This window comes from Pseudobacillus sp. FSL P4-0506 (assembly GCF_038003025.1).
Taxonomy (GTDB): domain Bacteria; phylum Bacillota; class Bacilli; order Bacillales; family Domibacillaceae; genus Pseudobacillus.
The window spans coordinates 1863529-1978506 of sequence record NZ_JBBOOI010000001.1 but is presented as its reverse complement, the minus strand read 5'-3'; the positions used below and the strand labels follow the sequence as shown (position 1 = coordinate 1978506).

The window sequence follows — 114978 nt, the reverse complement described above, 5'->3', positions numbered from 1 at the left end:
TAACCGAGAAACGTTTCTACAAAATATCTTACATAGTCGCTCATATACACCGCCTCCTGTAGTCGGTGTCATTTTTTCCAGTTTTTCCTTATTTTAAACGCTGTTTATTCAACCCATTGGATAATCCGTCTCTCGGTCATGCTGTAAATAACTTTTGTTGAAAAGCGGGAATCCGGTTTATTGGTCTTTAAATGAACCACTACTAGTTCTTCTCCCTCGTTGGGCTGAGCGGCATAAACGACTTTTCCGCGATTTGTACGATACTCGCCGGACAGGGAGGTTCCTTGTTCCAACAAGGGAAGAATTTCCTGAAGGGTCATTGATTCTATCACTTTTGTTTCATAATAATCTGTCAAAAACAAAGCTGTCTTCTGCTTGCTCACAAAAATACCCGTTCCGAAAATGGCAGCTGTGCAAACAATAGTGAAAAGTAGAAGTGTATAAGGAAGAATGACTCCCTTTTCATTGGTGATTACACCTTTCATATAGCCTCTCCTGTAAATATATGAAATTGTGCCTTTTCTTTCTCACCATTTTTAAAGCCTGCCTCCGCGCACAACAGTGAACCACATGGATAAAATTGTATGGATGAAGCTTGCTGAAGAATCATCTCATGCCCTCTGCCACCCACTCTTCTTCTTACGCCATCATTATATTTTTCAATTGAAATAACATCTGTTCCTTGAATAAATGTCAGTTTTTGCGCGCTTATTTGAAGAGAATGGGAAACATTTATTTCCTTTCTAAGCTGCAGTACAAACAGCTCCCACTCTGCCCTTCTTTCCGGCTTAAGCTGTTCTTCTGTCTGATATACTGCTCCGTATATAAGTGGGAAGAGAGCAGCAATACTGATAAAGATGAGTAAAACGAACAAAGACTCTACGATTGTAAACCCCCTATTGTTTCTTAATACAGTAGACTTCTCCCGATACTTCAAAACAAGCTGATCCAATGCTCGTTTCCCAGGAAATATCATATTTCTCTCCCTCTCTCTCATAGACCACGTGAAAGTCTTCTCCTTCAATCATTTGCTTTGCCCCCTCTTCATATAAAAGCCTCATCCCCTTTTGCCTCTCCCAAAGGGCTTTGGATTGTCCTGTCATTTGCCCCATCAATGGCAGTATAAAAGCGGCTAGCATGGCTATGACCATTAAAGATAGTAGGCTTTCTGCAAGTGTAAAGCCCCCTTCATTGTTCTTTAACATAAAATCTCCCCTTGCCAATTTGAAAAATCAACGAAATGTGACGATCAAGGTATTCAAAATGAACGGTGCCGAAGCTGCTCGTATTTCCATTCGGCAAAAAAGATAATTTGGCTAACGATCCATCCACATATCGAATAGTATCAGGCATGCTCCTTTGAACAAGCAAGTTCGTAGGAGCAGTCAGCGGCCGAATGGTATAGCGATTTTCCGTATAAATAAACCTCACTTCCACTACCTCTTGCTTGGCAATAGCATACGACTGAGCGAGAAACAGGTCTGCCTGCAGTTGATTGAGAAATTGTTGTTTTTCAAAGTCAGCAGCTACCCTTGGAAAAGGAAGCACAGCTACCGATAGTAAAACGACTATAACTGTAAGAATGACCATCGTTTCAACAAGGGTAAAGCCCTCATCTGATCTTGCGCACCGTTCTATTTTATTTAACAATTGATACCTCTCCATCGGCTCCAATCTTTAATTGGTCTCCATTTGGACAAGCTGTTTCATCGCTTCTTAAATAACCGCTCTCTACCATATCCCCGACGGATGATGGAAATTTCTTTAAATCAATCCGGTAAGCCTGCACCTGTCCTTGCACCATATGTTTAAATGCTGTACATCCTTTGCTATTAATATTGCGGCTCTGTTTTGCTACATTTGGAATAGCGATAAATAACAATACTGAAATGACTAATAAAACAATCATCATTTCAATTAACGTAAACCCTGATTCATTTTTTACTAGGCGATTTATTTTCACCGGCTCATCCTCCCTCTTTAAATAGAACCCATCATTTGAAACATAGGCAGCATCACTGACAAGTAAATGGCGACAACTACGAGGCCGACAAACAAAAAGATAGCTGGCTGCAAAACGGCTAGTCCTCTTTTTATCTTTTTCTCGATGAGCACATCGCAAAACTGGCTAAATAAGAGCAACTCTTGAGCTAACCGCCCATTCGTTTCCCCATGTCGGAGAATACGGGGCAGTTCGGGAACAAAACCTGAGACTTGCTCCGCTGACTCAGCAAGGGACTGTCCAGTCACTAAATGAAGATTCATTTCTAAAGCAACCTGTCTTAGTATCGGATGCATGGTCTGCTCTTGTAAAATCAGCAGCACTTCATTAACAGCAAAGCCGCTTTGTAGCAAATAAGAAACTTCTTTAGCGAATAAACGGGTAAGAAATAAAGTGAAATAAGTAGAGGCAACTGGGATATTCACCATCCAATTAATTTTACTTCGAGGAGTTTGTCTTTGATAATGAAAAAAGAAAGATAGAGAAGCAACTGCCAAACCAGCAGCAGCTAGTAGAATGAAGGAGGGGCCCTGTTGCAAAAAAGCAATAAGCAAGAGGGTACTTCCGCTCGGGGCAAAGCTGAGAGCAGCGTACAGCTCTTCAAATCGCGGCATTAAAAATTGATTTAAAAGAAGCAACAGCATAAATAAAAGAAACAACAAGAATATCGGGTACTGAAGAAGCTTCGCTAGCTTTTCCTTTGCCTCTTCGGTCTTTTTCCAGTGCTCCCCCGCATATATTAGCGTTTCCGGCAAACGACCGTGTTTTTCGGCAAAGTACACTTGCAGACAAATCATTGATGGAAAGTTAAGCATGTGAAGAATCTCATTTAAAGATGTCCCGTCATTTAACTCAGAACGGATTTTCTGAGTTGATTTGTGATGATTGCGGTCAAAATTCATCAACAAAAATTCAAGGGCCTGACTCATCGTAAACCCTTGGTTCAACATCTCTCCCAATCTAAGAATGAATTCCCCTTGATACTTCCCCGCTTTTCTTTTCCTCCAATACCCAGCGATCATATTCAGTTTGAGAGAGATATCCAAGAGCGATCCCCTTTCTTAATAAGTGTTTTAATAATGGATAGTGGTAAAAGCTCGGCTCTCCTTTTGCTTCATTTAATACAGCCTGCAGATCCGATCCGCTCAATATTTCATACACAGTAGCCTGTTTTCGTTGTTTTTCCGAAACACAGTGCAGAGAGCAGTTGGTTCCGCATGCTGGGCACAGAAGATTAACAAGACGCTGGGCTGTTACACCGATCAGCGTTTGCTGAATTTCATGCCATTTTAAACCAAATTCAAGCAGTCGGAACACTGCTCCTTTTGCATCGCGCGTATGCAAGGTAGTCAAAACGAGATGGCCTGTAAGTGAAGCACGGATAGCAATTCTGGCCGTTTCTTCATCACGAATTTCTCCTACCATAATCACGTCAGGATCATGTCTTAAAATAGCTTTTAATCCCGTTGAGTAAGTTACTCCTGCTTTTTCATTCACTTGCACTTGCAACCACTGATCATTTTGTTTTTCCACAGGGTCTTCAAGAGTAATGACGTTGCGGCCATGCTCGCTAGCACTGTGCTGGATCAAAGAGTAAAGGGTAGTCGTTTTACCGCTGCCGGTCGGGCCGGTAAAAATAATTAATCCATGAGAATGCGCTAAAAGAGCAAGCAGTTTTCTAGCAGAATTTGGAAACAGAGAAAGTTGAAGCAGGTCGGGTACCTCCTGTTGAGGAAGAAGGCGAATGACGAGGCTTTCTTTTGAAAGGGCAGTGGGTAAAGTAGAGATGCGCAAAGAGACCAAAAAGCTTGAAATTTCAAGTTGAAATGCACCGCTTTGCGGCTTTCTTTTTTCTCCGATGTCCATCGAGGCCATAAACTTAAAATGGGAAATCAGTCTTTCCCCTTCACGTATGGAGAACTGACTATGAGGAATAAGCTCGCCTTGGGAGCGGATTTGGACGAAGTAACCGTGCTTACGGGGGATAAAGTGGATATCCGTCGAACGGAGAGCAAGGGCCTCCTGCAAAAGATTTTCGACAGCTTCTTCAATAACCATTTCTTTTTATTTCACCACCTTTCATTCTCGTTCATTAACCATATTCGACAACATTCGAAAAACCCCTCCTGCTTTTTTAATTTTACTGAAAGCTATTTATTACTGGCGAGTGACGGGGTTAGAGTAAAATACAAAATAAACGGCACCATAAGATAGAGATATCACGCAATCTTCACAAAGTGACTGAAAGTATGTTTACAATACTATCTTCATTCCATTATAATAAGATATTGATGGAGTGACGAATAAAGGAGGGATACATAATGGACCGCATGTTTCGCGTATTAGCATTCTGGACTGGAATCTTTGCTGTCATGTTCTATCTTGGCGATATGCATAAAACGGCTTTACTATTCCTTGGCCAGACCGGATTCTTCTTAATTGTAGGCTATTTAAATTTAACTGAACGTATGTACGTGTACCTTTTTGCAGCATACTTAACTGTATTCTTCTGTGGATACACTTACTGGACTACCTTTATGGTAACTCCTGGAGCAGGCCATTAATTCATGGTTCTGTCAGCCGGTCTATAATGACCGGTTTTTTTATTTTGCCCAATATCAAAAAGGCTGTCCAAACTAGGGCACAAACCTGTTTCTCCATTCAAGAGAAGAAGGTCCGGCCGGCGTAAGACAGCCTTCACTTTTTTTAGAAGCCGTTTAAAAACGGATTGCGCTCCATTTCATCACCAATCATCGTTGCTGGTCCGTGGCCAGGCAGTACAATCACTTCTTCTGGCAATGTCAATAAATGATTATGAATACTGTGAATTAGCTGCTCGTGGTTCCCGCCCGGTAAATCCGTCCGTCCAATGCTTCCCATGAATAACGTATCCCCGGCGAATACAGCGTTTCCTTCATCAAAAAAATAAGAGACACTCCCCGGCGAGTGGCCAGGTGTGTGAAACAGCTGAAAAGAAAACGGGCCTACTGTTAATGACTTCTCATCTGTTAGAAGATGATCAGCTGGCTGACCGCTAACTTTCCCCAATTGAAAACGGGCAGAACCGTTTAAATCCGGATTAGTTAGCCATTCTGCTTCTTCTTTATGTAAATAAACAGGAATATCAAACGCCTTCCTCACCTGCTCAACTGCCCCAATATGATCAAAATGGGCATGTGTAAGCAAAATAGCAAGGGGCTTTAAATGATTTTGATTTAACCATTCAACCAACTTCTCTCCCTCTGCTCCGGGATCAAATACAATACACTCCCTCTCTTCATTAGATAATATATAACAATTAGTTTGCAGTGCGCCTAACGGCAATTGTGTCCAGTTCATGCTACTTTCTCCCGCCTTTCCTTATGACTATCCTTATCGTACCAGCGAATCGTGTCTTTTTAAAGAACTATGATTTTTCAACTCGACAAACATTAAAAAAAACTATAGAATAGTGATGAATATGTACTGATTTTACATAATTATCTTTAGTCGATCATTATCAAGTGATCCAGGAAAGGAGTTTGACTTATGTACGGCTTAGTGATTATCTTTACTCTCATAACTCTTCTTGCCTTGTTCAGCACAGTAAACGCTTTAAAAAACAAAAACCTTTTAGGCATTATTTTTGGACTCGGCACTCTAGGAGTATTCGGATGGTTTACAATCATGACACTTATCCATCAAGGGTATCCTGCTGCTTAATTCACTCTTTAGACGAAATCCTCTCCTGTTTTTTTACAGCAGAGGATTTTTTATTTCCTTTAATCCCTTTCCTTGATAGTCATCCCAGATAAAAAAACCCTGGCGGTTGTCGGCAGGGTTTTTTAATTTATCTTACTTTTTAGCTGAATTCGGGTCATAGAAACGAAGCAGATCACCATAAATGATTCGGTCAGAATAATTCAATTCGGTTGCCGCTTTTTCTATATATGGCGTGCAGTAGTTTTTGTCAGTTGGCTGTTCCGTTGCTTTATCCCAACATTTATTGTCTGCGTAGACATAATCTTTCGTTACAAACCGGCCATCACGGAACACAGCGAGATTTTCATGGTCCTCAGACAATAAATCTTGTCCAAACTGCAAATCATCCTTTGTTTCGATTCCAAGCAAGTGCAGAAGTGTTGGACGAACATCAATTTGGCCGCCTACCTTATCAATCACTCTTCCTTTCACACCAGGAATGTGAATCATGAATGGCACTTTCTGCAGCTGTGTTGAAACAAATGGCGTAACTTCTTTTCCTAAGTACTGGCTCATTGCTTCATTGTGATTTTCAGAGATCCCATAGTGGTCACCGTAAAGAACAATAACGGAGTTTTCATAAAGCCCGGAAGCCTTTAAATCCTCCACAAATTTCTTCAATGCTTCATCCGTATAACGTACAGTGACAAAATAGCGGTTTAGCGTACCGCTGTTGGAAGTAAATTCATCAATGAACTGGTCTTCCTCGTCATAATAGAACGGATGATGGTTCGTTAACGTAAGCAATTTCGAATAAAATGGTTTCGGCATTTCCTTCATATGCTGTACGGACTGTTCAAAAAACGGCCCATCCTTCATTCCCCAGTTCACGCTATTGTCCTCATTGATCTCATAATCTCCAGCTTCATAAAAACGCTGATATCCTAAAGACTTATACATAATATCCCGATTCCAAAAGCTTTTATTATTGGCATGCATTGCATTAGAGAAATAGCCATTCTCCCCTAACTTCTCTGCCATGGAATTAAACTCATTGCCTGAATGGGTAAAGAAAACGGCCCCACGGCTTAGCGGGTAAAGAGAGTTTTCTGTTAAAAATTCAGCATCTGAGGTTTTCCCTTGTCCTGTTTGGTGGTAAAAGTTATTAAAGTATAAGCTTTGTTTGGCAAATTGATTCATAAACGGTGTAATTTCCTGGCCGTTTACTTTATTATTCATCACAAATTCTTGTGTGGATTCGACAGATACCATAATTAAATTCTTGCCTTTAGCCACGCCGAATAAATCATCATTTGGTTTGGCATAATTGGCATCTGAATAGTTTTCAATATCCGCCAATTCACTGCCATCAGCAAGTGCCCGCTGTGCAGAGGACTTCGATTGTAAAATGACGTCGTAAATGTGGTAGTTAAATGTCCCTATATTCTTCACCAGCATTTCACGGTCAAATGTTCTTGTTAAAAGCTGCGGGCGTTCAATTTCAGAAAGACCCAGATTTAAAAAGAACATCGCGGCCGCTGCTAAAAAATAGGCCCGACGATTCATTTTTGTCATGGAACGAAAACTTACTAATTTAGGTTTTACTTTTAAGATCACCATAAGCACGATAAGATCGGCGAAATAGAAAATATCATACCATTTAAACTCTTCTGTCACACTATTGCCCAAGTCAGCAAAGTTGCTTGTTTGAAATAATAAAGGCATAGTGATAAAATCGTTGAAAAAACGATAGAAAACTACGTTCGCATAAAGCAAGAAAGTCAACAAGAAACTCGTGATGATTAAATAACGGTTTCTAGCTTTATCACTTTTAAAAAACATACTGATCCCCATAATGAGCATAATAAAGCTCAATGGGTTAATAAAGAGAATAAATGCTTGCAATGTATTTTCAATTTCAATTTTAAAGCTCGTTTGATAGATAATATACGTTTTAATCCATAAGAACAAAACGACAACAGCGATTAAAGATACATTGTTGCGTAAGGTTCCTTTCATCCAATAACCTCCTTAATACGCACCGTACAGATTACTGCTTTGTATAAAGACCGTCCACTATAAAAACATCATAGCTAATCTTAATACTTTTTTTACAAAAAAGCAAACGTGAGAAAATAGAGATTTTGTAGAATGATAGTTTGACACCCCATCCTCTAGCCTTTTATCATACGACCAATGAAGGATAAAAGTTTCATTTTTGCAAAAAAAAGGAACCTTTTCAAAAGGTCCCTCTCTGTCGAGGATTATTGGCGGCTGCGCTTTTCCTTTTCAAGTCTACGTTCCTGTCTTATAACGAGCAGCGCCTGCTGAAAATCTCTTACTTCTAGCAATTGGGAATCATACAAGTCCCTCAGTTCTGCTTCCATCAAATCCAAGTCAGCCAGACGGTCACCAACATAAATGAAAATACCGTACCGCTTCAAAAGCTGCTGTACATCCCACATCATTTTCAACTTGATCAACGGCTCCCTTACTAAGTTTTCCTGTTGCCTAATCATCGCTCTTTAACTTGTTATCCGTTCACGCTTTTTATTCAGAAAAGCCCAAATAAAGACCACCCGCCGATAATAAACAAGCTGCTGCGAGAAAAGCAAGCTGCATCATTGGCTTTTTCTTTGTTGGAAAATGAACGGCACCAGTAGCTAGAAAGCCGCCGATTAAACCACCAATGTGTCCAGCGTTATCAATTCCTGATGCTGAAAAGCCAAAGATGAGATTGATTAAAATAATGACAATGATACTCGTGCCCATTGTTCGAAAAAATAGGCGCGGATAAATGACACCAAAGTAAAGAAGAGCTCCAAAGCAGCCAAAGATGGCTCCGCTCGCACCGGCTGACAAATTAGAATTCATCACAAAGCTGGCTAGCGTGCCCATGAACCCTGAAAATAAATAAATGAAAAGAAAGCGAGATCGTCCATATATCTGTTCTACAGCTGTTCCAAGAAAATATAAAGCAAAGGTATTCATCAGCAAATGCAAGAAGCCTATATGTAAAAAGATAGGAGTAAAGAAACGCCACCACTCTCCGTCAAGAATGAGCGGGTTGAACTTCGCTCCAAAACGGATTAGGTTTTCTGAATTGGTGCTGCCTCCGGTTAGCTCTAACAAAAAAAACACGATAACTTGAGCGGCAATAAATATATAGGAAAAGAACGGCGTAGAAAAATGAAAGACCTTTTTATCTTCCTCGCTCCTTTTCACCGAATGAACAAGAGCGGCCCTTTTATAGGCAACGGTTTCTTCCTCAGAACCCGGCTCAAAGAAAGCGGGCTCTAACCCTCCGGGAAATAAGCGGCTAAATGAGTCTGCTGCTTCAAGCATCTGTCCCTGAGCAAACAAGACCGATGTAACTTTTGTCCGTTTTCCTTTTGGAAAGTAAACGGGTTCTTTTAAATAAGATTCGTATTCGTCAACTGGCGGATAGAGAGATAAATACAAATTGACTACTGTTAGCTCCCGCTTGCCCAACTGCTTTCTAATGCTTTCTCCCATAGCTGCTACTTGTTCTATATCACGGCGCATTCTGCTGCCCCAGTCCAGGTCACTATATATCATTCGAATAAACTGTGCCGGCTTATTAGATAAGTTTTCAAATAACATTTCCTGACGATTTTCATCCACTTGAACAATTTGATAATCTTGTTCTACAACCAGGAAATATGCCAGCTTCCAAAACAAGTTATTTTCATAAGAACCCATTTCATCACTGCCTTTATTCGTTTTCTTTTACAGTAACTATAACGAATGGAAAAAGCGAATGTAAAGCGTAGACTACTTGGCTTCCGATTCACAAACAATGACTTCTTCTTCCGCAATGATCTGTTGTACTGGTAAGTCATGAGGTTCTCTTGGAAGTTGCTCCATCAATTGCTGAGAGAAAGCAAGTGCCACAGTGCTTCCATTATATCCTGCTAGGAAGCGGTCATAATAGCCCCCTCCAAAACCGAGACGGCTGCCAGATCGGCAAAAAGCAAGACCCGGTACAATAATCAGATCCATCTGCGAGCGCTCTACCAGCTGATTACAAGAAGGAATAGGTTCGTACAGACCAAAATAAACCATTTCTAATTCAGTAAATGATGTCAGCTTGTAAAAGTTCAACTTTTTCTCCGCTGGTATACACTTTGGCACCACCATCCTTTTTCCTTCCAGCCAGCCTTGTCGAATAATTTGCCATGTATCTACTTCCGGCGCATTAGAAACCGTCACTGCTACTGTCTTCGCTTCCTTCCATTCCTTTAAAGAAAACAATCGACGGGCAATTTGAAAAGACAATTGTTCATAGGCAAGCCTGTCTAACTTCGACAGTTCTTCTTTTACTCGCTGCCTTACCATTTGTTTATTCATCAAGGGTCCGCCTCCATTCTTTAGGTGATCGGCTTTTTATGTACAAAAAAACAGCAGGAAATAAATCCCCGCTGCTTACTTTGTTTCACGGTGTGCAGTAACACGTTTTTCTCTAGAACAATATTTTTTCAGTTCAAGACGATCAGGATTGTTACGCTTGTTTTTAGTAGAGATATAATTACGATCACCGCACTCAGTGCATGCTAAAGTGATATTTACGCGCATCTTTTTTTCCCTCCAAACTTTTCAATACAATTGTATCTTCTTTACGACTTTTCTATAATAGCACTTTTCTTCTATAAATGCTAGTCTGACTTTACTATTCAGCAGTGTAATAAAAAATTCTTCATGAGTCCGAAACAAAGACGTCCTGCACAATAAATAACTGGTTTGAATGTACCTTTATTCACGTTATAATAAGCAATGAGGTGAATAAAAATGGATGGACTAATCATTGGGCTGGCTGTAGCAGGCATCGGCTTTCTTTTGTTATCTTTTTTCCTGAAAGATCGCTCGCGCCTGCTTGAAAAAGAAGTAGAAGACTTGTCTATGCAATTTTTGCAAGAGACCTATCAATTAAAGAAAAAGATAAAAGTCCTTGAAGAAGAGCTGTTAATCGGAACGCCTGCCACCTCTTTTCAAGAAACAGCCTCCACTAGCGAAACGACTGTTGGCATAAACGAAATTTTGAAAAATCAAGTCATCTCCCTCTACTATCAAGGAGCTAAAATGGAAGAGATCTCCAGGCAATCCTCCCTGACTCTTTCACAAGTCCGGCAGATTTTAGCCCCGTATAGGAATGAAGGGAAAGGATGATAGCATGAATAAGCAAACCATGAGAGCCTTTGCGTTCGGCCTTCTTGCCTCCGCTCTTGCCTTACTCATTTACAGGGAAGCAGCTGGTTCATCATCATTGTCCGAGAAAGAAATGGTCCAAAGTCTTGAAAAAAAACAATATGTCGTATGGACCGCAAAAGAAGCGGCACAGCAAAAGCAAGAAAAAGAACAACTTGAGCAGAAATTAAACCAGGTAACTTCAGGAAATAATACGGGTAAGAAAGCAACAGAACAGGCAAAAAAAGAAAGCACAAGCCGTAAAAAAAACTATACCTTACGCATTGAATCCGGCATGTCCTCTTCAGAAGTCGGCCGAATTCTAAAAAAAGCCGGAATAGTAGAAGACAGTGGAAAATTCAACGATTATTTAACTGAAAATGGCTATGCGGAAAAACTTCAAGTCGGTGAACATACGGTTCACCCCTCAATGTCAATGAAAGAAATAGCTGTTGTTTTAACAACCAAGTAAGGGCTGCCCCTCAAAGGGGCAGCCCTTACTTTCTTCATTGCCTAACAACAGCGCTTTTCCCTCATGTATTTCAGGAAAGGAGATTAGCTTATCAGGCACTTAGCCGAACCGTCCTGTAATATAGTCTTCTGTGCGGTTATCTTTTGGATGGTTAAAAATAGCATACGTGTCATCATATTCGATTACTTCTCCATTAAGGAAGAAAGCTGTCTTATCAGAAATCCGCGAAGCCTGCTGCATATTATGCGTGACAATAATAATAGAATACTTTTCCTTTAACTCCTGGATCAGTTCTTCTACTTTTAAAGTAGAAACCGGGTCAAGCGCCGAAGTCGGCTCATCCATTAATAAAACGTCCGGTTCTAGCGCAAGGCTGCGGGCAATACAAAGACGCTGCTGCTGACCGCCGGATAAACCGTAAGCAGATTCGTGAAGCCTGTCTTTTACTTCATCCCAGATGGCTGCCTGGCGCAAGCTCTTTTCGACCGTTTCATGAATAATTTGTTTATTTTTGATTCCATGAATCCTTAATCCAAAAGCAATATTCTCAAAAATTGATTTTGGAAACGGATTTGGTTTTTGAAACACCATGCCCACTCTCGTACGCAATTCTTCAACATGAAAGTCCTTGCTAAAAATGTTTCTTCCTCGATATTCAATGGCTCCGGATGTTCTAACATTGGGAACGAGGTCAACCATGCGGTTTAATGTTTTAATATAAGTTGACTTTCCACATCCTGAAGGACCAATAATGGCTGTTACTTCTCTTTCTTTCATATCAAGATTAATATTTTTTAATGCATGATGATTCCCATACCAGAGATTGCATTTTTTTGTACTATAAACGGTTTGACGCTCAACAGGTGCTTGTTCTTTGATTCTCTTCTCTTTTGTTTTAAAGGCGACTAGTGCCATCTTGTTTCCTCCTCATTCATTTTAACTATCTATTTAGCGCTTATTCTCATAACGGTTGCGGATCCACACAGCGATCGAATTCATTAGAATCAAAATAACCAGCAAGACGATAATCCCGGCAGCTGCAAGGAAGTGAAACTCCTCCTGCGGTCTGCTCGTCCAGTTATAAATCTGCATAGGCAAAGCCGTAAACTGGTCAAACACATTTTTGGGTAGAAACGCAACAAATGCGGGAATGCCGATAACAACTAACGGAGCCGTTTCTCCAATCGCGCGAGAGAAAGCAAGGATACTTCCGGTTAGAATACCTGCGATAGCAGAAGGCAAGACCACTCGCAAAATCGTTTGCCACTTCGTAGCCCCAAGTCCGTAGGATGCTTCTCTTAATTCTTTTGGCACTGCCCGGATCGCTTCCTGAGAAGCAACGATGATAACAGGAAGAATGAGCAAGCTCATTGTTAAGCCTGCTGCCAGGACACTGTTTCCAAAAAAGAGAATTCGCACAAAGATCGTTAATCCCAATAAACCAAAAACAACAGAAGGCACGCCAGCCAAATTGGAAATATTCATTTGAATAAAACGGGTTAATCGATTTTTACTCGCATATTCCTCCAAATAAATAGCTGTACCAACACCAAGCAACAAAGAAACAGGCACAACGACGGCCATCATCCACACTGTGCCAATTAAAGCAGCTTTTATGCCTGCCTGCTCAGGTCGTCTGGAAGCAAAGTTTTGCAAGAAGTCCCATGAAAGGTGGGAAGCCCCCTGCGAAAAAATTTGTGCAAGCAGCACAATTAATAGAATGAAAGTAAAAAAGGCAGCAAAGAAAAACAAGCCTTTATATAATTTATTCTTTAAGAGACGAATCGGAATTTTTTCAACCATCTCATCTGTGCGTATATTTTTTTGTACATTCTCCATTAATATTCCTCCCTGAACCTTCTGGAAATTCTCTGTGCCAGCATGTTCATAGCGAGTGTAAAAAGAAACAGCGTAAAGCCGACTGCATAAATGCTGTAATAAATAGTTGTGCCAAATCCGGCGTCACCCGTGCTGACTTGAACAATGTAAGAGGTCATGGTTTGTAGCGAAGTCGTCAAATCCAGTGAAGCCGTTGGTGTCGAACCTCCTGCAATAGAAACGATCATCGTCTCACCAATGGCACGGGAGACAGCCAGTACAATGGATGCGATAATTCCTGATAATGCTGCGGGAAAAGCAACCCGCCAAGTCATTTCCCACTTGGTCGCTCCGAGTGCTAAAGCCCCTTGGCGCACTGATTCGGGGACGGAGGAAAGGGCATCTTCTGAAAGCGATACAATCATCGGAATAATCATCATACCAACTACCATCCCTGGGCTGACGGCATTGAACATTTCCAATGAAGGAAACATAGATCGCAGCAATGGAGTAACAAATGTTAATGCAAAGAACCCGTAGACAATTGTCGGTACTCCTGCCAGCACCTCTAATGTCGGCTTCATTACCTTTCTAACTCTTTCTGACGCATATTCACTTAAATAAATAGCAACAGCAAGACCGATGGGAACAGCTGTTAAGGAAGCAATTAAAGTAATTTTCAATGTACCTATAAATAAAGGCAGAATTCCGTATGTTGCATCAGTCTTAGAGAATGGATACCATTCTTTTGCTGTTAAAAACTCAGCTAATGGTATTTGCTTAAAAAAGGTAAACGTTTCAACAATTAAGGTCAGGACAATTCCGATTGTGGTGACAACAGAGACAGCCGCCATTAAAAAGAGAAGAACTGGAATCACTTTTTCGCTCTTGCTCAGAAAGCCATTTTGATATTTTTTCTCAAGCAGGCTCTGGACTGGGCTCTTTCGTTCGTTATTCGCTTTCAAGATGAAAACTCCTTTCAACCTTGCACAAGCGGGTAGAGCTTCTCTATCCCGCTTGTGCTTTCAACTGTTCTCGGATTATTTTTTTAAACCTTCTAGTGTTTCTAAGCCTTTTTTATACTCTTCTTCTGGAAGCTTGACATAGCCAACTTCTTCCGATAATGTGCCTGCATTCTCAATCGTGAACTTCAAATAATCATAAACTGCTTTATCTTCTGCAACTGCCTTGTTAGCAGCATATGTGAATAATGGTCTGGATAATGGAGCATATTCGCCGCTTTCAATTGTTTCGTTTGTCGGCTCCACTGCACCTTTTCCAGCGTCAATCGGAACAACTTTCAACTTGTCTTTGTTTTCTAAGTAGTAAGCATATCCAAAATACCCAATCCCGCTCTTCTCTCCTGTTACTCCTTGTACAAGCACATTGTCGTCTTCAGACAATACCGCTGATTTGTCGATCTGCGCACCATCGAGAATCACTTCATCAAAGTAATCATACGTACCAGAGTCTGTACCCGGAGAGTAAAGTTTGATTTCTTCATCTGGCCATCCTTTGCGAATATCAGACCATTTTTTTGGTTTGCCGTTATCAACCCAAATCTTTTGTAATTCCTCGATTGTCAGGTTGTCCACCCAATCATTATCTTTATTTACAACGACGGAAAGACCGTCATAAGCCAATTTAAATTCTGTAAAGTCTATTCCTTTCTCCTCTAATGCTGCCTTTTCTTCATCTTTAATCGGACGAGATGCGTTGCTCATTTGTGTTTCACCAGCAATCAACTTTTCAAACCCGCCGCCTGTACCCGAGTAACCAACAGTTACTTTTACGTCTGGCTGTTCCATCATATATTCTTCAGAAACAGCTTCCATGATTGGGAAAACAGTAGAGGAGCCGTCAATTTGTATGTTTCCTTGCATTTGTTTATTTTCTTCTGCTGATTGTTCAGCATTTCCCTCACCGCCTGTGCTGTTGCATGCTCCCAGCACGAGCGCTGTGCTCATCATTGCTAAACCTGTCAACACTTTTATCTTTTTCATTCCGTTCTCCCCCTACCAACTTGTAAGTTTTTGTTGTTCTTTACAGTAATCAGATTATCTGAAAACTGTTAAACGGGTTTTAATAGAATGTTAACGTTTTGTAAATCGTCATTATTCAACAATAAAGATACAAATGATGAATACAAAAATAGCTTAATAACAAGTCGTTTACACCATGGGTACTTACTTTTCTCCAAATAAAAAACACCTCCAGCTGCCAGATCTGTCTGACAATTGGAGGTGCCTTTTGTAGATATAACAGGATTTTATTCTTCTTCCACTTCGCCATCTTCTTCATCTTTTGAGCGAACGTCCTTTTCAACAACGACAGCGGACGTTTCTTCTTTTGCTTTTTGCTCTTTTAATTCAAAATATTTATCAAGCACTTTTCGGCCAATAATATAATTGATTGATGATGAGCTGCCACCGCTTTGATAAGCCCATGGCACAACAACGGCAAAAGCCACTTCTGGCTTATCATAAGGTGCATAACCTACAAGGTTGATATTCCAGGTCATCGGCAACGGCTGTCCATTTTCTAAATATTGCTCTCGCTTCGGACCATCATATTGTCCTTCTGCCGTTCCTGATTTGCCAGCCGGACTATATGGAGCACTAGAGAAATACTTTTTACCTGTTCCTTGTGAACCACTCATTACCATTCGAAAACCTTCTTGCACATGCTTAATTTCACTTGAACTTGCATCTAGGCGATTAAGTACTTCCGGCTGGATCTCTTCTGTAACCGGACCAATCTTGCCTGTTTCTGCTGTTGGCTGACGAATTTCTTTCACAATATGCGGCTTCATGCGATAACCACCATTCGCAATGGTAGAAACATACTGGGCGAGTTGCAATGGTGTATACGTATCAAATTGACCAATTGCATAGTCAAGGGCCAGACCAGGCTGCGTTATCTCTCCCTGAAAACCAATTTGTTCATTTGGTAAATCGATGCCGGTGCGCACCCCAAGGCCAAACTGGCTGAAATAACGGCGCATTGTCGGTACAGTATCCGGGTCAATTCTTAACGGACCATTCGGACGATATTTCGCACCGCCAATTTTCATGGCCGTCTTAAACATATACACATTGGAAGAGCGCATCAACGCATATTGATCACTAATCCCCATAGCGCCACCCCGGTTAAACCAGGAACTTTTTGTCTTGCCTCCTGATCCTGCAAATCGTAAAGGCTCGTCAACAATATATTCTCCCGGATGAATAGCCCCAGTCATATATCCCGTTAGAACGGTTGCTCCTTTAACGACAGAGCCCATCGTATAAGAAGTGGTAAGGTTTCCTAGTGCAAAATCAAGCATTTCTGCTTTTCCTTTATTCACTTCATACTTTTTCCCGGAAAGAGCTAATATTTCCCCAGTGTTCGGATCCATTACTGTAACAAAAACCCTATCCAGAAGCGGATGGCCTCCCTGTCTCTTCGCCTTTCCTAATTCTTCTTCGATGATTTTATCTACAGCAACTTGCAAGTCCATATCAATGGTTAAGATTAAATCGTTCCCGCGCTGTCCTTTCCGAACGATCTCAGAATCAAGAATGTTCCCAGATTTGTCTGTTACATTTTTTACTTTAGTCTTCTGGCCCCGAAGTACTTCTTCATATTGATACTCAATATAACTTTTACCCACGCGATCATTTCGGCTATAATCCCTGGAAAGATAAAAATCGACCATCTCTCTTGGCAGACCTTCACGGGAAGAAGAAATATTTCCAAGTACTGTTTTGAGCGTCTCATCATAAGAGTATGCTCGGTCCCAGTCAGTTGTTGTATTCACTCCTGGAAGAGATGCCAAGTTCTCACTAACGATTGCATACTCCTCTTCCGTTACATTTTTATTTTTAACAACTTGTGGAGTCATCGCATAACCAGAAGTAAACTCACGATAAATGGCAAGCACTTCTAAATCTTCGTTTGTTAATGTCTTTAAATCTTTATCCGTAATCCGGTCAAGTTGCATTTGATAAAGTTTTTTTGATGAAATTTCGTTTTGGTTGGCCTTTTCCCACTCTTTTTTGGTAATTTTCTTCTTTGCCTTTTCCTCATTTTTGATAAGCCAGTAATCTTTTTTATCCCGTTCAGTCACTTGATCCGTCTCTTTGTCAATCAGCTTCGCGAGTTTTTTTGCTGTTTTCAGCATTTCCTCTTGTGAAGCCCCTTTTTTACGCGTATAGGTGATGGCATTTTGCGGAACATTATCCACCACAATCTGGCCATTGCGATCAAAGATTTTCCCACGCGGTACACTTGCATTTACTGTCACGTCTTCTGTTCGCTCAATTTTCCGCTGATAATCTTCCCCCTGGACAATTTGCACAATCCCCAGTCTGAAAATTAAGATCGAAAAAAGCAAAAAGACAACAAAAAACATCATGTTCATCCGAAAAGGAACATGTGTCTTCTTCTTTCTCTTTGTTTTTTTCACCATTACATTATCCTCTCTCTTAAAAATCTATTATTCTCTTTTTCCATTTTAAACAACTTCTTGTTTTTTTTCTACATCCAAGCCTAAAAAGAGACTTGGGTTAATTAACCAAGTCTCTAACAGTCTGCATATTCACTTTTCTAATGCATAGATAAATCAAACTATGTCCGGCTCCGAGAATGACGAGCAACACCGGAATACTTTCTCTTTCATCAAACAGTGTGATGGCCACGATAAAAGACAAAATGGAAACAATGCGACCAACATTAATAAATACTTCCCTGACCACGATGTACTCTACCCTTCTTTCTGCGGCCTCTCTGCTTCGGCCTATTACGTCGTAGGTCATGGACAAGTAAGGTACAAGCAAAAATGGATAAGCGATAGCGATAATCGCCGCATAAATCAGCAGCCTAGTGAACGTTATATCCACTATAATGAGAAACAGCGACAGAAAAAGCACAATTCCGCCCGCAAAAATCACTTTTTTCCGATACTGTTTCTTTACTAATTTAACGGCCAGTGAATAACTGAAGAAGGAAACGCCAGAGTAAACTAATCCATACGTGCCAAGAGCGAGTTCACTTCCAGTTGTAACGAAAACAAAGACTGAAATAACGAAGACAAACACCCCTTCTCTCAATCCTTGAAAAAAGTGGGCATTCAGCACTCGTTTCCAATCCGGATGACGGTCTCTTTCTTTCCAAACTTCCAGCAGCTGAAAGCGGCCGCTTGAAGGGCGACGCTTTAATAGTAAACTCAATAAAACAGCGATAAAAAAACAGCCAAGAGAAGCGCCAAAGATAATGAAATACCCGGTATTAGAAGCAAAACGGCTGATGATAAAACCGGCTACTATCGGGCCAATCATTCCGCCCATTGAAAGTAAAGAACCGAAAAAGCCATTAAAAAAATCTCTCGTTTCCGGTTCTGTAATTTCAAATGTCAACACGTTGTAAGCAAGCCAGTAGAACCCATAACCGACACCGAGCAGCGCGCCAAGCAGTATGATCCAATCCGATGCTTGGTTGCCGATAAACAGCACGGCTACATAAAAGAAGCCGAGAAATAACACACCCATTCTTAATACAACGACACGGTCTACTTTTTTTGCACACTGGCCGGCAGCAATATAAGACAACAATTCAAAGATCACTGCCGCCAAATTATAAACAGCCAAATCGATAAACTGGCCAGACTGCCTCCATAAAAAAATATTTACAAACGTATTGGACAACGCCACACTCAGGGAATATAAGCCGCCAATAAGCAGCAGCAGTCCAAGATCCTTTGACAGCGCTAAGTGGCGGAATCTCTTTCGAATGATCGACAAGATGCATCCCCCTTTCCCTTTATAGCGTTTGGAGAAAAGGAGAAAGTTATTCAAAAAAAGCGAACCGAAAAAATCGGTTCGCTTCATAATTATTTCGCTTCTTTATAACGCTTAGCTACCTCATCCCAGTTAACAACATTCCAGAAAGCGTTGATGTAATCTGGACGACGGTTTTGGTAATTTAAGTAGTATGCATGCTCCCAAACGTCTAAACCAAGGATTGGAGTTTTCCCTTCCATGATTGGAGAATCTTGGTTTGGTGTGCTTGTTACTTCTAATTCGCCGTTGTTAACAACAAGCCATGCCCATCCAGAACCAAAGCGGCCTGCAGCTGCAGCAGCGAATTCTTCTTTAAACTTGTCAAGGCTGCCGAATTTGCTGCTAATGGCATCAGCTAATTCGCCAGTTGGCTCTCCGCCACCATTTGGAGATAGAAGTTGCCAGAATAAAGAGTGATTCGCATGGCCGCCGCCATTATTGCGTACTGCAGTGCGCACACTTTCTGGAACAGCATCTAAGTTAGCGATTACTTCTTCCACTGACTTGTTTGCTAATTCATCTTGTCCTTCAAGAGCTTTGTTTAAATTTGTAACATATGTGTTGTGGTGTTTCGTATGGTGGATATTCATTGTTTCCTTGTCAATATGAGGCTCCAATGCATCATATGCGTAAGGTAATTCAGGTAATTGAAATGCCATAATAAATTCCTCCCTATGTAATATTTGTTTCGCAGACTTCAACTATAAGATTAACAAAAGTGAAAGCGCTAATCAATAATAAAGCTTATCGGATTTAAAGAAAAAACAGTCGTGCTTTCTGTAACACCCTTTCAGAAAGACGACCGCTTATTATTATCATCAACTTTCTTTATACATCCCTAAGGCCAAGGATCGCCTCTGCAATATTAACGGCATGATCACCCATTCGTTCAAGATTGCTAATGATATCAACAAATACAATGCCAGCTTGTCCTGTGCAGAGCCCTTCATTCATGCGTAAAATATGCTGTTTGCGCAGCTTTCTTTCCATTTTATCAATTAACTCTTCTTTTTGAGTTACTTCTTTAGCCAAATTCAAGTCGTTTTCATCTAACGCTTTAATTGCCTTGTTGACAGCTGCAATTGTTAATAAGAACATTTCTTCTAAATCGGCCATTGCCTGATCGGTAATTTTTACTTTATTTGCCTGTTGGTAATCAATCAGCTCAATAATATTTTCACAATGGTCACCAATTCGCTCAATGTCACGTACGGCATCGATTAATGTATTATGCTTCTCCAACTCGGCTTCTGACAGTGAGGTACCTGACAAATGGATTAAATAATCTGTAATTTTTTTATCTAAATTATTTAAAGCATCCTCCACCTGGGTTGCCATATCAGCGTGCTTTTGATTTTTTGTTTTTAAATACGTATGCACTTCTTCCATTCCTTTAACAGCAAACTGCCCCATGCGGATGACTTCCTCCTTTGCCTGGCCTAGCGCAATGGAAGGAGATTGCTCAATAAAGATAGGATCAAGGTGCTTCGCTTTATATTCAATGACTGTATCTTCACCTGGTATAAGCTTTGTCACAATTATTGCAAGTACACCAACGAAAGGAAGCTGAATTAACGTATTTGTCACGTTAAATGTACCATGAGCAAAGGCGATCACCATCTTCGGCTCTAAATTCAAGGTACTTGTTAAATAAAGGATAAACTGTGTAAATAAAGGAAGAATAATTAAAAAGATGATCGTTCCAATAATATTAAATAATACGTGGGTAGCAGCCGCTCGTCTTGCCGCTACAGAAGCGCCAATTGAAGCTAAGACGGCTGTGATCGTCGTACCAATATTGTCTCCGAAAAGAACCGGTAAGGCTGCGTCCAAATCCAACAGATTCTCTGCAAACAACCCCTGTAAGATTCCAATAGTAGCACTTGAACTTTGAACGATAACGGTAAATATGGTTCCGACTACTACACCTAAGATAGGACTCGAACTCATGTTAACGGTCAAATCATGGAACGTATCTAACGAACGCAGTGGTTTCATTCCATCACTCATTAGCTCCAAGCCAAAAAATAATGAACCGAATCCGAAAAGAATCATTCCTATGTTGTGCAGCTTTTTACTTTTGAAGAAGAAGATAAATACAGCCCCAAGCGCTAAAATAGGCAGGGAATAGGCCCCGACGTCAATACCAATAATAAAGGCGGTTACTGTCGTGCCAATATTAGCTCCCATGATCACTCCGATTGCCTGCCTTAGCGTCATAAAACCAGCACTCACCAATCCGACCGTGATCACGGTAGTCGCAGAACTGCTCTGGATTAAGACCGTAACAAGAATTCCTGCCAAAACTCCCATGAGCGGATTGGTTGTAAACCGGTCAAGAATGTCGCGCAAACGATCTCCTGCTGACTGCTGTAGTCCATCCCCCATTAACTTTATCCCATATAAAAATATACCGAGTCCCCCCAGAAACTGGAATATCATTTCTTGGACGTTAATCCCCATCTTTTCAACTCCTAATTAGATGAATTCGACAAAACTTGCAATCCTCTACAATTATTAATAAATCGCAAGGAAGAAGTAAATGACCTATACGAAAAATTTACAATTGATTAACATTAGAGGTGTTATGTTACATTTCCGTTACAAAAAAAGCCGAGCTATTAAAGCTAGGCTTGAAAATTAGAAAGAAATCAGAATAGAATAACGAGAAGGAGGATTCTTACTATGAATATTTTTCAACAGTTGTGGAAAAGTCTATACTCTCCCAAAACGATTTCTTTTTTTCGCTTTCAGGGAATAGGCAAAACCATTTCTTACATTTTCCTATTAATGCTTATCTCTTCTTTGCCATTTTTTATTCAATTCAGCCTGCTGGCAACGAGCGGTCTTTCTTCTTTTCGAGAAGTCATTCAACAAGAGGTTTCGTCATTCACCATTGAACACGGCCAGCTTACATCCCCTTCTCCTGAAACGAAGTGGATAAAGAAAGGAACGACTGACATTATTATTGATTCAACAGGCACCGTTGCCGCGAACGATTTAGCAGAAAAGGATCAGGCTATCGGGCTTTTAAAAGAAGAACTGGTTTTATCTGTAGGTGGCCAACTGCAAACAGTTTCCTACGACATTCCGGGTATAACAGCCATAGACAAGGAAGAAGTCATCCAATATGCTCATTCTCTGCAAGCATATTCGGCTATTTTCTTACCGGTTCTCTTTATTCTCTACTATCTGTTCACCTCTTGCCTTGGTTTTATAAAGGCATCTATTTTTGCGGCCTTCGGTATGCTTTTCAAGCAATTAACGGGGAGAAAATTATTTTACCGGCAAAGCTGGCGCTTGGCCGCTTATGCAATGACACCTGCTATTATAGTTTTTACTCTCCTGCGTTTGGCAGGCATTATACTTTCTTTTAGCTTTCTTATCGACTGGTTGATCACTGCCATTATGCTCTTTCTTGCTGTTTCTTCCATCCCGCTGCCCAAATCGAAAAAACAGCCCGTGGCAAAATAACTCATCTCCGCCTCTTTTTTTGTTCTATTTCCTTTGGACAAGCATATATTGGTAAAAAGAGGTGGAAAGATGAGAAATTTTTTGCTATTTATCGCTTTTATGATCATCACAGCTGGCATTTGGAATGATTTCACAAACGGCTCGCTGCCCCATATAGAAGAAAATCCAAAAAAAGAAGCAAACGCAGAAAGCAACTATTTGCCGGCCTTACCTTATGAAGAAAGAGAGGTAAAAACCGGTGACACGGTTCTGTCTATTCTAGCGTCCCTTCATAACGGCAAGCTTCCCGCGGATATTGAAACTGCAATCGCAGATTTTCAAGAGCTAAACCAGGGCGTTTCTCCTGATAACATCCGCATAGGTGAACATTATAAATTTCCACTGTATCAAAAAGGAACATAAGCTGAACAATTAAAAGGAATTGACGCCTTTCATTCCTCTCCGTACCGGACCAGCCAAAACAATCGAACGCCTGAAAGCAGAGCTTATAACTATTCGATCAGAGGAAAGTCTTTTTCCATTGTCATTTTCTTGTCAGATCTGCCCGATTACTGGTACAATTGATGATTGAAGCAGCTTTTTATCAGAATGAAAAGGGGCGAATCACCATTGAGTGAAATTATCCACCGTTCAAATACACGCCCGGTGAAAGTCGGAAACTTAACCATCGGCGGAAGCAATGAACTATTTATTCAAAGTATGACAACTACTAAAACTCATGACGTAGAGGCGACGGTCCAACAGATTCATCGCCTTGAAGAAGCAGGATGCCAAATTGTTCGTGTTGCTTGTCCTGATGAGCGTGCGGCAAATGCCATTGCAGATATAAAAAAGCAAATTAATATTCCATTAGTAGTTGATATACATTTCGACTATAAGCTCGCCTTGAAAGCCATTGAAGGCGGAGCAGACAAAATACGGATTAATCCTGGTAATATCGGCCGCCGTGAAAAAGTAGAAGCTGTAGTTAATGCAGCTAAAGCAAAAGGCATTCCAATTCGCATCGGCGTAAATGCCGGAAGTTTGGAGCGCCGCATCCTAGAAAAATATGGTTATCCAACAGCGGATGGCATGGTAGAAAGTGCTCTGCATCACATTAAAATTCTGGAAGATCTTGATTTTCATGATATCATCGTCTCCATGAAAGCTTCAGATGTTAATTTAGCTATCGAAGCGTATGAGAAAGCTGCCAGAGCATTTGATTATCCGCTTCACCTCGGTATTACAGAGTCTGGTACTTTGTTTGCAGGAACAGTAAAAAGCGCTGCCGGCCTTGGAGCTATTTTAAGCAAAGGCATTGGCAATACACTTCGCATTTCTTTGAGCGCTGATCCTGTCGAGGAAATAAAAGTGGCGAGAGAACTACTGAAATCTTTTGGCCTTTCTTCCAATGCTGCTACTTTAATCTCCTGTCCAACTTGTGGTCGGATCGAGATTGACCTGATTAGCATCGCTAATGAAGTGGAAGAATATATCCAAAAAATCAAAGCTCCAATTAAAGTAGCCGTGCTTGGCTGTGCCGTTAACGGACCAGGAGAAGCACGTGAAGCCGATATCGGTATCGCTGGTGCCCGTGGAGAAGGATTATTGTTCCGAAAAGGCCAGATCGTTCGTAAAGTGCCGGAAGAAACGATGGTAGAGGAACTAAAGAAAGAAATTGACAAAATTGCTGAGGAATATTATCAGAAGCAAGCAGCTGAAGCGCAAAATATTTAAAAGCCTGGCATTTGCCAGGCTTTTTGTTATCTAAAAAAAGGGTAAAACAAACAGGCCCATAATTACTGCAGCGGCTCCTATGCCAATTGCCCAGGCACCAAGGGTCTGCTCTCCCCTGCTTCTTGCGAAAAATCCAAGAGCAATACCAACAATACCAAATAGAACAGGCATAATAAATAACGCGAGAACAGAAACGATTAAACCAGCATATCCAATTCCGCGCCCGCCAGTCGTTCTATTCACCTGACCCTCACGATTATTGTCTACCTGATTTTCTTGACGCACAGGAACAGGCTCAGCCAATTCAGCACCTGTTTCCTCTCTATACAGTCCAGTTTCTTTGTACATTCCTGTTTCGCCTGTTGGCATCGGATCTTTGTCGAACTTGTTGTCCATTGTTACTCATCCCCTCACTGTTATCATTTAAGGAGCTTTTATAGTATTGGCTTTTACTTTAAAATTATTCAGTCAGGCCTTGTCTTTCATAACAATCTGCGCCAAAATATGATACACTTTGATAAAGATTTCCCAATGTAAGGAGTAAAGAATATGAAAGAAAAGCGTTTTGGCATTGACATTGATGGAACCGTTACATGCCCAACCAGTTTAATTCCATTCATCAATAAAGATTTTTCTTTAAATATTACACTTGATGATATAAAAAAATACGATTTATCTGAAGCACTAGGCATCCCGGCGGAACGCTTCAGTAATTGGTTTAACAAAAGAGAGCCGATCATTTACTCGAACTCTCCTCTTGCAGAAGGAGCTAAAGAGGTTCTGGTAAAATGGAAAGAAGAATTTCAGCTCTTTTTCATTAGCGCCCGCAGAAGTCACTTGATGGATGTAACCGAACAGTGGTTTAAAAAGCAAGATATCTTATATGATCACATTGAGCTGATTGGCTCTCATGACAAAATTAAAGCAGCGAAGCAGTATAAAGTTGATATCTTTTTTGAAGATAAACACGACAATGCCGTCAGCATTCATGAAGAGCTACGTATTCCCGTCCTGTTGTTTAACACACCTTATAACCAAGATCCCGTTCCAGAAGGTGTTATTCGAGTGAATAATTGGGTACAGGCAGAACAATGGGTAAATGAATGGATTCACTCGGAGAAAGCCATTCGATAAATGAAGGATAACTAAAAAAGATGCAGCAAAAGTCAGCTTTGACCTTTGCTGCATCTTTTTTATAAAGACAAACGAATACAGAACACCAATTGGCTGTTCATTGGGCGGCTGGCAAACACGCCGGACATGTGCCATACACCTCAAATTTATGGCCTGAAACTTCATAGCCCGGCAGCCCATGAATGTGATCCATCGGGCATAAATGTATTTCCCGGGTCTTCCCGCAGGCTAAACAAATGAAATGATGGTGATGCTCTTGATGTGAGCAAGTAAAACGATAATGCCGTTCACCGGATAATTCCGTTTCCTCTAGAATCCCCATTTCCACGAACAGCGCCAAATTTCGGTAAATCGTATCGAAACTGAGGCCAGGATGACTGTCCTTCATTTCTTCGAGCACTTCTTTTGCTGTTAAATATTTATCTTTTCGTGCAAACAATTCTAGCATGTCTTCGCGCTTGCCTGTCTGTTTATAGCCCTTCTCTTTCAAAAGCTCGACCGCTTCAGTTAAATTCATCTTTTTCATCCCGCCTTTATGAATTTTTTAGCTGAAATGACAATCAGTAAAATGAGAATAGATGCCACTACAATCGTTCCACCGGGAGCGAGATCCAAATAAAAGGCACTGATCAGTCCGGTGATCACGGCGATCTCACCAAACAGAACAGAATAAACGATAGTCTGTTTGAACCCTCTTGCCATCCGTATAGCAGCTGCCACAGGCAAAGTCATAAGTGCAGACACAAGTAGCACACCTACAATACGCATAGACGCCGCTATCACGAGAGCAACAAGAATGATAAACACAAAATGAATGGATTTCGCTGGGATACCGGAAGCTTTCGCATGCTCCTCATCAAATGATAATAAAAATAGTTCTTTATACAATAAGTATACAGTTGCGATAACGATGATACTGATCAGACAGATCAGCCACAAATCCTCACGGCTGACAGCACTGACGCTTCCGAATAAGTAACTAAACAAATCTGTGTTAAATCCATCTGCCAATGAGATAAAGATAACGCCTATGCCTATTCCCCCGGATAAAATAATTGGAATGGCCAACTCTTGATAATGTTTATAGACGGTTCTGAGCCGTTCAATGAACAAGGAACCAATCACAGAAAACACCATGCCGGAATACATTGGATTTAACCAAGCAAGAAAAGTAAACGTCTGGCCAAAATAGAGTCCGGCAGCAATACCGGCCAGTGTTACATGACTGAGCGCATCAGCGATCAGCGACAGCCTTCTCACAACGATAAAAGCACCAAGCAACGGTGCGATCACACCGATAATCATACCTGTTAAAAAGGCATTTTGAAGAAATTCATATTGACTGATCGCTTCAATCATACATCTGCCTCCTGATGATCATGATGGTGATCAAGCAAATGGATTCCATGACCATATAAATCCGATAGGTCCTCTTCGTCAAGCGTTTCAAACTGCTTCATGCTGCCGTGAAAGTGCAGATACTTATTTAAGCAGGCTACATGCGTCACTTTATCACTAATAATGCCAATATCGTGCGTTACCAATAAAAGGGTAATGCCCATTTTCTTATTTAAATAAGAAAGCATTTCATAAAATGATTCGACATTTTTACTGTCCACACCAACAGTCGGCTCGTCGAGAATAAGAATGTCCGGCTTGGACACAATGGCTCTGGCAATAAATACGCGCTGCTGCTGCCCCCCAGAAAGCTCTCCAATGTTCCGTGTAAGAAACTGCTCCATTCCTACCGCTGCTACTGCTGCTTTAATTGCTTGCTTTTCTTTGCTGCCAGGCAAACGAAAAAGCCCCAGTTTTTTTGTTAACCCACTCGCTACTACTTCATAGACCGTGGCAGGGAAGCCGGTATTAAAGGAATTTGCCTTTTGTGAAACAAATCCAATACGGTCCCAGTTTTTAAAATTCTTCTGGGATGTGCCAAACAGAAAGATTTCCCCTTCTTTTACTCTTAACAAACCTAAAATAAGTTTGAGTAAAGTCGATTTTCCCGAGCCATTCGGACCTACTAAACCTAAAAAAGCCCCTTTAGGGACAGATAATTGAATGTTTTCTAACACATTATCCCGGTCATAACGGTAGGACACGTTTTTGATTTCAATGACAGGTGATTGATTCATTGAAGTGTCTCCTTTATAAGAATGATTACGATTTGTAAACAAAATGAAGTATACACTATCTGCTGAAAAAAGTAAATCGGAACTGCTCAAGAACAGTTCCGAATGCTCCTAGTGAATAGCCGTCTTAAAGTGGCCTCCTCTCGTTTCATGTGTATTCATCACTGTGAGAAAAGCATCTGGATCAACATCGTTAATAATACTTTTTAACTTGGTCACTTCCAGCCGTGTAACCACTACATAGAGAACTTCTTTATCCGAATCAGTAGACCCGCCTTTCCCCTTTAATTTTGTTGTTCCCCGTCCAAGACGATGAAGGATCACATCAGCCATTTCTTCGTAAAAATCCGAAATGATAATGCAAGCTTTCGTTTCTTCGAGACCCTGAATGACTGTGTCAATGGCTTTAAAAGCAATATAGTATGTCATCACTGAGTACATGGCATTCTCTGCACCTAGCACAAAAGCGGCCCATCCAAAGATAAATACATTAATAAACATCACAAATTCGCCAACTGAAAAAGGCAGCCTTTTCATCATCAAAATACCAAGTATTTCTGTCCCATCAAGCGTTCCTCCATGACGGATAACGAGTCCTACCCCTAATCCAAGAAGCAGGCCGCCAAACACTGCTGCTAAGACGGGCTGATCAGTAAATGGGCCTATTTGTTGAAAGCTATGTTCTAATACGGCAAGACATACGATGCCAAAGAGAGAAGAAAACATAAATGTTTTCCCAATTTGCTTATAACCAAAATATAAAAAAGGGATATTTAATAAAACGACGAATGTAGAGAAATTCAGCAGGGGGTGCTTAAACAAATAACTTAAAATTAGTGAGATGCCAATAATGCCACCGTCAATAATATTGTTGGGAACAAGAAACAATTCAATAGATGCTGCTGCAAAGGCTGCCCCGACAAGAATCATCACAAGCCGATAGAAAACATGAGATTTTTTTTCCTTTTTATGCTGCTTAGGCATAACATCATTCCTTTTATTGTAAAGTATTCCTTTGGAACAACGGTGTTCTTGAATCACCTTCTTTTCTTTCTTTCATACATTAAACATAGAAGAAAAGGAGTGACTGCCAATGAAATTTTTACAGCACTTAATTAACCAAAAAGCTCAAACGATGACAGGGGATGAACTGTTAAAGTATGCGAAAGGACTTGATATCCCATTGAGAAGAGAAGAGGCTGAAAAAATCGCACGCCGCTTGCAAAGCCAGAAAGTCGATTTATTTAATGAATATGAGAGGGCAAATCTGTTGAGGGAAATCGCCGCCATTACCAATGAACAAACTGCCAAAAAACTAAACAAACTACTCACAACTTTTTTACAATAACAAAGATACAGGGCTTTCGATTCTTAACAATGTCCAAGTCAACATGCGCTTATTTATTCCAGATAAGCAGTTGTCTTTTCCTGCTGAAAGTGTGCTCTCTAATTTTCAGCAGGAAAAGATTATCTGGGTTTACAAGACTAAGCCTTTACCCAAAACCACCCTGTTTTTAACAGACTCTCGTAAAAAGTGCGAACTGTTAATTAACAGTCAATATTTTCTGACGCACATTTTCATCAAATGCGTTTTGTCTGAACATCTCAATTTCAAACTTGTAAGGTGGCTTGCGAGAATTTTTATCTTCACCTACATAAGGTGTTTCCAGTATCTTTGGAATCTCTGTTAGCTGAGGATGATGGACAATATAATTGAGTGCTTCAAACCCAATATGTCCAAAGCCGATATTTTCATGACGGTCTTTTCTCGCTCCCTGCTCATTCTTACTATCATTAATATGCAAAACTTTGATCCGTTCTACTCCAACAATGCGGTCAAATTGATCAAGCACTCCGTCAAAATCCTCTCTTATAGGATAACCAGCATCATGGGTATGGCATGTATCAAAACAAACTGATAATTTATCATTTAAATATACTCCGTCCATAATCGTTGCCAGCTCTTCAAAAGTAACTCCGCATTCCGATCCTTTGCCAGCCATTGTTTCCAGGGCAATTTGCACATCAATATCCTTTGTTAACACCTCATTTAGCCCTTCAATAATCTTTTTGATACCCGCTTCTGCTCCTGCCCCAACGTGAGCGCCTGGATGAAGCACGATCTGTTTGGCTCCAAGAGCGGCTGTCCGCTCTATTTCAGAGCGTAAAAAAGTAACACCAAGTTCAAATGTGTTCGCACTGATTGTGTTGCCAATATTGATAATATATGGAGCGTGAACAACGATATCGACCATGGCATTTTCCTTCATATGAAACCAGCCTTTTTCAATATTCAGCTCTTCAATTTTTTTTCTTCTCGTATTTTGTGGAGCTCCCGTGTAAATCATAAATGTATTTGCACCGTAAGAAGCGGCCTCCTCACTTGCCCCAAGTAACATTTTTTTCCCACTCATTGACACATGGGATCCAATTTTCAACATATCTATCTCTCCTTTACCGCTCATTATTTTACTAGAAAAATACATCTTTTTCAGCAAAAAAGGCCTGCTGCAGCAGGCCTTTTCATTCACCTCTTACTTCTTCTTAGTGCGCTTTGTTTCTAAACGACGCTCACGCTTTTTAAATTGCACCATTTCTCTTTGCATTTTCTTCTTATAACCCGGCTTTACTTTTTTTGGTTTGCGAACAATTGATTTTGCTTTAGCATCAATTTCGTCTGCTGCTTTTTCACGTTTTCTCCGTTGGTTACGGTCAACAAGCTCGGTCCATTCGCCACTGCGCAAATCCGCATGGCTAAATGTAATACCCATCTTCTCTAATCGGACAAGAGCATCTTCATCAGAAGGAGTGTAGATTGTTGCACATATTCCTGAAGAGCCTGCTCTCGCGGTCCGTCCTGCCCGATGAATATAAAAATCTAGATCCTTTGGCAACTCGTAGTTGATGACATGGCTGATCCCTTCGATATCAATTCCCCGTGCCGCCAGATCCGTGGCAACAATGAATTGATATTCTAGATCACGTATTTGCTTCATCATCTTCTTCCGGTCACGCGGTGATAAGTCCCCATGTATCCGGCCTGTTTTTAAGCCTTTTTCCAGCAGGGCATCTGCCACTTCATCAGCTTTTTGTTTTGTGTTAGTAAAGATTACGGCTAAATATGGGTTGTATGCTTGCAGCATATCAAACAGCAAGTCAATCTTTTCCCGGCTTTTTTTCGGCACGAGAATGTGATTGATATTTTCTGCTGAAATATGTTTAGGCTGAATATGAATATATTCTGGATTTTCCATATATTTTTTCAAAAAAGGCTTTAACTTTTCAGGAATCGTTGCTGAAAAAACATACATGTTTAATTGCTCAGGCATTCTAGAAGCAATCTGGTCCACATCAACAATAAATCCCATGTCAAGCATCAAATCTGCTTCATCCACTACAAGCACCTTAGATTTATAAACAGATAGCGCCTGCGCCTGGATTAAGTCATTAATTCTTGCAGGTGTCCCCACAACAATGTGCGGTTGATTTCTCAGTTTTTCAATGTCTCGCTGCTTATCTGTCCCGCCAATATAACAGCGAGCTGTAATTTCTTCCTCAGACAAGCGAGTAATCTTCAGAATCTCCTGGTAAATTTGATTAGCAAGCTCCCTCGTCGGTGCCGTGATAACAGCCTGTACTTCTTTTTTAGCCGGATTTATTTGCTGAAGGATCGGCAAAATATAAGAATGCGTTTTCCCTGTTCCCGTTTGGGATTGTCCAATCGCACTTTCCCCTTTTAGAATAAGCGGGATCATCTTTGTTTGTATATCTGTTGGCTCGTAAAAACCTAATTGCTCTATTCCTTTATTAATAAACGGTTGAAACCCGTATTTCTCGAATTGATGATTTGCCAAGTGTGACACTCCTTTTGGCTTGAATAAGCCTTTTTCTCCATTCTGATATTATATCAAAACTTTCTATAAATCAAAGGGCTCCGGATGATTCGTTCATTTTCAAAGCAAACCTTTTTGCTTTTTAGCGCATACAATAACGAAGAAGAAAAATATATGAAAGGATGAATTAGTTATGATCCCTTTTCCACGCGGCAATCGTCCTCCGCCCGGCTATTACTATCCACCTCCGATGAGAGGCTTCTCTCCTCCTCCGCCTCCTGGTATGCCGAGAAGAACCGGACGGGGGCTACTCGGGCTTCTAAGACAAGGGACAGGGGGAGGCCCTGGCCTAACTGGGTTTGAGCGCCAAGGCGCAGGCGCAGCTGCCCAAAAGTTAACCAATCCTCTGAATTTACAACAGATGTTGGCTAACACGCAGCAAGTACTGAAAACTGTTCAGCAAATAGGGCCAATCGTTGAACAGTACGGTCCCATGGTAAAAAATTTGCCCTCTATGTGGAAGCTTTATAAAGGATTGAAGTCTATGCCTGATGCAGAAGAAGAGAACAAAACCGAGAGCCCATCTGAAGAGCCAGTAAAAAAGAAAGAAAAACAGCAATCGGAAACTTCAAAAACAGAAGAGAAGCCGGTAGCAGAACAAATCGAATCACAGTCGGAAAGAGATGATGAGCTTACTTCAAAGCCAACATCTAAATCATCCACACCGAAACTTTACATTTAAGAAACGGTTGTTTACTTCCAAAGTTCAGCCTCCTCCTATATAATGAATTCGTACACTTTTTACTCCGATTATAAAAATAGGAGGTTTTTTTATGGAACTAGTTAAAATCGCCCCGAGAGGATATTGTTACGGCGTAGTAGATGCGATGGTCATCGCCCGGAACGCCGCTCTAGATAAAAGCTTGCCGCGTCCGATCTATATTCTTGGAATGATCGTCCATAACAAGCATGTAACAGACGCATTCGAAGAAGAAGGCATCATTACACTCGAAGGCAGCAACCGAAGAGAAATACTTGAAAAAGTCGATAAAGGAACAGTTATCTTTACTGCCCATGGCGTCTCTCCGGAAGTAAGAGAGCTTGCCCGCAAGAAGAATCTTGTGACTATTGATGCTACCTGCCCTGATGTTACAAAGACACACGATTTAATCCGCGAAAAGAAAGCAGAAGGATATGAGATCATTTATATCGGAAAGAAAGGCCATCCTGAACCAGAAGGTGCATTAGGCGTCGCCCCTGAGATCATTCATTTAGTTGAGAAACCTGAAGACGTCGACAAGTTGGTGATAAAGAGCCCTAAGATAATTGTTACTAACCAGACGACGATGAGCCAATGGGACGTAGCTGACATCATGGACAAAATTAAGGAAAAATATCCGCACGCAGAGATGCATAAAGAAATTTGCCTCGCTACCCAAGTCCGTCAGGAAGCGGTAGCAGAACAAGCGGGTGAAGCAGATGTGTTAATTGTTGTTGGAGACCCTAAGAGCAACAATTCCAACCGTCTAGCTCAAGTCTCTATGGAAATTGCCGGCACAACGGCTTATCGGGTAGCCGATGTTTCCGAAATCGAAATCGACTGGATAAAGGATGCGAAGACGGCAGCTGTAACTGCTGGAGCGTCTACTCCAACACCGATTGTAAAAGAAGTTATTCAGTTTTTAGAACAATTTGATCCGAATGACGAAAGCACGTGGACTCGAGAGAAAAAAGTCCCGTTGAATAAAATTTTACCAAAGGTGAAAAGATCCACATTGACGACTCGTTAATAGCAAGTAGTTGTGACTAAACAGGCTGATCCTTCAGGAGGAATCAGCCTGTTTGCTTTTATATAAATGTAAATGGATCTGTATGAATAGCAGAAGGGATGAACTCCACATCAAAGCTTTTCTCAGCAGCTAGCGCAGTCATTTTATTGGCGGTCCCCGTTTTCATTACCTTTTCTACATTGTGTCCGGGGTCTACTATATTTAAACCAGCTGCAAGAGCATCATGAGCAGTGTGGTAATAAAAATCACCCGTGACATATACATCTGCCCCTTTAAACTTGGCAGATTGGAAATATTTGTTTCCATCTCCTCCAAGAACAGCAACTTTCCTTACTGGATCGGTTAGTTGACCGACCACACGAACCCCTTTAACATCTAGCTTGTCTTTCACATGCTCAGCAAATTCATGCAGAGTCATCGACTCCTTTAATTTGCCGATTCTTCCCAGACCAAGTCGTTCTCCCTCATTATCAAGCGAATAGATATCGTAAGCTACTTCTTCGTATGGGTGTGCTTTTAGCATAGCAGACAGCACTGTTTTTTCTAGGCTCTTCGGGTAGATCGTTTCAACTTTTACTTCCTCTACTGTTTCCAGCTGTCCTGATTGGCCAATATATGGATTAGTTTGTTCCCCCGGCATGAATCGGCCCATTCCGTCTGTCGAAAATGAACAATGGCTGTATTCTCCGATAAAGCCAGCTCCCGCTTGACCGAGCGCCTCACGCATACTCTCTGCATGATCCTTTGGTACAAAAACAGCGAGCTTTTTTAAATTCTCTTCAAGCGTCGGCACTAGTACCTCCGTGTCCATTAATTCAAGAGCTTCTGCCAAAAGGTCATTCACGCCACCTTTGGCCACATCCAAATTTGTGTGGGCCGCATAAACAGCAATATCATGCTTAATTAATTTCTCAAGGATTCTGCCAGCTGGATCACTTGTCACAATAGATTTTAACGGACGAAAAATTAGCGGATGATGAGCAATAATTAGCTGCACATCTTTTTCTATCGCCTCATCTACTACTTCCTCCAATACATCTAGTGCAACAAGAACACGTTCAACCGGTTTATTTAGGCGGCCGACTTGCAAGCCGATTTTATCCCCTTCCATTGCATACCTTTTTGGAGAGAACTGTTCAAACAATTGAATAATTTCATGGCCGTTCGTTTTCTTCACTATCGATTGCCTCCTTGATTAGCTGAAGCTCCTGAAGTATGCTTCTTCTTTTTTCCTCAGCCGCTTTCTGATTCCCCGCTTTTTTCAAACTTTCCAGGACAACCTCCAGCTGGGCTGCTTCTCTTTTCCACTTTTTAAGAAATACATCGCTTCTCTCCTGGAGAAGCATTGGGCCTGTAAGCAACTCCAATTCTTTTTGGCTGCTGTAAGGTCTTTCAGCATCCCCTTTTTCGGCGATCAAAATTTCATATATTTTTCCATCCTCTTCCATGATCTCTTCTTCGATTAATTCCCATCCGTTCGTTAATAACCACTTGCGAATATGATCGGCACGAAGATTAGGCTGTAAAATGAGTCGTTTCACACCCGGCAGTTTCTCTTTTCCCTCTTCCAAAATAGAGGTGATCAATGTTCCTCCCATGCCGGCAATCGTGACACAATCCACCTCGCCAGCTGCAATGACTTCGAGCCCGCTTCCTCTTCGCACAGCTATTTTCTCTTCAAGCCCTGCTTCTTTCACCTGCTGTCTGGCAGCTTGTAAAGGCCCGTCCGCCACTTCTCCGGCAATAGCCTTGACAGCCAGCCCCTTTTTGACAGCGTAACAGGGTAAATAAGCATGATCAGAGCCGATATCAGCTATAACAGCTTGTTGCGGTATTCGAGAGGCTACAGCCATTAAGCGTTTTGATAATTGATTAATATTCATCGTGTCACCACTTTTATTTTAATATTCCGCTTCCATTCTATATGAAAATGTCTAATAAAAAAAGTTCTTTGCCGTCCGGCAAAGAACTTCTCTTGCATTATTTAATTTTGCTGACCCAGTCAGCCATAGCATCAGCATTTTCAGCTTGCACAAGGCCTGGAGGCATAGCGCCCTTACCGTTTGTAATAATTTCTTTAATTTCATCTTTGGACAATTTGTCGCCAATACCTTTCAAAGAAGGACCGGCTCCACCTTCAAAGTTGCCGCCATGACAACCAGCACAAGTTTGCTTGTAAAAGCCTTCTGGTTCAAAAGTGCCGCCCGCTGTCTGATCACCTGTTTGCTCTTCACCCTTCTCCTCTTTCGCCATTTCTTTAGAGTTATCAAGACCTTCTAAAGAAAGGAAGAAAATCAGACCGAGGCCAAACACAGCAATCAATAAGAACGGAATGATTGGATTACGATTCATTTCTTAACCTCCCTTATGTACACAAATAACAAATAGAAAGTACAAACACTTACTATTCTACTTGAAAATGAAGAAGACGAAAAGCCCTTACATAGAAGTTTTTACCCGTTTGTCGTAAATTAGACACATTTTCTTCCCTTTTTTCTTTTTTTTAAGTTTTTTTATATTATATGGAAATAAAAACAATCAACAATATTATGCCAAGCCATGCAGAGATCGTAAAATAAATTTGGCCTAGTTTCCTGCCTGTTATCCACCAAATTATACAGTGTAAAAATAGCAAACCATAAAGGGTATTAGAGTTCTCTCCCCAGATTTTTTCATGCCATTCGACTGTCAAAATTAAAAATAAAACAGCTGCAGCTACATATAAAAACGGAAGAAAAAAACCTTTTTTAGAAAAATAAATAGCTAGACTGATCAACAAAACGACAAAAGCTGCCAAAATCGTCATTTGCAAAGGGAAAGACAATTCAGTAAAATATAGAACAAATAAAGAAATAAATACGAAAAAAAGAGAAGCAAGCAAACTGATGACGGTTAGCCGCTTTGAACTTGATTTTTTGACAGCGTTTTCGGGCAGCTCTTCTCCTTGAGTATAAAGTGTCAACAAATAATCGCAATAATGATCCGGCAACATATGATTTTCTTTCCAAAAATAAATTTCCTTAATAATTATGTGTTTTTTTTCATCTTTCATCCATGGTCACATCCTGTCATAACACATTCGAGAAAATTCTCTAAATACCTGCTTTTAATGAAAAATAAAAAAAAGTTTACTTCTTTAAAAGAAGTAAACCATCGGAGCAAGAATAAAACATTCCAGCCGGCATTCGCATTCTACCCGGCGGCTGAACATGTATTATTCAAGAAAGTCTTTTAATCGTTTACTGCGACTTGGATGGCGAAGCTTACGCAAAGCTTTTGCCTCAATTTGTCGGATCCGTTCACGGGTAACCCCAAACACTTTGCCGACTTCTTCAAGTGTCCGAGTGCGTCCGTCGTCTAACCCGAATCGAAGGCGCAGCACATTTTCTTCTCGGTCTGTTAACGTATCAAGAACATCTTCAAGCTGTTCTTTCAGCAACTCGTAGGCAGCATGTTCAGAAGGAGAAGTTGCTTCTTGGTCTTCAATGAAATCGCCTAAGTGGGAATCATCTTCTTCCCCAATCGGTGTTTCAAGAGAAACAGGTTCTTGCGCAATTTTCAGGATCTCCCGTACCTTTTCAGGAGTTAAATCCATTTCTTCAGCAATTTCTTCAGGAGACGGTTCGCGGCCAAGATCCTGAAGGAGTTGTCTCTGAACACGGATTAGCTTATTAATTGTTTCAACCATATGAACAGGAATCCGAATGGTTCTTGCCTGATCAGCAATCGCTCTTGTGATCGCCTGACGAATCCACCAGGTAGCGTACGTGCTGAATTTAAATCCTTTGCGGTAATCGAACTTTTCAACAGCTTTAATTAAGCCCATGTTTCCTTCCTGAATCAAGTCAAGAAAGAGCATGCCGCGCCCGACATAGCGCTTTGCTATGCTGACTACAAGACGGAGGTTGGCTTCAGCAAGACGGCGTTTTGCCTCTTCGTCACCCTCTTCAATCCGGGTAGCCAGTTCAATTTCTTCTTCAGCGGATAGAAGATCTACACGACCGATTTCCTTCAAGTACATGCGGACTGGATCGTTAATTTTCACTCCTGGCGGAACGCTTAAGTCATTAAGGTCAAATTCTTCACTTTCTTTTTCAAGTTCGTGAAGATTCGGATCTTCTTCCTCATCTTCATCATTTGTTATATCGATTCCTTGCTCACCAAGGTACTCGTAAAATTCATCCACCTGGTCAGACTCCACTTCAAATGGTGACAGCTTATCAGCCACGAAGTCATAGGATAATTTGCCTCTCTTTTTGCCTATCTCAACAATCTGTTCTTTCGCTCTTTCCAATGTTACTTCAGTTTCTTTGGAACGTGTAGACTTTTCAGCCATTAGTCGTCCCCCTCCTTCCAAAATCCTTGCCTCAGTGTTTTTCCTATTTAGTTAATTCTTTTTTTAACTTTACAATTTCCATGGCAAGCTGGGCGGCTGTTTGATAATCCTTTGCTTTCTCCGCTGCTACCTGCCGTTGCTTTTTTTCTTTTATTTCCAACACTTTTTGATATTGCGCTATTTCTTTTATATAATCGTACACTGCTTCATCATTTATCACTTCACTGACCATCATCATTTCTATATCCGAAACGAGGCGGCGCAAATTGGCGTTTGGGAGAAAACTGATAAATGCACTTGAATCCGGTACATTGCCTCCTTCATAAAAGCCAAGTAAATACGTAAAAATAGCTTGATGCTCATCAATATTAAATGTTCCGCCATTCAGCAAATCCTTTACTTTGTAAGCAAGATCTATATCTTTCAACATATGTGCAATGAGCCTCCGCTCTGCAGTTTGAAACGCAGGATACAGCTTTACAGACGCTTGTAAAGCTGGCGCTTGCTGAAACGTCCGCTCGTTTGAAGAATGCTTCTTCCTTTCCTTAAAGAAAAGCTGTTTTTCCTGTTGCTTTAGTGCCTCAAGTGAAAGCGAGAATTGCTCGGCGACCTGTCTTAAATAATAATCGCGCTCTACCGCTTTTTTTAATTTAGAAATTTCCGCTACTACTTCTTCGATATAACGCAGCTTTTGTCCTTCATCCTGTAGATTCTTCCCTTGCTTGTAGTATTCCATTTTGAAGGCAGTTAAGGTCATAGCTGTGTCGATGACGTTATTCCGAAATTTCTCGGCGCCATGTGTTTTTATATAATCATCCGGATCCATTTTATCTGGAATGAGAGCGACTTTAATATCACAGCCACTATCACTTAGTAAATTAGAAGCACGGAAAGCAGCCTGTATTCCCGCCGAGTCACCATCAAAGCAAATAATAACCTGATCGGCCGTTCGCCTGATCTGCTGGATATGGGCATCAGTCAATGACGTCCCCATTGTCGCAATTCCTGTTTCTATCCCAGCGCTTGCAGCAGCAATTACATCTGCAAATCCTTCAAAGAGAACCGCATAATGTTGCTTACGAATAGCTGGCCGTGCTCGATGAAAATTATACAAGAGGCGGCTTTTATTAAAAATAGACGTTTCCGGGCTATTTAAATATTTGGGCTTTTCATCATGAAGAGACCGGCCAGAAAAAGCAACCACTTTTCCTTTCTCATCGTGAAGAGGAAACATAATTCGACCGCGAAAGCGATCAAAGTAGGTTCCATCCTCCTCTCTTCGGATAATGAGACCTGCTTTTTCCATCCATTCAGAAGTAAATCCGCGCTTTTGAAGAAATTTAACGGTGAAATCCCAATTTGGAAGCGACCAGCCGATTTGAAATGTTTCCAATTGTTCCTTTGAAAACCCTCGCTTCTCCAGATAGTCTAATGCTTCCTGGCCTTCTGTTGTATTCATTAGCAAATGATGATAGAATTTTGCCAATAACTCATGAGCCTTTATTATCTGATCGTGCTCTTCAGAAAAGGATCGGTTGCGATTATCACCTGTAAGCGCAGGATCAAGTGCTACTCCTGTACGGGCAGCCAGCTTGCTAACTGCTTCCTGGAAAGAGATATTTTCTATTTCCATTAAAAAAGAAAAAACATTTCCTCCAGCTCCGCACCCGAAACAATGATATATTTGCTTATCGGGGGATACAGAGAAAGACGGTGAATTTTCTCCGTGAAATGGACATAGTCCGAAGAAGTTTCTTCCTTGTTTTTTCAACTGAACGTAATCACCGATTACTTCAGTAATGTCCAGTGACTGCTTGATTTGTTGAATGGTTTCCTCAGGAATTTTTCCTGTCACATACATCACCAGCTATACTATTGTTCGATAAAAAAACTAAATTTCCTGCAGCTTTTTCTATTATTTGCTTTTCCTAAGCTGCTTTGCCTGCAACACTCAGCCTGATCCTTTGTTAGTGCCTAGTTATTTCCAATCCGGCATAAGAGAGAGAATCGACAAATCCCTTCATATTTCTCTTGCCCTATGCATTATAATTCTACAATCTTGATTAGAATCCTTCTCAAATGAGAAATAACATAAAAAAAACGAACAATAATCTGCCGTCCGGCAAATATCCTTCCAAGTGGCATACAATTAGTTTATTCCTTTACCTTAGGTGTTAAACCTTTTTTAAATACATTTTTATCACAATTTTTTATTATAGTACATTTCATTCAAAAAAACCATTGATTTTTCACAGGTTAAAGAAAAAGAAGCTCTTCTAAAAATGAAAAGCCTCCTTTTCTCGATTTCCGTATAAACCGCGACCCTTCAATTCAATTTCAGCTTGTAAAAGAAAGAAGGAGCTGCAGTAAATAACGTCTATTTCCGTTTGCCAAGCCTGCTCAAAATAATGTTAGCTGTTTCTTCCACCGCTTTATTCGTTACATCGATCACTTCACAACCAATGCGATTCATGATCTTTTCAGAATAAGAAATTTCTGCTTTAATTCGCTCAAGATCAGCGTAACTTGCACTGTCATTCAAACCAAGTGAAATTAACCGTTCCTTTCGGATTTGGTTTAGTTTGTCAGGGCTAATCTTTAAGCCAAAACATTTATCTGATGGAAGATCAAATAGCTCCTCTGGAGGATCCACCTCCGGCACAAGAGGGACATTGGCTACTTTCAACCGCTTATGAGCAAGATATTGAGAGAGCGGTGTTTTTGATGTTCGTGACACTCCGATTAAAATAACGTCCGCCTTCAATAAACCACGCGGATCACGGCCGTCATCGTATTTCACTGCAAATTCAATCGCTTCTACTTTTTTGAAATACTCTTCATCCAATTTTCTTACAAGTCCCGGTTCCATTAAAGGCTGGTGTCCATATAAAGATTCAAGCTCATCCATCAGCGGACCAATCAAATCAAAAATAACAATCTTCTCTTTTTGGGCCTGCTGCTTCATATAGGTTCTGATTTCCGGTTTTACGAGCGTATATACAATAATCCCTCGCTCAATCTTGGCTAAGTCGATTACTTCATCGATAGTGGATAAGTCCTCGACATAGGGAAATCGTTTAATTACAGCATGCGATCCATTAAACTGGCTGACAGCCGCTTTCGTTACAAGCTCTGCTGTCTCGCCTACTGAATCAGAAACGATGTAGATGATTGGGTCATTCAGCAAAAAATAGAACCTCCTTTCCTAGCTGCATCACTCGTCATCTGCCAATGAGACAAATGCTTTGGCAATATTTGTTTTTGTAATGCGTCCGATTACTTCATAGCCTGTAGCTGATTTTTTGACAACCGGCACTGCATCTATTTGTCTTTCGATTAAGTTCTTAGCCACATCAACAAGCAAGTCATCTCTTTCACACACAGTAATATTTGGCATTCTTGTCATAATAATATTGACTGGAATAGCATTTAATTCCTGCTTGCCAATGCTTGCTCGCAGCAAATCTTTTCGCGACAGTACACCGGCTAAATGGCTGTTTTCATCCACTACAAACAGCGTGCCGACATCCTCTAAAAACATCGTAACGATGGCATCATACACAGATACATTTTCGCGTACGACAACAGGTACTGCCTGATAGTCTTTCACATATATTTTCATTAAATTTTCTGTAAGAAGCTGAGTACCAGATTTACCTGTATAAAAATAGCCGACACGAGGCCTTGCATCCAAAAAACCCGCCATTGTTAGAATGGCTAAATCCGGTCGCAATGTTGCTCTCGTTAAGTTTAATCGTTCAGCTATATTCTCACCAGTAATTGGCTCATTTTCTTTAACAATTTTCAAGATTTTTTCCTGACGATTATTAAGTTCGATCTCCCTCACCACCTAATGCGCAATAGCAGCACAGACACCAACGGCTCAATTACCCCTTTGATCTTTACAACCGAGTATGCAAGCGTCTGTGCTTCAGTTTTTAAAAGTGTTATACCATATAATAAATATTATATACTATTTAACCCGAATGAAAAGAAAAGTTTCATGCGGCTGCTGTGTTTTGCGCTGGTATAGATGAATGATCAATTGAAGCAGGAAAACAGCAGGGCCTTTACTTCACTAAGATTTTATTGAAATCAGCGAATGCCAAAATGAGATTCGAGAGCTCTCTCATTTGATTTAAGCGATTCTCTCTTACATCTGTCTCTTCTGCCATGACCATTGTGTGATCAAAATATTGTTCAATTGGTGCCTTTAAGCTTTCAAGCAGAGCAAATTGCTGCTCAGCTGTCTGTGACTCTTGCAGTCCAAGCTGGACACGAAGAAATTCTCTATGCAACACTTTCTCTTCCTCGTTCACAAAACGTTGTTCATCGACCGCTCCATGTTCCTCAGCCTTCTTAGCAATGTTGACCACACGGCTAAGCGCTTCTGCCGTTTCTTTAAAGCCATCTTCTTCTTTGTGTGCCATTAATACAACTGCCTTTGCAAAAAGAGAAGGCAAAGAACCGACAGCCCCCACAAGTACCGCATCAATTAAGTCATAGCGGACGTCTCTTGCTTGCAGGCTATGTTTAATGCGAAGCTTAAAGAAAGCAACTAACTCTTCCAAGAGTAAGTCAGCTGTTTTTTCGCCAATATGATCCTCTTTCACTACACTGATAGCTATTTGTAGAACCGTTTCAAGAGAAACGCTCCAATGCTTTTCCTCTAAAATCAGAACAATCCCCGCTGCCTGTCTTCTCAAGGCATAAGGGTCCTGAGAACCGGTTGGAATAATATCGACCGCAAAGCAGGACACGATCGTATCTAATTTATCCGCTAGACTAACAACGGCGCCAGTGAACGTTTCCGGTGCTTTATCATCGGCATGCCGCGGCTCGTAATGCTCGTTGACAGCTCGGGCAACTTCTGGATTTTCTCCTTTTTGCTCGGCATATTTTTCGCCCATAATTCCCTGCAGCTCCGGGAATTCATAAACCATTTGCGTAACTAGATCAAATTTACATATTTCCGCGGCACGGTCTACTTTTTCTTGCTCTTCTTCAGAAGCTCCCGTTAATTCACTTAGCTTAGCAGCTAATCGGCGAATCCGTTTTACTTTTTCAGCCAGTGTGCCAATTTTTTCATGGTACACAATCGCTTGAAGTTTACTTAAAAAGAAATCAATATCCTTGCTTTGATCTTCTTTATAGAAAAAGTCAGCATCGGCGAGACGAGCTCTTAAAACTTTTTCGTTTCCACGTGCTACCGTATCAAGTGAGCGGCTGTCTCCATTTCGAACAGTAACAAAGTGAGGGAGCAATGTTCCCTTCTGATCTTTTACCGGAAAGTACCGCTGATGCTCTTTCATCGAAGTAATGAGCACTTCTTCAGGCAACTCAAGAAAATCCTCATTGAATGAACCCGATAAAGCAGTCGGATACTCCACTAAGTTATTCACTTCTTCCAATAACTCTTCATCGACTGGAATGACCCATGACTTTTCTTGTTCTAACTGAGAAAGCTGGTGGCGAATCATCGCTTTTCGTTCAGCCGGATCAGCAATAACGAACTGATTTCTCAGTTGCTCTTCATATTCAGCTGGAATGGTAATTGTAACTGAATCACCTAAGAAACGATGTCCTTTCGTTATCCGGCCAGTCGATACATTCGTAATTTGAAAAGGGATAATTTCTGAGCCAAATAAAGCAACAATCCACTTGATCGGTCGAATATATCGAAGATCATTATTAGCCCAGCGCATATTTTTCCCAAAATGAAGACCTAAAATGATCTCGCGCAGTTTTGGCAGTAAATCGATCGTCGGTTGGCCCTTAATAAATTTATTAACATGAACATATTCTATGCCATTGATTTCTTTAAAATAAATATCTTCAACGGTAACTCCCTGTCCGCGCGTAAACCCCATCGCTGCCTTTGACCAGGAACCGTCTTCTTGAAGAGCAATCTTCTTTGCCGGCCCTTTCGCTTCTTCTTCAATGTCTTCTTGCGCTTCTGCTGCGCCTTCGACTAAAACTGCCAAGCGGCGCGGCGTTGAATAAAGCTTGATGCCTTCATAGGCGACTTTCTGCTCCTGAAGAAATTCTTCCACTTTGCTGCCAAGCTGATTCATCGAATCAGTTACAAAGCGGGCTGGCATTTCCTCCAAGCCAACTTCTAATAATATATCTCTCTTATTCATATTCCGCCTCTCCTTTCTTTTTTAACATTGGGAATCCTAGTTTCTCACGCTCTTCATAGAATGTTTTGGCGATTTGTCTTGCCATACTGCGCATGCGTCCAAGATAAGCTGTTCTCTCTGTTACTGAAATGGCTCCCTTGGCATCAAGGACATTAAAAACGTGAGAGCATTTTAAAACGTAATCATAAGCAGGATGAACCAACCCTTCATCCATTTGGCGCTTTGCTTCTTTTTCATAAATAGTAAATAGATTAAATAACATATCAGCGTCTGACGTTTCAAATGTGTATTTCGAATGCTCGTATTCAGGCTGATAAAAAATATCTCTTACAGTAAAACCTTCCGTCCACTCCAAATCGAAGACATTTTCTTTTTCTTGAATATAAGATGCAAGCCGCTCGATCCCATATGTAATCTCCACGGAAACCGGCTTACACTCCAGACCGCCGACTTGTTGAAAATACGTAAATTGCGTGATTTCCATGCCGTCCAGCCATACTTCCCAACCGAGTCCTGCACAACCAAGGGATGGGTTTTCCCAGTTATCTTCCACAAAACGGATATCATGATCAAGCGGCTCAATACCAAGAGCTCTTAAAGAATCCAAATACATTTCTTGGATGTTATCCGGTGAAGGTTTCATAATAACTTGGAACTGATGATGTTGATACAGACGATTCGGATTTTCCCCGTAACGACCATCTGCCGGACGTCTGCTCGGTTCCACATAGGCAACGTTCCACGGTTCCGGACCAATCGCGCGTAAAAAAGTATACGGACTCATCGTACCGGCTCCTTTTTCGACATCATAAGCCTGCATTAAAATACAGCCATGATCGGACCAATGTTTTTGCAAGGTTAGAATCATTTCTTGAATATTCATAGCTATGCCTCTCTTTCTGTAGTTGGTGATTAGCAGCTTTCAACGCTCTTACTAAAAGCGCTTGCTTGCTTCTTTGACAAATAAAAAACTCTCGTCCCTATGCACATAATTGTACATAGGGACGAGAGTTACCCGCGGTTCCACCCTATTTGCCGTAACTTACGGCCTCTTTTCCAAAGCGCTGCTCCAGACCGCCTTTCCATGATGCTCTTTCCCCGGCTTTCACCATCCCGGGTTCGCTTGTAAAAGAGGAAACCATGTACTCTATTCCTTCACTGCAGCTAATTATTGATTTCAATTGAATATAAAAAACTTAATCGAAAACAGACAATTTGTCAATCCTCTTCTTGCTCTTTATGTAGAAAAGACTGCATTCTCTCCATTTGATCAAGAAACCTGCGTGATTTTAAATAAATACCAGAATATTCATCATAGTAAAGAGAAATGGCCGTTCGCAATTCTTTCTTCGTCTCTTCCTTGACATTAATATTACCCAGCCTGTTCAAATCGAAAAAATAAAATAACCGTAAAAGCTTAATAGCGGCCTGTGATAACGGCAATAAATAAGGATCGATTTTAAAGCAGCGATGGCATAGAAAACCGTTTTCTCGGATAGAAAAAGCAAATCGGCCGTCCCGGCTCCCACAATTAACACAGCTGGATAGCTCGGGACGCAGGCCGATGACTTGCAACATTTTCATTTCGAAAATAGCCGTTAAAATCTCCGCGTCATACCCCTCATTCAAATAGTGAAGGCACTGCTCAAAGAGTTCATATAGATATGGATTCGGCTTCTTTTCTTCCGTGCTTTTATCAAGCAGTTCAGCCATGTAAGCAGCATGCGCAGACATGATCAAGTCCTCACGGATATGCCTCATGGATGAAAGCATCTCACCTTGCTGCAGCGTGCCAAGTCCGCTACCTGACTGAACTAAAAAACTGCCATGTGTAAATGGCTGAGTAACGGCAGAAAGACGGCTGTTAGGCTTTTTAGCTCCTCGCGCCATGAAAGCAATTTTTCCTTTCTCCCGTGTAAAAATCGTTACTACTTTATTGGTTTCTCCATAATCGGATGTTCGAATTACGATCCCTTCAATCTTTTGAAGCATGAGAAGGCCGTCCTTTCGTCCTCCTCAATTCGTCATTCCGGCAACCGGGAAGTCGGGACTAGCCAATTGCTGCTCTTGTTCAAACGGGGGATACTTGCCGCCTTTTTCAATCTCCTTATATAGAAGGTACATTTCAACACTTCCTGTCTCAGAAAAGACTTTCCACGTAAAATCCAACATGCTTTTTCCCGCCTTTCTTAATTGAAACTGGCATTTACCCTTGGCTTCCTTAATAGCTTCACCGATTACCTTTTGATTATGAGGAGCAAAAATTTCTAATTATCCACTGATTAATATTCATCCTCACGGAATCCAAAATCGCGAAGATTAGACGCTTTATTGCGCCAATCTTTCTGTACTTTCACCCACAGCTCCAAAAATACTTGGGATCCGAGTAAGTGTTCAATATCCTGTCGTGCTCGCTGGCCAATTTCCTTTAGTAAGGCTCCTCGCTTGCCAATAACGATTCCTTTTTGCGAATCTCGCTCTACAATAATGGTAGCCATGACATTAATAATTTCTTTATCCCCGCGGCGCTCCATTTTGTCAATCACAACCGCAATAGAATGCGGCACTTCTTCTCTCGTCAAATGCAGCACTTTTTCCCGAATCAACTCTGATACAATAAAGCGTTCTGGATGGTCGGTTACCTGATCAGCCGGATAGTACTGCGGCCCAGCAGGAAGATTTTCCTCAATCTGACCAAGAAGACGCTCTACGTTATTTCCTTCGAGAGCAGAGATTGGAATGATCTCCGCAAACGCATGCAAGCTTTTGTACTGATCAATCAACTCCAGCAGCCGGTCCGGATGCACTCGGTCAATTTTATTAACAACAAGAAAAACTGGTGTGTGAATCCCTTTTAACTTTTCAATAATAAATTCATCACCACGGCCGTAACCTTCCTCGGCATTGACCATAAAAAGCACAAGGTCAACTTCCTTCAACGTATTAACAGCCACTTTCATCATGAAATCTCCAAGCTTGTGCTTTGGTTTATGAATGCCTGGAGTATCGATAAAAATCATTTGGGCATCCTCTTTTGTGTAAACACCTTGGACTTTGTTCCTCGTCGTCTGCGGCTTATCACTCATGATAGCGATTTTTTGGCCAATCACCCTGTTTAAGAAAGTAGACTTCCCTACATTTGGACGGCCAATGATTGAAATAAAGCCTGATTTATATGTTGAATTCGTTTCGTTTTTATTCATGTAGATCCTCCGGTGAAAATGCTCCTGGCAATAATTCTCTAACTGTTGTTTCCTGCACAGCACCCTGCAAGTTTGTCAAGATTACTTTCATATCAGGACTGCAAAGCTCGGAGATCACCTGACGGCAAGCACCACACGGAGACACCGGACGCTCCGTATCAGCGATAACCGCAAGCGCTGTAAATTCTTTTTCCCCTTCTGACCACGCTTTAAACAAAGCTGTTCTTTCTGCGCAATTACACATGCTGTAGGCAGCGTTTTCGATATTGCATCCGCGAAAGACTTTGCCATCCTTCGTCAAAAGTGCCGCTCCTACTTTGAATTTTGAATAAGGAACATAGGCATTCTCTCTTGCGACTGCCGCTTCCTTAATTAACTGTTCTCGTTTCAATTTTTATGCTCCTTCACTTTCTATTTTAATATAAAATAGCTTAATTGTAATCCATTTAGCAACAAATTTTCAGAAAAGTTTAAATTATCTAAAGCAACTCCAATGCCTTTGGCAGAAAAATGATCATCCCTACTAACACCGCGAGGAGGGAAAACAGCAAAACAGCTCCTGCAGCTAAATCTTTCGCTTGTTTTGCCAGCAGCTGATAATCTTTCGTTACTAAATCAACTGTTTTCTCTATCGCTGTATTGATTACCTCAAGCGTCAGCACCCCAAAGATCATAACTAGAATGAATAACCACTCTATCGGCGACAATGCGAAAAAAAAACCTGCGGCTACGACGGCTGCTGCAGCGGTTAAATGGAACCGGAAATTAGGTTCTTTTAGTGCAATGCGCAAGCCGTTCAACGCAAACCGAAAAGAAGATAGGAACCGTTTCCACTGAAAGTTTTTTCTACCGCTGTAATCCGTATTCATTTAAAATTTCCTTCTGCTTTTGAAACATAACCTTTTCTTCTTCCTCAGTCATATGGTCATAGCCAAGCAGATGGAGAAGCCCGTGGACTGCCAAAAAGCCCAGCTCTCTTTCAAAACTGTGCCCATATTCAACCGCTTGTTCTTTTGCCCGCTCGACAGAAATAACAATATCTCCTAACACCCGCGGCAAGCCTTCCGCTCCACTGATTTCTATTTCCTCTTCCCCCATCTCTTCTAATGCAAAAGAAATAACATCTGTTGGTGTATCTTTCCCACGGTATTCACGATTAATCTCCTGGATTCTCGGATTATTCGTAAAAGTTATTGAGACCTCACTGTCTTCTGCTACCGCTTCCTTCTCGGCTGTTAATTCTAACAATGCCTCGACGAGTTGGAAAGCCTCTGCCTTTAACTCTTCCGTTTCATCCACCATATCTATAATCAGACTCATCTCTTTCCTCCATTCTTTACTTAACATTCCATCTGCCAATGGACAGAGTGATCATTGTATTTTTGGTGAGTATCACTCTCTTGTACGTAAAATCATAACAGGTTTCTCCGAAAAAATCATGTGCGGCTCTAGGAAAAGAAAAACAGCCAGCCCTCAGACTGCCTGTCAATTCTCAAGTTCTTCATAAGCTTGGATAATACGGGCAACGAGCGGATGACGAACGACATCGCTTTGTTCCAGGTGAACGAAAGAAATAGAGGGCACTCGATTCAAAATCTGCTCTGCTGAAACGAGCCCTGATTGTGCTCCTTTCGGCAAGTCAATTTGTGTTCGATCGCCGGTAATGACCATTTTTGACCCAAAGCCAAGCCGCGTTAAAAACATTTTCATTTGGGCTTTCGTTGTATTTTGGGCTTCATCTAAAATAACGAATGCATCGTCAAGCGTTCGGCCACGCATATAGGCAAGTGGCGCTACTTCAATTGTTCCCCGCTCAATGAGCCGCTGCGTTTGCTCTGTACCCAATACGTCATGGAGAGCATCATAAAGCGGTCGTAGATATGGGTCTACTTTTTCCTTTAAGTCCCCAGGCAAAAACCCGAGGCTTTCTCCTGCTTCTACCGCTGGCCTTGTGAGTACAATTCGTTTAACCTGCCCGGTTTTTAATGCATGGACTGCCATAACTACCGCCAAATAAGTTTTTCCCGTACCTGCCGGGCCAATGCCGAATACAAGATCCTGCCTACGGATAGCTGTTACATACTCCTGCTGGCCAAGCGTTTTGATTCGAATAGGTTTTCCTTTCGCATTCTTAGTGATTTCCTGGTCATATAATTCATCTAGGTATTCAATCGTCCCATTTTTCCCCATTTGCACAGCGTTCATAATATCCCGCTCTCCAATATTGATGCCTTTGCGAATAATAAGGAGCAAGCGGTAGATAATTTCTCTGACTAATGCGGTGTTTGCTTCTGCACCAGCTATGTGAAGCGTCTCCCCTCTTGTTATAAGAGATACATCAAATTCTTCCTCTAAAATAGTCAGATTTTTATCCGATACACCGAATAATGCTGCTGCCTCATTCGGATTCTCGAGTTGGATATTCATTATGTTTTTTTCTTCTGGCATTCTTTTGGTCTCCTTGAGTGATTGGTTTGGCTACGGCTATATTTTCTAGTACTTGGAAGTGTATAGATAATTTAACTTTACCATTCGTAAACTGTCTCTGCAAAATTTTTTCACCATGAATCTCTGCTTTCTCAGGAAGTTTTGCCTCTAGATCCCTTCGTGCAATTTCCCGAGCACGAATCTCCGCTTCCTTTTCTGTATAAGAACGGCTCGTTCGTCTGCTTTCATAGTATGTTTTTTCTACATAGCTGACCGGTAATTTCATTCCGAGGAAGGAAACAGAGTGCACTTGCTCGTCCTCCTTATGATTAGCAAAAGAATGATTTTTAAATCCCCATATAGGGAATCTAAAGGTGTCTACTTGAAGCATATGCTTTTTCACCTGCTGTCCGGTCAGCACTTGAAACTCAGTTTCTATAGGCATTTCTACTGTAGTTTTGTACCAGGTTTCCCCAAACACCTCCCCATCAGCAGCTACCTCTTTTAATTTCTCTTCTGTGCCGATTAGTCCAGAAACAAGCAGTTGACCTTTATGAACAAACTGATCTCTTTTTACAGCAGCCTGTCCCTTTTTCACAAACAACTTTACTATAACCGCTTCTTTTGCCGCGACGAGATGCTGAGGGCCATTCCGCTTCTTTTCCTTGGGGGCATTTTTTTCTACGACCCGGAAATGAAACGTGCTGCCTTTCACTTCTACACCGATCCATGTTACTCCTTCGATACGGTTCAATAGTTTGTGCTGGACCGTTTCTGGATCATCCATGCTAAAGATAAACCGGCCTTTCTCAATACCAATGTCAGCCAGCTCTTTACGGATTTGGTGTTCCATTTTCGGGCTGGCTCCACGAATATCTATCCGCCAGACAACGTTCGATAATAATAAAATAACAACAAGAAAGGCAATCGCTCCAATTAAAAACCCTGAACTTTTCCACAGCCTTTTCAGCAAAAAAGGGAAGCCCTCTCCCCTATAAAAGTATATGTCCCCTTCGAATGTACGTGCGGCCCTTCTCACCTTGTGAATATGCTGAAGTGAACAGGAAAATGAAACAGCCTGTTCACTTTGTCTGCTTACATTCCAAATGGGAACGCGGGAACGAATTAAGCGATTAATAAAACGTTCTGCTCCTTGCCCTTGCACCTTTACAAAAATGATTCCTTGAAAAAAAGCAAGCCACTGATTGTTCAAGCTTTTTCCCCCTTACCCATCCAAATAAACGAGCTTTTCGATTTTTCCTTCAATTAATATTTCTTCCGGCAAAATAGTTTTAATCGTAAATGACTGTCCTTTAATTAACAGTTGCCCCTTCGTCAGCATTAATCTTACTTCTTTATCAGAGAAAGCAAGCAGTCCTCTATGATTTTCAATATAGATATGAAGCTGACCGATCATCGTGATCCGGGGAAGGTCCATCATGACATCTTCGGGTAGATTCAGCGATTTTGTCAGCCAGCTCTTCATTTGCTCTCCCCACTTTTTTGTCATAAAAAAAGAACCCCCCTCTCCTTTCAAATGTATGAAAGGAGAAGGGGGAACATGTCAGTTTATTTCCGCCTCAGCGCTTTAGGCGGAGCTAAGATCTCTGCTAAAATGATTCCTTTTACTAAATCATCGGCTTCCGCTTCAAAGTGAGGTTCAGCGGAGACTGTTTCTCTTTTATTTTCCTCCTGAAAGCGGCGGAGACGGCCGTCCGTTCTTTCGCTGCGGGCGGTTTTGTTTCTTATTTCTTCATACTTTTCTTTTATTTCCGGACGATTTGTTTCACGAGGCTGATTCGCCTTTTTTACCTGTGTAAAAATATCGGTGGCAGAAGGAGAATCTGTATGTTTCGGTTGTGTTGCCGTTTTTTTCTCCTCTTTTTTTTCACCCTTTAACCGGTTAGTCACAACCGAGATGACTCCGATAATGATAGCTATAATAATGGATTCCATTACGGACCTCCTTTAAAAACAGGCTTTACTGACCTTGATCTTTTCCATCTTTGTTACCGCCGGCCATTTTGCCGATTGATCCTCTCATGCCTGTATCTGCATCAATGTTTTTGTAGTTCATATAATCCATCACACCAATATTGCCTGTTCGCAGGGCTTCGGCCATAGCTAGTGGCACATCCGCCTCGGCCTCTACTACCTTAGCTCTCATTTCCTGTACCCGGGCTTTCATTTCCTGCTCGTTCGCCACAGCCATCGCACGGCGTTCTTCTGCCTTTGCTTGAGCAATATTCTTATCTGCTTCCGCTTGCTCTCTCTGCAGCTCAGCTCCGATATTTTTACCGATATCTACATCGGCAATATCAATGGACAAAATCTCAAACGCCGTTCCCGCATCCAACCCTTTGCTTAAAACTGTTTGAGAAATCATATCCGGGTTCTCAAGAACTTTTTTATGGTTGTCACTGGATCCGATCGTCGATACAATCCCCTCTCCGACACGGGCCACGACTGTCTCCTCTCCAGCTCCCCCAACGAGCCGCTCAATATTAGCCCGAACCGTAATACGTGCTTTCGCCTTTACTTCAATCCCATCCATTGCCACACCGGCGATAAACGGTGTTTCAATTACCTTTGGGTTAACACTCATCTGTACAGCTTCAAGTACATCACGGCCCGCGAGATCGATTGCCGCACATCTTTCAAAAGACAATTCAATGTTGGCCCGCTGTGCAGCGATTAAGGCATTTACTACTCGGTCAACATTTCCTCCAGCTAAGTAATGACTTTCCAATTGATTCGTTGTAACATTGAGTCCTGCTTTTGACGCTTTAATCATTGGATTGACCACACGACTTGGGATAACCCGGCGAAGCCTCATCCCCACGAGTGTAAAAATACTAACTCTTACTCCCGCTGCTAAGGCTGAAATCCACAGCATAACAGGAACAAATGTAAAAAACACCGATAAAATGATAATGCCAATGATAACTGCTGCAATAATAAATGCAAAGCTAAGATCCATTATTCTGCCCCCTTATTATTCAGTTTCCCGCACGACAATTCGTGCTCCTTCCACTTTTACTACGGTTACTTCTTTTTCTGCTTCAATGAAGCCGCCCTCGCTAACAGCATCTATTCTCTCATTATTGATAATAACTGTACCTGCTGGCCGAAAAGGCGTTTTTGTAACACCGGTTTTGCCAAGAAGCTCTGACCGGTTCACATTTGATACATATCCGCTTTCCGTGCTCGTAGAATCCGTTAAAATGATTTTTTTGAAAAATTTCATCTTTTTACCAAACACCTTTACCATTAAAATCATAACCGTTATAGAGATGACCATAGCAATCACCAGAGACAGTCCCATCCATTTTACATTATCCCCAGCAAGCAAAATACTTGCAGCTACTGCAGATATCCCCAATATGCCAGCAATCCCGCCCGGAAGAAAAAGCTCAGCTATAACGAGAAGCGCTCCAATAATAAATAAAAGCAGAGACTCGTATCCTGCAAGGCCAGCAACCAGGTGGCCGTAGAAGAATAACAACAAAGAAGCAAGACCGATGGAACCCGGCAAGCCAAAGCCAGGTGAATATAACTCAAGAACCAGACCTAAGCTGGCTAGTGTTAGTAAAATAGGAACGATGATGGGATTCGTCACAAAGCGGGCTACCTTTTCCGCCCAGCTTTCTTTTACTTCCACTACCGGAGCTTCCACTGCCTTTTCATGCTGCAAAACTTCCTTCAATTGACTGACAGTCGCTTTGGAGTAGCCAGTTTCCAGTGCCTCCTTTGATGAAAAGGTTAATAGTTTGCCTTTTTCAGCACCATATTGCGGCAAATCTATATCCGGATCTGCCATAGCAATTGCATATTTAGGATCAAGACCGTTCGTTTGTGCAGCACTTTTCATAGCAGAGCGCCAGTAGCTTTGTGCTTTCTTATCAGCCATATTGCCCTGCTCATCAATGACGGCAGCTGCCCCCATTTGAGCATTAGGCACCATGTAAATCGCGTCCGTATGCAGAGAGATAAAAGCTCCTGCCGATAATGCTCGGTCGTTAATAAAAGCGACGGTTCGCGTATCTGTCTCATCTAAAAGCTTGCCAATTTCCCCGGCTGCATCCACCGCCCCGCCCGGTGTGTGAATATCAAGAACAATTAATTGAGCTCCATTTTCCTCCGCCTCTTGAAACGAACGCTTCATAAAGGCATACAGCCCTTTTTCTACTTCATGATGAACAGGTACCACATATACAGGCTTCTCCTTATTCTGCGAAAAAACCGGAAAGCTCAGTCCTGTAAAAAAGAGCAACAAGCCAAACAATAAAGCAGACCACTTTCTTATCAAACTCACCCCCCTCAAGGATTCCTTTTTCTTCTATACGTATAGTGTAAAGGAAAAGTTTCAAAAATATAACAAGAAAAGCGGAAGCAGCCTGATTAGCCCGATAGGAGGTTGGAGGGATCGACAAGGAGGCGGCCTTGAGAGACCGAAACCGCTGTGCAAGCTAGACGCTGTAGCTGAGCAAGGGAAAAAGCAGAAGGCGTGTGAGGAGGCAAAAGACAAACTCACCATCTGTTTTAAGTAGATTACTATCTGCTATAAATAACGACAAAAAAAGATGACAGGAAGAATCCTGTCATCTTTTTTTATGAAAGTTTTTGCTGAACGAGCTTGTTGACGAGACCGCCATCAGCCCGGCCTTTTATCTTCGGCATTAAAGCGCCCATTACTTTGCCGATATCTGCTTTAGAGGAAGCATTTACTTCAGCGATTGTTTCCTGAACAATTGCTTCTAGCTCTTCATCTGAAAGCTGTTTTGGCATATATGAGTTCACGTAAGTCAGTTCAGTTTGAATTTTTGAAACGAGGTCAGCACGCCCCGCCTTTTCAAATTCATGGAGGGAGTCTTTGCGCTGTTTCACTTCACGAGAAAGAACTGCCAACTCTTGATCTTCTGTTAATCCTTCATTCCCTGCTTTAAAAGCTTCATTCTGCAAGGAAGCTTTTAACATGCGGATCACAGTTAATTTTTCTTTTTCTTTGTTTTTCATCGCTTGCTTGATGTCATCGTTTAAACGCTCGAGAAGACTCAAAGTAATACCCTCTCTCTCATTAGAACTTACGTTTTCTAGCCGCTTCTGATTTCTTTTTACGCTTTACGCTTGGTTTTTCATAAAATTCACGTTTTCTTGCTTCTTGTAAAGTTCCAGTTTTGGAAACAGCACGTTTGAACCGACGTAGAGCGTCTTCAAGCGATTCGTTTTTACGAACAACTGTTTTTGACATATCTCTTTCCCTCCCTCCGAACACTTACGATTACATGTTCCGTAACGGAAATTCCATGTACCAAATAATTATAATACAAGCCAGTATGTCGGTCAAGAAATTCCTTTTCAACCACCGATATGTTTATTCGGAATTTAATAGTCTGAATTTCCCTTTAATCCTTGAATAATTTTTACACCTGAACTGGCCCCAATTCTTGTGGCTCCTGCCTTAATCATGTTAACAGCATCTTCTTGACTACGCACCCCTCCAGAAGCTTTTACACCAACGTCTGGACCGACTGTTTTTCTCATGAGACGGACATCTTCTTCTGTTGCTCCGCCTGTAGAAAAACCGGTAGATGTTTTCACATAGTCAGCTCCCGCCTCAACAGACAGACGGCAAGCCCGTTCTTTTTCCTCGTCTGTTAACAAACTCGTTTCAATGATGACTTTAGTTAAAGCCTTTCCCCGCGCAGCAGCAGTAATCGCTTGGATGTCTTTTAAAACCGTCTCGTCATCTCCCGCTTTTAACGCGCCGATGTTGATAACCATGTCCACTTCCGTTGCTCCATTTTCGATGGCTTCTTTCGTTTCAAACGCTTTTACGGTTGTTGTTGTAGCTCCTAGTGGAAACCCAATAACTGTACATACTTTAACTTTCGTATCTTTGAGCTGCTCGGCCGCATACGCTACCCAGACAGGGTTGATGCACACAGACGCAAATTCATAAGCCCTTGCTTCTTCACAAAGCTTCTTCACTTCTTCTTTCGTTGTTTCTGCTTTTAGTAAAGTATGGTCAATCGCTTTTGCTATATCCCCAAATTGATCTGTTATCAAGTGACTAATCTCCTTTTCAACAAGTTGTACGTACCTCTTCTTCTATCGTACCATCGAATGAGCAAAATGGCGAGTTTCTTTAATAGCTTTCTATTTATTTTCCTTTTAACATACCCTTTTTCAAGAAAATTAAAAGCCTTTCATACATAATTTGTATGAAAGGCTTTGATTTTATATTAAACGGTCGGCTCTAGCTCTTCATCCATCACACGAACAAATTGTCCTTCATTAAATGGATAACCTGCTTTTGTAATTTTCACTTTCACAATTTGACCAACCATTTCCTCTGTTGCAGGAAAAACAACTTTTAAATAGTTGTCTGTATACCCTGTGTACAATCCTTCTGCTGCTCCGTCTTCTTTAAATGGTTCTTCAGGGATGACTTCCAGCACTTCCCCTTCAAAACGGGAAGCGTACTCTTTTGCGAGCTGGTCAGAAAGCTCGATCAGACGGTGAACACGTTCGTTCTTGACCTCTTCATCGATTTGATCATCCATGCGAGCTGCTGGCGTACCTGTACGCTTGGAGTATGGGAAAACATGAAGCTCGGAAAATTGGTGCTCTTTAATAAAATTATATGTTTCCATAAACTCTTCTTCTGTTTCACCTGGAAAACCGACAATGACATCTGAAGTAACAGCCAATCCAGGAAGAGCTTTTTTAAGACGGTTTAAGCGATCAGCGAAAAATTCCATCGTGTATTTACGACGCATTCTTTTTAAAACTGTATTTGAGCCGGATTGAAGCGGTACATGCAAATGTCTAACGACAATTTTAGAGCGGTCAATCACTTCGATGACTTCGTCAGTAAGCTGGCTCGCTTCAATCGAAGAAATGCGGATACGCTTTAAGCCTTTTACCTTCTCCTCTAAATCCGTCAGCAGCATAGCTAAATTGTAATCTTTCATATCCGAACCATAACCACCAGTATGAATACCAGTGAGTACGATTTCCTTGTAGCCGGCATCCACAAGTTGTTGAGCTTGGCGAATGACCTCTTCCGGGTCTCGGGAACGCATTAAGCCACGCGCCCATGGAATGATGCAAAATGTACAGAAATTGTTGCAACCTTCTTGGATTTTCAAAGAAGCGCGCGTACGATCTGTGAAAGCCGGAACATCGAGTTCTTCATATACTCGGTTTTTCATAATATTGCCGACACCATTAATAGGCTGGCGTTCTTTCTTATATTGTTCAATGTACTCGAGCATCTTTACGCGGTCTTGCGTCCCAACGACTATATCTACTCCGGGAATAGCCATAATTTCCGCCGGAGAAGTTTGGGCATAACAGCCAGTTACACAAATAACTGCATCGGGATTTTTGCGGACAGCACGCCGGATGACTTGTCGGCTTTTTTTATCGCCTGTATTAGTTACTGTGCACGTATTAATGACGTACACATCAGAAGTTGATTCAAATTCTACACGGTCATAGCCCTGGCTCTTAAACAGCTGCCAGATGGCTTCGGTCTCATAATGATTTACTTTACATCCAAGTGTTTGGAATGCCACTGTAGGCATGGTCATCACCTCATTAGTTCAAAATGGTAGGAGATAGCAGACAAGGCGTAAAGAGGCGCTGTTTCGGTCCGTAAAATACGAGGGCCGAGTCCACAAGGGATAAATCCGTTGCTCTTTAGCTCTTCTGCCTCTTGCTCTGATATTCCGCCTTCTGGTCCAAAGACAATTAGCAGTTCATCCCCCTGTTGCATGTTGCTCAACAGGTGATGGAACGCCGTCTTCTCTCCTTTTTTGCTTTCTTCTTCAAATGCATATAATTTAAACGAATACTCTTGTCCGATTCGAATTAACTGTTGAAAATCCACCGGCACATTTACTTCCGGCACGCGGTTCCGCTGAGATTGTTCAGCCGCTTCTTTGGCAATTTTTGCCCAGCGTTCTGTCTTTTTGGCTGCCTTTTTCTCATCCCACTTAACGATGGAGCGATCCGCATGAAAAGGGACAAACCTGCTTGCCCCAAGCTCGGTTCCCTTTTGAATGACGAGTTCCAGTTTATCCCCTTTCGGCAGGCCGCTCGCAATCGTGATAGCAACCGGCAGCTCTTTCTCATCATGCAGCCATTTTACGACAAAAGCAAGGGCACGGTCAGTGGAAAGTTCTTCAAGCTCCACCACCGCTGACTCCCCATCCGGAAAAACGACAGATACACAGTCTCCTTCCTTGGCACGCATTACGCGCGCTAAATGATAGAAGTCTTCCCCCTCAATCGTTACTCTTTTATCATTTCCTGGCTTATCATTTAAAAAATATCGCTGCACAGTTGTCACCCCGTCTGCAAAAATATCGTTCAGGCCGTGGCCAAACGGCCGACCGGTCAAATTTGCCTATATGTTTTATGCCATTTTCTATTTCTTTTTAGCAATAATGGCTACCCAATCTTCCATCAAAAGTGTTTCTTCGACATCAAACCCAGCTGCTTGCACAGCTTCTTTTACCTGCTCTTTCTTTTGCCCGATAATTCCTGACGAAATAAAGTAGCCGCCCGGCTTTACCTTTTTAGCTACATCTCCCGTAAAAGAAAGAATGACTTCAGCAAGTATGTTCGCTACAATGACATCCGCCTGTTCATCGATGCCGTCAAGCAAGTTGTTTTTCAATACGGTTACTATGTCGTCCACTTGATTCAATTGAATGTTTTCCTTTGCTGCTTCTACAGCAACTTCGTCAAGATCAAGAGCCGTAACTCTCTTTGCCTGGAGCAGGGCGGCTCCAATACTAAGCACGCCTGAGCCAGTGCCCACATCTACAACATAATCTCCAGCTTTAACATAACGCTCCAATGCTTGTAGACACATAACAGTTGTCGGATGTGTACCTGTACCGAACGCCATGCCGGGATCAAGTTCAATGATTAACTCATCCGTACTGACTCGTTCATATTGCTCCCATGTGGGCACAATTGTAAATTTTTCAGAGATTTTAACCGGATTATAATATTGTTTCCAGGCTGTAGCCCAGTCTTCTTCATAAACTTCCGTAATCTTTACTTCATTGCGGCCAATATCAATGTCATAACTAGCCAAGTTTTTAATGGATTCTTTTATTTCTTCCGCTGTTTCAGAGAGAAAGCTGTTGACAGGCAAATAAGCTTTAACAATAACTACGCCTTCTTCCGGGTAATCATGAGGATTGAGCTCATAAATTTCACCGAACTGATCTTCCCTTTCCCTTATCAGTTCAACTGGATCTTCAATCACAACTCCGCTTGCACCTGCTTCATGCAAAATGTTTGAAATTGGTTCCACGGCTTCATTTGTTGTTTGAATACTAATCTCAGACCACTTCACGTCTTGCCAGCTCCATTCTCATTTAGTCGCGCTTTAACGCACGTTTTACTTTATCAAAAAAGCTCTTTTCCTGTTCATCCAGCACTTCTCCGCTTACTTCAGCAAATTCACGCAGCAAATGCTTCTGCTTTTCACTGAGCTTTGTTGGCGTGATGACTTTCACTCGAATATGTTGATCTCCCGTGCCATACCCACGCACATTCGGCACCCCTTTTCCACGCAGACGGAATTTCGTATCCGTTTGCGTGCCAGCTGGCACCTTCAGTTTAACCTTGCCGTGGATGGTTGGCACCTCAATTTCATCACCAAGCGCGGATTGAACAAAAGTAATCGGGATCTCACAGTAAATGTCATCCCCCTCCCGTTCAAACAATTCATGAGGGAGCACACGGAAAACGATAAATAAGTCGCCCGCCGGACCACCATTAACCCCTGGTTCTCCCTGGCCTGCTACACGAAGCTGCTGGCCATCATCGATGCCTGCCGGGATTTTAATATGGATCTTCTTATTCTTTGTAACTACGCCATCACCGCCGCAAGTGGAGCATTTTTCTTTAATAATATTGCCTGTGCCATGACAATAAGGACACGCACGGCGATTGACAATGCGGCCGAACGGTGTGTTCTGCTCGACATTCAGCTCTCCTGTCCCATGGCAATGGTTACATGTTTCAGGGGTTGTTCCTGGTTTGGCACCTGTGCCCTTACAAGTGTCGCACGTTTCTTCTTTTGGAATTTGTATGTCTGTTTCTTTGCCAAACACCGCTTCTTCAAAACTGATGGTCATCGTATATTGCAAATCAGCTCCCTGACGCGGAGCATTTGGATCTCTTCTGCGACCGCCGCCAAAGAATGTACTAAAAATATCTTCAAAGCCGCCGAAGCCGCCAAAATCCTGTCCGCCAAAGCCCTGATTAGGATCTGTATGGCCGAACTGATCATACTGTGCTCTCTTTTGTTCATCACTTAATATTTCATAAGCTTCTTTTATTTCTTTGAACTTTTCATCTGAGCCGGCTTCTTTGTTAATATCCGGATGGTATTTTTTAGAGAGCTTTCGGTATGCTTTTTTTATTTCATCTTTTGAGGCGCCTTTTTCAACGCCGAGCACTTCATAATAATCTCGTTTACTCATATCATTGCCCACTCCCCGATTCATTTCACATAAAGGCTATTTTAACATAATTGCTTAGCAATAGTGAATATTATTCATTGAAAAAAGCCAAAGTCAAGAAACCCCTGACTTTGACTTTTCAATGTCTGAAAGGCAGACGTGTATGGCAATTATTTCTTATCGTCTACTTCTTCAAACTCAGCGTCAACGACATCATCGCCTTTTTGACCAGATGCTTGCTCTTCTCCTCCTTGAGCTTGCTGTGCCTGTTTCGCTGCTTCTTCATATAATTTTACTGATAAGTTCTGCACAATTTCTGAAAGCGCCTCTTTCTTCGTGCGGATGTCTTCCAATTCATTTTTCTCAAGCGCGGCTTTTAATTCCTCTTTTGCTTTTTCCGCTGTTTCTACTTCAGCCGCATCTACTTTGCCTTCCAGCTCTTTCAATGTTTTTTCAGTCGTAAATACGAGCTGATCGGCTTCGTTCTTCAATTCTACTTCTTCTTTCAGCTGCTTATCCGCTTCTGCATTTTCTTCCGCTTCTTTTACCATGCGATCGATTTCTTCATCAGATAGGCCGGAAGAAGATTTAATAGTAATATTCTGCTCTTTGCCGGTGCCAAGATCTTTCGCACTGACATTTACAATTCCGTTCTTGTCAATGTCAAATGTTACTTCAATTTGCGGAATACCACGTGGTGCTGGCGGAATATCAGTCAGTTGGAAGCGACCGAGTGTTTTGTTGGCAGAAGCCATAGAGCGTTCCCCTTGAAGAACATGAATATCAACCGCTGTTTGATTGTCCGCTGCCGTTGAGAACACTTGGGACTTAGATGTTGGAATAGTTGTATTACGTTCAATTAACTTAGTAAATACGCCGCCCATCGTCTCAATTCCGAGTGAAAGTGGTGTAACGTCTAGAAGAACAACATCTTTAACGTCGCCAGTTAATACACCGCCCTGTACGGCAGCTCCCATTGCCACTACTTCATCTGGGTTGACCCCTTTATGAGGTTCTTTTCCTGTTGCTTTCTTAATCGCTTCCTGAACAGCAGGAATACGAGTAGATCCACCAACCAAGATAACACGGTCAAGCTCAGATGCTGAAATGCCTGCATCAGAAAGCGCCTGACGCACAGGTCCCATTGTGCGCTCAACTAAATCAGCTGATAGCTCATCAAATTTTGCACGAGTTAACGTTAATTCCAAGTGAAGTGGCCCTGCTTCGCCTGCTGTAATGAACGGCAGGGAAATTTGAGTAGAAGTAACACCTGAAAGGTCTTTTTTCGCTTTCTCCGCTGCATCTTTTAGACGCTGCATCGCCATTTTATCTTTTGACAAGTCAATGCCGTTTTCTTTTTTGAACTCTTGAACTAAATAATCGATAATGACTTGGTCAAAGTCGTCTCCTCCAAGGCGGTTATCACCTGCAGTCGAACGAACTTCAAATACACCGTCACCAAGCTCAAGAATCGATACGTCGAATGTACCGCCGCCCAAGTCATAAACAAGCACGGTTTGATCCTCATCCATTTTATCCATTCCATAAGCAAGAGCTGCTGCTGTTGGCTCGTTAATAATCCGCTCAACTTCAAGACCGGCAATTTTCCCCGCATCTTTTGTTGCCTGGCGCTCGGCATCATTAAAGTAAGCTGGGACAGTAATAACAGCTTTCTCAACTTTCTCTCCCAGATAATCCTCTGCATATGATTTTAAATATTGTAAAATCATTGCTGAGATTTCTTGAGGAGAATATTCTTTTCCTTCTACTTCAACCTCATGGTTTGTTCCCATGTAACGCTTAATAGAAATAATTGTATTAGGATTTGTAATCGCTTGGCGTTTAGCCACTTCCCCTACCTGGCGCTCACCATTTTTGAATGCTACAACAGATGGTGTTGTCCGGTTACCTTCCGGGTTTGGAATAACCTTTGGTTCTCCACCTTCGAGAACCGCTACACATGAGTTTGTTGTTCCTAAGTCGATACCAATTATTTTACTCATTTGCGATTTGCCTCCTTTGAAAATATGTACTGGTTTACTGATTTACTTTTACCATCGACGGACGGATAACGCGATCCTTCAGCCTATACCCTTTTTGAAACTCTTCAATCACTTCATTAGGGCTGTATTGGTCATCGCTGTCTGTCATAACAGCTTGATGAAAGTTCGGGTCAAATTCTTTGCCAACTGCTTCAATCACCTCGACGCCTTCTTTTTCAAGCGCGGAAATCAGACCGTTATACACCATTCCCATTCCTTGGAGTACGGATTGGGTCTGTTCATTTGTCGCTTCCACCTTTAATGCGCGTTCGAAATTGTCCAGCAGCGGAAGAAGATCAGAAATTAAGCTTTGAGCACGATATTTTTCACTTGCTTCACGGTCTAGTTGTGCACGGCGGCGAAAATTATCAAAATCAGCCAGCAAGCGCAAATAACGGTTTTCAGCTTCTTCAAGTTTTTGCTCAAGCTCATTTATTTTTTCAAGAGAAGCGTCTGCTGCAGATTGTTCCTCCTCAGCTGGAGCATCCTCTGCTTGCACAGGAGCTTCTTCTGTTAAAGGCTGTTGTTCCATTTCTTGCTTTTCTTCTTTCTTCAGTTCTTTCTCTTCTGCCATTCGTGTTTCACCTCCTTTAAAGAATAGACGGTTCGATTCCGCCTTTTTGCATAAAGAGAAGGAAATTAGCATAAACACGCTAATTTCCGCCTGCTTCATACTTTCTTTAACTATGATACAAATTTGTTAAAGCTTTTGTCATGTCATGGCTTAAAAAGTCTACAAGACTAATGACACGCGAATATTCCATTCTTGTCGGACCAAGAATAGCAATGGTACCAACTGGTTCATCTCCAACAGAATAAGAAGCGGTGATCAAACTGCAATGCCGCATAGCAGCATTTTTATTTTCTTTTCCGATCTTCACTTGAATACCGGCTGGAACACCACTGATCAGTCGGTATATTCCCTCTTCCTGATCAATCATGTTCATCACAAGTCTAATTTTTTCTACATCGTGAAATTCTGGCTGATTCAACATATTCGTCTTCCCACCGAAGAAAAGCTTTTCATTGGCATGCAAATCTACTGCTTTTACAAACATAGATAATAATGCATCGTGGTTACGAATATGCCGACGCAGCAGCACAACAATTTCTTTATATAATCTATCATGGAGCTCAGAAAGCGGAACACCAATAAGCTTTTCATTTAGTATGTTGACCATTTTTTCAATATCGGAAGCATCTACTCGTTCAGGCAAGGAGAACGTCCGATTTTCAACATGACCCGTGTCAGTGACAATAATCGCAACTGCTGTATCTTGGCCGAGTGGCACAATTTGCAGTTTTTTTAGCTTATTATCTTTCAACTCAGGCCCTAACACAATTGCCGTATAGTTTGTCAGCTCCGATAGGATTTCTGCCGATTTCTGAACAACTTTCTCCAATTCATAGATGCGGTCCACAAAAATAGAATTGATTGTTTCCACTTCCTGATAGTTCAACTTTTTCGGCCGCAGCAAGTGATCCACATAATAACGGTATCCTTTTTCTGACGGCACACGCCCTGAAGATGTATGAGGTTTCTCTATAAAACCGAGATTCTCCAACTCTGCCATATCATTGCGAATGGTAGCTGAGCTAAACGTTACTTCTTCTTTTTCCGCGAGGCTGCGGGAGCCAACTGGCTGTGCAGATCGAATGAAATCATCAATAATTATTTGCAAAATAAAAAGTTGACGATCGGTTAACATCGTTGATCACCTCTGTTAGCACTCGATTGTCAGGAGTGCTAAATCTATAAATAAATTATCAAAATCAGCGATTAATGTCAACGACAGAGCACTTATTACACCGCTCTGTTATTCATTCTCTTCAGTGAGCAAAAATGCTTGAAACACTTCGTTTCCTAAAAGTTTCCCCTGCGCTGTCAGTCGGAGGAATTCATTATCCTCTACCACGAGCAATTCTCTCCCAATCATTTCCTCAATCGGCTTTTTAAATAAGGAAAATGGAGAGATACCAAACTTGTTTTCAAAATGAGAAACTGACACCCCCGCAATTTTGCGGAGCCCAAGGAACATCTCCTCTTCCATCTTCTCTTTTTCAGTTAACTTGCTTTCATGCAGCAAAGGAAGCTGCCCTTCTTGTATGGGAGTCATATACTTTTTCAGCGGCCCATGATTGGATCGCCTAACTCCGTTTATATAAGCATGAGCACCGGCGCCAAATCCGTAATACTGTTCATTATTCCAGTATACAAGATTATGAAGACTTTCAAACCCAGGACGGGCAAAATTGCTGATCTCGTATTGCTGAAGACCTGAAGCGGCCATTTCCTCTTCAAGCAATTCATACATCGCTGCTTCTGTTTCCACTTTCGGAAGCGGCAAGGCATCTTTTCTCATTAAATTATAAAACACAGTTTTAGGTTCAATAATCAATGAGTAGCCGGAATAATGCGGAAGCTGCAAGCTAAGTGCTTGCTTTAAAGTGTCCCGGAAGTCCGCAAGCGTCTGATTCGGTAGGGCATATATTAAATCAATGCTAATATTGTCGAAGCCAGATGCTCTTGCATCTTCTATCGTAGCAAACACATCACTGCTTGAATGCGTACGTCCGATGGCACGAAGCAATTCATCATTAAAGGACTGTACACCAAGACTCAAGCGATTTACTCCGTAACTTCTCAGCACTCTCAACTTCTCAGCCGTTAAGTCACCTGGATTTGCTTCAAATGTGAACTCCCCATTTGCAAAAGGCAAATAATCTCGGATAGCTTGGCACAGCTTATCGAGTTGCGCAGCATTAAGAGCCGTAGGCGTTCCTCCGCCGACGAAAATGGTATCCAGCTGATCAGAGGGGGCCTGTTCCATGGTCATTTTCATTTCATCAGCCAACGCCCTTATATAGTCGTCCACCGGCTGATTTTTTAAAAAGACTTTATTAAAATCGCAGTAATGGCAAATTTGCTGGCAAAAGGGAATGTGAATGTATGCGGAACGTATCATATAAGAAAACTCCTCTTTGTTTGTTCAATAACGTGAAAAAGGGGAAGCATTTGTGCTTTCCCTCTCTCTTTTCCTATTTACTTTTATTATCGTCATCCATTTTCAAGACTGCCATGAAGGCCTCTTGTGGTACTTCAACCGAGCCAACTTGCTTCATGCGCTTTTTCCCTTCTTTTTGCTTCTCAAGCAATTTACGCTTACGGGAAATATCTCCGCCGTAACATTTAGCAAGAACGTTTTTACCCATCGATTTAATGGTGGATCTCGCCACAATCTTCTGGCCGATGGCTGCCTGTACAGGCACTTCAAATTGCTGTCTTGGAATCAAACTTTTTAACTTTTCAACAATTACCTTGCCACGCTCATAAGCAAAATCACGATGGACGATAAAGCTTAACGCATCCACTTTGTCGCCATTGAGTAAAATATCCATTTTTACAAGCTTGGATGTTTTGTATCCAATAAGTTCATAATCAAAGGAAGCATAGCCTTTCGTACTGGACTTTAATTGGTCGAAGAAATCGTAAACGATTTCCGAAAGCGGGATTTCATAAATCACATTTACCCGGTTTTCGTCCATATACTGCATATCAATAAAAATACCGCGCTTATTCTGGGAAAGCTCCATGACCGCGCCAACATAGTCATTTGGCACCATAATCGACGCTTTCACGTATGGCTCTTCCACCGCGTCTATTTTTTGCGGATCCGGCATATTGGAAGGGTTATCTACGTTTATTTCTTCGCCATTGGTCATCCGCACTTTATAAATAACGCTCGGTGCTGTGGTAATCAGATCAATTTTAAACTCACGCTCGATTCTTTCTTGGATAATTTCCATATGGAGGAGTCCAAGGAACCCGCAACGGAAGCCAAATCCAAGCGCCTGTGATGTTTCCGGCTCAAATTGAAGGGCGGAGTCATTTAGCTCTAATTTTTCCAGAGCTTCGCGCAAGTCATTGAATTTTGATGAATCAATCGGATAAAGCCCGCAATAAACCATCGGATTCAGCTTTCTATATCCAGGCAGCGCTTCAACTGCTGGATTATGGGCTGAAGTGATCGTATCCCCCACCCGCGTATCGCCTACATTTTTGATAGCAGCAGTCAAGAAGCCAACATCCCCGACAGTCAATTCATCGCGTACGGTTGTTTTCGGCGTGAAGACCCCCACTTCGGTGACCTCGAATTCTTTACCGGTTGCCATCATTCTAATTTTGTCCCCTGCTTTTACTGAACCATCTACGACGCGGATATAGGCAACAACGCCTCGATAAGCATCATATAAAGAATCAAAAATAAGCGCCTTTAATGGAGCTGATGAATCACCTGTTGGAGCGGGCACTTTTTCAACAATTTGCTCTAAAATTTCCTCAATCCCAATACCAGCTTTTGCGGAGGCAAGAACCGCTTCTGAAGCATCCAGACCAATGACATCTTCCACTTCTTGACGAACGCGTTCTGGTTCTGCTGCCGGCAAATCAATCTTATTGATGACCGGTAGAATTTCCAAGTCATTGTCTAAAGCGAGATAGACATTCGCCAGTGTTTGGGCTTCAATTCCTTGTGCTGCATCCACTACAAGGATTGCCCCTTCACAGGCGGCAAGGCTGCGAGACACTTCATAAGTGAAATCGACGTGTCCTGGTGTATCGATTAAATGGAAAATATACTCTTCTCCATTTTTCGCTTTATAATTCAATTGCACAGCATTTAACTTAATCGTAATGCCCCGCTCACGCTCAAGGTCCATTGAATCGAGCAGCTGGCTTTTCATCTCCCGGGAAGACAGAGCATTCGTATACTCCAATATCCGATCGGCTAAAGTAGACTTCCCATGGTCAATATGAGCAATAATCGAGAAGTTTCTGATATGCTCTTGTCTTAATTGTTTCTCTTCATTATTCATGTTTTTTCTTCACTCCTGTTAGTCGGCGCATGTATACTAGCATTGATTATATCAGCCAGAAAAGCAATTGACAATTTACAAAAGTGAAAGCATCTTAGTCAGCTTTAAAGAGTGCAAAAGTGAAGGGGAGACGAAAGTGCACAGAAACACGGTTTACTTTCTTAATCAGAAAAAACCGCTGCCGTGAAAAACGGCCAGCGGGCTCTAACTACTAAATAACGAAGCGGCAGCAAAAGTCACCGCTTCAGCTAATGATTGTCCAACTTTTGAAAATACATTCACCTGTTCTTCCTCTTTTAGTCTTTCTTTTTTTATATACAAATCAACCTCGGCTTCATCTTTTTCAAAAAAGGAAAAAGCGGGCTCTTCTTTTTGATTAGCAACCATTTGCTTATAAGAAGACGGCTCCTGCCAATTTTTATTATTATGGAAAGAGCCGATTAATACACCCATAAAGAAAATAGCGAGCACAAGGCAAGTTTTCATTAGAAAAGTTTTCATCACAATATCCTTTCTTACTGGCGTTTACTGGGATTGTACTGCCTCCGCCTGCCAGTAATAATCTGCAAATATATCTGCAAAGGCCTCTGCTGTTCGATTGAGCTCTTCGAATGTATTGTCTACTCCTCCAAACTCAATTAGCATTGCTTTTTCAGATAAATCCTGATTAAATTTTCCATTCGTATTTTTTCCTTGCTTTAAAATAACTCCTCTAGATAATCCCTTATATTTTTTCTCTAGTAAGTTATGCCATTCCGTTGCCAGTTTTACATTTTTTTCATAGTTGGCATGCTCGGCACCGACAACAAATACGAGCTTTGCATAGCTCTTGCCATTCACAGTAGCAGTCGTTACCTTCTTGCGTTGAGAATCACGATGAATATCGATAAAATACTGTAAATCACGATTATTAGATTGTGCAGAAGCCATAACAGTACGCGATTCCTGGTAAGCTTGGCTGTATTTTTTTCCCGTCTGATTCAGCTTAGCGACAATGTCTGTTTTGTCCACTGTTGTCCCAATTCCTTTAGACTCCAGTGCCTCCTGCAGCATTTCGCCAACTTTTGTGACGTTTAAGGCTGAATGGTGAGCTGAATCAGCAGAAGAAACCCCCTGTAAATACGGCAAGTAGGACTCTCTCGTATGAGTGAAATATACGTATACCTTCTTTTTTCCGTTCGTTGTCAGGGAAGGCGGCGGGCTATCCTTTTCTTTTGGAATCTCTTTAGCCGGGGTTATTACTGCATCATTTCCCTTATCTAATGCCTCATCCGGCGGCTCCGACTCAATTGGCATATTTGTATAGTCTGTACCTTCCCCAGCTACCAATATTTCTCCATCATAAATAGAAAACCCCGGTACTTCTCTTCCCAGAAAGCTGCGCGGGTCCTGGAAACGGACATTCGTCGCGTAACGAAAGGCGAGCTCGCTCAGCGATGGAGGCCGAGCATCTTCAGGCGCGTGCGTCGCAAACAATTTGTTTTCCATCGTATACAAGTAGTAAAGCGCACCACCAGATATGTGTTCAGCTGCTTCATTAACTGAATGAGAAGAGATTCGATAGTTGTAAGTAAAGGACGTTAATAAACCGGCAACTGAAAAAAGTGTGAGGAGAGAGATCGTAAAAATCATCATTCCCTTTAAGATCGTCGACAAATTAATTGAAAAGAGGTCATACGGCTGGTTCTCCTTCATTGCTCCACCCTTTCTGCAAAAGTCTTGTACTATCGTATGACTTCATCAGAAAAAGCAGAACAATTTTATAAAGAAAAGCGGAGCCGACTGCTTTGCCCCGACAAGCATAAGACGAAATGGCGAAGTGGCGTTCTTCAGCCACATAGCCAGATCGGCTTATGACCTCGAGGGGCAAGGAGGCGTAGCTGGACAACGAAAAGCGGAAGGCGCTCGATTAGTACGATAGGAGATTGGAGGAATTTCTATGGGAGTCTCTTTTTGACTCCTGTAGAAATTTCGAAATCACCGTACGTGCTAGCGCCTGCAGCTGAACAACAAAAAGCGGAGACGGTTCGATGCCGCTGAACACCAGCAACAATACCTATTTTGTAAAGAAACCGGTATTTCCTTGGTCAACTGCTGAGTGTAAGGCCGCATTCAAACAGTTCGCTAATAAATTCGCTGTATCCTTAATAAATAAATCTACTTCCTTTGGTGTAACCATTAAATTATGGCCGAGCGGGGACAACACTTCCCGAATAAGCTGCCGTTTTTCATCTTCAGGCAATATACCGATCATGCCAAGGAACGAACGGCGATTTTCCTCATCAGGCAAGTGTTGCTCTGTCAGTTTATTTTTACCAAAAGAAAAACCGGCAGGCGCGAGCGCACCGGAAGGTCTGTCTCCCTCCTGGATTTCTTTTCCTAAATGTTTCAAGATAAAGTCAATCGTATCACTCGTAATTGAAACAGCATCTACAACAGTAGGAACGCCAATTGCAATAACTGGAATGCCGAGTGTTTTTTCGCTAAGTTCTTTTCTTTTGTTGCCTACTCCTGCTCCTGGTTGAATACCGGTATCTGCGATCTGCACGGTGGCATTAACCCGCTCAATCGATCGTGAGGCAAGCGCATCAATAACTACTAAAAAATCCGGCTTGGTTTTTTCAACCACTCCAAATACAATATCACTCGTTTCAATCCCCGTTATTCCCATCACTCCAGGAATGAGAGAGCTTACTGGCCGGTACCCTTCCTCTACTTGGTCCGGCTGCAACTCAAATAAATGTCTCGTTACCATGATCTCTCTACATACAAGAGGACCGAGAGCATCAGGTGTCACATCTTCATTGCCCAGGCCCACAACAAGGCAGCTTGCGTTTTCTTGAATACCTTTCTTTTTTAGAAAAGCGGCAAATTCATTCGCCAGCACTTTCTCTACTTCATGCTGATGACTCGTGTCGTGGGTGCGGATACCCTGGGATTCTACTGTCAAATAAAGTCCTGCCTTTTTCCCTGTCGCCTTTTCTCCCTCTTCATCGATCGTAACGGAAGTGACTGTTATGTCATTAATTTTCCGTTCTTCTGTTAGTACACCAACGACTTGCCTAGTCTTTCCCTGCCGCTCCTCGGCCATGGCTTTTGCTTCTACAACCAGATCTGTCCTTACCGCATACCGACTTAAATCAAGTGATGATTCTTTCACTATGTCTTCCCCCTTATAAATAAACTTTTACTTTAGTCTGCCCGACTGTGTAAAAGTTCATTCCTTGACACAAATTACAAATGTAACTATTGCAATCTCACCTTCTGTTTGATAGAATAACTTTTGTTCTTATAAGGAAAAATGGAAGTCGAGTAAAAGATAGAATCTCGATCGCTTTTAGGAGGTGACCGGAATGCCAAATATTAAATCTGCTATCAAACGCACAAAAACGATCCAAGAGCGCACAGAGCGCAATAACCAACAGAAATCTGCAATGCGTACAGCTGTAAAGAAATTTGAAGCAGCAGCTGCCAACAACGAGGAAAACGCAAAAGATCTTTTCGCTGAAGCAGCAAAGAATCTTGACAAAGCTGCCGCTAAAGGTTTAATCCATAAAAATGCAGCAAACCGTAAAAAGTCTCGTTTATTGAAAAAGCTAAACGCATAATCAATTAACGTTTCGCTAAATAAAAAAATCCTTCAAGAGGAATCTTGAAGGATTTTTTTATTTAGCCGAGTATCATCTCCGGGCCGTGGGTGACACTGTTGATTTCAGTAAGTATCCTTTATCTGCTTGTTTTCATCAAGCTTTGAAGCTTAAATAAAAACATCTCAATAATAAGCGGTTTCGCCATCGCACTCGTTTTCATTTGCAGGTCACTGTCGGCGAGCATCATCATGATCGAGGCCAGTTGCTCATCTGAAAAATTTCTGGCCTGACCAGCAGCAAGCTTCACTCTAAAGGGATGGACTTTTAGAAAGCTAGCTATTTGCTGCTGACCATATCCCTTTCTCGCTAAATCCTTCGTCTGATAAATCAACCGGAATTGATTAGCGATCACTGCCAGGATCTTAATTGGCTCCTCATTCAGCTTCAGTAGGTCATAGTAAATACGAAAAGCTTTCTCCACTTTCCTCGTTACTACTTTATCAACCAAAGCAAAAATATCCTGCTCTAAAGAGCGAGCTGTTAGACGATCCACCACTTCTACTGTGATTGGCTGCTCTCCGGAAGTGTAAAGAGATAATTTATCAAGCTCTGAAGCAAGCATCATCAAGTCTGTACCCGCAATAGCGAGGAGATGGTCTAACGCCTCTTCGTCTATGTGCGCCTGACTGGCATTTGCACGAGCGCGAAGCCAAGCTTTTAGCTCCTTTTCATTCAATTTATTTGCTTCCATCACTTCTGTATTTTTTTTAAGCAGCTTTGTGACTTTTTTGCGCTCGTCTAATTTTTCATAAGGAGCTGAAAAGACCAATATCGTATACGGTGCCGGATCGGCTATGTATTCCTCAAGCTTTTTCGTATTATGCTCAACCTTATCTTTAGATCGTTCAGCCGTCAAAAATGTTGGATTGTTTAAAATGACTATTTTTTTCTCTCCCATAAAGGGAAAAGTTTCTGCTTCTTCAAGAGCTGTTTCCACAGGGATTTCTTCTAAATCATAGACCGAAAAATTAAAATCCATCTCTTCTTCTGTCAGCACCGACTGAATCAACCTGTGCTTGGTTTCATTAATTAAAAACTCTTCAGTTCCATACAGCAAGTAAATTGCTGACAATTGTTTTTGATCGATTTTTTTCCAAATGGGCATCAATGGCTTTTCTCTCCGTTTTCATGTATGATACTCTCATGTTAAAAAAGCTATTCCCATTTGACAAGGGGAAACTTCCAAAGAAGCTCCCCCGTGATCTATATAAACGCCAGCAACGCTGCCCCAGGAAACAGCTTTGCAGACGGTGATCATGTTAGTTGTATTTTCACCGGATTTGTGAATCTTATTGCAGTTAACTCTTGTCAATGCAGGAATTAGCAAGGACAGTCTGGATTTTTTATAAAGGTTCGTCTATACTATAGATGAAATAGGAGGGGTAGTTGTGAACGAATTTGAAAAAAATGTCCAATCAAAACGTAATGACGCAATAGACTCTGGCGTTGCTTTTGGTGTTTCTTTCGCGTTTTTCGCCATCATCTTCATTATCGCACAGGTTATCAAATTCATTGGATAACTGCCGCAAGAGCCCGACAATTGACGGGCTTTTTCTATTTACCGAGCTAGTCATTTTTCTTTATATATTTTACGGATAGACGGCTGAAAATGTGCCTGTTTCTCCATTCTTATACGCATATACAATCTCCCCGTGAATATCTGTTCGCCAAACTGCAACTCCCTGGTCCTGAAGCCTCTCAATAACTTCCTTATGAGGATGCCCATACCGATTGTTTTTCCCAAGAGAAATAACAGCTGTTTCAGGATTCATGTTGGTTATAAAAGGGGCTGTTGTTGAAGACCGACTTCCATGATGTCCGACTTTTAATACATCTACATCCATAGAAAATTTTTTGAGAAGCTGTGTTTCTCCTTCTGCCTCCATATCTCCGGTAAAGAGCCACTTCTTTTCACCTATTACTGCATAAATCACGATTGAATCGTCGTTTCCTTCATAATGATTATCTGCAGGGGACACAATTTGAAAGTAAGCCTCTCCCTCCTGCCAGCTTTCCATATACTTTCCATAGCGAACAGAAACCCTATGCATGGCAGCCCGTTCAATCGTTTGTTTCATGACAGGTTTGGATTCTGATCCTGGACTAATGACTATCTCCTTAATAGCAATATGACCGAGCAGCTCCTCCGCAGCTCCTATATGGTCATAGTCGCTATGCGTAAGAATTAATTTATCAATGCGGGTAATTCCCTTCCCTTTTAGGTAAGGAAGAAGAACATCACTTCCAATCGAAAAATTTCTCTTTTGCCTTTGCCATTCTTCTTTTTGAAATGGCAGCAACCCACCTGTATCGATTAGATAATTTCCTTTGTTAAACGGAAGGGTAATTAAAATGGCATCTCCCTGCCCGACATCGACAAAGGACACCTCTCCCGTTGCAGAGTACGTAGGAAGCATAACGGGCACACCAATGATGACTACCAGAAAGGCGCTAATCCGCTTCCCATTTAAAGTTTTTTCCCATTGGAGAAAGCCTGCAGCAACGAAAAGACACATGAAAATAAATAAAAAGTCGTCTGGCCGGCCAGTCGTCATAACAGCTCCTGGCCACTGGCTAATCTTCACTGCTGCTCGATCTACTTGCTCAAGCAAAAAGCGGAGCGGCTCTAATAAGAGATCAACAGGACCTAATATGATACTTAACAAAAAAGCAATGAAAAGGAACGGCAAAACGAAAAAGGAATAGAAAGGGACAAAAAATAAGTTAGCAGCAAAAGAATAGAGGGAAACCTCAAAAAAGTGATACATTAACACTGGCAAACCGGCTATTTGAGAAACAGACGTGACAATGAACATATTTCTTAAGGGAGAGACGGAAGAAGATAAAATCACTTTCGAAGAGAGGAGCAGAGCAAAACTAATGAGGTAAGAAAGTTGGAAGCCTGCTTGGTAAATAAAGTAAGGATCGTACAAAATAACGAGAATAAAGCTTGTACTGAGGGCATCAAGGGCCGTGAATTTATGATGGAACCGCACGGCTAATAATATGAGAAGGGTCATCAACACAGCTCTGATTACGGGAGGAGATCCGCCAGCTAAGAGTGCATAGATCGGAAGCGAGATAAGCAAGATAAGCTGTGCCGTTTCCTTCACAATACCGATTCGTATCATCGCATAATAAACAAGGGAAGTAATCAAACCAACGTGAAGGCCTGAGATAGCAAGCAAATGAATAACACCGAGGCGCTGATAAGCCTCCATTACATCCTCCTCTGTTGATGAGCGGTCACCAAATAATAAGGCAGTAGCAACCGGCTGCAAGCTTTCAGGAAAAGCTGTCTTTAAATGATTGATCCCTTTTAGTCTCCAATGGATGATGCGCTCTTTAACAGATTTTTCTTTTTTTACACACGACGATAACGACAGGCGATCAACCTTAAGCTGCCAAAAGATATGGTTACGCTTGAGAAACAATTGGTAGTCAAATCCATTGCGGTTTCTTTTCCCTTCTGGCTCTTCAAGTTTTCCAGAAACACGACATATCGTACCTGGTAACAATATTCCCTGAAGTTCTTCTGCCTCTGCAGAGGAAGCCAGCCGATAAAGAAGACGCAAATTCTCCTTATTTCCTGCGGTTACGGTTGCTTTCAGCCGGTCACCGTCGATCAATGTTTCATCAGAGAATAACACAGACCAGCTTTCTTCTTTTCCAGTAAAAGCTGTTACATTCCGTTCTTCAGAGAATTGACCCACTAAAAAGCCAAGAACAACACAACTAAAAAAAGCTACTCTTCCTCCTCGATCAAATTTAAAGATAAAAAAGAAAGCAGTAGCAGACAGCAGAAAACGGATGCTTCCTAGAACAGGAAGCCCCCATATCAAACCTGAAAGCAGGCCGACTGCCATGTAAATAAGCTTTCCACGCATGATATCTCCTTACAATTTTTTAAGAAAGATGGACAACTTCAATATCTTTCAAAAAATGCTGATTCCACTTGTTTGGATAGGCATTTCTGTAGACAATTTTTTTGATTCCGGCTTGCGCCAATGTTTTTGCACAATTTTCACAAGGTTCATGAGTAACATATGCAGCGGCTTCTTTAAGCTTATCTCTTTCTGCGTGAAGTACAGCATTTAACTCCGCATGTAGACACCGGATACAGCGCTTTTCATCTGACAAAAGGCAGCCCTCTTCATCGCAATGGTCATGGCCATGAATAGAGCCATTGTACCCTGTTGCAATAATATGCTTATCTTTCACAATCACACAGCCCACATGGAGACGGTTGCATGTTGAACGGGTGGAAACTACTTCTGCAATGTCTAAAAAATATTCATCCCAACTCTTTCTGCTCATTCATTCTCACTCTTTCTTTAGCAATATTATTTTTCTTTAGTGTAGCGGCAAGAAAAAGCTTTCGTCAATCCCTCTTACTGTATGACAACGAGCGAAGCCATCTTTTCAAACGTCTTTTCTCCGATACCTGACACATTTTTTAAATCTTCTGGCTTTGAGAATGATCCTGTCGTCTCTCTATAATCAATAATCGCCTGTGCTTTCGCCTTTCCAATACCGGGCAGCTGTTGGAGCTCCTCAACGGAGGCTTCATTTATATTAACCGCACTTCCGCTGCTGTCTGATGAATGTCCTTGTGCGCTTTCCTGCGGTGGAATGACAGCTGCTAGTTCTTCCGGCGGTTCTTCTCCGATTTTTGGTACGTAAATAACCATTTCATCTTGCAGTTTTTGGGCCAGATTAATCGCTGTCCGGTCCGCTTCTTTTTGAAAGCCGCCTACCTTCGCTACAGCATCGTTAATCCGTTCTCCACTTTTCAACGAATAAATTCCGGGAGCCACGACAGCCCCTTTCATATCAACCATCACAATGGAGGGCTCCTGCTGTTCTTGTGAAGGCACTGGCGGCGAGGAAACCTCCTTTTGTTCGGCCGGTACCATTTCTTTCATTATCGGCTCTTCCGGTGAGGGCGCTTCTTCAGTCAGCTGATAAAGGCCAAATGCAACGAGGGCTCCTCCTGCCCACAAGTACATTTTATACTTGCTAATCAACGCTTTTACATCCATCGTCTTCACCTCTTTCTCATAAACTTCAATTTTTTTCATACATTGTAAGAGCAACTTGCATAAGGAGGAATGCTGAATGAAGATAGGAGTAGCCGGAACAGGCAATATGGGGGAAATTTTAATTGATGCCTTAATTGCATCTAGAGCTGCGTCTGCCTCTGATTTATTGATTATGAACCGGACGAGGGAAAAAGCTGAACGCATTCAAAAAAGACATCCTGATATACATGTTTGCGGGAACGTTTCTGAGCTTGTTGATTTATGCGATCTTTTATTTATCTGTGTCAAGCCGCATGATATACACCCGCTTCTTCAAGAGGTCCGGCATTTATTTCGTTCTGAACAATGCGTCGTATCCATTACAAGCCCGGTTAGCACCGCTCAGCTTGAATCCGTCCTTCCCTGTTCATGCATGCGGATGATTCCCAGTATTACAAATAAAGTGTTATCAGGAACCGTACTTTATACGTATGGAGAGAAATGCGAAGAAGATTGGAAAAAAGAAATGGAGCAGCGGATGAATAAACTGTGCAAAGAGGCCGTAGAAATCGACGAGTCTGTCACCCGCGCTGCTTCAGACCTCGTGAGCTGTGGTCCGGCATTTATTAGTTTTTTAACGAGAAAGTTTATTGAGGGGGCAGAGACTACGGGAATGGACCCACAAACAGCAGAAAAGTTAGCGGAATCGATGCTCGCTGGATTGGGAGAACTATTTAAACAAAAGGAATACACTCTTGCTCAATTAGAGGAAAAAGTATGTGTAAAAGGAGGCGTAACAGGAAAAGGAATTGCTGTGTTAGAAGCAGAAACCGGAGATATGTTCACAAAACTTTTTCAAGCGACTCATGAGAAGTTTGCCGAAGATAAACAAGAAACAGCAGCGCAATTTGGAATCCCTTAATACTATTCGCTCTCTAGTAAGTAAATCCTCTTTATTTTATGAAATAATAATTTTAAAACATAAAACTGGAGGAACGAAAATGCATTTGTTCCTCCAGTTTGAGAATGAAAAGCTATATCACTGGATTCTTGCTTCACTAACAGGCGGGACTGTTTTTACAAGCGAAAAATATTCTCTCGCTCGTTTCTTTTGGAGGCTGCCCAGTGAAATCAGCCGTTATTTCAATGTCGGTAAACCCAGTTTCTTGAAGCCATCCTCTATATTGTTCACTTGCAAACGAACGCTGGACATGCCATTCATCAAACCGCTCATATAACTCCAAACCTTCTTCACGGACAAAGAAAGTAAGTTCATGTTCAATGCTATCTGGCTGCTCGCCGTCGAAACAATTCCAGATATAAGAGACGGTATCATCAACAGCTGTAAAAGTCCCGTCCTTAAAAATGCGACGCATTTTATATAAAGAATGGACATCGAACAACAGCAATCCACCCGGCTTCAGATGTCTTTGTACCGCTCGAAGTGTAAGCTTTATGTCCTCTTCTTCTGTTAGGTAATTAAGAGAATCGCAAAAAATCGTTACCGCATCAAATTGTCCAAGCCCTTCCAAGTTACGCATGTCCTGCTGAAATAAAGGGATAGACAGCTGTTTCTTCTCTGCTTTTTGCCGGGCTGCGAGCAGCATGCTGTCCGATAAATCGACGCCCGTCACATCCCATCCTGCTTTTGCTAGACGCCAGGTAAATTCGCCCGTACCGCAAGCAAGGTCTAACACGCTTTTCCCAGATAGCCCGGATGTATGCTGCTGAAAAAAATCCATCCACTTATCATAGGGAACGTCTTCCATTAAAAAATCGTACACACTGGCAAAACGTTCATATGTCATGAAAGCAACTCGCTCTCCACATCCAGCTCAGGCGCATCTCCCCAAAGCCGCTCAAGATTATAATAAAGCCGTTCATCTCGATGGAATACATGGATAATCAAATCGCCAAGGTCAATCAATACCCATCGCGCTTCGTCAAATCCTTCCATCCGTTTCACTCCGTAGCCAAGCTCTTCCGCCTGCTCCTTAACTTCACGGGCAATAGCTTGTACCTGCTTATCAGAATTCCCATGACAGATCATAAAATAGTCCGCCATTAATGAAATTCCCTGCATATCTAAAACGACAATATTCTCCGCTCGCTTGTCATCTGCTGCATTAACAACTCGTTGTAAAAGTTCTGGTTGACCCATTAATTAGCCCCCTCTTTTTTCATCGTTAAATCATTGTACGTATGAAAGGTATCCGGATAAACCGGCTGATTTTTTTTCATTAAAAATTGAATGGTATTTTTTAACGCTTGAATTAAAGCAGCGTCTAAATTATTCTTTGCTAATTCGCGTACCTCTTCCACGCCCGGAAAGTGACGCCCCGGCTCAATATAGTCCGCAACATAAACGACTTTTTCAAGCAAAGTCATTCCTATTCTTCCCGATGTGTGATAACGAATAGCATCCAATACTTCTTCATCTTCTATACCAGCTTCTTTTTGCACTAAATAAGCGCCTACCGGAGCATGCCACAGCTCCGAATGAAAGGCCAGCAATTGCGGGTCCATCTGTTGCTGTTCAATGATCGTCGCCATCTCTTCTTTTGGACGAAACTTTGCATAATCGTGAAAAATGGCAGCGAGTTCGGCTTTTTCAACATCCGCTCCGTATTTTTCAGCCAGCATAATGGCCGTTTCTACTACACCAAGCGTATGAACGTAGCGATGTTCTGTTATTTGCTTTCTTACTAGCAAAAGCGCCTCCTCACGTTTCATATAAACGATTCTCCTTTATATAATCGATGACCTGTTCGGGCAATAAATAACGCAATGTTCCTCCGCCCGCCGCTCTTTGCCTCAGCATCGTAGAAGAAAGGTGGATTTCCGGTGCTTCAATAAGCCGCACTGGATATGGTGTCTCTACTGAATATCCCGGCCTGCGCACTCCAACAAATGTGATCATACGGCTCAGTTCATCAATTTTATACCATTTGGGCAGGTATTCGATCATATCACCACCAATGATAAAGTAAAACTCGGTTTCAGGCTCCCTCTCCTTTAACATTTTCATCGTATCAAACGTATAAGAGGTTCCTTTCCGCTTAATTTCTATTAATTCCGTGGAGAAATATGGTTGCCCATCAATAGCTGCTTGCAGCATGCAAATACGATCTTCGTCACTGATACGATGATCAATCTCCTTGTGCGGCGGAACATAGTTAGGCATAAAGCGGATCTCATCTAAATGAAGAGCCTCCAGCACTTCATTGGCTATGATCAAATGGCCAAGATGCGGTGGGTTAAATGTGCCACCTAAAATGCCCGTCTGTTTTTTCATCGCGGCAGTTCAATCCTTTTGCTTTCTCTGGATTCTTTATATAACACAATGATGCTGCCAATCACCTGCACAAGCTCAGCACGGGCTCCTTTAGCTAGCTCCTCTGCTACCTCACGCTTGTCTTCCCCGCAATTTTGGAGAACGCTCACTTTAATCAGTTCACGCGCTTCAAGCGCATCGGCGATTTGTTTAACCATATTTTCATTTACTCCGCCTTTCCCCACCTGGAAAATTGGATCTAAATGATGGGCTTTCGAGCGTAAAAAAGATTTTTGCTTAGTTGTTAACATAATTGCCTCCCAATTGATGACGTACAATTTCTTCCATTCTCTTGATATCAGGCGTTTGGCCTGTCCATTTTTCAAAAGCAAGCGCTCCTTGATAAACGAACATTTTTAGTCCATTTTGGATGCGAGCTCCTTGCTTTCTCGCTTCTTGTAAAAGCTTGGTTTCCAAGGGATTATAAATAATATCCGAAACAAATGCCCCCGGCTTGATCTTTTCAACTGAAATAGGACTCTCCCCGATAAGCGGCGACATTCCGATCGACGTCGTTTGGATAATAATATCGTACTCTCCCAGCTGTTCTGCTGCTTCATTGATTGTTTTTACTGTGCTTTTCACAGGATAAGGACAGCTCTCCACAAGGTTCATTGCTTTTTCAGACGTTCGGTTAGCCATGTCAATCCGGGTTACGTTCTCTGAAGCAAGCGTGTAATAAATCGCACGTGCTGCCCCTCCTGCTCCGATAAGCAACACCCGTTTTTCTTCAAGAGGCGCTCCATAGGCTTCTCGAAGTCCACGGACAAATCCTGCTCCATCTGTATTGTACCCTGTCCATCCTCCATTTTCACGAACAACCGTATTCACCGCTCCAATTGCTTTTGCCAATGGATCGACTTGATCAAGCAAAGGCATAATCGCTGATTTATGAGGAATCGTTACATTAAATCCTTGTATACCAATTACCTTCATTCCCTGAACAGCCGTGGCTAAGTCATTAGGCGTTATATGAAAAGGATGATAGTAGCCATCAATGCCGAGGCGAGTGAACGCATCATTGTGCATGGCAGGGGACATCGAATGGGCAATTGGATCACCGATGACACCAAATAATTTTCTCATTGCTTCTCTCCCCTAAATTAAAGATTTCCGCAAAAATACATTGACACCTTTCGGCACATGAGCAGCCACTTTGGCCCCTGGTTCATTGATAGTAACCCATCCGAGCCCAGAAAAGACTATGTCCACTTTGTCTTCCTTAATCATAAACTCATGGCGTATCAATGGAGGGAATGTCTCTATTTCTTCCCTCCGTGGCGGGGTCAGTAACTCCCCGGCATGCACGTTGTACAACTCATCTGCTTTTTCTAATTTTGTGCGATGAATCGTTAATTCATTTGACAAATAACAAGTAAAGGAACGACGACCGCCCGCAAGATAATCAAAGCGGGCCAGCCCACCAAAAAACAACGTTTGCTGTTCATTCAGCTGAAAAATCTTTGGCTTGATCTCTTTTTTCGGTGTAATGTATTTTAAATCTCTTTTATCTACGAAGTGAGCCATTTGATGATGATTAATGATCCCCGGCGTGTCAACAAGAAAATGGCCGTCATCCAGCGGGATCTTGATCATATCCAGCGTCGTGCCTGGAAAATGGGAGGTAGTAATGACATCTTTCTCTCCCGTTCCCTCCTTGATGATTCGATTAATAAACGTCGATTTTCCTACGTTTGTACAGCCGACCACATATACGTCTTTCCCGTCTCTATAACCGTCGATTGCCTGCATGGCTTCTTTCATAGAAGCTCCTTTAGCTGCGCTGACCAGCAGCACATCGACCGGCTTTAAGCCAAGCTCTTTTGCTTGCTGCTTCATCCAATGAACTAGCTTATTTTTTTTCACTGATTTAGGAAGCAGATCGACTTTGTTGCCGATTAATAGGACAGGGTTTTTTCCAACAAAACGATGCAACCCCGGAAGCCAGCTTCCATTAAAATCAAAAATATCAACAATTTTTACGATTAAGCTGTCTGTCTGTCCCAGTGTATTTAAAATTTTTAAAAAGTCGTCATCTGTTAATGAGACATCCTGCACTTCGTTATAATTCTTTAAGCGAAAGCAACGCTGGCAGACGATCTCTTCTTTTTCAAGAGCTGAAGCCGGTGCGTAGCCAAGTCCTGCAGGATCCTCTGTTTGCACGCTGATCCCGCATCCTATACAAATGATGTTTTCGTTATTCACTTACTTTCCTCCCATTGAATTAAACCTTTTCGTTTAAAGGCATTCATGATCCGCCGTTCAATCCGGCGGTTGAATTTTGTCCAGAAGCCATCTGTCTGGGCAACAGGCACCACTAAAATCGTATAAAAACCATTGCGGTTGCCGCCAAATATGTCCGTTAGCAGCTGATCGCCAATAACAACTGTTTCTTCCTTTTTCACTCCTAAGATTTTAACAGCTCTTCGAAATGCTTTTCCCATTGGTTTGCGAGCCTCAAAAATATAAGGAATCTCAATTGGCTGCGAAAAAGCACTAACCCTTTTTTGATTATTATTGGAAACAATTAGTACTTTAATGCCTGCTTTTTTCATCTCATCGAACCAGTTTAACAATTCTGGTGTAGCATCCGGTCGATCCCAAGCTACTAATGTATTATCCAAATCGGTAATGATGGCTTTCATTCCTTTGGACTTCAGATACTCCGGTGTAATATGGAAAATGCTTTTTACATACCTGCTTGGCAAAAATTTCTTTAACAATCCCTGCACCCCGTTCTTTTGGCTTTCATTGCCTTTATCATAGCGGATTTTAGCTATTGTGACAAAATAAAACGTACATCAACAATATTTAAATTTTTACAATAAATAAGAAATATTTTCCGACATTTTTTTCATCTCTTTATTGTGGATAACTTTATACACATTATCCCTTTAGTTTTTTACCCTTTCCACCTACTTAAACACAACCTATCCACACTTTATCCACTTCATCCTGTGGATAAAGGAACACTTGTTCTTTTTGTTTATATTTAGTAAAGTGGGGTAGTAAACTACTTGAACCTAACATCTTATGCGACTTCATCTATTATAGACCACTTATTTTTTTGGAGGTGAATAAAAAATGAACCGCATTTCAGATGATTTATTATTGGAAGCTTATGCAAAAGCACGCAAGCTCGAGCTTAGCCGTGACTTTATCTTGTTGATTGAAGATGAATTAAAAAAGAGAGCTCTTTACTATCAAGTAAAAGCACACTAATAGAAAGCACTTGCTTAAGCAGTGCTTTTTTTATACGAGTGTGCCCACTTTTTCACCAACCTTTATTTCGCAAGGCACACTCAGCCGCTCATTCCATGCAAATGTCCCGGGCTCAAACAAAAGAACAACCGTCGAGCCGAAATTAAAATAAGCGACTTCTTCCCCCTGTCTCCAAGTTAGCCCGTGATGAGAGCGTTCAATCGAATTTACAAACATGGCTCCTACTTTTACTACCGCCATTTTTCCAGAATCAAATTCCAGCTCCGTAATTTCTCGATAATTTTTAGCAAGAGGTTTTCTGCCGTATTTTAAACCGTGACTATTGACAGGATAAGAGTGTTTGCCAAGCGTCCATTTTTGAACGACCCGGCCGTTGATCGGACTATGAATTCGATGGTAATGGCTTGGGCTCAAGTAAAAAACGAGAAATGTCCCTTTCTCATAACCAGCTGCTTTTCCACTGTTACCAAGCATTTCAGTCACAGAATAAGGCTTTCCTTTCACCATTATTTCATGGCCGCTCGTAATCATACCTTTTTCTGCAAGCAGCGCATCGACAGGACTCACAACATGATCGTCTCCATAATCAATCGTCCTTGCGTCCGGCAGCAACTGGCGCATAAAGAAATCATGAAGTGTTTGATAATGTTCAACCGGATGAGCCATTTCTTGCTCATTGACCCTGTATGCTTTCATAAAAGGGCGGATCATCGGCTTACTTAGGGAAGAACTTGTATATCGTTCAAGGAGTCGTGAAGACCACCTCTTATTTGTCAGTTCAATAAAAAAGCGATATAAGTAGCGTTGCACGATTCAACCTCCAAAAATTTAAAAAATCCTATCCACTTTATGGTATAATAGATCATCATCAAAATATTATTATATAATAAACTATCAGCAGATTTCCTGCTAAATTCGAGGAGAGTGTAAATTTGTTTATTTCTCAAGTTATAGATATCACTATAAAGAAAGCAAAAGCTCAAACAGCCAACGTGCTAACATTAGGTAATTTAGCTTTAGGCGGCTTTTCTATCTTAATGACGATGCACGCTCAGTACCATCTTGGCCTGCTGCTTATTTTCATAGCGGCCCTTGCTGATCGTTTTGATGGAATGGTTGCCCGCAGAATGAATATTGAATCTGAATTAGGCAAGCAGTTGGATTCGATGTGCGACATTATCTCTTTTGGGGTGGCTCCCGCTCTGTTACTTTATATAGGAATCTTATCTGAGTTTGGCTTTCCCGGATCCTTTTTCACGGTCTTCTACATCGGCTGTGGCGCTTTTCGGCTAGCTCGCTTCAATATTTCTGAGAACAACGGCTATTTTCACGGCTTGCCGATCACAGCAGCTGGATGCTTGCTCACCCTTAGCTATTTAGCTATTCCTTATCTTCCCATGCCTTCATTCATGGTTATTATTATGTGCTTATCCTTATTGATGATTAGCCCTTTTAAACTAAAAAAGGTTTAAACCTCCCCCGGGAAATCCCCGGGGTTTTTTATTGCCATTAGTAAAAACCATCTGCTTTTCTCGCCTTCCTTTTTCTCTTTCATATGACATTCCTCGCCTTTTCTTCGAAAATTCAAGAGGACAGGCAAATCAGCGGCCCCTCTCTCATACACTTAGGACAACAGCGGATTTACCAAAGGAGGAGGTTCAATGCTCGGCATTCTTGCTGCCCTATCTTACGCGGTAAAAGAATTAATTTTCTTTGTCTCCTATGTAAAAAATAACGCCTTCCCGCAGCCTTTGTCTCCTAAAGAAGAAAGGATCTACTTAGAGAAAATGGCAAAAGGCGATGCAGAGGCCCGCAACAAGTTGATCGAGCACAATCTTCGGCTTGTCGCACACATTGTGAAGAAGTTTGAAAATACTGGAGAGGATTCCGAAGATCTTATTTCAATCGGAACGATTGGTTTAATTAAAGGGATTGAGAGCTACTCAGGAGGAAAGGGGACAAAATTAGCTACATATGCCGCGCGATGTATTGAAAATGAAATTTTAATGCATTTGCGTGCCTTGAAGAAAACAAAAAAAGACGTCTCCCTTCAAGACCCAATCGGACACGACAAAGAAGGAAATGAAATCAACCTGCTCGATATTCTAAAGTCGGAAGATGAGGATGTGTTGGAGCATATTCTGCTGACAATCGAGCTGAAAAAAGTATTGAAATTTTTACGAGTCCTGGATGAACGCGAGCAAGAGGTGATCATTGCTCGCTTTGGTTTAAATCAAAATGAAGAAAAAACCCAACGGGAGATCGCTAAAGAGCTTGGCATTTCCCGCAGCTACGTATCACGAATTGAAAAGCGTGCCCTTATGAAAATGTTCCATGAGTTCTATCGTGAAGAAAAAGGTAGGGGGCATTAGAGAACTAAGAGCGGCTTCCACGAGAGAAGCCGCTCTTAGAAAAATAAAAATATCTATCAAGATCATCCTTCAGCGATAAGCTGACAGCTCTGTCTTTCTGTTTGTCCAGCTGTAGCAGCCAGCCCGTACGGCGGTTTCGTCCTCTCGGGAGGAGCCAAAGAGCGCCTCCTTGTCGAGGCCTCCAACCTCCTATCGGGCCAAACAGGCTGCTTCCGCTTTTCTTGTCCAGCTGCAGGCGCTTAGCAGCTAGTAGACTTCCTGCTCCTTCCTTCGATAAGTCCACATCGAATCGCTTTCGCTCTTCGTGTTTCCTTTACCTCCTGCGAAGCTGTCCAGTCTTCTATACGCTGCTCGGCAAGCGCCTTCCGCTTTTCTGTTTTAATCAATTGTAATGGATACTAGCACTCCCATAATTGTAGCAAGCAGCAATCCCATAATCATCATGACCATTCTTCTTCACTCCTTACATACTCAAAAAGCTATTTACTATTAATGTACCACAAATGGAATGTAGTGTAGCACGCTTTTCACAAATTATTCACATTTCATTGACGGGACAATTGATTGACGATCCCCACGACAAGATTGGCCGAATGGCGGGCTGCTTTTGGCAGGAATTGCTCGAATGACACATCGGATTCTTTGCCCGCAATATCGGAGATCGAACGAATAATTACAAATGGAACACCAAATTGATAAGCTACCTGAGCAATGGCCGCTGCCTCCATTTCAACAGCTTGCAACCCATTAAATTTCTTTCCTACCTCAAGCACACGCGCTGGATCGCTCATAAATGCATCTCCTGTCGCGATCAGCCCTTTCACTACTTGTTCCTCTCCAGCTTCGCTCGCACAGCCCACGGCAATGCTAATCAGCTTTTCATCCGCTTCAAAAGCAGCAGGAAGCTGTGGTACCTGGCCGTACTCATAACCAAACGCCGTCACGTCTACATCATGGTGGCGCACTTCTGTAGAAATTACAACATCTCCTACATTAAGCGCAGGATTTAGCCCACCCGCTGAACCTGTATTGATCACAGCGTCCGGCCGGAAATGATGCAGTAAAATGGCTGTCGTCATTGCAGCGTTGACCTTTCCAATACCAGAGCGCAGCAGAATGACCTCAGCCCCATTCAATGTTCCAGTTGTAAACTCGCTATTAGCTATCGTTTCCACTTGACGATTTTCCATTTGCTCGCGCAAAATTACCACTTCTTCTTCCATTGCTCCAATAATTGCTATTTTCACTTTCTTCTCCTCCGTTCTTTCCATGTACCTGTCTCATTTTAGCATTTTTTTCACAGAACTGCTTGCCACTTCTTCCTTTTATCTTGTATACATAAGAAGAAACTAAACTAATTTGAAAGGGGAAAGAGCATGCAGTTTCAACTCGACTTAATTGAAGATAAAATTGAATTTTTTGAAGCGACTACCCTCGCTTCTCTAGAGAAAAAAATTGCTGAAAAAATCGAACAAAACCGAGCTATTCTGTTAGGTGTCCACTCGGTCAGCCATCAGATGCAAATTGATGCAGATGGTCATAAGCACTTTTCAGCCGTCGTTCACTTTAAAGCCAAGTAAGAAAAACAGAAATTCCTATTTGGCCTGATAGACAAAAAATGAGGAGACCCGCCAATGCGCGTCCCCTCTCAAAACTTACCGCCCTTTATCATTATGCTTTAGCTTGTACATTTTTACCGGCTTCCAACCCTCGCCGTCCACCCAGTTTATATATACACGATAGGCGTTGTTCGGGTCACTTTTTGGCGAAATGGTTCCGATTGCTCCTTGAGGGCCATCTCCGCTAATATACCAGACGATCATTTCTTCTTGAGGAATACCTGTTGCATAAGATAACGCTTCTTTCTTCTCTTTCCAATCCACTGAATTGCTATCAAATGAAGAAGTATGCTGTCCTGATTGCGAAGTGCCGACGCCTGTCCAATTTGGGTTCTCTATTTCTTTTTCAACATTTGGCTCATCGCTCTCTTTTTCGATGACTCCTTCTTGATCATTTTCTTTCTTCTCTTGCTCATCCTCTTTCTTCTCTTCGTCTGTTGTGTCTTGGTCTGTTGTGCCTTCTTCCTCATCTGTTACGTCAGATGACGGCTCATCTTGCTTATTAGCCGAAGATTGTTGCGTCTCCGTTCTCGGCTTAGGCGGCTGTGCAGCTTCTTCTTTTCCACCGCCTGAAAAAATAGTGAACGCAACAACAACAATTAAAAGAACGACAACAGCAATGGCGGTATTTAAAATTCGATTTGTTTTTCTTCGTTTAGATTTTCTTTCTGTACGTGATGGCTGTGCCATGTTACGACTCCTCTCTCTTTGGCATCATTCACATTTTATCATGTCTCTACTTGAACATGAAGTTATTTTAACCGAAAAAAGCGCTAAAGACCTACTGTCTTTAGCGCTTTTTTCTATTCATTATTTAATTGAGACGATTTTCACTTTCATTTCTCCGCCAGGTGTCTGCACGATGACTTCATCGCCCACTTCTTTGCCAAGCAGACTTTTCGCAATCGGAGAATCGTTTGAAATTTTCCCTTCGAATGGGTCGGCTTCTGCACTACCAACGATTGTATAAGCTTCTTCTTCACCATCCGGCAGCTCAATAAATACAACTGTCTTTCCTAAAGAAACGACGTTGCTGTTATCCTCTTCAATGATTTCCGCATTGCGAATCATTGCTTCAATTGTGCCGATGCGCCCTTCAACAAAGGCTTGCTCCTCCTTCGCTGAATCGTACTCGGAGTTTTCCGATAAATCCCCGAAACTGCGGGCAATTTTAATTCTTTCTACAACCTCCTTGCGCTTAACGGTTTTTAAATATTCTAGTTCCTGTTCTAACTTTTCTTTCCCCTCTTTAGTCATTGGGTATACTTTTTCTGTTGACAAGTCCCTTCCACTCCTTTTCATCTCGCTGCCTTCCTTGGTGAGGAAAACAAGTAAACATGAGCAGGCTGCCTCATTTAGAGCAGCTTTTGCCGCATTCATATATAGGGAAAGCGTTTTCCTCTATATATGAGCGCGCCATAAGCCCGCTCCAATGGTTGAGACAGCCTTTGTTTTTAAAAGATTATGTCTGTTTCATAAAAAGATACTATAAAATGGCTTTTTGTTCAAGAACCGTTTGAATTTTTGTTACCATGAGGTCGATGGCTACATGATTTTGGCCACCTTCCGGGATAATAATATCTGCATAGCGCTTCGTTGGTTCAATGAACTGGTTATGCATCGGCCGGACTATATTTAAGTATTGATCAACGACAGATTCAAACGTACGTCCCCGCTCCTTAATGTCCCGAATCATCCGGCGAATAATGCGCAAATCTGCATCCGTATCAACAAATAACTTAATATCCATTAAATCACGCAGACGCTCATCCTCCAGTACGAGAATGCCTTCAAGTATAATGACATCTTTCGGCTCCATCCGGATCGTTTCAGCCGAACGTGTATGCCGAGCATAATCATACACCGGCTTTTCGACTGCTTTGTATTCCAATAAATTTTCAATATGACTGATGAGTAAATCGTTATCAAAAGCAAGGGGATGATCATAGTTCGTCTTCAGCCGTTCTTCAAATGGCAGATGACTTTGATCTTTATAATAATAGTCTTGCTCAATAACCATAACAGAATGTCCTTTAAAATGCTCGGCAATTGACTTTGTAACGCTCGTTTTGCCGGAACCGGAACCGCCGGCAACACCGATGACAACTGGCTTTTGGTCCATGAAACTTATTCAAGCCCCTTTCGCATCATGTTATTTGGGTACACTGGTTTTGCTGTTTTAAAACGGACAATTTGCAGCGGGTGGCGAGCGGCATCCAACTCATTCCCCTGCTCATCCCATATCACCTCTACCGTTTGTGTGAAACCTTCAATTTCCGGACCAAAGAACTCGACTTCGTCTCCCGGGCGGAAAAAGTTCCGTTGTTGCAGAGTAACGATTCCTGTCTCTTCTTCATAATCAAGAACAAGTCCGGCAAAATCATATGAAGCTTTTTTCCCATGAACACCAAATAACTGCTCTTCTACGCCAGGAGTGCCTTCGAAGAAAGCCGGAGCTGCTGGGCGGTTCGCACATTTTTCAAGTTCATCGAGCCATTCCTGCTTGATTTGAAAATGATCTGGATCGGCACAGTAAGCATCAATTACCTTTCGATAGACACTAACCACTGTCGCAATGTAGTGAATGGATTTCATACGGCCTTCAATTTTTAAGCTGTCTATGCCTAACTCAATGAGCTTTGGAATCGATTCAACAAGCTTTAAATCTTTTGGACTCATCGCAAAAGGCGAATCATCCTCAGAAAATAAAGCCTGTTCGCCGTTATCCTCAAGTGAATAAAGGTCATAGTCCCAACGGCATGACTGACAGCATCCTCCCCGGTTTGAATCACGGGCCGTCATATGATTACTCAGGACACAGCGGCCTGAATAAGCAATACACATTGCACCGTGAATAAATGTTTCAATTTCAATATCAACCTTTTCCTTCATTTCACGCATTTCTTCACTTGTTGTTTCTCGAGCAAGAACAACCCGGTGCAGCCCTTCCTCTTTCCAGTACTGAACTGCACGCCAGTTAGACAAAGATTGCTGTGTGCTCAAGTGGACTTCCACTTTTGGTGCAACACGCCGGCATGTCTCAATAATAAGCGGATCTGCGACGATAATACCGGTGATGCCAGCCTCCTGCAATCCTCGCAAATAGTCTTCGAGCCCGTCTATGTTCTCATTGTGCGCATAAATGTTAGTTGTTACATATATTTTGGCCCCATATTTTCGAGCAAACTCCACGCCTTCTTTCATTTCTTCTAATGTAAAGTTTCCCGCATTTGAACGAAGGCCATACTCTTGACCGCCAATATACACAGCGTCTGCTCCGTAATGAATAGCGATCTTTAATTTCTCAAGTGTGCCTGCTGGCGCCAGCAATTCTGGTTTTTTCACAATAACCCGCTTGCCGTCAACGACGGTTGAAATCTTATCGTTTATAACCGCACTCACGTTTGTTCCTCCTTTTTAATAAACCGTTTCCTTGAAGAAGAAGCCTGTATCTAATGGGCGGTGTTCCGGCTGTAACTCTTCAATTTTCTCGAGTAATTCTTCTTTCACTTCTTCGTACTGCTCAGAATCCTCTACACATAAATCAATAGCCTGGCGATAAAGCCTCGTCACTTCCAGTAAATATTCCGGTGAATGCAGGATCCCATCAATTTTGAAGCTGTCAATCCCCGCTTCTACCATTTCCTCAAGCTCGTCGATCATGCATATATCATTGGGACTCATAATATGGGTACCGTTTTTATCTTCGAAGATCGGATATTTATTTCCGCGCTCTTTATCGTATAAAAGCATGTTTTTCGCTTCTCTGCGATTTTCGATCTCCATCACTTTCCCCTGATACTCAAAATAATGGCCTAAAAGCGGCCGTTTAGATTGAAACATACATGTCATGCCATGTACTTGCACCTCAATGGCAACTTCCGCGTGCTCTTTTATATCAATCATCTCATCCATGCTTAATTCACGGGCAAGAACAGCTCTCACAGCCCCGCGTTTTCCCCAATAGTTACAAGTGAAGTAATTTGTTGCTGTAGTTTCTGTATTCCAATGCAGCGGCATATCAGGTGCTACTTCACGAACAGCCATTAGTACAGCAGGGTCTCCAAAAATAATGGCATCGGCTCCTGCTTCTTTGATAAATGCGATATACTCATCCAGTTCATTAGCTATTTCATTATGAAAAATAGCATTAACTGCCACATAAGCTTTCTTTTCTTTGCTATGAGCCTTCTCAATTGCTTTTTTAATTTCTTCTCTGCCAAACTCTCCCGCAAGGCGCAATCCATAGCGCTGCTCGCCAACAACAAATGCATCAGCTCCTGCCTCTGCAAGAAGCTCAATCGCTTCTATGTTATGCGGAGTAACAAGCAATTCTGGTTTTTTCACGTTATTTCCCACCTCTTTTGCGGCTAACTGCTAAACCATCTCCGACCGGGATGATTGCCGTGTCAAAGTCCGGATGATTCATCAGCCACTCATTGTAAGATTGAATTTTCTTTACTAAATTAATCATTCGTTTTGACTCTACCGGGATGCCGGCAACATAGCCTTTGAACAACACATTGTCTGTATATACCGTGCCCTCTGGCACTAAAAAAGCGGAATACCCCTCAAAAAATCGAGTGTACTGTCCTTTAGCAGCATCAATAAAAATCGCATCGTACGGACCCTTTTTTCCTGCCTCTGCGATTAAGTCGAGCGCATCACCGAATAACACCTCTATCCGGCTTTTGCAATCTGAACGATGGATATAATCAATAGCCTGCTGATAGCGCGATTCATCCCTTTCAATGGTGATGATCTCTGTCTCTGGAAGGGCTGCAGCCATCCGCAAGGCTGAATAGCCTATAGCCGTTCCTATTTCTAAAATCCGCTTTGGCTGCTGAATACGCATGATTTGTAGCATGGCTTCTATGCCGGCTGGCTCCATAATTGGCACTCCATGTTCCTTAGCAAAAGCTTCCATTTCAATAAATAATGGGGCACGGCTTTTAATCAATGATTCTATATAATGATGGATAATATTGTCCATAATACACCCCTTCTCCAAAAGGCCTGACTGTGCCTTATGTAACTGCGACGATCTCCTGCAACCGAACCTTTCTCCATCCTTATGAGGCAGGCATGGCTATCACAAAAAACTTTCCTGTTCAAATTAAATAATGGGGAAGCCACATTTCCATTGACAAGAAAAAGAAGAAAGCCTGTCAGCTTTCTGCTTGATGGTATTTCATTAACTTGTCTTTCCCAAAAACACTTGAACTATTTTATCACAATAGCATAGGAAAAGCGATCCTTCTGTCTATTGCTTTTGCTGTTCTTGGTAGTTCGTAATGTATTTTTCCTTTAATTTGCTATGCTCTTCTAAAGTTTTAGCATAGTATACATCCCCTGCAGGAGAAGCAAGGAAATAAAGGAAATCCGTATTTTCAGGATTTAAAGCTGCCTCCATAGATGAGACACCGCTATTGCCAATCGGTCCTGGTGTCAATCCTTTTACTTTGTAAGTATTATATGGAGAATTCACTTTTAAATCTTCATACAGAACACGTTTTTTATGTTTGCCGAGTGCATACAGTACTGTTGGGTCTGTTTGTAGCGGCATACCCGCTGCCAGACGATTATAAAATACGCTCGAAATTTTATGGCGGTCCGCTTTTTCCGTAGCCTCTTCCTCGATTAAGGAAGAGAGAGTCAACAATTTATGAGTGCTCATTTTTTTTGCCGCCATAGCTGTCCGGTACTGAACAAGCACACTATCTGTTTTTTCCAGCATATCTTCCACTATTTCTTTAACCGGCTTATTCTTATTCCCATAGTGGTAAGTAGCGGGATATAAGTAACCTTCAAGCGGATACTTAATGTTTTTAGCAAGTACTTCCTCAGTGAGCAGCTCTGGATACTTTTTCATCATTTCCTGAATAAACACCCGATCATTCATTACTTTCAGCACATCACTTGCCGAATGGCCCGTTTGCTTGCCGATAACAGCAGCAATTTGGGTTAGTTGATAACCTTCTGGAACGGTGATCTTCACTTGACCTTGCCCAATCACTTTTCCTGTTTTTAAGCTTTTGATTAACTCATCCATTGTCATGCTAGGTGTAAAGGAATATTCTCCAGCTTGAAAGTTATCTTCATTTTTGTATTTTACGTAATATTTAAAGACTTCGGCATTTTTAACGATCCCTTTTTGCTCCAGCTTTTCAGCGATCACTGATAGGCTAGATCCAATTGGAATATTAACCTGAACAGGAGTATGATCTGCTTTGTTAACAGGCTCTAATGCGGATTGAATGAAAAAGTATCCGCCCGCTGCCAGTCCGCCAATCAGTAGCAGAAATAAAATAATGGCAAAAAAAATAGCTTTTCTTAACCGTCTCTTTTTGCCAGGCGGCTGGATATATGATTGTTTCGACATACACTTACCCCTTTCAACAAATAACGAGCCTTTCTTTGCTTTTTTATTATACTACATCTTTTGAGAAAAGATAGAATTGAAAAAAGACCGGGGCAGCCCCGGTCTTTTTTGATTGCTTGATTATTCCTCTTCTTCCTCATCAAGAAATGTATTCAACATTTCCTCAATTAATTCCCATTCTTCATCAGATTCAATCGGCTGAAGTTCACCATCTTCGCCGTCTTCACCAGGAATAAAGGCAGAAGCATGAATTTCAATTTCTTCGTTGTCATCTTCTTCTGCTCCAACAGGGAAATAAAGCACATAGGACTTTTCAAACTCATCAGAATCGAACGTGAAAAGTACCTCGCATAGCTGTTCATTGCCATTTTCGTCAATAATCGTAATTTGTTTTTCTCCGTGGTCCATTTTCTTCACCTCATTATTTTTGGCTGTCCAAAAATCCTTGTAGAATCATAGTGGCAGCCATCTTATCAATCACTTTTTTGCGTTTTTTTCGGCTCACGTCTGCTTCAAGCAAAACTCTTTCCGCTGCCATTGTGGTTAGCCGTTCGTCCCAGAGAACGACTGGCAGCGAAAAGCGCTTCTCTAATTTTTTTGCAAAAGATTGGGAAGCCTCACCGCGTGGACCTATCGTATTGTTCATATTTTTAGGCAGTCCAACGACAAACTTTTCAACTCCATATTCTTTGCATAAGCTCTCAATGCGTCCTAAGCCGAAATCATACTTCTCTTCATTGATACGAATCGTTTCCACGCCTTGCGCGGTCCAGCCCAATTCATCGCTAATGGCAACGCCGATTGTCTTTGAACCGACGTCCAACCCCATAACTCTCATAAAAGTTTATTCCTCTCGCTGCTGTTTTAAATACGTTTTCACAAGTTCTTCGATAATTTCATCACGCTCGAGCTTGCGAATCAAATTACGCGCATCGTTATGCCTTGGAATATATGCGGGATCGCCGGAAAGCAAATAACCAACAATTTGGTTGATCGGATTATATCCTTTTTCCTGAAGAGCCTTATATACTTTAAAAAGTACCTCTTCCACGTTCTGCTCAAACGGTTCTTCTGGAAAATTAAATTTCATCGTCTGATCAAAAGAGCTCATTAATAGCACCTCGCTTTAGGCTTGAAAGTGAAAACTCCCTCTTGTACAAGTTATTTCCATTGTACAATAAATTTTCATGGAATCAAATGGATTTCATCCACTCTTCCACAAAATTGAGCGCTTCCTCTATTTTTTCAGGATCTTTTCCTCCCGCCTGTGCCATATCCGGGCGTCCGCCTCCGCCTCCGCCACAGCGTGTAGCGACCTCTTTCACAAGTTTGCCGGCGTGATATCCTTTTTCAACCAAATCTTTTGTTACGGCAGCAACGATGTTTACTTTATCTCCAGTAGATGCAGCGAGCACAATAACGCCCGAATCAAGCTTTTGCTTTAATTCATCTGTCATTGAGCGCAAGTTGTTCATATCTGCTGCTTGCACACGGGCAGCGAGGAACTTCACTCCATTGGCTTCTTGTACACGATCAAGGAGACTGCCTGCTTCTATATTGGACAATTTTTGGGAAAGTGATTCATTTTCACGTTGCAATTCTTTTATTTCTGCCTGCAAACTATCCACTTTCGTTAAAATATCTTTCGGATTGGCCTTCAGTTTATTGGCTGCTTCTTTTAGAAGAACCGTCTGGCTGTTCAAGAATTTGTACGCCGCTTCTCCAGTAACCGCCTCAATCCGGCGTGTGCCGGCCCCGATGCCGCTTTCAGAGACAATTTTGAACAAACCAATGACCGATGTATCCGGCACATGGCAGCCACCGCATAACTCCAAGCTATAATCACCGACGGAAACGACACGGACAATATCTCCATACTTCTCTCCGAACAACGCCATTGCTCCCATTTTCTTCGCTTCATCAATGGACTTGTGGGCAATGCCAACAGGCAGGCTGTTCCAGATTTTTTCATTGACAATTTCTTCAACTTCCTCAAGCTCTTCCGGTGTCACTTGCCCAAAGTGAGAAAAGTCAAAACGAAGGCGTTCAGGCTCAACGAGGGATCCCGCTTGGTTTACATGCGTCCCTAGAACATCCTTTAAGGCTTGGTGTAAAAGATGGGTCGCTGTGTGATTTTTAATAATTTTATTACGGGCAGCAGCATTGACGCGTGCAGTCACTTTTTGGCCAGTTGTCAATGTGCCGCTTTCAATAATAGCGTGTTGAATGTTTTGACCATTTGGTGCTTTTTGCACATCTTGAACAGCAGCGCGTACACCATCCGCTTCAATAATTCCTTTATCAGCTGTTTGTCCGCCGCTTTCCGCATAGAATGGAGTCCGGCTTAACACAAGCTGAACAGCTTCACCCGTTTGTGCTTTCTCTACCATTTCACCGTTGGCAATGATAACTTCCACTGTTGCTTCAGCGGTTAATTCATCGTACCCAGTAAATTCACTTTCCACAGTAATGTCACCAAGCACGCCGCCTTGGACCTGCATGGAACCTACGTCTTGACGGGCTGCCCGGGCACGTTCGCGCTGGTTCTCCATTTCTCTCTCAAAACCTTCATGGTCAACCTTCATGCCTTCTTCTTCAGCGTATTCTTCTGTTAATTCAACAGGGAATCCGTACGTATCGTACAAACGGAACACATCAGCTCCTGCAATGGTGTCTGAACCGTTGTTTTTAGCCGACTGGATAACCGCTGATAGAATAGCCAATCCTTCGTGCAATGTTTCGTGGAAACGCTCTTCCTCATTTTTAATTACACGTTGAATAAATTCTTGCTTATTTTTCACTTCGGGATAGAAATCGTTCATGATTTCACCGACAACCGGAACAAGCTCAAACATGAACGGACGGTTAATGTGGATTTGCTTCGCATAACGGACAGCACGACGGAGCAAACGACGAAGTACGTAACCGCGGCCTTCGTTGGATGGAAGGGCTCCATCTCCTACAGCAAAAGCAACCGTACGAATATGATCAGCAATTACTTTAAATGCCACATCTTTCTCCTCACTTGTACGGTATTTCTCGCCGGAGATAGCTTCTGTTGCTTCAATAATTGGCATAAATAAATCTGTATCAAAGTTTGTCGGCACTTCTTGGATAACAGATGTCATCCGCTCAAGCCCCATCCCAGTATCGATATTTTTCTTTGGGAGTGGCGTATAGGTTCCATCAGGATTGTGGTTAAATTGAGAAAATACTAAGTTCCAAATTTCTAAATAACGCTCATTTTCCCCGCCTGGATAAAGCTCTGGGTCCGTTTCATCATTTCCGTATGACTCGCCACGGTCATAGAAGATTTCCGTATTTGGTCCACTTGGCCCTTCACCTATATCCCAGAAATTCCCTTCCAATCGAATGATTCGCTCTTCTGGCAGCCCTATTTCTTCATGCCAGATAACAAAGGCTTCATCGTCTTCCGGATGAATAGTCACGGACAATTTGTCGGGCTCAAGAGCCATCCATTTTTCATCAGTTAAAAATTCCCAAGCCCAATGAATCGCTTCTTTTTTAAAATACTCTCCAATTGAGAAATTCCCAAGCATTTCAAAGAAAGTATGGTGGCGGGCTGTTTTTCCGACATTTTCAATATCGTTTGTCCGGATGGACTTTTGAGCATTGACGATTCGCGGATTTTCAGGGATCACTCGGCCATCAAAATATTTTTTTAAAGTGGCTACACCGCTGTTGATCCACAACAAACTTGGATCATCATGGGGTACGAGTGGGGCACTCGGCTCCACACGGTGATTTTTCTCCTGAAAGAAATCTAAAAACATCTGACGAATTTGAGCACCAGTCAACGTTTTCATATACAATTCCTCCTGTTAAATAATGAATGGGATCGGTCATTTCAAGGCAACAAAAAAAGCCCCGTTCCCCGGACAGGGACGAAGCTTTTCGCGGTACCACCCTGATTATGAACCAAAGCTTGCCAGTTCATCTCTCAAAGGCCTTAACGCGGCAAACGGCAGGGATTAGCTGCTCTCCGGACTAGCTTTCCGTTACCCTTCACCTGGAGCTTCTTCCAGCCATGGAAACTCCTCTCTGACGTGCTCGGCACTTAGGTGGACTATAACATACTCGATCCATCATTGATTTATATTTGTTGAGATATATCGAATTATAAAAAACTCTGAACCTGTTTGTCAATGCGGAGCTTTTTGCAAACGGACCTTCACTCGCCTTTCCGCCATAAAGGCTGCCTTGAAAATGATGAGAACCGGCACAGCAATAATAAGGCCGATAATCCCTCCTGCCTCCCCACCAAGCAACAGGGCCCCGATAATGAATAATGGATGGAGATGGACACTTTTTCCGACGACCCACGGGGACAGCACATTCCCTTCGATAAACTGCAAAAAAAGCACGATAATTGCTGTATAGATAGCCAATCTCCCGGATATAGTTAATGCCACAAAAACAGCTGGAACAGCCCCAATAATTGGCCCAAAATACGGGATGACATTCGTAATTCCGATGATCAAGCCGAGCAAAATAGCATATTTAAGACCTATGAATGTGAAGAGCAGAGCTGCCACAGCCCCGATAACTAAGCAGACAAACAGCTGGCCTCTGATATATCCTCCTAATGATCTGTCCAATTCTTTGATAAACCGCAACGCCCTTGTTCTCCACCTTTTTGGTGTAAAGGTCCAAGCGGCTTTTTTTACCCGATCGATGTCTTTCAATAAATAAAAAGAGATGAAAGGCACAACGGCTAGCAGCAGAAGGAAATTGACCATTTTCATGAGCACATTCATAAATGCTTCCACAAGGCCTGAAAGCCAAAGCTCAAAGCTGACAATGCGATTATGAATCTTTTCTTGTATTCCATCCGGCCAAGTCAATGTTTCTGCTTCAAGAGCAATGATCTGTTCTTCATACATCTTTGACAGCTCAGGAGCACTTTGTGACAATTCTCTAAGCTGATCGATAAATAAAGGTACACCTCGAAATAAGCAAATACCGATGATGCCAAAAAACAAGATATAAATAAGCAAGATTGACATGGTTCTAGACACGCCCCGCTCAGCCATTTTTTCTACAAGCGGATGCAGCAAATAGGCTATAAATCCGCCTAATAAAAAAGGCATAAGACTCACGAGCACTCCCCGCAACAGCGGACTCAACACAGGATTTAACAAATACAAAACATACACCGTCAGCAACATTAGCAGTCCTGCACAAGCTAAATACAGCCACTTCAACTTCAATTTATTTTCCATCGGATCCGACATCCTTTAATAAACCGTTTTATCTAGTTTGCAGCTAGATGCCATTTGTTTATTCATCCAATTAAGAAGATCGATCCATTGCCTCAACAGACTTTCTTTTAAAAAAAGCTTGTGAAGGAATTCCTTCACAAGCTTTTTCAGCCCAAATCTATATGATGCCGGCCAGAGCACTCAGGGCGCTCAGCGACCAGCCCGTACGCCGGCTTCGATCTCTCTGACGGAGTCAAAAAACGACTCCTTGTCGAGTCCTCCAGCCGCCTAGCTGGCTAATCGGGTCGCTTCCGCTTTTCTTTGTCTAGCTCCGCCTCTTGGGGCTCGAGGTCATAAGCCAATCTGACTGAGTGGCAAAAAACGCCCATTCGTCAGATTAGCTTATGCTTGTCGCCCCAGAACAGTCGGCTCTGCTTTTCTAATTACCCCATTCTTCTTTTTTCTTCTTCGAATAGATCGTTGAGAGAGCTTAAGGAACCATCTTCTTCAACTTGATGAACAGAGATCACATTTTTTTCGACGGAGAGCTCAATAAAGCAATTCCAACAATAATACTGTGTTGTACCAATTTTTCCAATTTCTTTGCTTTGACAGTTTGGGCATGTAATCATGGGCGTCACCTCGCACGTTTTTTGCAAACAGGGTGCCCAGCTTTTCCCACTTTTATACATGCCCAATTATAAAAAGTCGTACGGTGTAATGGTTTTCATCCCGATCATTGGATCAATAGCCATCATGGTTTCTTCCGTTAGCAAGATTGAATCAGCCGCTTCTTCTTCTGCACAGTCATCCGCTAACACCTTTATTAACTTTTCTTTTAACGCTGTTTTACGCATCAGGTCGTCATTGCGCTCGATCCCAATTCGAAATGCCTCTTCCTCCCCGCACAGGATCAAAAATTGCTTGCTGCGAGTGATCGCGGTATAAAGCAAATTACGACGCAACATGCGGTAGTAACTTTTCACTACCGGCAAAATAACGATCGGAAATTCACTTCCTTGAGATTTATGGATAGAGCAGCAAAAAGCGTGCGTAATTTGATTCAAATCCTGTCTCGTATAGGTGACTTCATTTCCTTCATAGGAGACGATCACCATATCTTGCTTTTCGGTATTTTCTTTTGCAAAAAAGATCGATACTACTTCTCCGATATCCCCATTGAAAATATTTTGTTCCGGCTGATTAACGAGCTGAAGAACCTTATCACCGATCCGGTAATGAATGTCTCCAAAGTCAATTTGCTTACGGGAACCATCCGGGTTGGGATTGAGGATTTCCTGTAAAATTTCATTGAGCCGATCAATGCCTGCCGGCCCTTTATACATCGGAGCAAGCACTTGGATATCTTTGGCTGTAAAACCTTTCCTAATGGCGCTTTTTACAACTTGCTCTACTGCATCAGGGATTTGCTGAACATGGCAGGGGATAAAAGAACGGTCCTTTTGCTGCTTCGTCAAATTAGACGGCAACAAACCGCTTTTAATTTCATGGGCCATTTCAATGATCGAAGATCCCTCTTCCTGGCGGTAAATATCTGTTAACTTTACAGTTGGAATCACACCGGATGCAAGCAAATCCTTTAATACTTGACCAGGTCCTACAGAAGGCAGCTGGTCTTCATCCCCTACTAGCACGACTTGCATATCATCCGGCAATGCTTTAAACAATTGATGAGCCAGCCAGATATCCACCATTGATACTTCGTCCACGATCAGCAGCCGCCCTGGAACCTCTCGTCCCTCTTCCTCTTCCATCGTTTCCTGTCCACTGAACCCGAGCAGGCGATGAATGGTTACCGCGGGCAGACCGGTTGACTCAGCCATCCTTTTTGCTGCCCGGCCTGTTGGTGCGGCAAGCTTAATTGGAAACGGTTCATCCTTTCCATACGCTTTAGGATCCAGCGAACAGCCATGCAATTCCGAATAAAGCTCCACAATGCCTTTAATGACCGTCGTCTTTCCCGTGCCTGGACCTCCCGTCAACAGCATAATTGGCGACATCAATGCTGTTTGAATGGCTTCTTTTTGTGATGGTGCATATTGTACGCCTGTTCTTTCCTCCAAATCGCCAAGTGCCAACAGAAATTCTGATTCAGGGAACTGGTCTTCATACTCTGTTTGCTTAAGCAAGCGCTCAATATTTGTAACAAGGCCTTTTTCCGAAAAATATAAAGAGGGTAGAAACACACGGTTATCTTCCCCGACCACTTTTTCCTCTTGCTCCAAAACAATCAGCTGCTTCGCTATCGCCTCAAAGGCGATTTGCTCTTTTCCGCTCTTTTCAAGAAGCGCCTTCACTTCTTTTAACAGCGGTTCTGCTTCCAAATAGCAGTGACCTTCCTGCATGCACTGCTGTTCGACAGTAAACAAAATTCCTGCTTTAATACGGTCGGGATGCTCACCCCCAATACCAATTTGCGCACCAAGCTCGTCTGCCCGACCAAAGCCAATTCCTTCGATATCCTCCACAAGTTGATAGGGATTTTTTTGGATCACTTCAATGGCCTGCTGCTGATAAGCCTGATAAATTTTCATGGAAAGCTGTGGGCCAAAACCATACTGGCTAAGTGCGATCATAATTTGCTCAAGCCCTTGATGTTCAAGAAGCGTTTCATAAAGCGACTGGGCCTTGTCTGCAGGGAGTCGTGGCACCTCTTCAAGCGAAGAAGGGTCATTGAGAATTTTGGAGATCGCTCCCTCTCCCAGCGTTTCTACAATGGTTTCTGCTGTTTTTTTCCCAATTCCTTTAAACAAGTCACTCGATAAATATGTGACAACCCCTTGCTTCGTCTGCGGGATTTCCTTTTGAGCATGCCGCGCATGAAACTGACGGCCAAACTTAGGGTGTTCCTTAAACACGCCATAAAAAGAGTACACTTCATGTTCATGGATTTGTGGAAAATACCCTGTAACAACCACTTCTTTATCTTCACAGACATCATTCGTTTCAGTGACTCGAATCCGCATAACTGAGTAAAAGTTCTCTTCATTATGGAAAATCGTCACCAGATGCCGCCCTTTTACATATTTTTCTCCATTTGCAAACAAATCCATTGAGCCTTGTTCCATCGGAGGCACTCCTTATATGTCATTAGCTTTTTCTATCATTTTCTTTCCATAGCCAGCCAGCATATGATCTGGCTGAACTTCAAGCGCACGGTTGAACATAGCTAAAGCTCTTTCTGCATCTTCCAAATGTCCCGCATAGGCAACACCAAGATTATAGTAAGCATCCGCATGCCCCGGATCTTCTTCAACCACTTTCTCTAGCTGGCGGATCGCTTCATCATAGGCTTGCACCTTCGCTAAAGAAAGGCCCAGTTGAAAGCGGGCTTCTGTATCAGCTTCATTTAACTCCACTGCACGCTGTAAATATGGAAGGGCAAGGACGGGTTGATCCAGCTGAGCAAACGTCATGCCAAGCATAAAAAAGGCGTCGCTCTCTTCTATTCCTGACTTAACCGCTTGTTCAAATTCACGGCACGCCTCCTCTAGTCTTTCTTGCTCATAATAGAATGTACCGAGTGCATAATGCGCAGCACCTGCTGCTGGCTCTACTTCAATAGCTTTTTTATAAAATCGCTCAGCCCGCTCAAGCTCACCAACTGTCGATAACACATGACCAAAATTAATATATGCCGTCGGATCTTCCGGAGCTTCTTCAATTCGCTCTGAAAATAGCTTTAACGCTTCCTCCACTTTTCCTTGCTGCAAATATTCAATACCTTGTAAGTTCTTGTCCATTGGTCACCTCTATAGTTATATTCATCAAAATTATACCACAGAGCTGCATCGTTCTTAACAGAAGAGATTAGCTTGAAAAAGAAACGAAGACAGCTCAACGAATCAGTCCCTGTCTTCATTTTTAATGAAGGCAAGCGAAGCGCTTGTTTGTCTATCCTTAAACGCTCATTGATAATTTCTCTAGTAAATCGACTTATGACAGGTAATATGAGACAAAGAGCTAAATTATTTATTTTCACTGATTCAGAAGATTACGGCCTAAAATTCTAGATGTATTGAGCAAAAAATAAAACCTTTAAAGCAGAACACCGCTTTAAAGGTTTTATCTTGTCTCTTTACCCGACATATGTCAGTCTTTCTCCATTTTTAAACACTTGGTCAATCGTTGCGCCGCCAAGACACTCTTCTCCATCATAGAAAACAGCGGCTTGTCCCGGCGTAATCGCCCGGACAGGCTCATGAAAGTCCACTTTTACTTTTCCATCTTCAAGTAAATGAACCGTCACTTTGTTGTCCTGCTGGCGATAACGGAATTTTGCCGTGCATTCAAACGACTGCGGCTTTGGCTGATTTGAGACCCAGCTTACTTGATCAGCAATCAATGAATTGGAATACAACAAGTCATTATGAAATCCTTGTTCAACATATAGGATGTTCTTTTCTAGGTCTTTTCCCACTACGAACCAAGGCTCGCCCGATCCGCCAATACCAAGGCCGTGACGCTGTCCGATCGTGTAATACATTAATCCATCATGACGGCCTTTTACTTCTCCGTCCATTGTAGTCATCAATCCTGGCTGTGCCGGCAGGTAACCGCTTAGAAATTCCTTGAAATTGCGTTCTCCGATAAAGCAAATGCCCGTACTGTCTTTTTTCGCCGCTGTCGCGAGGCCTGCTTCTGCTGCAATTTCACGCACACGCTTCTTATCAATATCCCCAATTGGGAAAAGCACTTTTTCAAGCTGATCTTGCTGTAGCTGGTTTAAAAAGTATGTTTGATCTTTATTTTCATCCACGCCACGAAGCATTTTCACTTCTTCGCCGCTGTGATCTACCCGTGCGTAGTGGCCTGTTGCCAAATAATCCGCTCCGAGACTCATGGCGTGCTCGAGAAAGGCTTTAAACTTAATTTCTTTGTTGCACATTACATCCGGGTTTGGCGTACGTCCTGCTTTATATTCATCGAGAAAATACGTAAATACCTTTTCCCAATATTGCTTTTCAAAATTAACGGCATAATAAGGAATGCCGATTTGATTGCACACACGTATGACGTCGTCGTAATCCTCTGTTGCTGTGCAGACGCCAGATTCATCTGTGTCATCCCAATTTTTCATAAAAATCCCGATGACATCGTAGCCCTGCTCCTTCAATAAAAGGGCGGCAACCGAAGAATCCACGCCGCCGGACATGCCGACAACCACACGGGTATCTTTCGGTGCTTTCTTCATTTTGTCCACTCTCTTTCTAAGCAGGGATAGTTACTTACTTATTTGTTAGGCGTTCAATAATTGCCGCCAAAGCTTCTCCTGCTTGATCTATTTGTTCTTTCGTATTGGTGATGCCAAAACTGAAACGGATGGAGTTGCGAAGGCGTTCAGATTCCTTCCCAAACATTGCCACGAGTACATGCGATGGTTCAATTGACCCCGCTGTACAAGCAGATCCGCTCGAAGCAGCAATTCCAGCAAGATCTAAGTTCACAAGCAACGATTCTACATCTGTTCCAGGAAAACTCAAGTTTATCACGTGAGGCAATGATCGTTCAAGCGATCCGTTCATCGAAAAGTTCACCTGTTTTTCCGACAGCACCCGGGTGAGCTGTTTCTTAAATGACATATAACGCTCTCTTTTTTCTTCCATGGATGCCATTGCCACTTCAATTGCCTTTCCAAAACCAGCAATCGCCGGAACATTCTCTGTTCCCGCTCGGCGCTTTCTCTCCTGCTCGCCGCCAAAGAGGCCAGGGGTGAGTGTGAGCCCTTCTTTTACATAGAGAAATCCGATGCCTTTTGGGCCGTTAATTTTGTGGCCTGATGCCGACAGCAGGTCAATATGTTCGGCTTTCACATCAATCGGTACAGCTCCGTATGCCTGCACTGCATCCGTATGAAAAACAGCCTGGTGTTCTTTTAACAGTTCACCAATCTCAGCAATCGGCTGGATCGTTCCTATTTCATTATTTCCATACATGATCGATACTAAAATTGTATCTTCCCGCAGGGCGGCCGCCAGGTCTGACAGACGAATAAGTCCTTCTTCATTGACTGGCAAATAGGTCACTTCATATCCTTCATTTTCAAGATGAGCGCATGTATGAAGAACTGCATGATGCTCTATAGATGATGTAATAATATGACGGCCGCGTTGCTTCATCGCTTGTGCGGTTCCAACGATGGCTAAATTGTCAGCTTCGGTGCCTCCGCTCGTAAAAATGATCTCGTTAAAATTAGCACCAATGCTTGTTGCCGCCATTGTCCGTGCTTTGTCTACAACCTGCCGTGATGCTCGGCCAAATGAGTGGATGCTTGACGGATTGCCAAAGGTGTCATTCATTTGTTCTACCACTGTTTGTGTTACTTCCGGATGCATGGGAGTCGTTGCCGCATGATCTAAGTATATGCGTTCCATTCCTCTGATCTCTCCTTAAATATAAAACATGTAGGCGTCGGATTGGCCGTTGCCGTCCGTGTGCTTCGCCAAATCCTCCAATGTTGTATTTTCAAGCACTCCTTTGATCGCGTCGCTAATTCGAATCCACAGCTCACGCTTTGCCGGCTCCTCGTCTTCAATGCCTTCAACGAGACTGATTGGTCCTTCTAGCACGCGAATAATGTCTCCCGCTGTAATTGTTTCCGGTTCTCTGCCAAGTACGTACCCGCCATAAGCGCCACGTATGCTGCGAACAAGTCCAGAGTTACGGAGCGGTGCAATCAGCTGCTCAAGATAGTGCTCTGACAAATTGTGGGCACCCGCAATAACTCTTAAAGAAGTCGGGCCCTCCCCGTGTCTCTTTGCCAATTCAATCATAATTGTTAATCCATATCTTCCTTTAGTTGAAATTCTCATATGTTTACCCCCTGATTTTGAGCTTTTTTCCATTCATTTACTCTGTTTATTAGTATATCGGAAAATTGTTGACATTGCGGCAATGAAACCCCAACCGCCGTTCCCATTAGCAAACTGAATAGAAACGTGCCGAAGTGAACCGGTCCACCGATCAGCCAGGCGATGGCTAACACGATAAATTCCATTCCTCGCCGGATGCTGGATACTTTCCAGCCTGTTTTTTTCATGACAGCCAGCATAAAGCTGTCTCGTGGCCCAGCGCCAAGCTGTGCAGAAAGATAAAAAGACATTCCATAAGCCATGACAAACACACCTGCAATAAACATGACGAGCTTTCCTTTGAAGCTGCCGGGTGTGACAATGATCGGCAGCCATAAAAAGAAATCAATGAAGATACCAACAAGCAGCATGTTTAAATAAGCCCCTATTTGCGGCCATTCTCGCAAATAGAAAGAAGCAATCCCTAAAATTAAAAGACCGACAAGCACCGACCATGTACCAACCGTCAGTCCTACTTGTTCATACAATCCTACATGAAGGGCATCCCACGGCGTTGCCCCAAGGTCTGCTCGAATCAATAGAACAATACCGAGAGACATAAATAAAAGGCCAATCGTAAAAATCGTCAGCCGAATCACAATATTCCCCTGCTTTTTTGCCTTTTCTCTTTTCATCCATTTTTCCCCTTATCGAATGGATTGTCTATTACCTTTAATATAGTCAGCTTTCGCTATTATATCATAGAAAACCGGTCAAAAAACATGCTCTGCTCTCATTTCCTATGATACAGTGGAGAAAAAGAATTAGATCAAGAAATGAGGAATAAGCATGAAACCATTAGCCTTTCGAATGCGTCCGCGGACGATCGAAGAAATTGTTGGCCAGGAGCACTTGGTCGCCCCTGGAAAAATCATTTATCGCATGGTCGCAGCAAAGCAGCTGTCCTCCATGATTTTATACGGCCCGCCCGGCGTTGGCAAAACATCGATCGCCAGTGCTATTGCCGGCAGTACAAAATATGCTTTTCGGACATTAAATGCTGTCACCAGCAACAAAAAAGACATGGAAATTGTGGCTGCCGAAGCAAAGATGTCGGGAAAGGTCATTTTACTTCTTGATGAGGTCCATCGGTTGGACAAAGGCAAACAAGATTTTTTGCTGCCATTTTTGGAGAATGGGATGATTACACTAATTGGAGCGACCACAAGTAATCCCTACCATGCAATCAATCCCGCGATTCGCAGCCGCTGCCAAATTTTTGAACTAACACCGCTGACACCTATCCAAATTGAAGAAACATTACGGAGGGCTCTTGAGGATAAAGAACGGGGTCTCGGCAGTTATCATACGGAGGTAGAAGAAAGCGCCCTTCAGCATTTTTCCCAGGCGAGCGGTGGTGATGTGCGCAGTTCATTAAATGCCCTTGAATTAGCGGTGTTATCTACACCTCCAAACGAAGAAGATGTCGTTGTTATTAGCCGTGAGATAGCTGAAGAATGCTTGCAGAAGAAAAGTTTCTCTCACGATAAAGACGGTGATGCTCATTATGACGTGATCAGTGCTTTTCAAAAATCCATCCGGGGCAGCGATGTGAATGCGGCTCTTCATTACTTGGCACGGTTAATTGAAGCTGGTGATTTGCCCAGCATTACAAGAAGGCTGCTTGTGACGGCTTACGAAGATATTGGTCTTGCTAGCCCACAAGCAGGACAGCGGACACTCGCCGCTATACAAATCGCGGAAAGGATTGGTTTTCCGGAAGCCCGAATTCCACTGGCAGCAGCCGTTATTGAATTATGCTTGTCACCGAAGTCCAATACAGCCATTACAGCGATCGATGCTGCTCTCACTGATATACGTGCTGGTAAAAGCGGTGACGTGCCTGACCATCTGAAAGACGCTCACTATGCAGGCGCCAAGGAACTTGGCCGTGGGATTGAGTATAAATACCCTCATAATTATGACAGCGGCTGGGTGAAACAGCAGTACCTTCCTAATACGTTAAAAAACAAACGCTATTACGAACCGAAGCAAACAGGGAAATTTGAACAGGCGCTGTCTGGCATCTATGAAAAAATTGAGAGAGGGAAATAACAGACAAAAAATTGAACATGCCCATGGCTATTGCAGATGTTTCTCTGCTTGAAAACTTGTCATATCCCCTCCTTCCTTTCGGTAAAATGATAGGAGTATGACAAAAGGAGAGGTTGTATGGTCAAGTCGTATGCTGAAACGGCTAAATTTGAACATGAATTTTGGTTGCAAGTATTAGGTGATCATGCCCGCTTCATTCACGATTCGCTTGCTCCAACTGAACAACGGGATATCAAACTGGCCCATCACTTCATCCAAGCTTTTGACCAGCTGTTGGAGAGCGTTCGAAGAGGAACAGATGATTTACTAGCGCTCAGCAGGCTGGCTGAGGGAGAAACAAAAAAGCTAAGAGCACTCAAACTCGATCTTATACGCAGGCATCTTATAGGAAAAGTGTCCATCCATCTAAGTCCCACCTTTATTAGCCATATGGTGAATGAACTTGACGAATATATGCGCCTATTAAATGACTTGAAAATAGGAGAAGTTCCTCCGATTTATCACGCGCTCCATCACCATTTATTGTGGCTGCTAGATGCAGCAGGCCACGCTGGTGCCATATCAGATAACATGGATCAGATTGAAAAGAAAATTAAGCAAAAAAGCGACAGCTTTACAAAGGATTTTGAAGCTTTTTACTTAAAAGCAGTAGAAATGACGGGATTCTTGCGGACTGCCCTTTCTACCTTTCCTGCATTGGATCGTTTTAACCAAGACACTTCTCTGGAAATAAAGCTATTTATGAATTTTCTCCGGGAAATTGAAGAACTGGAGATTAGTAAAGAAGCACTCGGAACATTCGCCCCGCTTATGGCTGACCATATGATGAGGGAAGAATGCTACTATTTAATGAAGCTCGCTGAGTCTACGGGACTGCAAATGCCAAGCTGCGATCCAACAAAGCCAAGAATAAATGAATAGCGAAAGAAAAGCGGCTGGTTTGCCAATCAGCCGCTTTTCTTTATTTAATCTCCTAAATGAAAAATGACACTTAAGCTATTTAATTTTTAAAAGCTCAAACAAGCATAACCCCGTTCTAATTTTAGGACGGGGGTAGAATACAGTTGTTTAACTTTTAATATAAGATATTTCACTGGACTAAAATTTAACTCTCTGTACACTAAGCTTAAGCAGCGACATCCCGCTTTGCAAACGTGGTAAATGCCAACAACTGAAAGAGGATATAATACACGGCAAGCACAGCTAGTGAAAAACCAGGCGTCATGCCTTCCACGAGCGGCTGCCCACTTTCAAATTGCATTAAATTTGTATTGGCAAACAGTAAATATTTGGCCCATTCATATTTCATAGCAATAATCATTGTCACATTCATGCCGACAAACAACAGGAATAAAGACATGCCGATAGCAAGCGAGCTGCTGCGGAATACGGCTGAAATCATAAACGCCATGGTGGCAAGCATAAACACATCGACGGACTTTAATACATACACTTTCAACAAGTAAAGGAACATGCTTTGTTCAACGACTTTCCCGCCTTCGTAGGCCAGGTGGGCAGATTCTCCGGAAGTGCCAAACAAGACAGCGCCAATCAGCGCAGATACAAGAAAGAGCACGGATATCATAAATAAACCGAACAGCACAACTGCCAAGTATTTAGAAAATAAAATTTTTGTGCGGCTGATTGGGCGGATCAGCAATAGCTTCACTGTTCCCCATGTGTATTCACTTGCAACAATTCCTCCTGCAATGATAATCATAAATAATCCTGCAAAGCTTAATAGATCACTGTTTCCTTCGATAAAAGACAGCATGTTTGTTTTTGTATCAATAGGTACATTATGCTCAAGTCGATAATCATTTACTTTTATTTGTCCCTGTAAGTATTCCTTACGATCTTTTGACATGCCCGTATCTTCTTGTAATTCTTTTTCATAACCAGCCGTTTCCGCCTTGATTATTTGTTGCCAGTCTGGCGTCTCTTTCTGCCGGCTCTCATCATACTTTGTAAAGCCGGCAAATGTACCTGCCATGAGAATTAGCAACCCGATCATGACATAGGTGCCAGGCCGTTTAAAAATCTTGATCCACTCGTTTTGAATTAAGCGTACCATTAGCTCACCGCCCCTTGCTTTTCTGTTATTTCTAAGAACCTTTCTTCCAGTGTTTTAGACAGTTGCTTGGCTTCATATACCTTTATATTCTTTGAAACAAGCAGACTAATCACTTCTGGAATTTGTTCTTTGTTTGCTTCAATGGATAAACAGCTTTCCGATATTTTTATTTGGGCGCCTTGGAAGGAAGCGGATAGTAATTTAGCTGCTGTTTCTACATGATTTACTTCTATTGAGTAAATTTCACGTCCGTCATCTACCCAGTCATGGACTGATTGGACATTAATTAAGCGCCCCTTTTGGATAATACCAATCCTGTCACACATCATCTCCATTTCTGACAACAAGTGGCTTGATACGATAACCGCCATTCCTTCTTTCTCTGCTAAATCACGGATATACTGGCGAATCTCTTTTATACCAGCAGGGTCAAGTCCATTTGTCGGCTCATCCAGAATGAGAATTTTTGGTTTGTGGAGAAGAGATTGAGCAATACCAAGACGCTGACGCATGCCGAGCGAATATGTTTTTACTTTGTCATGGATGCGGTCACTGAGCCCGACAAGCTCAATGACTTCGTCGATTCTTTCTTTCGTTATCCCTTTTTGCATGCGGGCATATTGTTGCAAGTTTTGATAGCCGGTTAAAAACTTATACATTTCAGGGTTTTCCACGATAGCCCCAATATGGCTCACAGCTTTCTCAAAGTCTTTTTGAATGCTGTGCCCACAAATGACAATGTCTCCTTCTGTCAATTTCATCAGCCCGACAATCATCCGAATAGTTGTTGTTTTGCCGGCTCCATTCGGACCGAGAAAACCAAATACTTCCCCTCCCTGTATTGTGAAACTTAATGAATCAATGATTTTTTTCCCCTTAATGATTTTGGAGACGTTTTTTAATTCTACTAATGCAGTCATGAACTAACCCCCTATTGGTAATTCTTTTTCAGCCATTGCAATACTGACAACCCTTCTTCTTCCCGAAGCTCCTCTACGTGGCAGCGGGCACGCACTTTTCCCTCATCTAAAATAACTGCTTCTTCCAAAACTGGCTCAATCTCTGTAATTTCATGAGTAGTGATAATAACCGTCTGTTCACCAAAATCAATAAAAGAAACGAGTCCTTTTACGATCGTGTCTCTTACCATCGGATCAAGCCCTAAAAAAGGTTCATCCAATAAAAGGACTGGAGCCTCACGTGAAAGAACAAGCAGCAGCTTCAGCCGTCCCTGCTGGCCTTTTGACAGTTTTTTCACTTTTTGATGACGCTCAAGCTGCATAAACTGAATCAGTTCTTCCGCTTTATTCATTGAGAAATCGTTATATTGAGAAGCAAAAAACTGAATCATTTGTTCCACGGTCAGTCCCGGATAAATCATTCCTTCACTCGCAAGATAAGCTACATCTTGAGCAATGTAACGATCTACCTCCCGCCCGTTAATCATTACCTCGCCTTTTGTAGGAAATACGAGACCTGCCGCCATTTTCATCATCGTTGATTTTCCACTGCCATTTGGCCCTAGAATGCCATATATTTTTCCTTTCTCAAACTGAAGGTTAATGTCATCCAAAGCTTTTCTCTTACCGTACTCTTTCGTGACATTTCGCAATTCAATCATTGCCGGCTGTCCCCTTTCCCGATAAAAATTGTTCCACTGCTTCTGCGATCTCGCCGTCTTCTACACCAATCCCTCGCATATTCTGTATAAAAGTTTCGATCATCTCCCGCTGAATCTCTACTCTTAGCTGCCTTTTCATCTCGCTTTGTTCAGTCATAAACGTTCCCTGCCCTCTCCTCGTTTCTACTACGCCCATGCGTTCCAACTCTCCATATGTTCGTTGTATTGTATTTGGATTAACACCCGACTGAATAGCCATCTCTCTTACAGATGGCAGCTTCTCACCCGGGCTGACCTCGCCACGGACAAATTGCTGAATGATCCGGTCAGCAATTTGCCGATAGATCGGTTTCGATGTTTTGAATTCTTCTGTCATGTTTTACACCTCTACTTTTCGATTGAGCAGCCAGGCAGCAGCTAAAAACAAAGCAACATGAAGGAGAATGGAAAAAATAACCGGCCATATTTGAACAGCGCCGTTCTCAATAGAGAAATGCATTCCGCCTACTCCCCATGCTCTCGCACCGGATTCACCGATATTTACAGTCCAACTTTCAAACCACTTTTGAACAAATGGTACTTGCAACAGCTTTGCTGTTATCCACTGGAGAAAGACATAGACGGCAATCACAACGAGCCAGCGTAATTTCTTGAATACCGGATAGGCGTTCAGCGAATGATACACCGCCCAAAGGAACAATCCCCAAACGGCAAAATATAAGGCTCCCGCTGTAAGGGCAATATTTAGCAAAAACCCTTCCCTGTAGGGCATCTGATTCTCGGGTGTATCAATAAAGCCTTGCGGCAAAGCAATGTTCAATGAAATGAGCGCCAGAACATCTGTTAGAACTAAGGAAACAATAAAAGCAGCAAGTGCCACCAAGATTTTGGAAAGCAGCAGCTTTACACCGCCTGCTCTACTATGCAGCCAATACTGCCCTTTCTCCTCCGCCCTCAGCAAGATCATTTCCGCAATCGGCAAAAGCGCCACATGAAAAAAGTAGATCATGAAGAGAAATGGAAAAACGAGAAAAAACTCTCCATAATAAACAGCAACTGCAAGGCCACAACCATATACTGCCAATACAAGAATCAGCCATAGCCAAAAATAATTTCTAATCAATAAAAAGTCTTTTCTTAACAGTCCTTGAAACATTAACGATCCCCCCGCGTATCGGCGTTCTAGTTAGATAGTACACTAGAACATTGACACTGTCAATTCCCATTTCCTGTTTTTTCTCATAAAAAAAGCCACCCTGTCTTTCTAGGGTGGCTCTCCTATTAACGATAATAAGTCAATGAGCGGAAGGAGACTTCCTTTGATTAGAAAAAACCTCTTTCTGCTCTGTATTATGCTTTTACCTACTTCTGCCTTGCTGCCGACCGTTTCTCATTTTTACTCTCTCTAGCCATAACGGTATTAGAAAGAAAGAGCTTATATTTGCTTTTCATCATTTACACGAGTAATTTTAATGTCTTTTAATAACTCTCTTACCACATAGCTGGCCATGACCAATCCGCAAACAGAAGGAACAAATGCATTAGAGGCAGGAGGCATTTTCGCTTTGCGAATCTCCGCTTGATCATTGCCAACTATCTTGCGAACATCCTCACGAATAACAATGGGACTTTCATCAGAAAATACAACCGGGATGCCTTTACGGATTCCTTCTTTTCTTAGACGAGTACGAATCACCTTAGCGATAGGGTCCGTGTGAGTCTTTGAGATATCCGTAATTTGAAAGCGCGTTGGGTCCATTTTATTAGCTGCCCCCATGCTCGAAATGATTGGAATGTTGCGTTTCAGGCATTCTTTCATTAAATGGATTTTATAAGAAATGGTATCAGAGGCATCAACCACAAAGTCCAAGCCATACTTAAAGAACTCTTCATAGGTTTCTTCTGTATAAAACATATTGAGCGTAATGACTTCACATTCCGGATTAATGTCAGCAATTCGCTGCTTCATTACTTCTGCCTTTGGCTGGCCAATTGTTGACAGCAAAGCGGGCAGTTGACGGTTCACATTAGTAATATCAATGGTGTCTTTGTCTACGAGTACTAGACGTCCTACCCCTGAACGAGCCAGTGCTTCCACAGAAAAGGAGCCAACCCCGCCGATACCGAGAATAGCGACGGTACTATTTTTTAAAATGTCGAGCCCTTCTTGACCGAAGGCAAGTTCATTACGTGAAAATTGATGCAACATGAATAGGATCACTCCATAACTTTAATAATATATTCTTATCTTTTCAGATAGGAATAATCTTACTTGAAAAGATACATTCATTCAATGTTTTCCCCATTATATACATAAAAAAAACAGCCTCTTGATCAGAGGCTGTCGGTTATTTTAGACACAGAGGGGAAATCCCGATCGTGCCGTCCTATAAATCTATATGTTTTGAACCCGCTCTAGGCAGGTGGGTGCCCTGCAGTAAAATTTGTAAGTCCTCGCGAAGGAGGCATGTACGCCATTTACAAACCCGAGCTCCCGTAACATACATTGTTCGGTCAAAACAGATAGTGAAAATAAACGGACACATCAGGACTTCCCTTCGTTGAAATTATAATAACATACGTAAATAATGTTTTCAACTTTCAATTGTCTAAATATTTAAAAATCACTTTTTCGCTGTTTGACGAATAGCTAAATGCAATTCCTCCAGTTGGCCGGAGCTTACTTCACTCGGAGCATCCATTAAAAGATCGCTGGCACTCGCTGTTTTTGGGAAAGCAATCGTGTCGCGTAAGTTTGTGCGCCCTGCAAGCAGCATAACCATCCGATCAAGTCCGAGAGCAATCCCGCCATGAGGAGGAGTCCCATACTCAAACGCATCCAGCAAGAAACTAAATTGCTCTCTTGCTTCTTCCTTCGTAAAGCCAAGCACTTCAAACATTTTTTCCTGGATATCACGCTCGAATATCCGAATAGAACCGCCGCCAAGCTCATACCCATTTAAAACAATATCATAAGCTTGTGCTCGTACTTTTTCCGGTTCATCATTTAGGAGTGGCAAGTCTTCACGAACTGGCATTGTAAATGGATGATGAGCAGCAAAATAACGCTTTGCGTCCTCATCATACTCAAGAAGTGGCCAATCTGTCACCCACAGGAAATTAAATTTATTTTCATCGATTAAGCCAAGATCCTTTCCAAGCTTTAAACGAAGAGCGCCAAGGGCGTCGGCTACGATCGATTTTTTATCTGCCACAAATAGCAATAAGTCGCCTGCAGCCGCTTCTGCAGAAGAGATTAAACCATTTTGTTCTTCCTCGGAGAAGAATTTAGCGATTGGTCCCTTCAAGCCGTCTTCTTCCACTTTCATCCAGGCAAGCCCTTTTGCTCCGTATATAGCAGCGAACTCCGTTAATGCATCAATATCTTTACGAGAGTAAATCGTTCCACCATTTTTAACGTTGAGGAGCTTAACTTGTCCACCGCTGGCAACAGCGCTAGCGAACACTTTAAAGCCTGAATCCTTTACTTGTTCAGACACATTGACTAATTCCATACCGAAGCGTGTATCCGGCTTATCGGAACCAAAGCGACTCATGGCCTCGTCATAGGTCATTCGCGGGAATGCCTCAGTTATTTCAATGCCTTTTACTCGCTTCATCACACGTTTCAGCATTTCTTCTGCCATAGCCATAATATCTTCCTGGCTCATAAAACTTGCTTCAATATCGATTTGTGTAAATTCCGGTTGACGGTCTGCTCGCAAATCTTCATCACGGAAACAGCGAGCAATTTGATAATAACGGTCAAATCCAGATACCATCAGCAGCTGCTTGAACAACTGTGGTGATTGTGGCAGCGCATAAAATTCTCCTCCGTGGACACGGCTCGGCACTAAATAATCACGCGCTCCTTCTGGTGTGCTCTTTGTCAAAATCGGTGTTTCTACATCAAGAAATCCTTCTTCATCAAGATAATCACGCACTGCTTTTGTCACATCGCTGCGCATTTTAAATGTTTCATACATCACTGGACGACGTAAATCCAGGTAGCGGTATTTCAAGCGAATGTCCTCAGACACTTCTGTCGCATCTTCAATTGGGAACGGAGGAGTTTTCGCCTCGCTTAAAATCGTTATTTCATTTACTTTTATTTCAACTTTTCCAGTAGCAATGTTTTCATTAACTGTACTTTCGTCACGAGCGATGACTGTTCCTTGAATATCTAATACATATTCATTACGTACTTTTTCAGCTATAGCTAATGCTTCAGCAGATGTTTCGGGATCAAACACGATTTGTACAATGCCTGTGCGGTCGCGAAGATCGATAAAAATGACTCCGCCTAAATCTCTGCGGCGCTGTACCCATCCTTTTAAAGTGACGCTTTCACCAATTTGCTGCTCTGAAATTTTTCCACATTCATATGATCTGCCAAACATTATTTTTCCTCCATTTTCTTTCTTAATGTCTCAACGAATTGGTCAAGCGTTATCTCTTGCTGCTCGCCAGTTTCCATGTCTTTTATATTGATTTTATTTTCCTTTAGTTCATCTTCGCCTAAGATTGCCACAAACCTTGCATTTAAGCGGTCGGCCGCTTTAAATTGAGCCTTCATTTTTCTGTCTTGATAGTCGCGTTCCGCCTTTATTCCTGCTTTTCGCAAGTCATGAACCAATTTAACCGTATGATCTCTCGCTTCTTCTCCTAAAGAAGCAACATAACAATCGAGACGGTTGTCAGCTGTCCATTCGATCCCTTCTGCCTCCATGGCAGCTAGAAACCTTTCCATACTAAAAGCAAAACCGATACCAGGAACGTCCGGACCGCCCATTTCACTAACGAGCCCGTTGTAACGCCCGCCACCGCACAAAGTTGTAATGGCACCAAACCCCTTTGCCCGGCTCATGATTTCGAAAGCTGTATGGTTATAATAATCAAGGCCGCGAACGAGGGTGGGGTCGATCGTAAAATTGATGCC

127 protein-coding genes, 1 other RNA gene and 1 pseudogene (2 of these 129 cut by a window edge) are annotated in these 114978 nt (G+C 42.1%); 20 read left to right on the top strand and 109 right to left on the bottom strand.

The genetic code is table 11. The features are described from left to right. The 8 genes in view from MKZ02_RS09745 to comGA are tightly spaced (at most 60 nt apart) and all read right to left on the bottom strand, a layout consistent with a single transcriptional unit that may run on beyond the window. Positions 1-44, bottom strand: partial view of a YqzE family protein gene (locus tag MKZ02_RS09745; RefSeq protein WP_340853330.1) — the start only. The gene continues 127 nt to the left of window position 1, outside the view; 44 of the gene's 171 nt are visible here — the first part of the coding sequence; it begins with the start codon at positions 42-44; the stop codon falls past the left edge of the window. 60 nt (positions 45-104) lie between these two features. Continuing rightward, complete coding sequence (locus MKZ02_RS09740) at positions 105-485, bottom strand: hypothetical protein (RefSeq protein ID WP_340853329.1); 381 nt, start codon at positions 483-485, stop codon at positions 105-107. After that, positions 482-976 (bottom strand): competence type IV pilus minor pilin ComGF, encoded by a 495-nt coding sequence (gene comGF / locus MKZ02_RS09735; protein ID WP_340853326.1) that lies wholly within the window; start codon positions 974-976, stop codon positions 482-484. Before comGF ends, MKZ02_RS09740 begins: the two co-directional genes overlap by 4 nt. Then, a complete protein-coding gene (locus MKZ02_RS09730) occupies positions 897-1205 on the bottom strand; it encodes a type II secretion system protein (RefSeq protein WP_182916978.1) in 309 nt (102 codons plus the stop codon). The genes comGF and MKZ02_RS09730 overlap by 80 nt, the downstream gene beginning before the upstream one ends. Further along, positions 1189-1650, bottom strand: coding sequence for a competence type IV pilus minor pilin ComGD (comGD, locus tag MKZ02_RS09725; RefSeq protein WP_340853324.1), 462 nt, complete (start codon positions 1648-1650; stop codon positions 1189-1191). The genes MKZ02_RS09730 and comGD overlap by 17 nt, the downstream gene beginning before the upstream one ends. Further along, positions 1640-1963: a competence type IV pilus major pilin ComGC gene (gene comGC, locus MKZ02_RS09720; protein ID WP_406909549.1), complete on the bottom strand. Its 324-nt coding sequence runs from the start codon at positions 1961-1963 to the stop codon at positions 1640-1642. Before comGC ends, comGD begins: the two co-directional genes overlap by 11 nt. A gap of 17 nt (positions 1964-1980) precedes the next feature. Continuing rightward, the gene (gene comGB, locus MKZ02_RS09715; protein ID WP_340856374.1) at positions 1981-2952 is read right to left on the bottom strand and encodes a competence type IV pilus assembly protein ComGB; all 972 of its coding nucleotides are present in this window, start codon (positions 2950-2952) and stop codon (positions 1981-1983) included. Positions 2953-2962: 10 nt separating this feature from the next. Then, entirely contained in the window at positions 2963-4060 is a 1098-nt protein-coding gene (gene comGA / locus MKZ02_RS09710) for a competence type IV pilus ATPase ComGA (RefSeq protein WP_340853322.1), read from the bottom strand. A 263-nt stretch (positions 4061-4323) separates the two neighbouring features. On the opposite strand from comGA, the gene MKZ02_RS09705 reads away from it, so the two are divergent. Beyond that, on the top strand, positions 4324-4566 hold the full coding sequence (locus MKZ02_RS09705; protein ID WP_120032986.1) for a DUF2626 domain-containing protein: 243 nt from the start codon (positions 4324-4326) through the stop codon (positions 4564-4566). Positions 4567-4708: 142 nt separating this feature from the next. Here MKZ02_RS09705 and MKZ02_RS09700 read toward each other — a convergent pair whose 3' ends face one another. Further along, positions 4709-5341: an MBL fold metallo-hydrolase gene (locus MKZ02_RS09700; protein ID WP_120032989.1), complete on the bottom strand. Its 633-nt coding sequence runs from the start codon at positions 5339-5341 to the stop codon at positions 4709-4711. 189 nt (positions 5342-5530) lie between these two features. Between MKZ02_RS09700 and MKZ02_RS09695 the strand changes: the two genes are divergently transcribed. After that, positions 5531-5704 (top strand): DUF2759 domain-containing protein, encoded by a 174-nt coding sequence (locus tag MKZ02_RS09695; RefSeq protein WP_120032992.1) that lies wholly within the window; start codon positions 5531-5533, stop codon positions 5702-5704. A gap of 132 nt (positions 5705-5836) precedes the next feature. Here the strand turns inward: MKZ02_RS09695 and MKZ02_RS09690 are convergent, their stop codons facing one another. From MKZ02_RS09690 to rpmG, 5 genes are all read right to left on the bottom strand, one after another. Next, entirely contained in the window at positions 5837-7702 is a 1866-nt protein-coding gene (locus MKZ02_RS09690) for an LTA synthase family protein (RefSeq protein ID WP_120032995.1), read from the bottom strand. 245 nt (positions 7703-7947) lie between these two features. Continuing rightward, the gene (locus MKZ02_RS09685) at positions 7948-8157 is read right to left on the bottom strand and encodes a YqgQ family protein (protein WP_120032998.1); all 210 of its coding nucleotides are present in this window, start codon (positions 8155-8157) and stop codon (positions 7948-7950) included. Between the two features lie 76 nt (positions 8158-8233). After that, complete coding sequence (locus MKZ02_RS09680) at positions 8234-9406, bottom strand: rhomboid family intramembrane serine protease (RefSeq protein ID WP_340853319.1); 1173 nt, start codon at positions 9404-9406, stop codon at positions 8234-8236. 72 nt (positions 9407-9478) lie between these two features. Beyond that, a complete protein-coding gene (locus tag MKZ02_RS09675; RefSeq protein ID WP_340853317.1) occupies positions 9479-10054 on the bottom strand; it encodes a 5-formyltetrahydrofolate cyclo-ligase in 576 nt (191 codons plus the stop codon). Between the two features lie 75 nt (positions 10055-10129). Then, positions 10130-10279, bottom strand: coding sequence for a 50S ribosomal protein L33 (gene rpmG, locus MKZ02_RS09670; RefSeq protein ID WP_077247170.1), 150 nt, complete (start codon positions 10277-10279; stop codon positions 10130-10132). Between the two features lie 213 nt (positions 10280-10492). Here rpmG and MKZ02_RS09665 point away from each other — a divergent pair, with 213 nt between their 5' ends. Both MKZ02_RS09665 and MKZ02_RS09660 read left to right on the top strand, forming a co-directional pair. Beyond that, positions 10493-10870, top strand: coding sequence for a hypothetical protein (locus MKZ02_RS09665; RefSeq protein ID WP_120033006.1), 378 nt, complete (start codon positions 10493-10495; stop codon positions 10868-10870). A gap of 4 nt (positions 10871-10874) precedes the next feature. Next, a complete protein-coding gene (locus MKZ02_RS09660) occupies positions 10875-11360 on the top strand; it encodes a hypothetical protein (protein WP_340853305.1) in 486 nt (161 codons plus the stop codon). 99 nt (positions 11361-11459) lie between these two features. Here MKZ02_RS09660 and pstB read toward each other — a convergent pair whose 3' ends face one another. The 8 genes from pstB to MKZ02_RS09620 form a co-directional block, all read right to left on the bottom strand. Further along, positions 11460-12275: a phosphate ABC transporter ATP-binding protein PstB gene (gene pstB, locus MKZ02_RS09655; protein WP_120033012.1), complete on the bottom strand. Its 816-nt coding sequence runs from the start codon at positions 12273-12275 to the stop codon at positions 11460-11462. Positions 12276-12308: 33 nt separating this feature from the next. Beyond that, on the bottom strand, positions 12309-13199 hold the full coding sequence (gene pstA, locus MKZ02_RS09650) for a phosphate ABC transporter permease PstA (protein WP_340853302.1): 891 nt from the start codon (positions 13197-13199) through the stop codon (positions 12309-12311). Then, on the bottom strand, positions 13199-14143 hold the full coding sequence (gene pstC / locus MKZ02_RS09645) for a phosphate ABC transporter permease subunit PstC (protein WP_120033018.1): 945 nt from the start codon (positions 14141-14143) through the stop codon (positions 13199-13201). Before pstC ends, pstA begins: the two co-directional genes overlap by 1 nt. A gap of 75 nt (positions 14144-14218) precedes the next feature. Further along, positions 14219-15181, bottom strand: a complete 963-nt coding sequence (locus tag MKZ02_RS09640) for a PstS family phosphate ABC transporter substrate-binding protein (RefSeq protein ID WP_120033021.1) — start codon at positions 15179-15181, stop codon at positions 14219-14221. A gap of 266 nt (positions 15182-15447) precedes the next feature. Continuing rightward, entirely contained in the window at positions 15448-17628 is a 2181-nt protein-coding gene (locus tag MKZ02_RS09635; RefSeq protein ID WP_120033025.1) for a peptidoglycan D,D-transpeptidase FtsI family protein, read from the bottom strand. Positions 17629-17725: 97 nt separating this feature from the next. Next, positions 17726-18958: an MFS transporter gene (locus MKZ02_RS09630; protein ID WP_445324327.1), complete on the bottom strand. Its 1233-nt coding sequence runs from the start codon at positions 18956-18958 to the stop codon at positions 17726-17728. Between the two features lie 89 nt (positions 18959-19047). Continuing rightward, positions 19048-19656, bottom strand: a complete 609-nt coding sequence (gene sodA / locus MKZ02_RS09625; protein ID WP_120033031.1) for a superoxide dismutase SodA — start codon at positions 19654-19656, stop codon at positions 19048-19050. A 169-nt stretch (positions 19657-19825) separates the two neighbouring features. After that, the gene (locus MKZ02_RS09620; protein WP_340853295.1) at positions 19826-21460 is read right to left on the bottom strand and encodes a Na/Pi cotransporter family protein; all 1635 of its coding nucleotides are present in this window, start codon (positions 21458-21460) and stop codon (positions 19826-19828) included. Between the two features lie 222 nt (positions 21461-21682). On the opposite strand from MKZ02_RS09620, the gene MKZ02_RS09615 reads away from it, so the two are divergent. From MKZ02_RS09615 to ispG, 3 genes are all read left to right on the top strand, one after another. Further along, on the top strand, positions 21683-22471 hold the full coding sequence (locus MKZ02_RS09615) for a DUF1189 domain-containing protein (protein WP_340853293.1): 789 nt from the start codon (positions 21683-21685) through the stop codon (positions 22469-22471). Positions 22472-22540: 69 nt separating this feature from the next. Further along, the gene (locus MKZ02_RS09610; RefSeq protein ID WP_340853290.1) at positions 22541-22873 is read left to right on the top strand and encodes a LysM peptidoglycan-binding domain-containing protein; all 333 of its coding nucleotides are present in this window, start codon (positions 22541-22543) and stop codon (positions 22871-22873) included. A gap of 216 nt (positions 22874-23089) precedes the next feature. Beyond that, complete coding sequence (ispG, locus tag MKZ02_RS09605) at positions 23090-24187, top strand: flavodoxin-dependent (E)-4-hydroxy-3-methylbut-2-enyl-diphosphate synthase (RefSeq protein WP_259455787.1); 1098 nt, start codon at positions 23090-23092, stop codon at positions 24185-24187. Between the two features lie 30 nt (positions 24188-24217). Here the strand turns inward: ispG and MKZ02_RS09600 are convergent, their stop codons facing one another. Next, entirely contained in the window at positions 24218-24583 is a 366-nt protein-coding gene (locus MKZ02_RS09600; protein WP_120033043.1) for a hypothetical protein, read from the bottom strand. A 153-nt stretch (positions 24584-24736) separates the two neighbouring features. On the opposite strand from MKZ02_RS09600, the gene MKZ02_RS09595 reads away from it, so the two are divergent. Then, positions 24737-25321 (top strand): hypothetical protein, encoded by a 585-nt coding sequence (locus MKZ02_RS09595; RefSeq protein ID WP_120033046.1) that lies wholly within the window; start codon positions 24737-24739, stop codon positions 25319-25321. A gap of 97 nt (positions 25322-25418) precedes the next feature. On the opposite strand, the gene MKZ02_RS09590 is transcribed toward MKZ02_RS09595, so the two are convergent. From MKZ02_RS09590 to MKZ02_RS09575, 4 genes are all read right to left on the bottom strand, one after another. Beyond that, positions 25419-25838 (bottom strand): Fur family transcriptional regulator, encoded by a 420-nt coding sequence (locus tag MKZ02_RS09590; RefSeq protein ID WP_120037825.1) that lies wholly within the window; start codon positions 25836-25838, stop codon positions 25419-25421. 5 nt (positions 25839-25843) lie between these two features. After that, the gene (locus MKZ02_RS09585; RefSeq protein ID WP_340853284.1) at positions 25844-26680 is read right to left on the bottom strand and encodes a metal ABC transporter permease; all 837 of its coding nucleotides are present in this window, start codon (positions 26678-26680) and stop codon (positions 25844-25846) included. Beyond that, entirely contained in the window at positions 26677-27456 is a 780-nt protein-coding gene (locus MKZ02_RS09580; RefSeq protein ID WP_120033049.1) for a metal ABC transporter ATP-binding protein, read from the bottom strand. The genes MKZ02_RS09585 and MKZ02_RS09580 overlap by 4 nt, the downstream gene beginning before the upstream one ends. Before the next feature lie 108 nt (positions 27457-27564). Beyond that, positions 27565-28437, bottom strand: coding sequence for a YitT family protein (locus MKZ02_RS09575; RefSeq protein ID WP_340853282.1), 873 nt, complete (start codon positions 28435-28437; stop codon positions 27565-27567). Positions 28438-28546: 109 nt separating this feature from the next. Here MKZ02_RS09575 and MKZ02_RS09570 point away from each other — a divergent pair, with 109 nt between their 5' ends. Beyond that, positions 28547-28801 carry a DUF2624 family protein gene (locus tag MKZ02_RS09570; protein ID WP_120033055.1) on the top strand — a complete coding sequence of 85 codons (255 nt, stop codon included), beginning with the start codon at positions 28547-28549 and terminating at the stop codon, positions 28799-28801. Between the two features lie 196 nt (positions 28802-28997). On the opposite strand, the gene MKZ02_RS09565 is transcribed toward MKZ02_RS09570, so the two are convergent. Both MKZ02_RS09565 and MKZ02_RS09560 read right to left on the bottom strand, forming a co-directional pair. After that, positions 28998-29894, bottom strand: coding sequence for a deoxyribonuclease IV (locus MKZ02_RS09565; RefSeq protein WP_120033058.1), 897 nt, complete (start codon positions 29892-29894; stop codon positions 28998-29000). Positions 29895-29987: 93 nt separating this feature from the next. Then, complete coding sequence (locus MKZ02_RS09560; protein WP_120033061.1) at positions 29988-31307, bottom strand: DEAD/DEAH box helicase; 1320 nt, start codon at positions 31305-31307, stop codon at positions 29988-29990. Between the two features lie 172 nt (positions 31308-31479). Here MKZ02_RS09560 and vrrA point away from each other — a divergent pair, with 172 nt between their 5' ends. Next, positions 31480-32028, top strand: coding sequence for a VrrA/YqfQ family protein (vrrA, locus tag MKZ02_RS09555; protein WP_120033064.1), 549 nt, complete (start codon positions 31480-31482; stop codon positions 32026-32028). Positions 32029-32119: 91 nt separating this feature from the next. Then, positions 32120-33076, top strand: a complete 957-nt coding sequence (locus MKZ02_RS09550) for a 4-hydroxy-3-methylbut-2-enyl diphosphate reductase (RefSeq protein WP_120033067.1) — start codon at positions 32120-32122, stop codon at positions 33074-33076. A 58-nt stretch (positions 33077-33134) separates the two neighbouring features. On the opposite strand, the gene MKZ02_RS09545 is transcribed toward MKZ02_RS09550, so the two are convergent. The 37 genes from MKZ02_RS09545 to gpr all read right to left on the bottom strand — a co-directional run bounded on the left by MKZ02_RS09545 (position 33135) and on the right by gpr (position 69755). Further along, positions 33135-34253 (bottom strand): Nif3-like dinuclear metal center hexameric protein, encoded by a 1119-nt coding sequence (locus MKZ02_RS09545; RefSeq protein ID WP_340853278.1) that lies wholly within the window; start codon positions 34251-34253, stop codon positions 33135-33137. After that, the gene (locus MKZ02_RS09540; protein ID WP_340853276.1) at positions 34231-34959 is read right to left on the bottom strand and encodes a tRNA (adenine(22)-N(1))-methyltransferase; all 729 of its coding nucleotides are present in this window, start codon (positions 34957-34959) and stop codon (positions 34231-34233) included. The genes MKZ02_RS09545 and MKZ02_RS09540 overlap by 23 nt, the downstream gene beginning before the upstream one ends. 97 nt (positions 34960-35056) lie before the next feature. Continuing rightward, positions 35057-35428 (bottom strand): cytochrome c550, encoded by a 372-nt coding sequence (gene cccA, locus MKZ02_RS09535; RefSeq protein WP_120033076.1) that lies wholly within the window; start codon positions 35426-35428, stop codon positions 35057-35059. A 166-nt stretch (positions 35429-35594) separates the two neighbouring features. Continuing rightward, on the bottom strand, positions 35595-36128 hold the full coding sequence (locus MKZ02_RS09530) for a hypothetical protein (RefSeq protein ID WP_340853272.1): 534 nt from the start codon (positions 36126-36128) through the stop codon (positions 35595-35597). 162 nt (positions 36129-36290) lie between these two features. Continuing rightward, on the bottom strand, positions 36291-37412 hold the full coding sequence (gene rpoD, locus MKZ02_RS09525; protein WP_120033087.1) for an RNA polymerase sigma factor RpoD: 1122 nt from the start codon (positions 37410-37412) through the stop codon (positions 36291-36293). Between the two features lie 43 nt (positions 37413-37455). Further along, complete coding sequence (gene dnaG / locus MKZ02_RS09520; RefSeq protein WP_340853268.1) at positions 37456-39267, bottom strand: DNA primase; 1812 nt, start codon at positions 39265-39267, stop codon at positions 37456-37458. Positions 39268-39789: 522 nt separating this feature from the next. Then, complete coding sequence (locus MKZ02_RS09515) at positions 39790-40596, bottom strand: pyruvate, water dikinase regulatory protein (RefSeq protein WP_406909577.1); 807 nt, start codon at positions 40594-40596, stop codon at positions 39790-39792. A gap of 30 nt (positions 40597-40626) precedes the next feature. Then, positions 40627-41262, bottom strand: coding sequence for a helix-turn-helix transcriptional regulator (locus MKZ02_RS09510; protein WP_340853265.1), 636 nt, complete (start codon positions 41260-41262; stop codon positions 40627-40629). A 220-nt stretch (positions 41263-41482) separates the two neighbouring features. Then, entirely contained in the window at positions 41483-43555 is a 2073-nt protein-coding gene (gene glyS / locus MKZ02_RS09505; RefSeq protein WP_340853263.1) for a glycine--tRNA ligase subunit beta, read from the bottom strand. Then, on the bottom strand, positions 43548-44438 hold the full coding sequence (glyQ, locus tag MKZ02_RS09500) for a glycine--tRNA ligase subunit alpha (RefSeq protein WP_120033104.1): 891 nt from the start codon (positions 44436-44438) through the stop codon (positions 43548-43550). Before glyQ ends, glyS begins: the two co-directional genes overlap by 8 nt. Positions 44439-44773: 335 nt before the next feature. Beyond that, positions 44774-45547 carry a DNA repair protein RecO gene (gene recO, locus MKZ02_RS09495; protein ID WP_120033107.1) on the bottom strand — a complete coding sequence of 258 codons (774 nt, stop codon included), beginning with the start codon at positions 45545-45547 and terminating at the stop codon, positions 44774-44776. 24 nt (positions 45548-45571) lie between these two features. Continuing rightward, entirely contained in the window at positions 45572-45727 is a 156-nt protein-coding gene (locus MKZ02_RS09490; RefSeq protein ID WP_120033110.1) for a YqzL family protein, read from the bottom strand. Between the two features lie 110 nt (positions 45728-45837). After that, positions 45838-46758: a GTPase Era gene (era, locus tag MKZ02_RS09485; RefSeq protein ID WP_120033113.1), complete on the bottom strand. Its 921-nt coding sequence runs from the start codon at positions 46756-46758 to the stop codon at positions 45838-45840. After that, positions 46751-47149: a cytidine deaminase gene (locus MKZ02_RS09480; RefSeq protein WP_120033116.1), complete on the bottom strand. Its 399-nt coding sequence runs from the start codon at positions 47147-47149 to the stop codon at positions 46751-46753. Before MKZ02_RS09480 ends, era begins: the two co-directional genes overlap by 8 nt. Before the next feature lie 88 nt (positions 47150-47237). Beyond that, positions 47238-47627: a diacylglycerol kinase family protein gene (locus MKZ02_RS09475; protein WP_120033119.1), complete on the bottom strand. Its 390-nt coding sequence runs from the start codon at positions 47625-47627 to the stop codon at positions 47238-47240. After that, positions 47605-48078 (bottom strand): rRNA maturation RNase YbeY, encoded by a 474-nt coding sequence (gene ybeY / locus MKZ02_RS09470; RefSeq protein ID WP_120033122.1) that lies wholly within the window; start codon positions 48076-48078, stop codon positions 47605-47607. Before ybeY ends, MKZ02_RS09475 begins: the two co-directional genes overlap by 23 nt. Before the next feature lie 165 nt (positions 48079-48243). Beyond that, entirely contained in the window at positions 48244-49206 is a 963-nt protein-coding gene (locus tag MKZ02_RS09465) for a PhoH family protein (RefSeq protein WP_120033125.1), read from the bottom strand. Then, entirely contained in the window at positions 49157-50398 is a 1242-nt protein-coding gene (gene yqfD, locus MKZ02_RS09460) for a sporulation protein YqfD (protein WP_340853255.1), read from the bottom strand. Before yqfD ends, MKZ02_RS09465 begins: the two co-directional genes overlap by 50 nt. Positions 50399-50410: 12 nt before the next feature. After that, a complete protein-coding gene (yqfC, locus tag MKZ02_RS09455) occupies positions 50411-50695 on the bottom strand; it encodes a sporulation protein YqfC (RefSeq protein ID WP_120033131.1) in 285 nt (94 codons plus the stop codon). A 59-nt stretch (positions 50696-50754) separates the two neighbouring features. Beyond that, positions 50755-51141 (bottom strand): hypothetical protein, encoded by a 387-nt coding sequence (locus MKZ02_RS09450; RefSeq protein ID WP_340853251.1) that lies wholly within the window; start codon positions 51139-51141, stop codon positions 50755-50757. Between the two features lie 25 nt (positions 51142-51166). Further along, complete coding sequence (floA, locus tag MKZ02_RS09445) at positions 51167-52165, bottom strand: flotillin-like protein FloA (RefSeq protein ID WP_120033137.1); 999 nt, start codon at positions 52163-52165, stop codon at positions 51167-51169. Between the two features lie 15 nt (positions 52166-52180). Next, positions 52181-53500: an NfeD family protein gene (locus MKZ02_RS09440; RefSeq protein WP_340853249.1), complete on the bottom strand. Its 1320-nt coding sequence runs from the start codon at positions 53498-53500 to the stop codon at positions 52181-52183. A gap of 296 nt (positions 53501-53796) precedes the next feature. After that, positions 53797-54243: a GatB/YqeY domain-containing protein gene (locus MKZ02_RS09435; RefSeq protein ID WP_340853247.1), complete on the bottom strand. Its 447-nt coding sequence runs from the start codon at positions 54241-54243 to the stop codon at positions 53797-53799. A gap of 19 nt (positions 54244-54262) precedes the next feature. After that, a complete protein-coding gene (gene rpsU / locus MKZ02_RS09430; protein WP_041097322.1) occupies positions 54263-54436 on the bottom strand; it encodes a 30S ribosomal protein S21 in 174 nt (57 codons plus the stop codon). 134 nt (positions 54437-54570) lie between these two features. Continuing rightward, complete coding sequence (gene deoC / locus MKZ02_RS09425) at positions 54571-55254, bottom strand: deoxyribose-phosphate aldolase (RefSeq protein WP_120033143.1); 684 nt, start codon at positions 55252-55254, stop codon at positions 54571-54573. Between the two features lie 176 nt (positions 55255-55430). Next, positions 55431-56777, bottom strand: a complete 1347-nt coding sequence (gene mtaB, locus MKZ02_RS09420; protein WP_120033146.1) for a tRNA (N(6)-L-threonylcarbamoyladenosine(37)-C(2))-methylthiotransferase MtaB — start codon at positions 56775-56777, stop codon at positions 55431-55433. Between the two features lie 5 nt (positions 56778-56782). Then, positions 56783-57535: a 16S rRNA (uracil(1498)-N(3))-methyltransferase gene (locus MKZ02_RS09415; RefSeq protein WP_120033149.1), complete on the bottom strand. Its 753-nt coding sequence runs from the start codon at positions 57533-57535 to the stop codon at positions 56783-56785. A gap of 87 nt (positions 57536-57622) precedes the next feature. Continuing rightward, complete coding sequence (gene prmA, locus MKZ02_RS09410; RefSeq protein ID WP_120033152.1) at positions 57623-58564, bottom strand: 50S ribosomal protein L11 methyltransferase; 942 nt, start codon at positions 58562-58564, stop codon at positions 57623-57625. 22 nt (positions 58565-58586) lie between these two features. Continuing rightward, positions 58587-59699 carry a molecular chaperone DnaJ gene (gene dnaJ / locus MKZ02_RS09405; RefSeq protein ID WP_120033155.1) on the bottom strand — a complete coding sequence of 371 codons (1113 nt, stop codon included), beginning with the start codon at positions 59697-59699 and terminating at the stop codon, positions 58587-58589. A gap of 149 nt (positions 59700-59848) precedes the next feature. Next, positions 59849-61681, bottom strand: a complete 1833-nt coding sequence (gene dnaK, locus MKZ02_RS09400) for a molecular chaperone DnaK (protein ID WP_340853240.1) — start codon at positions 61679-61681, stop codon at positions 59849-59851. Between the two features lie 34 nt (positions 61682-61715). Continuing rightward, a complete protein-coding gene (grpE, locus tag MKZ02_RS09395) occupies positions 61716-62294 on the bottom strand; it encodes a nucleotide exchange factor GrpE (protein ID WP_340853239.1) in 579 nt (192 codons plus the stop codon). A gap of 106 nt (positions 62295-62400) precedes the next feature. After that, complete coding sequence (gene hrcA / locus MKZ02_RS09390; protein ID WP_120033165.1) at positions 62401-63429, bottom strand: heat-inducible transcriptional repressor HrcA; 1029 nt, start codon at positions 63427-63429, stop codon at positions 62401-62403. 108 nt (positions 63430-63537) lie between these two features. Further along, the gene (gene hemW / locus MKZ02_RS09385) at positions 63538-64686 is read right to left on the bottom strand and encodes a radical SAM family heme chaperone HemW (RefSeq protein ID WP_340853236.1); all 1149 of its coding nucleotides are present in this window, start codon (positions 64684-64686) and stop codon (positions 63538-63540) included. Between the two features lie 73 nt (positions 64687-64759). Beyond that, complete coding sequence (gene lepA / locus MKZ02_RS09380; protein ID WP_120033171.1) at positions 64760-66595, bottom strand: translation elongation factor 4; 1836 nt, start codon at positions 66593-66595, stop codon at positions 64760-64762. Positions 66596-66799: 204 nt separating this feature from the next. Further along, positions 66800-67096 carry a hypothetical protein gene (locus tag MKZ02_RS09375; protein WP_340853233.1) on the bottom strand — a complete coding sequence of 99 codons (297 nt, stop codon included), beginning with the start codon at positions 67094-67096 and terminating at the stop codon, positions 66800-66802. Between the two features lie 24 nt (positions 67097-67120). Next, the gene (gene spoIIP, locus MKZ02_RS09370; protein WP_120033177.1) at positions 67121-68290 is read right to left on the bottom strand and encodes a stage II sporulation protein P; all 1170 of its coding nucleotides are present in this window, start codon (positions 68288-68290) and stop codon (positions 67121-67123) included. 361 nt (positions 68291-68651) lie between these two features. Beyond that, positions 68652-69755, bottom strand: a complete 1104-nt coding sequence (gene gpr, locus MKZ02_RS09365) for a GPR endopeptidase (RefSeq protein WP_406909566.1) — start codon at positions 69753-69755, stop codon at positions 68652-68654. A gap of 193 nt (positions 69756-69948) precedes the next feature. Here gpr and rpsT point away from each other — a divergent pair, with 193 nt between their 5' ends. Continuing rightward, the gene (rpsT, locus tag MKZ02_RS09360; protein WP_120033185.1) at positions 69949-70203 is read left to right on the top strand and encodes a 30S ribosomal protein S20; all 255 of its coding nucleotides are present in this window, start codon (positions 69949-69951) and stop codon (positions 70201-70203) included. A 118-nt stretch (positions 70204-70321) separates the two neighbouring features. On the opposite strand, the gene holA is transcribed toward rpsT, so the two are convergent. After that, positions 70322-71350, bottom strand: coding sequence for a DNA polymerase III subunit delta (holA, locus tag MKZ02_RS09355; protein ID WP_340856369.1), 1029 nt, complete (start codon positions 71348-71350; stop codon positions 70322-70324). Between the two features lie 283 nt (positions 71351-71633). Between holA and MKZ02_RS09350 the strand changes: the two genes are divergently transcribed. Continuing rightward, entirely contained in the window at positions 71634-71765 is a 132-nt protein-coding gene (locus MKZ02_RS09350) for a YqzM family protein (protein WP_049663293.1), read from the top strand. Positions 71766-71834: 69 nt separating this feature from the next. Here MKZ02_RS09350 and MKZ02_RS09345 read toward each other — a convergent pair whose 3' ends face one another. The 3 genes from MKZ02_RS09345 to MKZ02_RS09335 form a co-directional block, all read right to left on the bottom strand. Next, on the bottom strand, positions 71835-74132 hold the full coding sequence (locus MKZ02_RS09345; protein WP_340853227.1) for a DNA internalization-related competence protein ComEC/Rec2: 2298 nt from the start codon (positions 74130-74132) through the stop codon (positions 71835-71837). Positions 74133-74151: 19 nt separating this feature from the next. Further along, positions 74152-74562: a deoxycytidylate deaminase gene (locus MKZ02_RS09340; RefSeq protein ID WP_120033191.1), complete on the bottom strand. Its 411-nt coding sequence runs from the start codon at positions 74560-74562 to the stop codon at positions 74152-74154. Between the two features lie 74 nt (positions 74563-74636). Then, on the bottom strand, positions 74637-75326 hold the full coding sequence (locus MKZ02_RS09335; protein WP_340853221.1) for a helix-hairpin-helix domain-containing protein: 690 nt from the start codon (positions 75324-75326) through the stop codon (positions 74637-74639). Between the two features lie 37 nt (positions 75327-75363). Here MKZ02_RS09335 and comER point away from each other — a divergent pair, with 37 nt between their 5' ends. Next, on the top strand, positions 75364-76188 hold the full coding sequence (gene comER, locus MKZ02_RS09330) for a late competence protein ComER (RefSeq protein ID WP_340853220.1): 825 nt from the start codon (positions 75364-75366) through the stop codon (positions 76186-76188). A 136-nt stretch (positions 76189-76324) separates the two neighbouring features. Here the strand turns inward: comER and MKZ02_RS09325 are convergent, their stop codons facing one another. The 8 genes from MKZ02_RS09325 to MKZ02_RS09290 are packed head-to-tail and all read right to left on the bottom strand — an operon-like array spanning position 76325 to position 81323. Continuing rightward, positions 76325-77074 (bottom strand): class I SAM-dependent DNA methyltransferase, encoded by a 750-nt coding sequence (locus MKZ02_RS09325; protein ID WP_120033197.1) that lies wholly within the window; start codon positions 77072-77074, stop codon positions 76325-76327. Next, the gene (gene rsfS, locus MKZ02_RS09320; protein ID WP_340853216.1) at positions 77071-77427 is read right to left on the bottom strand and encodes a ribosome silencing factor; all 357 of its coding nucleotides are present in this window, start codon (positions 77425-77427) and stop codon (positions 77071-77073) included. The genes MKZ02_RS09325 and rsfS overlap by 4 nt, the downstream gene beginning before the upstream one ends. Next, positions 77427-77999, bottom strand: coding sequence for a bis(5'-nucleosyl)-tetraphosphatase (symmetrical) YqeK (gene yqeK, locus MKZ02_RS09315; RefSeq protein ID WP_340853212.1), 573 nt, complete (start codon positions 77997-77999; stop codon positions 77427-77429). The genes rsfS and yqeK overlap by 1 nt, the downstream gene beginning before the upstream one ends. After that, positions 77989-78561, bottom strand: a complete 573-nt coding sequence (locus MKZ02_RS09310; RefSeq protein ID WP_340853210.1) for a nicotinate-nucleotide adenylyltransferase — start codon at positions 78559-78561, stop codon at positions 77989-77991. The genes yqeK and MKZ02_RS09310 overlap by 11 nt, the downstream gene beginning before the upstream one ends. Then, the gene (gene yhbY / locus MKZ02_RS09305; RefSeq protein ID WP_120033207.1) at positions 78558-78851 is read right to left on the bottom strand and encodes a ribosome assembly RNA-binding protein YhbY; all 294 of its coding nucleotides are present in this window, start codon (positions 78849-78851) and stop codon (positions 78558-78560) included. The genes MKZ02_RS09310 and yhbY overlap by 4 nt, the downstream gene beginning before the upstream one ends. Continuing rightward, complete coding sequence (aroE, locus tag MKZ02_RS09300; RefSeq protein WP_340853208.1) at positions 78838-79686, bottom strand: shikimate dehydrogenase; 849 nt, start codon at positions 79684-79686, stop codon at positions 78838-78840. The genes yhbY and aroE overlap by 14 nt, the downstream gene beginning before the upstream one ends. Before the next feature lie 12 nt (positions 79687-79698). Next, positions 79699-80805 carry a ribosome biogenesis GTPase YqeH gene (gene yqeH / locus MKZ02_RS09295; protein ID WP_120033210.1) on the bottom strand — a complete coding sequence of 369 codons (1107 nt, stop codon included), beginning with the start codon at positions 80803-80805 and terminating at the stop codon, positions 79699-79701. Beyond that, complete coding sequence (locus MKZ02_RS09290; RefSeq protein ID WP_120033213.1) at positions 80802-81323, bottom strand: YqeG family HAD IIIA-type phosphatase; 522 nt, start codon at positions 81321-81323, stop codon at positions 80802-80804. The genes yqeH and MKZ02_RS09290 overlap by 4 nt, the downstream gene beginning before the upstream one ends. 361 nt (positions 81324-81684) lie before the next feature. Between MKZ02_RS09290 and MKZ02_RS09285 the strand changes: the two genes are divergently transcribed. Beyond that, positions 81685-81822 (top strand): sporulation histidine kinase inhibitor Sda, encoded by a 138-nt coding sequence (locus MKZ02_RS09285; RefSeq protein ID WP_120033216.1) that lies wholly within the window; start codon positions 81685-81687, stop codon positions 81820-81822. Positions 81823-81852: 30 nt separating this feature from the next. Here the strand turns inward: MKZ02_RS09285 and MKZ02_RS09280 are convergent, their stop codons facing one another. Beyond that, positions 81853-82632, bottom strand: coding sequence for a phosphatidylserine decarboxylase (locus tag MKZ02_RS09280; RefSeq protein WP_120033219.1), 780 nt, complete (start codon positions 82630-82632; stop codon positions 81853-81855). A 122-nt stretch (positions 82633-82754) separates the two neighbouring features. Here MKZ02_RS09280 and pssA point away from each other — a divergent pair, with 122 nt between their 5' ends. Further along, entirely contained in the window at positions 82755-83294 is a 540-nt protein-coding gene (gene pssA, locus MKZ02_RS09275) for a CDP-diacylglycerol--serine O-phosphatidyltransferase (protein ID WP_120033222.1), read from the top strand. Positions 83295-83483: 189 nt separating this feature from the next. Next, positions 83484-84194, top strand: coding sequence for an RNA polymerase sporulation sigma factor SigK (sigK, locus tag MKZ02_RS09270; RefSeq protein WP_120033225.1), 711 nt, complete (start codon positions 83484-83486; stop codon positions 84192-84194). Between the two features lie 4 nt (positions 84195-84198). On the opposite strand, the gene MKZ02_RS09265 is transcribed toward sigK, so the two are convergent. Together MKZ02_RS09265 and mtnN are read right to left on the bottom strand one after the other, a co-directional pair. After that, positions 84199-84477, bottom strand: coding sequence for a hypothetical protein (locus MKZ02_RS09265; RefSeq protein ID WP_340853205.1), 279 nt, complete (start codon positions 84475-84477; stop codon positions 84199-84201). A gap of 262 nt (positions 84478-84739) precedes the next feature. Beyond that, complete coding sequence (mtnN, locus tag MKZ02_RS09260; RefSeq protein WP_340856367.1) at positions 84740-85441, bottom strand: 5'-methylthioadenosine/S-adenosylhomocysteine nucleosidase; 702 nt, start codon at positions 85439-85441, stop codon at positions 84740-84742. 129 nt (positions 85442-85570) lie between these two features. Between mtnN and MKZ02_RS09255 the strand changes: the two genes are divergently transcribed. Further along, positions 85571-85774: a DUF2536 family protein gene (locus tag MKZ02_RS09255; RefSeq protein ID WP_120033231.1), complete on the top strand. Its 204-nt coding sequence runs from the start codon at positions 85571-85573 to the stop codon at positions 85772-85774. A gap of 75 nt (positions 85775-85849) precedes the next feature. On the opposite strand, the gene MKZ02_RS09250 is transcribed toward MKZ02_RS09255, so the two are convergent. The 19 genes from MKZ02_RS09250 to MKZ02_RS09160 form a co-directional block, all read right to left on the bottom strand. Continuing rightward, positions 85850-86503, bottom strand: a complete 654-nt coding sequence (locus tag MKZ02_RS09250; protein WP_340853204.1) for a YrrS family protein — start codon at positions 86501-86503, stop codon at positions 85850-85852. 120 nt (positions 86504-86623) lie between these two features. Then, on the bottom strand, positions 86624-87094 hold the full coding sequence (gene greA / locus MKZ02_RS09245) for a transcription elongation factor GreA (protein ID WP_120037833.1): 471 nt from the start codon (positions 87092-87094) through the stop codon (positions 86624-86626). Between the two features lie 205 nt (positions 87095-87299). Next, the gene (udk, locus tag MKZ02_RS09240; protein ID WP_120033237.1) at positions 87300-87935 is read right to left on the bottom strand and encodes a uridine kinase; all 636 of its coding nucleotides are present in this window, start codon (positions 87933-87935) and stop codon (positions 87300-87302) included. Positions 87936-87940: 5 nt separating this feature from the next. Next, a complete protein-coding gene (locus MKZ02_RS09235) occupies positions 87941-89215 on the bottom strand; it encodes a peptidase U32 family protein (RefSeq protein WP_120033240.1) in 1275 nt (424 codons plus the stop codon). A gap of 15 nt (positions 89216-89230) precedes the next feature. Next, positions 89231-90160: a peptidase U32 family protein gene (locus MKZ02_RS09230; protein WP_120033243.1), complete on the bottom strand. Its 930-nt coding sequence runs from the start codon at positions 90158-90160 to the stop codon at positions 89231-89233. A 1-nt stretch (position 90161) separates the two neighbouring features. Next, positions 90162-90806 (bottom strand): O-methyltransferase, encoded by a 645-nt coding sequence (locus MKZ02_RS09225; protein WP_120033246.1) that lies wholly within the window; start codon positions 90804-90806, stop codon positions 90162-90164. Between the two features lie 270 nt (positions 90807-91076). Then, positions 91077-92195, bottom strand: coding sequence for an endolytic transglycosylase MltG (mltG, locus tag MKZ02_RS09220; protein WP_340853201.1), 1119 nt, complete (start codon positions 92193-92195; stop codon positions 91077-91079). Positions 92196-92315: 120 nt separating this feature from the next. Beyond that, positions 92316-92612, bottom strand: coding sequence for a DUF1292 domain-containing protein (locus MKZ02_RS09215; protein WP_259455581.1), 297 nt, complete (start codon positions 92610-92612; stop codon positions 92316-92318). A 4-nt stretch (positions 92613-92616) separates the two neighbouring features. Beyond that, positions 92617-93033, bottom strand: a complete 417-nt coding sequence (ruvX, locus tag MKZ02_RS09210; RefSeq protein ID WP_340853199.1) for a Holliday junction resolvase RuvX — start codon at positions 93031-93033, stop codon at positions 92617-92619. 6 nt (positions 93034-93039) lie between these two features. Next, positions 93040-93306 carry an IreB family regulatory phosphoprotein gene (locus tag MKZ02_RS09205; protein ID WP_041097404.1) on the bottom strand — a complete coding sequence of 89 codons (267 nt, stop codon included), beginning with the start codon at positions 93304-93306 and terminating at the stop codon, positions 93040-93042. Positions 93307-93388: 82 nt separating this feature from the next. Next, positions 93389-96022 carry an alanine--tRNA ligase gene (gene alaS, locus MKZ02_RS09200; protein WP_340853198.1) on the bottom strand — a complete coding sequence of 878 codons (2634 nt, stop codon included), beginning with the start codon at positions 96020-96022 and terminating at the stop codon, positions 93389-93391. A gap of 336 nt (positions 96023-96358) precedes the next feature. After that, positions 96359-97438, bottom strand: coding sequence for an AI-2E family transporter (locus MKZ02_RS09195; protein ID WP_340853196.1), 1080 nt, complete (start codon positions 97436-97438; stop codon positions 96359-96361). 422 nt (positions 97439-97860) lie between these two features. Further along, positions 97861-98049 carry a hypothetical protein gene (locus MKZ02_RS09190; RefSeq protein WP_120033258.1) on the bottom strand — a complete coding sequence of 63 codons (189 nt, stop codon included), beginning with the start codon at positions 98047-98049 and terminating at the stop codon, positions 97861-97863. 66 nt (positions 98050-98115) lie between these two features. Next, positions 98116-100506 (bottom strand): SF1B family DNA helicase RecD2, encoded by a 2391-nt coding sequence (recD2, locus tag MKZ02_RS09185; RefSeq protein ID WP_340853192.1) that lies wholly within the window; start codon positions 100504-100506, stop codon positions 98116-98118. A gap of 12 nt (positions 100507-100518) precedes the next feature. Next, positions 100519-101181, bottom strand: a complete 663-nt coding sequence (locus tag MKZ02_RS09180) for a tetratricopeptide repeat protein (protein ID WP_340853190.1) — start codon at positions 101179-101181, stop codon at positions 100519-100521. A 335-nt stretch (positions 101182-101516) separates the two neighbouring features. After that, entirely contained in the window at positions 101517-102632 is a 1116-nt protein-coding gene (gene mnmA, locus MKZ02_RS09175; protein ID WP_120033268.1) for a tRNA 2-thiouridine(34) synthase MnmA, read from the bottom strand. Between the two features lie 34 nt (positions 102633-102666). Next, the gene (locus tag MKZ02_RS09170) at positions 102667-103812 is read right to left on the bottom strand and encodes a cysteine desulfurase family protein (protein WP_340853188.1); all 1146 of its coding nucleotides are present in this window, start codon (positions 103810-103812) and stop codon (positions 102667-102669) included. 15 nt (positions 103813-103827) lie between these two features. Further along, positions 103828-104250, bottom strand: a complete 423-nt coding sequence (gene cymR, locus MKZ02_RS09165; RefSeq protein ID WP_120033274.1) for a cysteine metabolism transcriptional regulator CymR — start codon at positions 104248-104250, stop codon at positions 103828-103830. Continuing rightward, positions 104247-104924 (bottom strand): YczE/YyaS/YitT family protein, encoded by a 678-nt coding sequence (locus tag MKZ02_RS09160; RefSeq protein ID WP_120033277.1) that lies wholly within the window; start codon positions 104922-104924, stop codon positions 104247-104249. The genes cymR and MKZ02_RS09160 overlap by 4 nt, the downstream gene beginning before the upstream one ends. Positions 104925-105072: 148 nt before the next feature. Here MKZ02_RS09160 and MKZ02_RS09155 point away from each other — a divergent pair, with 148 nt between their 5' ends. Together MKZ02_RS09155 and MKZ02_RS09150 are read left to right on the top strand one after the other, a co-directional pair. Next, positions 105073-106344 (top strand): replication-associated recombination protein A, encoded by a 1272-nt coding sequence (locus MKZ02_RS09155; RefSeq protein WP_120033280.1) that lies wholly within the window; start codon positions 105073-105075, stop codon positions 106342-106344. A gap of 117 nt (positions 106345-106461) precedes the next feature. Further along, positions 106462-107265 carry a DUF2935 domain-containing protein gene (locus MKZ02_RS09150; RefSeq protein ID WP_340853185.1) on the top strand — a complete coding sequence of 268 codons (804 nt, stop codon included), beginning with the start codon at positions 106462-106464 and terminating at the stop codon, positions 107263-107265. A 205-nt stretch (positions 107266-107470) separates the two neighbouring features. Here MKZ02_RS09150 and MKZ02_RS09145 read toward each other — a convergent pair whose 3' ends face one another. The 9 genes and pseudogenes from MKZ02_RS09145 to hisS all read right to left on the bottom strand — a co-directional run. Further along, on the bottom strand, positions 107471-108418 hold the full coding sequence (locus MKZ02_RS09145) for an ABC transporter permease (protein WP_120033286.1): 948 nt from the start codon (positions 108416-108418) through the stop codon (positions 107471-107473). 262 nt (positions 108419-108680) lie between these two features. Further along, positions 108681-109338: pseudogene (locus tag MKZ02_RS09140) on the bottom strand (ABC transporter ATP-binding protein); the annotation flags it as partial. Positions 109339-109349: 11 nt separating this feature from the next. Further along, on the bottom strand, positions 109350-110039 hold the full coding sequence (locus tag MKZ02_RS09135; protein WP_120033292.1) for an ABC transporter ATP-binding protein: 690 nt from the start codon (positions 110037-110039) through the stop codon (positions 109350-109352). Then, positions 110032-110415 (bottom strand): GntR family transcriptional regulator, encoded by a 384-nt coding sequence (locus tag MKZ02_RS09130; protein WP_120033295.1) that lies wholly within the window; start codon positions 110413-110415, stop codon positions 110032-110034. The genes MKZ02_RS09135 and MKZ02_RS09130 overlap by 8 nt, the downstream gene beginning before the upstream one ends. A gap of 3 nt (positions 110416-110418) precedes the next feature. Next, the gene (locus MKZ02_RS09125; RefSeq protein ID WP_340853178.1) at positions 110419-111195 is read right to left on the bottom strand and encodes a hypothetical protein; all 777 of its coding nucleotides are present in this window, start codon (positions 111193-111195) and stop codon (positions 110419-110421) included. 279 nt (positions 111196-111474) lie between these two features. Continuing rightward, on the bottom strand, positions 111475-112248 hold the full coding sequence (locus tag MKZ02_RS09120; protein WP_340853176.1) for a tRNA threonylcarbamoyladenosine dehydratase: 774 nt from the start codon (positions 112246-112248) through the stop codon (positions 111475-111477). Between the two features lie 157 nt (positions 112249-112405). Next, a non-coding RNA gene (ssrS, locus tag MKZ02_RS09115) (6S RNA) lies at positions 112406-112594 on the bottom strand. Between the two features lie 69 nt (positions 112595-112663). Next, positions 112664-114439 (bottom strand): aspartate--tRNA ligase, encoded by a 1776-nt coding sequence (gene aspS / locus MKZ02_RS09110; protein WP_340853173.1) that lies wholly within the window; start codon positions 114437-114439, stop codon positions 112664-112666. Further along, on the bottom strand, positions 114439-114978 hold the 3' portion of the coding sequence (gene hisS, locus MKZ02_RS09105; RefSeq protein WP_120033308.1) for a histidine--tRNA ligase. 738 nt of this gene lie beyond the right edge of the window; only the last 540 of its 1278 coding nucleotides appear in the window; its start codon lies beyond the right edge, outside the window; its stop codon occupies positions 114439-114441. The genes aspS and hisS overlap by 1 nt, the downstream gene beginning before the upstream one ends.

Bases quoted from the DNA above. Each gene is read 5' to 3' on its own strand.
- recO (WP_120033107.1), bottom strand. From the start codon at position 45,547: ATGCTTCAAAAGATTGAAGGGATCGTAATTCGAACATCCGATTATGGA.
- rpoD (WP_120033087.1), bottom strand. From the start codon at position 37,412: ATGGCTGAAAAGTCTACACGTTCCAAAGAAACTGAAGTAACATTGGAA.
- holA (WP_340856369.1), bottom strand. From the start codon at position 71,350: ATGCCCATTTGGAAAAAAATCGATCAAAAACAATTGTCAGCAATTTAC.
- MKZ02_RS09740 (WP_340853329.1), bottom strand. From the start codon at position 485: ATGAAAGGTGTAATCACCAATGAAAAGGGAGTCATTCTTCCTTATACA.
- vrrA (WP_120033064.1), top strand. From the start codon at position 31,480: ATGATCCCTTTTCCACGCGGCAATCGTCCTCCGCCCGGCTATTACTAT.
- MKZ02_RS09660 (WP_340853305.1), top strand. From the start codon at position 10,875: ATGAATAAGCAAACCATGAGAGCCTTTGCGTTCGGCCTTCTTGCCTCC.
- comGB (WP_340856374.1), bottom strand. From the start codon at position 2,952: ATGTTGAACCAAGGGTTTACGATGAGTCAGGCCCTTGAATTTTTGTTG.
- MKZ02_RS09540 (WP_340853276.1), bottom strand. From the start codon at position 34,959: ATGAATATTAATCAATTATCAAAACGCTTAATGGCTGTAGCCTCTCGA.
- MKZ02_RS09450 (WP_340853251.1), bottom strand. From the start codon at position 51,141: ATGGAATCCATTATTATAGCTATCATTATCGGAGTCATCTCGGTTGTG.
- floA (WP_120033137.1), bottom strand. From the start codon at position 52,165: ATGGATCTTAGCTTTGCATTTATTATTGCAGCAGTTATCATTGGCATT.
- mltG (WP_340853201.1), bottom strand. From the start codon at position 92,195: ATGTCGAAACAATCATATATCCAGCCGCCTGGCAAAAAGAGACGGTTA.
- cccA (WP_120033076.1), bottom strand. From the start codon at position 35,428: ATGAATCGTAATCCAATCATTCCGTTCTTATTGATTGCTGTGTTTGGC.
- MKZ02_RS09570 (WP_120033055.1), top strand. From the start codon at position 28,547: ATGAAATTTTTACAGCACTTAATTAACCAAAAAGCTCAAACGATGACA.
- hemW (WP_340853236.1), bottom strand. From the start codon at position 64,686: ATGATACGTTCCGCATACATTCACATTCCCTTTTGCCAGCAAATTTGC.
- MKZ02_RS09150 (WP_340853185.1), top strand. From the start codon at position 106,462: ATGGTCAAGTCGTATGCTGAAACGGCTAAATTTGAACATGAATTTTGG.
- MKZ02_RS09700 (WP_120032989.1), bottom strand. From the start codon at position 5,341: ATGAACTGGACACAATTGCCGTTAGGCGCACTGCAAACTAATTGTTAT.
- MKZ02_RS09120 (WP_340853176.1), bottom strand. From the start codon at position 112,248: ATGTTGCATCAATTTTCACGTAATGAACTTGCCTTCGGTCAAGAAGGG.
- MKZ02_RS09145 (WP_120033286.1), bottom strand. From the start codon at position 108,418: ATGGTACGCTTAATTCAAAACGAGTGGATCAAGATTTTTAAACGGCCT.
- MKZ02_RS09340 (WP_120033191.1), bottom strand. From the start codon at position 74,562: ATGAGCAGAAAGAGTTGGGATGAATATTTTTTAGACATTGCAGAAGTA.
- MKZ02_RS09675 (WP_340853317.1), bottom strand. From the start codon at position 10,054: ATGAATAAACAAATGGTAAGGCAGCGAGTAAAAGAAGAACTGTCGAAG.
- yqeK (WP_340853212.1), bottom strand. From the start codon at position 77,999: ATGAAACGTGAGGAGGCGCTTTTGCTAGTAAGAAAGCAAATAACAGAA.
- MKZ02_RS09665 (WP_120033006.1), top strand. From the start codon at position 10,493: ATGGATGGACTAATCATTGGGCTGGCTGTAGCAGGCATCGGCTTTCTT.
- MKZ02_RS09130 (WP_120033295.1), bottom strand. From the start codon at position 110,415: ATGACAGAAGAATTCAAAACATCGAAACCGATCTATCGGCAAATTGCT.
- era (WP_120033113.1), bottom strand. From the start codon at position 46,758: ATGAATAAAAACGAAACGAATTCAACATATAAATCAGGCTTTATTTCA.
- alaS (WP_340853198.1), bottom strand. From the start codon at position 96,022: ATGAAAACGTTGACTGGTGCTCAAATTCGTCAGATGTTTTTAGATTTC.
- MKZ02_RS09345 (WP_340853227.1), bottom strand. From the start codon at position 74,132: ATGCGTGGAAAGCTTATTTACATGGCAGTCGGCCTGCTTTCAGGTTTG.
- yqfC (WP_120033131.1), bottom strand. From the start codon at position 50,695: ATGACAAAAAAGTGGGGAGAGCAAATGAAGAGCTGGCTGACAAAATCG.
- MKZ02_RS09475 (WP_120033119.1), bottom strand. From the start codon at position 47,627: ATGAATACGGATTACAGCGGTAGAAAAAACTTTCAGTGGAAACGGTTC.
- MKZ02_RS09170 (WP_340853188.1), bottom strand. From the start codon at position 103,812: ATGGAACGCATATACTTAGATCATGCGGCAACGACTCCCATGCATCCG.
- dnaK (WP_340853240.1), bottom strand. From the start codon at position 61,681: ATGAGTAAAATAATTGGTATCGACTTAGGAACAACAAACTCATGTGTA.
- MKZ02_RS09530 (WP_340853272.1), bottom strand. From the start codon at position 36,128: ATGAAAGATGAAAAAAAACACATAATTATTAAGGAAATTTATTTTTGG.
- rpsU (WP_041097322.1), bottom strand. From the start codon at position 54,436: ATGTCAAAAACAGTTGTTCGTAAAAACGAATCGCTTGAAGACGCTCTA.
- mtaB (WP_120033146.1), bottom strand. From the start codon at position 56,777: ATGCCTACAGTGGCATTCCAAACACTTGGATGTAAAGTAAATCATTAT.
- sigK (WP_120033225.1), top strand. From the start codon at position 83,484: ATGCTCGGCATTCTTGCTGCCCTATCTTACGCGGTAAAAGAATTAATT.
- MKZ02_RS09620 (WP_340853295.1), bottom strand. From the start codon at position 21,460: ATGGGGATTAACGTCCAAGAAATGATATTCCAGTTTCTGGGGGGACTC.
- mnmA (WP_120033268.1), bottom strand. From the start codon at position 102,632: ATGAAGAAAGCACCGAAAGATACCCGTGTGGTTGTCGGCATGTCCGGC.
- MKZ02_RS09490 (WP_120033110.1), bottom strand. From the start codon at position 45,727: ATGTTGGATTTTACGTGGAAAGTCTTTTCTGAGACAGGAAGTGTTGAA.
- comER (WP_340853220.1), top strand. From the start codon at position 75,364: ATGAAGATAGGAGTAGCCGGAACAGGCAATATGGGGGAAATTTTAATT.
- MKZ02_RS09680 (WP_340853319.1), bottom strand. From the start codon at position 9,406: ATGGGTTCTTATGAAAATAACTTGTTTTGGAAGCTGGCATATTTCCTG.
- MKZ02_RS09190 (WP_120033258.1), bottom strand. From the start codon at position 98,049: ATGATTACATGCCCAAACTGTCAAAGCAAAGAAATTGGAAAAATTGGT.
- MKZ02_RS09595 (WP_120033046.1), top strand. From the start codon at position 24,737: ATGAAAGAAAAGCGTTTTGGCATTGACATTGATGGAACCGTTACATGC.
- MKZ02_RS09465 (WP_120033125.1), bottom strand. From the start codon at position 49,206: ATGCCAGAAGAAAAAAACATAATGAATATCCAACTCGAGAATCCGAAT.
- MKZ02_RS09135 (WP_120033292.1), bottom strand. From the start codon at position 110,039: ATGATTGAATTGCGAAATGTCACGAAAGAGTACGGTAAGAGAAAAGCT.
- grpE (WP_340853239.1), bottom strand. From the start codon at position 62,294: ATGGCAGAAGAGAAAGAACTGAAGAAAGAAGAAAAGCAAGAAATGGAA.
- MKZ02_RS09125 (WP_340853178.1), bottom strand. From the start codon at position 111,195: ATGTTTCAAGGACTGTTAAGAAAAGACTTTTTATTGATTAGAAATTAT.
- comGA (WP_340853322.1), bottom strand. From the start codon at position 4,060: ATGGTTATTGAAGAAGCTGTCGAAAATCTTTTGCAGGAGGCCCTTGCT.
- MKZ02_RS09575 (WP_340853282.1), bottom strand. From the start codon at position 28,437: ATGCCTAAGCAGCATAAAAAGGAAAAAAAATCTCATGTTTTCTATCGG.
- pstA (WP_340853302.1), bottom strand. From the start codon at position 13,199: ATGGAGAATGTACAAAAAAATATACGCACAGATGAGATGGTTGAAAAA.
- aroE (WP_340853208.1), bottom strand. From the start codon at position 79,686: ATGAGAAAATTATTTGGTGTCATCGGTGATCCAATTGCCCATTCGATG.
- MKZ02_RS09590 (WP_120037825.1), bottom strand. From the start codon at position 25,838: ATGAATTTAACTGAAGCGGTCGAGCTTTTGAAAGAGAAGGGCTATAAA.
- rpsT (WP_120033185.1), top strand. From the start codon at position 69,949: ATGCCAAATATTAAATCTGCTATCAAACGCACAAAAACGATCCAAGAG.
- MKZ02_RS09610 (WP_340853290.1), top strand. From the start codon at position 22,541: ATGAGAAATTTTTTGCTATTTATCGCTTTTATGATCATCACAGCTGGC.
- glyQ (WP_120033104.1), bottom strand. From the start codon at position 44,438: ATGAATATTCAAGAAATGATTCTAACCTTGCAAAAACATTGGTCCGAT.
- pstB (WP_120033012.1), bottom strand. From the start codon at position 12,275: ATGGCACTAGTCGCCTTTAAAACAAAAGAGAAGAGAATCAAAGAACAA.
- sodA (WP_120033031.1), bottom strand. From the start codon at position 19,656: ATGGCATTTCAATTACCTGAATTACCTTACGCATATGATGCATTGGAG.
- MKZ02_RS09375 (WP_340853233.1), bottom strand. From the start codon at position 67,096: ATGAAAACTTTTCTAATGAAAACTTGCCTTGTGCTCGCTATTTTCTTT.
- glyS (WP_340853263.1), bottom strand. From the start codon at position 43,555: ATGAATAAGAGAGATATATTATTAGAAGTTGGCTTGGAGGAAATGCCA.
- MKZ02_RS09310 (WP_340853210.1), bottom strand. From the start codon at position 78,561: ATGAAAAAACAGACGGGCATTTTAGGTGGCACATTTAACCCACCGCAT.
- MKZ02_RS09615 (WP_340853293.1), top strand. From the start codon at position 21,683: ATGAATATTTTTCAACAGTTGTGGAAAAGTCTATACTCTCCCAAAACG.
- lepA (WP_120033171.1), bottom strand. From the start codon at position 66,595: ATGAATAATGAAGAGAAACAATTAAGACAAGAGCATATCAGAAACTTC.
- MKZ02_RS09580 (WP_120033049.1), bottom strand. From the start codon at position 27,456: ATGAATCAATCACCTGTCATTGAAATCAAAAACGTGTCCTACCGTTAT.
- MKZ02_RS09335 (WP_340853221.1), bottom strand. From the start codon at position 75,326: ATGAAAAAAATTGAAGTTTATGAGAAAGAGGTGAAGACGATGGATGTA.
- cymR (WP_120033274.1), bottom strand. From the start codon at position 104,250: ATGAGAATTTCAACTAAAGGAAGATATGGATTAACAATTATGATTGAA.
- MKZ02_RS09565 (WP_120033058.1), bottom strand. From the start codon at position 29,894: ATGTTGAAAATTGGATCCCATGTGTCAATGAGTGGGAAAAAAATGTTA.
- comGF (WP_340853326.1), bottom strand. From the start codon at position 976: ATGATATTTCCTGGGAAACGAGCATTGGATCAGCTTGTTTTGAAGTAT.
- yhbY (WP_120033207.1), bottom strand. From the start codon at position 78,851: ATGTTAACAACTAAGCAAAAATCTTTTTTACGCTCGAAAGCCCATCAT.
- MKZ02_RS09205 (WP_041097404.1), bottom strand. From the start codon at position 93,306: ATGAGCTCTTTTGATCAGACGATGAAATTTAATTTTCCAGAAGAACCG.
- MKZ02_RS09585 (WP_340853284.1), bottom strand. From the start codon at position 26,680: ATGATTGAAGCGATCAGTCAATATGAATTTCTTCAAAATGCCTTTTTA.
- MKZ02_RS09180 (WP_340853190.1), bottom strand. From the start codon at position 101,181: ATGGACAAGAACTTACAAGGTATTGAATATTTGCAGCAAGGAAAAGTG.
- ruvX (WP_340853199.1), bottom strand. From the start codon at position 93,033: ATGAGAGTTATGGGGTTGGACGTCGGTTCAAAGACAATCGGCGTTGCC.
- MKZ02_RS09705 (WP_120032986.1), top strand. From the start codon at position 4,324: ATGGACCGCATGTTTCGCGTATTAGCATTCTGGACTGGAATCTTTGCT.
- MKZ02_RS09550 (WP_120033067.1), top strand. From the start codon at position 32,120: ATGGAACTAGTTAAAATCGCCCCGAGAGGATATTGTTACGGCGTAGTA.
- MKZ02_RS09730 (WP_182916978.1), bottom strand. From the start codon at position 1,205: ATGTTAAAGAACAATGAAGGGGGCTTTACACTTGCAGAAAGCCTACTA.
- MKZ02_RS09635 (WP_120033025.1), bottom strand. From the start codon at position 17,628: ATGGTGAAAAAAACAAAGAGAAAGAAGAAGACACATGTTCCTTTTCGG.
- aspS (WP_340853173.1), bottom strand. From the start codon at position 114,439: ATGTTTGGCAGATCATATGAATGTGGAAAAATTTCAGAGCAGCAAATT.
- udk (WP_120033237.1), bottom strand. From the start codon at position 87,935: ATGGACCAAAAGCCAGTTGTCATCGGTGTTGCCGGCGGTTCCGGTTCC.
- MKZ02_RS09250 (WP_340853204.1), bottom strand. From the start codon at position 86,503: ATGGCACAGCCATCACGTACAGAAAGAAAATCTAAACGAAGAAAAACA.
- MKZ02_RS09255 (WP_120033231.1), top strand. From the start codon at position 85,571: ATGCAGTTTCAACTCGACTTAATTGAAGATAAAATTGAATTTTTTGAA.
- MKZ02_RS09195 (WP_340853196.1), bottom strand. From the start codon at position 97,438: ATGGAAAATAAATTGAAGTTGAAGTGGCTGTATTTAGCTTGTGCAGGA.
- ybeY (WP_120033122.1), bottom strand. From the start codon at position 48,078: ATGAGTCTGATTATAGATATGGTGGATGAAACGGAAGAGTTAAAGGCA.
- dnaJ (WP_120033155.1), bottom strand. From the start codon at position 59,699: ATGAGTAAACGAGATTATTATGAAGTGCTCGGCGTTGAAAAAGGCGCC.
- MKZ02_RS09225 (WP_120033246.1), bottom strand. From the start codon at position 90,806: ATGGACAATATTATCCATCATTATATAGAATCATTGATTAAAAGCCGT.
- MKZ02_RS09690 (WP_120032995.1), bottom strand. From the start codon at position 7,702: ATGAAAGGAACCTTACGCAACAATGTATCTTTAATCGCTGTTGTCGTT.
- hrcA (WP_120033165.1), bottom strand. From the start codon at position 63,429: ATGTTAACCGATCGTCAACTTTTTATTTTGCAAATAATTATTGATGAT.
- spoIIP (WP_120033177.1), bottom strand. From the start codon at position 68,290: ATGAAGGAGAACCAGCCGTATGACCTCTTTTCAATTAATTTGTCGACG.
- rpmG (WP_077247170.1), bottom strand. From the start codon at position 10,279: ATGCGCGTAAATATCACTTTAGCATGCACTGAGTGCGGTGATCGTAAT.
- MKZ02_RS09285 (WP_120033216.1), top strand. From the start codon at position 81,685: ATGAACCGCATTTCAGATGATTTATTATTGGAAGCTTATGCAAAAGCA.
- rsfS (WP_340853216.1), bottom strand. From the start codon at position 77,427: ATGGGTCAACCAGAACTTTTACAACGAGTTGTTAATGCAGCAGATGAC.
- MKZ02_RS09160 (WP_120033277.1), bottom strand. From the start codon at position 104,924: ATGAAAAGAGAAAAGGCAAAAAAGCAGGGGAATATTGTGATTCGGCTG.
- MKZ02_RS09640 (WP_120033021.1), bottom strand. From the start codon at position 15,181: ATGAAAAAGATAAAAGTGTTGACAGGTTTAGCAATGATGAGCACAGCG.
- recD2 (WP_340853192.1), bottom strand. From the start codon at position 100,506: ATGGAACAAGGCTCAATGGATTTGTTTGCAAATGGAGAAAAATATGTA.
- MKZ02_RS09695 (WP_120032992.1), top strand. From the start codon at position 5,531: ATGTACGGCTTAGTGATTATCTTTACTCTCATAACTCTTCTTGCCTTG.
- MKZ02_RS09600 (WP_120033043.1), bottom strand. From the start codon at position 24,583: ATGGACAACAAGTTCGACAAAGATCCGATGCCAACAGGCGAAACAGGA.
- MKZ02_RS09325 (WP_120033197.1), bottom strand. From the start codon at position 77,074: ATGACATATGAACGTTTTGCCAGTGTGTACGATTTTTTAATGGAAGAC.